Origin of the sequence: Roseivirga seohaensis (genome assembly GCF_001592945.1) — a bacterium.
GTDB classification, from domain to species: domain Bacteria; phylum Bacteroidota; class Bacteroidia; order Cytophagales; family Cyclobacteriaceae; genus Roseivirga; species Roseivirga seohaensis.
On sequence record NZ_LRPB01000048.1, the window covers coordinates 1 to 115,343 of the forward strand.

A 115,343-nucleotide genomic window follows, 5' to 3' on the forward strand; every position below is an offset into this window, starting at 1 on the left:
TTAAACCGTGGGCTATGTCATATAATGCAAACATTAACCGTTTCAACGGTTTTATACCATCCAAAACAAAAAAGCATCAACCATTTCTGATTGATGCTTTCAATTTAACTTGAGGCGTTGAGCGGATTACTCATTCCCTCAGCCATGCCGCACAAACCCCTCGTGAATCTTCGATTTCGAACCGCCCGGTTCTCATCCGCTTGGGTGCAAACAAAAAAAGCATCAACCATTTCTGATTGATGCTTTTACTTGAGGCGTTGAGCGGATTCGAACCGCTGTACGAGCTTTTGCAGAGCTCTGCCTAGCCACTCGGCCACAACGCCCTTTCGAGAGCGCAAAGATATCAATTAATGATTATGTGCCCAATGTTTGTTTGAATTTTAAACCTTAAAAAATAAAAAAAGACACCTTATTGCTAAGGTGCCTTTTCTATATGTATTTGAATAAGCCTTTGCCTTATTTCTCCTCTTCAGAAGAAGCTTCGTCAGTTGTAGGTGCTTCTTCGGCACTTGCTTCTTTCTTAGCTTTTGGGGCTGCTTTTTCTTTCTTTACCTCTGCTGCTTTTTTAGCTGCGTTAGCCTTTTTCGTGTTGTCTTCCATTTCGGCTTTCAATGCAGAAAGTGCATCAAGATCGCCTAAAGTAGAAACATCCTCGTTGTTAGACTTGTTCGCTGCTTTAGCTTTAGCTGGTTTGCTAGCTTTAGCTGGTTTTTCAGAAGGAGCTGGTTTAGTATGAGTGTTTGTATGTGACAATACAATTCTCTTATCATCTTTAGAGAATTCAACCACAACAAAATCAATAGTTTCACCTACTTCAACTTCAGAACCATCTTCTTTCTTCAAATGCTTGTGAGTAGCAAGACCTTCTAAACCGTAAGGTAATTCAAGGGTTGCTCCTTTATCATTTTTAGAAATTACAGTACACTTGTGTGTAGATCCTTGCTGGAATACAGATTGGAAAGTATCCCAAGGGTTTTCTTCCAATTGCTTATGGCCTAGGGCCAATCTTCTGTTTTCGATATCAAGTTCTAACACTTGTACTTCAAGCTCTTCTCCTACTTTAACAAATTCAGATGGATGCTTGATTTTCTTAGTCCAAGAAAGATCAGAAACGTGTACTAAACCATCGATACCTTCTTCTAGCTCGATAAACAAGCCGAAGTTAGTTAGGTTACGAACAATACCTTTGTGGTTTGTACCCACACCGTATTTCGTTAACACATCACTCTTAGTCCATGGATCTTCAGTCAATTGCTTGATACCCAATGACATTTTTCTTTCTTCTCTATCTAGTGTCAACACAACCGCATCAAGTTTATCACCAATATTGATGAAGTCTTGTGGGTTTCTTAAGTGCTGCGACCAAGACATTTCTGAAACGTGAATCAAACCTTCAACGCCAGGGTATAACTCAAGGAATGCACCGTAATCGGCAACATTTACGATTGAGCCAGATACTTTAGAACCGATTTCGATTCCAGCATCTAATTTATCCCAAGGGTGCTCAGTCAATTGCTTCATACCAAGAGAGATTCTCTTCTTGTCATCGTCAAAATCAAGAACAACCACGTTTACTTTTTCGTCAAGGCTCAACACCTCAGCCGGGTCGTTGATACGGCCCCAAGAAATATCTGTGATATGCAATAGACCATCAACACCACCTAGATCGATAAATACACCGAAGTTAGTCATGTTCTTGATCACACCTTCGAGTACTTGACCTTTCTCAAGGTTTTCAAGAATCTTAGCTTTTTGCTTCTCAAGATCTTTCTCGATAAGTATTTTGTGAGATACTACTACGTTATCGTTAGTGTAGTTGATTTTCACAACTTTCACTTCCATTTTCTTACCTACAAAAACATCAAAGTCTCTGATTGGCTTCACATCGATTTGAGAACCTGGTAAGAAAGACTCGATTCCGAATACGTCTACGATCAAACCACCTTTGGTTCTTCTCTTCACCATACCCTCGATCACTTTGTCGTTCTCGTAACCATCTTGGATCAATTCCCAAGCCTTTACGATCTTAGCTTTTCTTCTAGAAAGTACTAATTGACCTAAAGCGTTTTCTTGCTCTTCGATGTAAACCTCTACTTGGTCACCTACTTTTAATCCTGGAGTGTCTCTGAATTCAGAAGCACCAACTAAACCATCAGATTTGAAACCAATGTTCAAAACCAAATCTCTATCGTTGATAGAAACGATGGTAGCCGATACAACCTTCTTCTCTTCTACAGTAGTAAGGGTGTCTTCGTAAATTGAAGCTAGTTCTTCTCTTTTCTTGCGAGAGTAACCTTCTCCAAAACCTTTTTTCTCGAATTCTTCCCAATCGAAAGCATCGTCACCTTCAGCTACTTTTGCAGCAGGGGCTTCTTTGATCGACTTTTCTTTTTTGGGAGCTTTCTCAGTAGAAGGGGCTTCTACTTCAGCAGCAGCAGTTTTCACTTCTTCTACTTCGTTTGTCTTATTTTCTTCTGACATAAAAAAACTCTGTGTAATACTCCATCCGGAAACCAGAGCAAAAACCGGTGGATTTTATTTAGATTAACCTTTCGTAAATTACGAAAAGCCCGCCTTACTCAAAACGGACTGCAAAGGTATGAAAATCCATTAAAAATCAAGAATAGAAATAGAGAATTAATTAAGACTCAAGTATTTGAGCCATTGTTCAGAAGTTAAGCCACTGAAGTTTCTTACAAACATGATATAAGACGGTTTAAAAGGACGGTTTTTAAGCAGCATACCTGCTTCTTCTGGAGTTTTATCGCCTTTCATTGAATTACATTTGTAGCAGGCTGCCACTAAGTTCTGCCAAGAAGATTTCCCCCCTCTTGATTTAGGTATTACGTGGTCTAAGGTTAAACTTTTAGTGCTTCCGCAGTACTGACATTCTTGACCATCTCTTTTGAAGATATTCTGGCGAGAAAGCACTACACTTTTAAACGGAGAGTAAATATATTTCTGAAGTCGAATTACAGAAGGCATTGGATATTGAGCGCTAACGGTTCTCATTACTTTGCCTGGTGCATCATGAACCATGTCGGCTTTGCTTAGAAATAAGAGCAGAAAAGCCCTTTCAACAGAGCAAACTGTTAACGGGCTATAATCCTGATTTAAAACTAAGACGCGTTTCATTTCATGTGTAATCCCTCAATATTCGCTTGAATTTAAATAAATGGTGTGAGTAATTATTTTGTTCTACAGAGAAAATGCCCTGATCATCTAACTTATCAATCCTAACTTTTCCCGAAGCGTGAATGATTTCGGTTGGACTTAACACCAATCCTACATGATTCATTTTACCTTCCTTGTTGGTGAAAAAGGCTAAATCGCCTGGCATCACATCGGTAAATTTCACTTCTTTTCCTTTGGTAATTTGATCTTTGGAATCGCGTGGCATTCTGTAACCTGCAACCCTTAGCACCATTTGGGTGAAGCCCGAGCAATCAATTCCAAATGGTGTTGTTCCACCCCATAAATAGGGAGCGTTTAAATATTTTTTAGCCAATTCTAGTGTCAAATCAACACTCCATTTTTGGTGAATACTCTTTGCTTCTCCATTAAAAGCAAAGCGTTCCTGATCCATAAATAGTGAATTATTCAAAATAGGTAAAACCGCACCTAAAGTGATATGAATCACGCTTTTACCATAAAGGATTTGCGAAGTAAGATCGGTACATATTTTATATTCCGAATTATCAATTTGTTCGAAATATTCTTGAGAAATACGATAATGCTGCTTGGCATCTATCCAGCCTTCATAGCCATCAAAAGCATTCTTAATTAGCAGCCACTGCTTATTCTTAGATGCCTCCAACACAGTATAATGTTCACCAAAAAGCAATTGAGAGATCATTTCAGAAGCATCTGACCCCTTTGCCCTAATTGGCACAATGCTCAAACGTGAGATTCCGTAATCAATAGGCTCCATTAGTATTTTACACGTTCTAAGTCCCTCTTAATATCTTTGTCTTTTATTGAGTCGCGTTTATCGTAAAGCTTTTTACCCTTGCCCAAAGCTATTTCTGTTTTGGCAAAGCCCCTATCGGTTATAAATAACCTTAGCGGTACAATAGACAACCCTTTTTCTTCAAGCTTCGACTCTAGTTTAGACAATTCCCTTTTGTTTAAAAGAAGCTTTCGCTCTCTGTCGGTTACATGGTTATTATAACTTCCTTCAGAAAACTGGGCAATATGCATTTGTTTAATATACAGTTCGCCATTTTTAAAATAGCAGTAAGCATCTTGCAGCTGCACTTTACCTTCGCGAATAGACTTAATTTCTGTGCCTTGCAATTGCATACCCGCCACATATTTGTCTATGAATTCAAACTCATAGCTTGCCCTTCTATTCTTTATATTAATGTTGTTCGAAAACCTATTTTTATCCTTCGCCATCTATCTTTCTAAACTAGTAAAAATTTGGTTCAACTTATCTTTCTTTAAAATTTTCTGTCCGGTACGACCAGTAGCAACCAACCTCTGTCCATCTAAAACCCTGATTTCGCAAATCAATTCGTTTTTATCAACTGCTACCAGTTTGGCTTCAAAACTCAGCTCTGTGTTAAAAAGTGCAGGAGAAACATGCTTTATCTCCAACATAGTACCAATTCCTTCTTCGTCTGCCTCTTTCATTTCTAAAGCAAACAAACGCGAAGACCATTCCATTTCTCTAGCTATGGCAAAAGTACTCATTACCTGATGTACTTCGCCAGCATCAAAAGTTGCGGCATCGGTATTTTTAACTACATACCGGTGGGTTTTAACAGCACCAATTTCAACCTTATTTACCATTGGCCAAACCCAATTTAGTTTTAATCAATTCAGTCTGAAGTTGTTCAGTCAGCTTTCTGCAGTCGCGCAATTTATTGGCGTATGATTCCAAACTTTCCTTTTGCTGCCTTACATAAAGATCCGCTTTAATCTGAATTTTCTCTTTAGGAGTCATCTTTTCCTTTAGCTCCTTTTCTGTTTTTAGTGCTGCTTCCAGTTTTTTTCGCATTTTAAACTGGTTTTCCACTTCTGCTTTTAGCGCCTCATTTTCTTTTTGAAGCACCGCTATATAATTCTTAGCAACAATCAGTTGTTCGAAATCTGATTTCATATTTCTTCTAAAATTTCATTCGTGGCAAAGCACTTACCTCTTGGGTAGTGAATTCTCCTGCTAAATATTTATAATGGGCAGCCATTCCAATCATAGCTGCATTATCGGTACAGTACTCAAAAGCAGGAACAAAAACTTTCCAGCCTTCTTTTTCCGCCATATTGTTCAACCCATTTCTTAAACCACTATTGGCCGATACGCCACCAGCCAACGCAATGTTTTTAATATTAAACTGACGAGCCGCTTTTCTCAGTTTCTGTAAAAGCATTTCAACTAGTGTATGCTGAATGCTCGCACAGATATCGTTAAGGTTTTCATCAATAAAATTCTCATTCTTTTTAAGTTCATCTCTCAAGAAATAAAGAATTCCTGTTTTAATTCCGCTAAAAGAATATTCTAAATCAGGCATTTCAGTTTGTGGAAGGGGAAAACGATGCGGATTGCCCAATTGTGCATATTTATCAATTAGTGGCCCACCAGGGTAACTTAAGCCTAAAAGTTTAGCCGATTTATCAAAAGCCTCTCCTACTGCGTCATCACGAGTTTCTCCCACAATTTCCATATCTAAATGGCTTTTCACCAATACAATTTGAGTATGGCCTCCACTTACGGTTAAGCATAGAAAAGGAAATTCTGGCTTAGGGTCGTCAATAAAGTGGGCCAAAATATGGGCTTGCATGTGGTTCACTTCAATCAAAGGGATATTCAAAGCCAAGGCCATTGATTTGGCAAACGAAGTACCTACCAATAGCGCTCCTAAAAGCCCTGGCCCACGGGTAAAAGCAATTGCCGATAAACTCGTTTTATCTATGGCTGCATTTTTGAGTGCTTGGTCTACTACAGGCACAATATTCTGCTGATGAGCGCGTGATGCTAATTCGGGCACAACTCCACCATAATTTCCATGGACAGATTGTGTAGCGATTATATTATTAAGTACTTTGCCGTTATCTACAATAGCTGCAGAAGTTTCATCGCAAGAAGATTCAAGGGCCAGTATTTTGATATCGGAGGTGGGCATTGACAGAGAAAATTAAAAGATCGCAAGTTATTAAAAAACGGATAGTCAAATCAATAATATGGTTGTGCCTTTCGCCAATCATTCTATTATTTATTGTTATTGGGTTAATCCACCTTCCACCCGTTCAGAATTACTTGGCAGACAAAGCCGCAGACTACTTAACCGAAAATACAGGTTATCGTTCCGAAATTGGTTATACAAATATTCGATGGTTCAATTCTGTTACTATTGATGACTTAACGGTTTACGATCAGCATAACGAAAAAATGATAGATGTACGTGAGGTCGTAATCTCTTTTAATCTGAAAGAACTGATTGGCGGAAAAGATATTTTAATCAATGAAGCATGGTTGAACAAAGCTTCGGTAAACTTAAGAAATGAAGGCGAGAGCGGATTAAATATTGACAACTGGGTGGCAAAAATCACCGACCTGACTTCATCATCTAACCCTGACACGACAAGCCTTAGTGTATTTTCAATTGATAAGGTTACTCTTCTCAATTCGGAATTTAGCCTTTCTGACTCTAGAAAGGATTCTATCGCTGATGGCTTTGACTACAACCATTTCACCCTAAAAAACTTAAGAACCGATATTCGCAACTTAGAATCCGTTGGTGGCGATTTTGAAATTAACGTCCAGTTTTTAACTGCCGAAGACCAAGCCTCGGGCTTAAAAATAGATAAGCTAGAAACCATTTTTCAGACCTCTCAAAAGAAAATGGCTTTTATTAATCTTGATCTTCTGATGGGAAAAAGTCACATCAAAGACTCTATTATTTTCAATTTTGAAGACCCTTCGGCCATGAGTGAATTTGTGACTGAGGTAGATATTAATGCCAATTTCGAAAATTCAGTTTTGCATTCTGATGAACTCAGTTTTTTTGTGCCCGAATTCAAGCAATATGATCAAGAGATAGAAATTAGTGGTCGTTTTCAGGGGAAAGTGAATTCCTTCTACTCTGATGACTTTGCTATTTCTTTTGGAGAGTATTCTAAACTGAATGGCCGACTAGATATTGAGGGCTTGCCCAATATTAACGAAACCATTTTCGACATCGATTTGGACGATTCGTTCTTGAAAGCCACCGACTTAAGGCAGTTTATCAACGACCGTACTTTTAAAATATCCAACAAGCTTGGGTTGGTCAAACTAAATGGTCAGTATGATGGATTAATCAATGATTTTGTGGCAGACGGAGAGTTTAGAACGGCACTAGGTTACGTTAAACCAAACGTTCAAATCACCTTACCAGAAAGCAAACTTGCCTCATACAGCGGCCGACTAGAGTTACAAGACTTTAATGTAGGTATACTTACTGAAGACAGCGTTTTTCAAAAAGTAAATTTAAATGGAAGTGTTGAAGGTGAAGGCTTTACGCTTGAGCAAGCCAATTTCAAACTCGATGCAAAAGTGAGTAAAATAGGCATTTTAGGTTATGAGTATGTTGATATTACAACTAACGGAACCTTTGCACAGTCCTTTTTCTCTGGGGAAATCGCTGTTGACGACCCGAACTTAATTTTCAAAGCAACAGGTTCTGTAGATTTAAGAAATAACAAAAGACTTTTCAAAATTAATGGGCGGTTGTCTCGTGCCGATTTGACCGCGATCAACCTAACTGAAGACGAACTCTTTGTTGCCTCCGATTTTAACCTCGATTTCGAAGGAGTTAAACTCGACAGTCTGTTGGGTAATTTTCATCTTACCGATACCTACCTAAAATATAGAAGTGAAGATATTTTGGTTGACTCTGTTTTCTTTTCATCACAGCGTAGCGCTAGAAATAGAAGTGTAAGGTTTAACTCTGATTATTTCAACATTAATATGGATGGCCAATTTGAGTTTTCAACTTTAATTACGGAGCTAAAGAACATCAACGGCCAATACAAACTCGTTTTCTCTAGCCGAAGCAATGAAATTCCTGAATACTTGAAAACAAATGGCCGAAGTCCACAAGCCTTTGATATTACTTATTCTGCACAATTACCCAATATCAATCCAATTATTCAACTTTTCGATACTGCTATTTATGTGGGTAAAAATGCTTCGTTGAATGGCCGGTTCAACAATTCGAACACCGAAGATTTTCAGTTGAATGCAAAAATCGACTCGCTTATTTATTCAAACATATCGTTTTTAAATAATGAGATTGATGTGAATGCCAGCAGTTTACGCGACCCCGATAAAGTTATGGCCTTGGGTTATTTGTATTCTCAGAAGCAAATCTACGCCAACACTTCAGAAACAGACGCTCTTACTTTGGAGACAGTTTGGGATGGGAAAAGAATTGAATTACGACAAAACATTGAACAGACCTCTAGCGGCAATTATGCAGAAATAGGAGCTGGAATTGATTTCTTTGAAAACAGAACCGAACTCAGGTTTCAAGAATCAAACATTATTGCACTAGACCAAACCTGGAATATCACCGAAGACAACGTAGTTGTTTTTGGTAAAAACAATATTAGTATTGAGAACTTAGACATCTATAACGACACTCAGTCGATCACTTTAGACGGTAATATTTCTGTATCTAAAGACAGTACAGAGAGTATGAAAATAGCCTTTGAGAATGTTGAAGTGGAAAACTTAAATACACTTACGCTTAAGTCATATTCAGGGAAAGTCAATGGTGCTATTAATATTCAAAACTTATTGTACAACCCATTAATATTTGGCGATATCAGTATTAATGAGTTTAAAATTGACGAGTTTTTAGTGGGCGATATAAGCGGTGCTTTGCTTTGGAATGACTTCAATAGAAAGTTTGACATCAATATGATTGTTGACCGATTGGGTAAAAAGATCATTCAACTTGAAGGTGATTTTTATCCGACAAGAACCACAAATCAACTGGATTTGGATCTAATACTCAACGAAGCCAACCTCAATATTGGAGAACCTTATATTGAAGATTACTTCACTAAAATAGGTGGAACAATTAGTGGTAAACTAACCGTTGGCGGAACCGTTTCAGACCCCTTGATTAGAGGCAACGGCACCATTAAAAACGGTGGTATAAAAATTAATTATTTAAACACCCAATATATGTTTGGTGGTGGAGTGAAGTTCGACAAGAACCTTATTTCACTCTCCGAATTAGATTTCTTAGATATTAATGGAAACCCAGCTCAATTTGGTGGCGAAGTAAAACATAACTCTTTCCGCGATTTCACCCTTGACCTCTACGGAAACCTCGACAAGTTTCAAGTACTAAATACAACCATCGACAATGGCGACTTGTATTACGGTAACGCCTACGCCTCAGGAACAGTAAACCTTAGAGGGGCGGCCAGCAACCTAACCATTAATGCCGATGTTACCACAAGCCCGAACACCCAAATTTATATCCCAATAAGTGAAGGGGTTGATGACACCTCTGTTGATTACATCAACTTTATTAACTTGACTGACACCACTCAAACCTATAACTCGAGCGGTGACGAGGTAGATAAAATGAAAATCGAAGGCCTAAAGCTCGATTTGAATATTAATGTTACACCAGACGCCTACACCGAAATCATCATTGACCCCAAAACGGGAGATATTATTAGAGGTCGAGGTAATGGCCAACTTAGGTTGCAAATAGATACCCAAGGAGATTTTCAAATGACGGGAGGGCTAAATATTACCGAAGGGGCTTACAATTTCTCTTTGTACAACATTATTACCAAAGAGTTTGATATTGAACAGCCAAGCAGAATTACATGGTCTGGCGATCCTTATACGGGCATAATGGACATTAATGCCTCTTATTCGCAAAACACCTCTTTAGCCCCTATTTTAAAGCAAACCGGCTTTGACGATGAGAATTCTAACGTAGCCAACAGAAGGTACCCCACCAAGGTGCTTTTGCGACTGAACGGCCCTTTACTCTCTCCTGAAATTGATTTTGATATTGATTTCTCGGAAGTGAATGCACAAGATTTTGAACTACAAACTGCCCTAAACGCTTTTAAAAACCGACTGGCCAGTGATGAGCAAGAGCTAACCAGACAAGTAGTAAATGTAATTGTGCTCAACAATTTTTCTGACAGTAATACCCTAAATATTGGTGGGCAAACGGCCTCGCAAAACGTGAGTCAACTTCTTTCCAATCAATTGAGTCAGTTAGTAGCTCAGTTAGATGAAAACCTAGAAATAGATTTCGATTTGGCCTCGTTAGACCAAAATGCTTATAACACTTTCCAATTGCGATTATCATATACTTTTCTGAATGGCCGCTTGAGAGTAACACGCGAAGGCGGACTCACAAACCAAGTTGACGCAGACAGCTATGCTACAGACATTAATAGCATTGCTGGCGACTGGACGGCAGAGTATTTACTTACTTCTGATGGCCGTTATAAAGTAAAAGTTTATTCTAGAAGTAATTACAACTTGGTAACCGCTGTCTCGGGCGGAACTACCCAAACCAGTGGTGCCAGTATTACTCAATCAAGCAGTTTTAATAGTTTAAGAGAGTTTTTCACTGGGGTGGATAGAAAGCGTAAAAAGAGACGAGAAGAAAATACCGCCAAAAAGGAAGAAGAAAATAATTCTGGCAACGGCTCGAACTAATCACCTTCTGATCGGTTATTTTTCCAAATTCTAAGTTACTCATGTCGAAAATCAATGTATTCTGGTTCAGAAGAGATCTACGTTTTGAAGACAATACAGCACTTTATTACGCCCTTAAAGAAAATCTTCCTCTACTCCCCATCTTTATTTTTGACAAAAACATACTTGATGACTTAGAAAACAAACAAGATGCAAGAGTAGAATTCATTCAGAATACCATTACTGAAATGAATAGCAAATTAGGAGCAAAAGGAGCAAGACTAAAAACCTTCTACTCTACCCCTATTGACGCGTACAAGGCACTTACAGATCAGTATGAAATTGAGTCGGTTTACACGAATAGAGATTATGAGCCTTATGCCAAGGAAAGAGATAAAGAGATAGAATCCTTCTTAAAAGAAAGAGGAATCGGTTTTTTCACATTTAAAGACCATGTAATTTTCGAGAAAGAAGAAATTGTATCTGGAAGCGGTACATTCTACAAAGTTTTCACCCCTTACAGTAAGGCCTGGTTAGAAAAATACACAACGAACAAACCAACCATATTACCCAATGGCCTGAACTCCGATAATTGGTTCTCTACTGAGCAAGCAGAAATCCATTCGTTAAAAGAAATGGGTTTTCAGAAAACTGAAATTAATATACCCTCAAACAGCCTGAAAGAAGAACTGATAAAAAAATATGATGAGTTAAGAGACTTTCCAGCCCAAGATGCCACTTCGCGTTTAGGTATTCATTTAAGGTTTGGCACCATAAGTATTAGGCAATTGGCACAAAAAGCCGAAAGCATTAACAAAACCTTTCTTAACGAACTGATCTGGAGAGATTTTTATGCAATGATCTTAGCCAATAATCCCCACGTGGTGAATAATGCATTTAAGCCCCAATACGACCATATTCCTTGGTTGCAAGATGAAGAAGGTTTTGAAAAATGGTGTGCCGGAAACACAGGTTACCCCATTGTTGACGCTGGCATGAGGCAACTGAACCACACGGGATTTATGCATAACAGAGTAAGAATGATTGTAGCGAGTTTTCTTACTAAACACCTACTGATAGATTGGCGCTGGGGCGAAGCCTATTTTGCTGAAAAATTGCTCGATTTTGATCTGGCCTCAAACAATGGCGGCTGGCAATGGGCGGCAGGAACAGGTACCGATGCTCAACCCTATTTCCGTATTTTCAACCCCGAATCACAAACCAAAAAATTCGACCCAGAATTAAAGTACATTAAAAAATGGGTGCCCGAATTTGGCACTTCAAAGTATCCAAAACCAATGATTGACCATAAGTTTGCCCGACAAAGAGCACTTGACACTTACAAAGCGGCACTTGCTTAAAATCAGTATTTACTAAACCTATTCTAGGTGCTTTTTTTAGGCCTATTTAATTAATATCTTCGCGATGCTCGTCAGCCAAGCTTTTTAATGGAATATATACCAGAACCAGTTAAGATTTTTATTGTAGAAGATGACCCAGTCTATCAGAAGATGCTTAGGTACATCGCTGAGTTAAATCCAGACCATGTGGTTAAAGTGTTTTCTAATGGAAAAGATTGTATTGCTCACTTGAATGAGAATCCTTCAGTAGTGACCCTTGACTACTCGCTACCCGACATAACAGGAAGCGAAGTTTTAAAAGCCATTAAAAGGAATAATCCCGAAACAAACGTAATTGTAGTATCTTCTCAAGAAGACATTAATACGGCTGTTGGTTTGTTAAAAGTAGGCGCCTATGATTACATTACTAAAGACGAGGAAACCAAGGATAGGCTACTGAATGCAATTAATAATGCTAAGAAAAACGCATCATTAAAGGAAGAAATCATTCAGCTTCGCGAAGAAATTGGTGAAAAATACGAATTTGAAAAAAGTATTATTGGTGAAAGTAAGGCCATTCAAAACGTATTCAAGCTTTTAGCCAAAGCCATAAAAACCAACATTACCGTTTCTATTACTGGTGAAACAGGAACAGGAAAAGAAGTAATTGCAAAAGCCATTCATTACAATTCTGCCCGAAAAGGAAAACCTTTTGTAGCTGTGAACATTGCCGCTATTCCAGATAATCTTATTGAAAGCGAATTATTTGGCCACGAAAAAGGTGCATTTACAGGTGCTATGGCACGAAGAAAAGGGAAATTTGAAGAGGCAGATGGTGGCACTATTTTCTTAGATGAAATTGGTGAAATGGACATTAACCTTCAGGCCAAACTACTGAGGGTTATTCAAGAAAGAGAACTGAACCGTATTGGCGGAAATGAGTCTGTAAAATTTGATGTTAGAATTTTAGTTGCCACCCATAAAAACCTAGCAGAAGAAGTTAAAAACGGCACTTTCAGAGAAGATTTGTATTATAGGTTATTAGGTATTCCAATCGAACTTCCACCGCTAAGAGACAGAGATAAAGACATCATACTCATTGCCAAACACTTATTAAATAACTTTGCCAAAGAAAACAGTTTAGGTAAAATTAGTCTAAGCCGAGGAGCTCAAACCAAGCTTTTAAAATACGGTTATCCTGGCAATGTAAGGGAGCTAAAATCTATAATTGAATTGGCTGCCGTAATGTGCGAAAACAATCAAATTGAGGAAGAAGACATTACCTTTAACTCATTAGCGAAAGAAGGCCAGTTCTTAATGGATGAAATGACCTTGAAAGAATATACCTTTAAAATTATTAGACACTTTTTGGACAAGCATGACAACAACGTGCTTTTAGTGGCCAGCAAACTCGATATAGGTAAGTCTAGTATTTATAGGTATTTAAAAGAAATGGAAGAAGAAGAAGGTATTTAGTTTGCCTTTACACCTCATTCAGCATTCTCGACACAATACTTTTTAACGAAGAAAGCTCAACTGATTTTTGGAAGTAAGGGCAGTCGCATTTGATTTTTTTCCGTACTTGTGCTTCATCTAAACTTGAAGTAACCAAAATTGGTATATCACGAAACCTATCATCATTTCGAGCTCTCGCAATAAATTGAAAACCATCCATTTTAGGCATTTCTAAATCCGTTATAATCAAATCCGCATTATTGCCTTTTTCCAACCAAGCTAAGCCTTCTAGCCCATTTTCATAAATCGACAAATCGTATTCTGTAGAAAGATAATGCGTCAAGAGAAACCTTGTAGCTGAGTCATCCTCTAGAATTAATATACTTTTCTTCATAGCACCACTAACTTTCGTTCTAAAGTCGTGCCTAAAAAGCCCAAAGTGCTTAAAATAGTTAAATGAATAGATTTGAATCGTATATCAAATTTTGTTAAGTGCTTAGCGTTCCCAATTCGGGATTCTAATTCCCAATTACTGGCTAAACTTCAATAATTACCTCTTATAAAAAGCCAAACCTCAAGTGTTTCTTTTTTAGTTATTTTTCCATGTTCAAACTAAGCAAAGTAAAACACTATGCTTAGCTTACATTGCCTTTGAAAAAATGAAAGTCGACAATCAAATATCAATTACCATGAAGAAATTTTTACTCACGATTAGCTTTTTAATCGTATCAGGCTTCTTAGGTTTTGCCCAACAAAAGCCACTTTCTCAACTTACTGTTGAAGAGTTAATGCAAGAGCCCGACCAGTTTGTGGGTATTTTGCCCTCAAGGCCTCAGTGGTCTAAAGACAGCAAAACCCTCTTTTTTATGTGGAACCCAAGTGGAGAGGGATTTCCTAGTTATCATAAAGTAGGCTTAGATGGCAACAATCCACAAGAAGTGGAAGATATCAGCGAAGGTTTCCCTTCAAACTACCAGTACAATAAAGACCGTTCAAAAATAGTTTTCGAACGCTCTGGCGACATCTACACAATGGATGTAAAAACCATGACTGAAACGAAAATCATTTCTACAGTAGCCAGAGAGTCTAACCCTTCTTTCCATAGTGATGAATCTGTAATCACCTTTATTTCAGACAACAATTTATTTTCGATTGACACTAAGTCAGGTTTAATCAAACAATTGACGAATATTAAAATAACAGAAGATGATGAAGATAGACCTAACCGTCCTTCAACCTCTAGAAATGGCAACAGAGACCAAGACAAATGGATTTCTGATGACCAACAGACTACTTCTGAAATTTTAAGAGAGCAAAGAAATAGACCAAGACGTTTTTCCGCTGCGGGGCAAAGGTTCTTCCAGCAAAGCCAAGGCGAAGGAAGAATGTCACAAATTGAACTAGACAACGTAAGTGGACTACAACTTTCGCCTGATGGGAAATATGTGAGTTTCAGCGTTTGGGTTGCAGCTGAAAACCCAGCAAAAAACACAATTGTACCTAACTATGTAACCAGCAGTGGTTACACTACTGATATTAATGCAAGACCTAAAGTTGGCGGAGACCAATCTTACAGAGAAATTGGTATTTATAATATAGAAGCTGACAGTTTTTACATTTTAGATACTAAGCAATTACCAGGTATTTCAGACCTACCAGATTATGTGGAAGATTATCCTGATAAAAGCTTTTCTAAAGAACCTAGAAAAGTATCGGCTAGCAATATTGTATGGTCAAATGATGGTAAATATACTGTTGTACAATTCTCATCATTAGACAATAAAGACCTTTGGATCATGAGATTGCTTCCGTCTTCAGGTGATTTAATCCCTGTAGATCGTCAACGCGATGAAGCTTGGATTGCAGGCCCTGGAATTGGAAGAGGAATGAACTTCTTGCCAGATAATAAAACTATATATTATCAGTCAGAAAAGTCTGGTTATTCTCACCTCTATACACACGATCTGTCGACTGGTGTAGTAAAACAGCTTACTTCTGGCAACTACGAAGTGTATGATCCTCAGCTTTCTAATGATGGAAAAACTTGGTATTTCACTGCAAACATGAAGCACCCAGGCATTCGTCATTTCTATTCGATGCCGCTTAAAGGCGGAAAACCAACTCAGATCACTTCAGAAGACGGACATAATGATGTAACGCTTTCTCCTGATGAGAAATACTTGGCCATTCTTTATTCCTACACCAACCGCCCTACCGAATTATTTATTCAACCTAACAAGCCAGGCGCAGCTAAAAAGAAGGTAACAGAGAGTTTGCAAGCGGGTTTCAAACAATACAATTGGTATCAACCAGAAGTAATTACCTTCAAAGCCCAAGATGGCGAAATGGTACACGCAAGAGTTTACAAGCCTGAAAACCCAAATGGAGCGGGTGTAATTTTTGTTCACGGAGCTGGTTATTTGCAAAACGCACATTACGGATGGAGTAGCTATTTAAGAGAATACATGTTCAATAACATGCTAATGGCAAAAGGTTATACTGTATTAGATATTGATTATCGCGGTAGTGCTGGTTACGGAAGAGATTGGAGAACTGGAATTTACCGACATATGGGCGGAAAAGACCTTTCAGACAATATTGATGGAGCCAAGCTATTGGTAAGTGAATATGGTGTTGATCCGGGTAAAATAGGAATGTATGGTGGGTCTTATGGTGGTTTCATTACGTTGTTTGCTATGTTCAATCACCCAGATGTAATCACTTCAGGCGCTGCATTAAGATCAGTTACCGATTGGGCTCATTATAACCACGGATACACTTCTAACATTTTGAATACTCCAATTGAAGACCCAATTGCCTACAAAAGAAGTTCGCCTATTTACTTTGCAGAAGGTTTACAAGGCAACTTGTTGATTGCTCATGGTATGGTAGATACCAATGTTCATTTCCAAGATGTAGTGAGACTGGCACAAAGGCTTATTGAACTAGGTAAAGACAACTGGGAAATGGCACTTTATCCTGTAGAAAATCATGGTTTCACTACCCCTAGTAGCTGGACAGACGAATACAAAAGGATTTTCAAGTTGTTTGAAACAACCATAGGCAAGAAATAACCTCAAATGAAAAAACTTATAACAGCGATTTTGGTACTGGCCCTTGTGGCCTGCCAAAATCAAGAACCCATTGACGATCCAAACATTGCCAGAGGCCTTATTGCTGCTAAAGCTATGGTGGTTTCTGCACACCCAATTGCTTCAAATGTTGGGAAGGAAATTATGCAAAAAGGCGGAAACGCAGTAGATGCAGCAGTAGCCGTTCAGTTTGCTTTGGCTGTTGTATATCCTGGCGCTGGAAATATTGGAGGCGGTGGTTTCATGGTCACTCGTATGGCCGATGGCACAGCCAGTACGCTCGACTTCCGTGAAAAAGCACCAAATGCAGGTGGACGTGACATGTACCTTGACGACAACGGAGATGTTATTTCTAGTTTGAGTACACGCGGCCATTTGGCTGCTGGGGTTCCTGGTTCTGTAGCTGGAATGGTAGAAGCCCATAAAAAATATGGAAAATTAGATTGGGCCGATCTGGTTCAACCTGCCATCGATATTGCTTCAAAAGGATGGGTACTTACCGCTAGGGAAGCTTCTGGCCTGAACAGCAACCGTAAGTCTTTTATGGAGTTCAATACGGTTATGCCCGATTTCTTTTTGGCTGAAGAAGGCAAAGAATGGAAAGAAGGCGACTTAGTGAAAATTCCAGAACTGGCAAAAACCCTAGAAAGAATTCGCGACAAGGGTCGTGACGGGTTCTATAAAGGCGAAACTGCCGATTTAATTGTAGCCGAAATGAAAAGGGGCAACGGTATTATTTCACATGAAGATTTAGAACAATACCAGGCCGTTTGGCGCACTCCTATTCAAGGTAATTATGGCGAATACGAGTTTATTTCCATGCCACCTCCATCAAGTGGAGGAATTGCATTAGCCCAACTTTTCGGAACCATGGAAAACTACAAACTGAGCGATATGGATTTCCATAGCACCGAAGCAGTTCATTTAATCGTTGAGGCCGAAAGAAGAGCTTATGCCGATCGTGCCGCACATTTGGGTGACCCTGACTTCTATGATGTTCCCTTAAAAGGTCTTCAAGACCAAGATTATATTAAGGACAGAATGAAGAGTTTTGACCCTAACAAAGCAACACCAAGTAGCGAAGTGAGTGCAGGTCAGCCTGCTCCTAATGAAAGTATGGAAACTACTCATTTTTCAATTGTAGACCCACAAGGTAATGCCGTATCGATTACTACCACACTCAATGGTGGTATGGGTTCTAAAGTATTTGTGGGTGGCGCAGGCTTTCTGTTAAACAATGAAATGGATGATTTTAGTGTAAAACCAGGCGTTCCCAATATGTATGGTTTAGTAGGTGGCGAGGCTAATGCTATTGCTCCTGGTAAAAGAATGCTAAGTTCTATGACCCCCACCATCGTTTCTAAAGATGGAAAGCTCTTTATGGTGGTAGGAACACCAGGTGGTTCAACCATTATCACTTCAGTTTTTCAAACCATTATTAATGTTGTTGATTTTGGAATGGGAATGCAAGAAGCAGTTACCGCTCCTCGTTTCCACCATCAGTGGTTGCCAGATCAAATCACTTATGAGCGTGATGGACTAAGTGCTGAAGTAATTCAAGCCTTAGAAGCCAAAGGTCATAAATTCAGAACTACGGGAGGAATTGGTCGTGTAGACGCTATTTTGGTAATGCCAAACGGTAAATTAGAAGCTGGAGCAGACCCACGTGGTGACGATGCCGCTTCGGGTTTTTAAGAGTAAAAAGAAGAGCTACAAGGATTTAACCTTTCTTAAACCCATTTAGCCTGTAATTGACTCCATTTATCAATCGATAATTTTTAGAGACCAATTACAGGCTATTTTTATTTTATAACTTTAAAATAAAATCCATGAAGAAGCTGCTTTTCATCTCCCTCCTATTCAGTAGTGTTATTCTTTCTGCCCAAGAATTTGACAAACAAAAGTTAGACACTTACATCAATTCACTTCAAGCAAACAACAAAGCAAGCTTGGCCGTTGCCATCTCCAAATCCAATAACCCCGTTTACGAAAACTATGCTGGATTTCTTTCAGGTAAGCACGAACGAAAAATTGATTCCAACACAAAATTCAGGATTGGTTCTATTACTAAAACCTTTACCGCAGTAATTATTTTTCAACTGATCGAGGAAGGCAAAATCACTTTAGACACAAAAGTGAGTCAGTTTTTTCCAGAGATAAAAAACGCTGATAAAATCACCATAGCGCACCTTTTAAGTCACCAAAGTGGTATTTACAATTTTACTGATGCGCCTTCATTCATGAGCATAATGACTCAAGAAAAATCTAAGGAAGAACTATTAGAAATCATTAAAAGTCAACCTTCTGATTTTGAACCGGGCACTCAAACTTCCTACTCCAATAGCGGCTATGTACTCTTAGGTTTAATCATTGAAAAACTCACAGGCGAAAGCTATGAAAGTCATTTAAACACAAGAATCATTGATAAGTTAGGATTGAAAAACACGGCCTATGGCGATAAAATTGAACTAGAGAAAAACGAAGCCAATTCAATGAATTTCCAAAACGGGAAATGGACTAACTTTCCCTTAGAATCGAATATGAGCGTTCCATTTTCAGCAGGTGCAATCGTTTCTACTCCAAATGACTTGAATAAGTTTACCTATGCCCTATTTCATAACAAGTTAGTTTCAGCTAAATCATTAGTGAAAATGAAAGAGATCAAAAATGGTTTGGGGCATGGCTTGTTCTCGGTTCCTTTTTATGACAAAAAGGCTTTTGGCCACAACGGTAAAATTGACAATTTTGAGGCCAGTGCTTACCATTTTGAGGTAGACGATTTGAGTATTTCCGTTTTAACCAATGGGCTAACAATCAGCTTTAATGATATACTAGTTGGTGTGCTAAGCATTTACTACAACAAGGAGTTTACCCTACCTAATTTTGATCAAAAGTCCATCGAACTGAAAGCTGAAAGCTTAGAAAAATACTCGGGTCTGTTTTCATCCGAAGCCCTACCTATTCAAATCGTAATTAATGCCGAAGGTGGAAAAATAACTGCACAGGCCACAGGGCAAGCTGCTTTTCCTCTTACCCCTTTTAGTAATAGAGAGTTCCGGTTTGATCAAGCCGCAATAGTTATTCTATTTGGAGGAACCGAAAATGAGGTGGATTATTCCACTTTTACGCTCAAGCAAAGCGGTCAGCAATTTGTTTTCAAGAAACAGTAATCAAAAGAAAACACTCAGACGAAATCATTATTCGTAGAATTTACCTAAAGCCTACTATATTAGTGGTTGGTTGTTAATAATGGTATTTCAGCTCCTAAGCTGTCAATCAATGTTTTATACGCAATGATTTCTCTGTCAAGAATTCGATTTTGTATTGCCACACTACTGTTCTTATGTCTTTTCGGCTATGCTAAGGCACAAGAGCAAAACATTGACTTTTTTCCACCAGAACTATCTAAAGCATTAATTACTCAACCTACTGAGGGCAACCCTCGCTCGTACACTATTCAAACGCAGGAATATACAGATAAGGCAACGCATATTTCCTTATCAGAAATAATTCAAGAGTACTTGCTAGAGAACAACCGCATTTATCAGGTAAATCTGAATGCCAGAAAAACAACTCTGGCCAGCTATACCTTCGATTCATTAATTAGAATCAAAGCGATCAGATACTTTACAGACGATGCCCCAACACCTTGGATTTTCTACCAATACAACGACATTGAAAACACAAAAACAGAGCTACGATTAAGACGAGACTCAACCGTGTACACTAAAACCGTTCTAACCTTTAACGAAAACGATTTACTCATTTCTAGAAAGGAATATTTTGGCGAAAGTGATCTAAAAAGTGAACAAAGGTTTGTTTACAATGACTATGGAGATGTTGAAAGCGAAGTTTCTTTGGGTAATCAGAACCAAAACAATTATGTATATAAATACCAGTATAGTAGCGATGGCAACAAATTAATGCGTCAGAAATTCAATAATGAAAAGCTTGAAAGTAGAGTTGAATATCAATACTTCCCTGATTCATCCGTACAAATCCTGACTGAATATGGCTTTAATAAAAGGCCAAAATCTCAAAACCTGACTGTGCTGCAAGATTCCTTACGAGTAGAAATTGTAGGTTACTTTTCAAGCATAGACACCACTGAATACCGGTCTAGTTTTAAGGAATTATATGTGGGTGAAGATTTATTAGAATACGAAAGCAGAACCATCAATGGCGTTTTTGTAAACCGTTTCAAAACTTTTTATGAGTATGATTCGCATGGCAATTGGATCAAACGAATGACATACGAAAACAACAAATTGATTAAGGTGGAAAATCGCTTGTTTAGGCATTAACAGAACGAATACTTAAACTTTAAAATCCCCTTGAATGGAATTATCCTTCCTCATTAGAATTCCTTAAATTCAGCCAATCAATTCTTACTTTTTGTAATTATGAAACACTTCTGTTTAATCTTCACCATTCTGCTTTGTTCAACCTCTAACTTTTACGCCCAAGAACAAAAAAGTGCCATAATCCCTGCCCCTAAAGAATTCATCACCCAACACGAGGGCATTTTTGGCGGCAAAAAGATAAGCTACACTGCCACGGGTAGCGAAATGTATTTGACCAATTCAAAGAACGAACCCACAGGTTCCATGTGGTCGGTGGCCTATACCAAATCGGGCAGTATTGAGCAAAGTACCCGCCCCGTTACTTTCGTTTTTAACGGAGGCCCAGGCTCTGCTTCTATGTGGCTTCATGTCGGCTTCTTTGGCCCAAAAGTAGTGCGTGTAGATAGCGATGCCATTGAAGATGACGGTGGTGCGCCCTACCCTATTGAAGAGAATAAATTCGGCCTTTTAGACATCACTGATTTGGTATTCATCGACCCAATTGGAACAGGCTATAGTCAATTGATTGGTAATGGTAAGGGAGAAGAGTATTGGGGCTTGAACCAAGATGCACAGTCGGTGGCTACATTCATTCGCCAATGGGTAACTGAAAATAACCGATGGATGTCGCCAAAATATATTGCTGGCGAAAGTTTCGGGACTACCAGAGCAGCAGCAGTTTCGCAAGCACTGGAAGGCAACGGACAGGCTTTGGCTTTAAACGGCTTGATTCTAATTTCTCAGGCCTTAGATTATGAGGGTTCAACTTCGATTGATGACAACATTACTTCTTATGTTACCTACATGCCTACCATGGCGGCCACGGCTTGGTACCATAAAAAAGCAGGACAAGGCAAAACACTAGAAGCTTTTGTGCAAGAAGCCCGCGACTTCGCGTATAACCAATATGTATCTGCTCTCTATAAAGGCGATCTAATCTCAAATCAAGAAAAGGATGCCATTGCTCAAAAGCTGGCTTATTTCTATGGAATTGACATTAATTTTATAAAAAGAGCCAACAACAGAGTTTTGACAAGTCGATTCAAAAAAGAACTTTTAAGAGACCAAGGTGTAGCTTTAGGCACTTTGGATTCTCGCTACTATGGCGATGACCCCGATGACACAGCCGATTCTCCCGAACTGGGTGATGCCTCTAGCTATAAAGTTTCTGCAGCCTATACCGCAGCGTTGAATCATTATTTCACCAATGATTTGCAAATCACAATGGACAGACCTTACCTCACAAGCGGACGATTGAGCAGCTGGGATTGGGGCGCTGGTGGCGAGCCCAAGTATGTAAAAACCTCTCGTAGACTGGCGAACGCCATGCGCAGAAATGAAGGAATGAAAGTATTGGTGGCCTGTGGATATTACGATATGATTACCCCCTTTTTCGATGCTGAATTCACCTTTTCCCGTAATGCCATCCCAATGGATCGTGTGAAATTAACTTACTATGAAGGTGGCCATATGATGTACAACCATCAGCCCGATTTCGAAAAACTAGCCAAAGACATAAGGGAGTTTATTACTGAGAAGTAAGGAGATGAGCTAACTGAATAATGAAACATTTAAGACCTGTAGTTTGAATATACCAGCACTTTTTTGTTTCATTATAGAACGTTCATTTTAATTAAGAAAAAGCTGTGAAAATCTATATATCATTACTCTTACTATTAATAGTCTCTAACCTATCCTTTTCCCAAGAAAGTATTTTCCATAATAAAAGATCAAATACATTACTTGACTTTAAAGTAATAACAGATTATTACGAGAGAGTAAATAATCAAGATGGTTCGGATTCTGGGGTAAATATCTACGCATCAACCAACGGTTATTTAGTGTTAATTGAAAGTGGAGAAAAGACCAGAAAAATAGCAGATGAAAAATTGAGCTGGTTAAATATGATTTTCAAATCCGTTAACATTACTCAAAAAGCAAGCGACCTCTTTGAACATGAGGTATTGATCAATACCGATGATGGTAAATATTGGTTACCTATTCAAAAGCAATTATACGGGTTTTGGGAGAAGGAAATGAAACTCAATAAGCAGGCGCTTATTTTCATAAGGGCTTTTGGTTCAACAGACGATGAAAAGGAAAACAGGTTCCTATTTACAATCAATTCCTTTAGTGGTAATTTTTATGATGGATTATGGGAAGAAGCCATAAAAAGCTATGATGTTAAAGATGATGTCAATGCAAATAACATCGTTAAAAAACTCATAGAACTCGACCCAAAAGATGGAAGAAACTATGCGATGTACGGTTATCATTATTATGACAAGGGCTATCCTGACAATAGACCCTTATTACAAAAAGCTGACTCACTCTTCAGTATAGCTGAAAAATTATCACCTGACTATAGTTATGGGCATTACCAAAGATCACTGGTAAAGTTTCAGCTTGGCGAATACATAAAAGCTTGGGAAGCTCTTGATAAAGCAAGAAACTTAGGAGAAACTAATATTGAAGGCTATATTTTAGAGCGTTTTGAAGCTAAGCTGCCCTACGCTGAGTATCTGAAAGTTAAAAAGTAAATCAGATAATCAGGACAATACACGTAAAAAAGCAATGGAAGCCCCAAAATAAATCCCGTAGGGATGGCCTGTTTGTAATGCACATATACAGCTAATAATTCCAAGCACCGTAGGTGCGACCTATTGGATATGATCATCTGAAACTGTATGAATAACCTTAAGCTCTAATACCACCTCCCACCTTTAAATAATTCTTGCTATTTTTAGCTTTAAGCCAAAGCATCAATGACTAGAACAGCATCTATAAAAGGCCAGACTATCAGTTTTATAGACGCAGTATTTTTTCATTCCTATGACATTGCGCGCTGTAAAATTAAAATGAATAAAACCGCTAAAACGTGATAAGTCAACAAAACCGCAGGTTGGCGGCCATAATGTTTACCGACATAGTGGGTTATACTGCCCTCATGCAGAAGGATGAAAAATCAGCTGCTATAGTAAGAGCACGTCACCGCGAGGTTTTTCAAAATAAACATCAAGAACATCATGGCGAAATCATCCAATACTTTGGGGATGGAACCTTAAGCGCTTTTCAAAGCGGTGTAGAAGCCGTTGAGTGCGCCATTGCCATACAACGAATGTTAGGAACAGAAGATGGTATTCCCCTTCGGATTGGGCTCCATATTGGCGACATTGTTTTTGATGGTATCGAAATATATGGTGATGGGGTAAATTTTGCTTCCAGAATAGAAAGTATGGGTGTTGCTGGAGCTATCCTGATTTCAGAACAACTCAACGAAGAGCTTAAGAATCACCTCCATATTTCAACCGTTTCGTTAGGCAGTTTCGAACTTAAAAACATCACAGAACCCGTTGAGGTGTTTGCAGTAAACAATGACGGTATTAAAACACCCTCTCCTTCTGAACTTAAAGGAAAACAGAAGAAGCATTTGAAAACGATTGCTGTTTTGCCCTTTGCCAACTTCAGTAGCGACCCTGAAAACGAATATTTTACCGATGGAATGACCGAGGAGATTATCAACGCCTTAGCGAAGGTCAAAGCCCTAAAAGTCACTTCCAGAACTTCCTCTTTCTATTTCAAAAACAAGAACATTCCCATTTCGCAAATTGGGAAAGAGCTGAATGTAGGTATTATTCTAGAGGGCAGTATTCGCCTATCGGGCAAGGCCATTCGAATTACCGCGCAGCTTATTGATGTAGCTGAAGACTATCACTTTTGGTCGGAAACCTGGGATCGCCAGCTCGAAAATGTTTTCGAAATTCAGGACGAAATAAGCCTTTTGATTGCGGATAAATTAAGAGAACAATTCGGCCATTTCGAAATTCAAGAACACTTGGTGACCAAGCAAACCGAGAGTCTTGACGCTTACGAATACTCCCTCAAAGCCCGATTCCATTTCAATAAATGGAACCCAGAGGACATGCATACGGCCATTTCCCTTTATGATAAGGCCCTTGAATTGGACGACAAGCATGTTGAATCTTATTTAGGCCTGGCCGACTGCTACGGCTTTTTGGCCACCACAAGTTTTATGGATCATGCCGAAGCATGGCAAAAGGCCGCTCAGCTTACCCATAAAGCGCATCAGCTCAACGATCGACATGCAGGGGTGTATTATCAATTGGCCAATCTCGCCTTTTTCACTGCTGTCAATTACAAAGAGGCGCTGAGGCTAACCATCAAAGCTTTAGAAATTCAGCCCAATTATGTAGAAGCTCAGCAATTCATGTCATTTCTATATTTAATTGCTGGAAAGAGAGATCTTGGATTTCTTCACCTAAATAAAGCACTAGAGATAGACCCACTTTCGCAGGAGACACTCTTTTACAAGGCCTATTATAATTATAAGACCGAGAATTATGAACAGGCCATTGAGTTGCTAGATCGATGCCTTGAGCATAATCCAAAAAACATACCTGCAAGCACCGTCAAAAGCTACTGCCTCATCAAACAAAACCGACTAGACGAGGCTATCAATTATTTCGACACCGTTCCATCGGACATTGTAATTGAAGCCGATAAAATTGGCGTACAAGCCATCGCATACGCGCTTAAAAATGATGCTGTTAATAGCGAAAAACTAAGAAACCGTTTATTGGAATTTGCGCAGAACATTGAGAATTACCATGCGCAATCCTATCTCTTTATGCTCTATGCTGCCACTGGCGAAAATGACAAAGCCTTTGAGTGGATTAGAGAAGCCATGGAAAACAACTCACCATTACTTCATCTTCATTTTGTAGACCCTTTGGTGAACTCAATCAAGACGGACCCTCGATACCTAGAGTTTCAGAAAGTGATTTTCCAGGAAGTACCCGAAATTAAAAAAGTAAAAAAGAAGAAGGCACTTCTCGATAAAGAGACGGCTCTTAATTACACAAATCAACTACTGAAATACATTGAAGAAGAGAAGTCATTTCTGGATCCAAATCTAAGTTTAAGGACTCTGGCAGAGCATATAAAGATCAACCCTAACCAGCTTTCTTGGCTGCTTAACGAAAGCTTGAATAAGAATTTCAGCGAATTTATAAATGGCTATCGGGTGCAACACTTCAAAGAAAAAGTAGCCGATGCAAGTCAACGGCACCTCACCCTTTTGGCCTTGGCTTATGACAGCGGTTTCAATTCCAAAACGGTTTTCAACACCTTTTTTAAGAAAGTCACTGGGCAAACCCCCAAGGAATACTGGAAAGAGGTAACCAAGTAATAGGTTCTGATTTAAAAACCCGAACGATCAGACTTTGAATAATACCCAACTTTGATTCATGAAAGCGATTGAATATCACAGTTACGGATCACCAGAAGTTCTACAAATCGTAGAAAGAGAAATACCTACACCAAAAGACAATGAGATTTTAGTAAAGGTTTTTGCCACTACGGTTACGGCCACTGAAACCACTTTTCGTCAAGGAAAACCCTATTTCTCAAGGCTTTTTACGGGTTTAACAAAACCGAAAATCAAAACCTTGGGCGAAGAACTCGCGGGAGAAATAGTGGAAACGGGAAAAGCAGTAACCCTTTTCAAAAAAGGGGACCGTATTTTCGGAACTGCTGGCCCTACTTTCGGTGCCAATGCCGAATACATCACCCTTCCAGAAGATGCGGTAATCGTGCCCTTGCCTTCTAATTTGAATTATGAAGAATCAGCTTCGACATGCGATGGTTTCTTAACCGCCCTGCCCTTTCTGCGTGATACAGGAAAAATTAAACAAGGCCAGAAAGTACTGATTTATGGTGCTTCGGGCAGTATCGGAAGTTCGGCCATTCAGGTAGGAAAATATTATGGTGCGGAGGTAACAGGGGTTTGCAGCACTACCAACCTTGAGCTAGTAAGTTCATTGGGTGCCGACCATGTGATTGATTACAAAAACGAGGATTTCACGAAAAATGGTCAACAATACGACATCATCTTTGATGCCGTTGGCAAAATTAAATACTCAAAGGCTAAAAAGGCTCTCACGAAAGAAGGACGATTTTTGGAAGCAGGTATTGGCCTCAATGTTCTTGGTCACGTACTCATTACTGCGCTATTTGGTAAAAAGAAAGCCTTGATTGCAACCACAGGTTTACGTCCGCCAGCAGAAAGAACCAAAGACCTACATCTCCTCAAATCTCTTTTAGAAGAGGGCCGCATCAAACCAGTGATCGACAAGACCTATACTTTTAGCAACATAGCCGAGGCGCATCGTTATGTAGACCAAGGACATAAAAAAGGAAATGTGGTGATCAGAATGGTTTAATGGGATACCCGAAACTCAGCAAATAGGCTTAATTGGGTTTCCGAAAACATCAGTTGCAGAACTAGAGTTGAGATAGAAATTGCAGTCTGGCATTCGCTCTTTTAAAATGATGGCCATGTCAAGAATACTTTCTTCATCGTGTTCTGAGTCCAAAAACACTTCTTTGAGGCTTTGATTGTTTAAATTCTCACATAAATCGGATAAAGTGATTTCTGTTTTTGTGATGTTTAGGCTTTGTAAAGAAACCATTTCATTGAAAAACGGAATACTTGCTTTGGTGATTTTATTATGGCTCCTTAAATATAGGGTTTCCAAATCCTTAAGCTTAGCAATGTGCTTGACACCTTCATCTGTAACCAGTGTGTCTTTCAAATGAATCTCTAATATGGATGAAACTCGTAAAGTGAAAAAATAGAAAAAGTCATCATCGTTTTCTGAATCTATCGACTTATAGCCGCTCCATGCTGGAGGAATAGCATCTAGCTTTTCGATTCGAAAATGGCGTTTCCAGAATTTCTTTTCTTCTTTTAAGAGATTCATATTAAATCATTTACAACCTTCAAGCACCTTAATGTTTTTCTCTTAATGACTAAACAGCCACCTCCACCTTAGCGTATTTATTCCGATACTCAATCGGTGTTAGCCCCGTGATTTTCTTAAACACATTGCGGAAAGCTTTGGTATCGGTATAGCCCACATCAAACATCACTTCATTGATGTTTTTTCGGCTGGATTCAAAACTGCGTTTGGCCGCTTCAATCTTGATCCGTTGAAGGTATTCCAACACCGTATTCCCAGTGGACTGTTTAAACCTACGCTCAAAACTTCTTCGACTTACCGCTACATGATTGGCCACTTCGTCTACTGATATTCTCTCTTGAAAATGCGCTTCTAAATATTGTTGAGCTAGCTTCACCGCTTCATCATTATGATCTTTCTGTCCATTGAAAATAGCAAAGGAAGATTGACTGCTTCTATCGATGTCTATCGCAAAATATTTGGAGGCTAGAATAGCAGTATCGCGGTCGGTGTACTTTTCCAGAATATAAAGCAGCAAATTCCAATAGGAGTTGGCACCACCGCTAGAATAGATTCCTTTCTCTTCAGTAATAATGCTTCCATCCATGATTTCTACATCCGGGAAAGTCTCTCGGAACTCGTTATAATAGGCCCAATGGGTAGAGCATTTCTTATCTTTTAACAAACCTGTGGAAGCCAATAGAAATGCCCCAACACACAGCGAAGCCACTTCTGCCCCGTTGTTATGCTGCTCAATAATCCATGGAATTGCTTCTTGATTTACCTCCACGGCATTTTTCATATCACCAAAAAGCGCAGGAATAATGATCAAGTCAGTTTGTTTCACTTCACCAATCAACTTGTCGGCATGAACGGAAAAAACGCCTCCGTGAAGCCTCACTTCTTTAGTTAATGCCACCAATTGCACATTGAATAGTGGTGCTTTACCTGCCGCTTGCAAAAATTGATTGGCTGCAGTGAACATATAGCGAGGGTCGGCCACAGCCTCCATTACAGACGACTCTGGAACAAATATGGAAACGGTTTTCATACCTAAATGTAAATCAAAAGTTTGGCGGAATCAACCCCATAAAGTGTCGGCATCTCCCCACTTACATGTAAAAGCAAATTCAGACATTTGTAGAGTAACCTGTTGAAAACCTTAACATAAAAACATGGAAAAGATCACGATTAAAGCAACCGTAAATGCGCCTATTGCTAAAGTTTGGAATTTCTGGGGAGCACCAGAACACATTTCGAAATGGTGCCAAGCATCTGACGATTGGCATGCTCCCAGCGCTGAAAACGACCTAAGAACAGGCGGCAAATTCACCACCAGAATGGAAGCCAAAGATGGTAGTTTCGGTTTCGATTTTGGCGGAATTTATGATGAAGTAATCGAGCATCAACTGATTGCTTATACCATGGAAGATGGCAGAACCGTGAAAATTACTTTTGAAGAAAAAGAAGGCGTTACTGAAATCATTGAAACCTTTGATCCGGAAAGCGAGAACCCAGTTGAGATGCAGCGCGATGGATGGCAGGCCATCTTAGATAACTTTAAGGCTTACACGGAGAGAAATTGAAATTATATTAATGACTATGCAGAATCAAATTTATCCTTGCCTTTGGTTTGATGGACAAGCCAAAGAAGCAGCAGATTTTTACTGCACGATTTTCAAAGATTCAAAAATAACAAATGACACCCCTATGGTGGTAAACTTTGAAATCAACGGAAAAAAATTCATGGGTTTAAATGGCGGACCCAAATATAAATTTTCACCAGCAACTTCATTTGTGATAGAATGCGAAACTCAAGAGGAAATTGATTTCTATTGGGAGAAGTTAGGAAAAGGTGGCCAATACAATCAATGTGGGTGGCTTGATGATCAATTTGGAGTGTCTTGGCAAATTGTTCCTGTTATCCTTAACAAACTTATGAGCGATCCTGAAAAATCAGAAAGAGTGGTTGAGGCATTTTTGAAAATGTCAAAATTCGAAATACAAACACTAATTGATGCCTAACTCTATAAAATGACTAGGATTAGCCCCTTTTTAACCTTCAATGGCAATTGTCGCGAGGCCATGACTTTCTATCATAATTGTTTTGGTGGCGAAATTCAATTCCAAACCATTGGCGACTCTCCGTTGGGCAAGAAATTGAGTTCAGAAATACAGGAATACATTCTACATGCTTCCATTTCAACAAAGCATTTCACGATGATGGGAACAGACATGATTGAAGAACAAGGTTTAATGCAAGGTAATGCGGTTTCTATTTGGGTAGAATGCATGAGCAAAAATGAGCTGTATACTTACTATCACAAACTTGCAGAAAAAGGTGAAGCTCGCCAGCCCATTGAACAAACCTTTTCGGGTGCATTATTGGGCGGGCTTGTCGATAAATTCGGAAAGCATTGGCTATTTCATTGGAGAACATAAACGCTAAAAACATTATACATCTCTGTCGCAATCAGCCCTTTACAATGGCGGATATACACCTCCATAAACTCATTTTATGTAAGCAAATTTGTAATGAATCAACAAAAACTAACCTCAAATAACAGTATTATGAAAAAGAGCAAAATCATCTTCTGGAGCACCACCATTCTTATCTTTCTATTCGAAGGTGTAATGCCCGCCCTTACTTCGCAAACCGAACTGGCCAAAGAAGGAATCCGCCATTTGGGCTACCCCGATTACTTTGGCATAATGCTTACCGTGTTTAAAGTGCTGGGTTCATTGGTACTAATTATTCCAGCCGTGCCCAAGCGTGTAAAAGAGTGGGCCTATGCTGGCTTTGCCATTGACTTTATTTCAGCATTTGTCAGCCTTGCTGTAGTGGATGGATTCGGTTTGGCCTTACTTTTACCTTTAATATTTATGGTTGCGTTAGTGCTTTCTTATATTCATTATCATAAATTGAATCCAGAAATAAAAGGTTAAAGCATTAATAGCAAACTGTTTATGATCGAAGTTTTTGCTACAAATATTACGAGTGAGGGAAAAGCAAAAAGGATTCTAACTCAAATTGAAGAAATTTTTCCAGCCTATATAGCCAACTTCGATTTGGAAGATTGTGATAAAATTCTTCGTATCGAAACCCTTGAAGCCATCATTGACACGAAATCTATTATTCGTCTTGTAACCGAAATGAATGGCCAAGCTTCACTTTTATAATCTCAAATGGCTACAGAAAAGGAAAAACAGTTACGAACGTGCCTCAAAGGACATGAATACTACAAAAGCAGCGATTGCCCTACCTGCCCTATTTGTGAGGCAGAAAGAAAACCAACAACTGGATTTCTATCACTAATTAGCGCTCCCGCAAGAAGGGCTTTGGAAGCACATGGGATTTCCAGTTTAAAGCAACTATCTGAATACAGAGAAAAAGAAATATCAACGTTTCACGGCATTGGTCCAAAGGTCATATCTATTTTAAAAGAGGCCTTAACAGAAAATAACTTACAGTTTAAAGCAAATTAAAACCAACATCAAGAACTTAAAATTATGGCATCAGTAAGCACTTATCTTAATTTTTCTCGCAATACCGAAGAAGCATTCAATTTTTACAAATCCGTTTTTGGTGGAGAGTTTTTCGGAGAAGGTATTATGCGTTTTGGCGACATTCCAGCACAAGAAGGAATGCCTCCAATGGCCGAAGAAGACAAAAACCTAGTAATGCATGTGGAATTACGAATTTTAGATTGTCACACCTTAATGGGTACAGACGCACCTGAAAGCATGGGTTTCAATGTGAATTTTGGGAACAATAGCTACATTAACCTTCAGCCCGACACTAGAAAGGAAACAAAAAAGCTCTTCGATGCGCTTTCAAATGGCGGAAAAGTAACCCAAGAGCTAGAAGAGATGTTTTGGGGCGACTATTACGGAAGCTGTACCGACAAGTTTGGAGTGCAATGGATGTTCAATTGTGGTGAAAAGGCGTAAGTCAAATTTCCCATCATGACTGATCACAACAAAGAGATTGCAATAGCCTTTTCCAAAGGTGAATTCAGCTCGGTATATGATAAACTGGCGAATAATATTGAATGGAATATTGTGGGTGAAAGGTTATTAAAAGGAAAAGAAGAGGTGATTGCCTATTGCCAGAAAACAGCTCAGTATTTTTCGGAAGTCAGTACTGACTTCCGTTTAAAAAGCATCGTTGCAGAAGGCAATCATGTAATGATTAACGGAACAGCTGAATTCATCGGTAAATCAAACAAATCCACTTATATTTCTTCATGCGATGTGTATTCCTTTAAAGAGAATAAACTTCAAGAAATCACTTCTTACTGCATAAAAACAAACAAAACAGAAACACAATGAAAATTCCTGAAGGACACCAATCTGTAATGCCTTACCTCATTTTACCAGAGGCAGAGAATTTTAGCGAATTCGCAAAGCAGGTTTTTGATGCGAAAGTAAGCTTAACTAGGCTGCGCGAAGATGAAAAAACGATCATGCATTCTGAATTAATAGTCGGCAACAGTACAATCATGTTTGCTGGGGCTACGGAGCAATTTTCTCCCCAAACCGCAAACCTTTTTGTTTATGTAAATAACGCAGACGAAACCTATAAAAAAGCACTAGACAATGGTGCTTCTTCTGTGATGGGCTTATCGGACCAAGATTACGGAAGAACCTGTGGAGTTTCAGATCCCTTTGGCAATACTTGGTGGATTACATCTGTACATTAGTTAAGTTTTCATGAAGCAATCCATAGAAGTTGACCAATACATCTCAGGCTTTTCGGATGAAGTATCATCTGTTCTTTCAAAAATCAGAACCCTTATTCAGCAAGCAGTCCCTAATGCAGAAGAATGCATAAGCTATGGTATTCCTACTTTTAAGTTAAATGGAAAAAGCTTAGTGCATTTTGCAGCCTACAAAAAACACATAGGGTTTTATGCTACACTTACTGGTCATACTGAATTTGCAAAAGAGCTGTCGCAATACAAGCAAGGCAAAGGGTCTGTTCAATTTCCGTTAAGCCAACCTATGCCCCTTAACCTAATTAAGCGAATTGTAGAATTTAGGATGAAAGAAGTGCTTAAGACAAATTAAAGACAAATGCCTGCTATTTTTGAATCTACTTTTGAAGTAACTGCTGCCGACTTGGACGCCATGCAGCATGTGAATAACGTACGCTATTTACAGTGGGTGCAAGATGTTTCTGAAGCTGCTTGGACACAAACCGCGAAACCAGAATGGCTAGAACAATACAAATGGGTGGCTATTAATCATTTTATAGAATACAAGAAACCCGCATTTTTAGGTGATCAAATCCAGATCAAAACACACGTAAACGAACACACTGGAGTAAAAAGTAATCGACTGGTACGTGTATTCAATGCCACCACAGGCGACCTACTCATGCAATCTAGCTCTTGGTGGTGTATGATTGACGCCAACAGCCTAAAACCCACCCGAATCCCAAAAGAAGTTACAGAGGCTTTTGTGTGACTAGTTACTTTGAATCTCCATTCCAGGCGGTTATTGCGAGCCTGCATGCCGCAGGTATGAAACAAACCATGCGATAGCACTGGGTTGTGACGAAGCAATCTCTAGCTTTGCTGTTCATCATTGAGATTGCTTCACGCAAGCAGCGCTGCTACGAAAAACTTTGGCAGGTTCACAATGACGATCAATACAGGCATATTCACTTAATAATTGACCAAACTAATTATTACGCTTAAGAGTAAATCACCACAAAAAGCCAAATCGGAGTGTCATTGCGAGAAATAAGCGTTGCACTAGCAAAAGCTTATGACGAAGCAATCTTAAGGATTCGTCAACTTGGTGGTGAGATTGCTTCACGCTTGCTCTTTCACTTCGATGTACATTTGCAGGTTCGCAATGACGAAGCTTTTAACCTTTGCGGCTACTTTGAGACCTTTGCGGTTAAGTTAGTTAACTTATCTTTAGACCATTTCTCCGCTTATCCCTTCAATAGTGAGTGTAAAATAAAGCCGTTGTATTTCAGATGCTTTGGGGTTATTATTGGCACAAACAACCTTAAATGCATGAAAAAGATTTTAACCCTCCTGCTCACCCTAGCTGTTATACAGCTTTCGGCACAGCAGCACAAAGCTGATTTTAAAGCAGCGGAAAAGTTTAGCTCTGATAACTTGAGCAAAATGCTGAAAAGCACGCGCGTTTCTCCGCAGTGGTTTAAAGACAGCGACAAATTTTGGTACACGTACACCACTACTTCTGGAAAGAAATTCTATGTGGTAGATCCGGTAAAGAAAACCAAAACTCAAATGTTCGACAACAAGGACTTTGCAGCACAATTGAGCGAACTTACCCGCAAGCCTTGGAACCACAACGACCTTGACTTAAAGGCTTTGAAATTAGAGGATGACAATACTACGCTTAAGTTTATGGTAGACAGTATCGACTACCATTTCAACTTAAACACCAAGGTAATTTCTAAAGGTGATTCTACAGAAAAGCGTAAGAAAAGAAACAACTGGGCTTCTTATTCTCCAGACAGCACCTACATCACTTTCGCTAAAAATCATAACCTGTATATGATGATGGCAGACGATGCTGACTCTACCGAAATTCAGCTGACTGAAGATGGTGAAAGATGGTTTAGCTACGCTGGCGATGCTGGTGATACCACAAAAGACAAACGTACAAGAGCGAGAGTAAGATGGTTTAAAGACGAAGCAAAATTCTTCGTTAACCGCTCTGACTCTAGAAAAGTAGAAGAGCTTTTTGTAATCAATGAGTTAAGCAATCCGAGACCAAAATTAGAGGTTTACAAATATGCCATGCCGGGCGACCAAAATGTTCCGCAAGAGCAATTAGAGATTTTCGATCCAAAAACGAGAGAGAGAATCATCGTTGATATTGACAAATACACTGACCAAACTATTAGTGCATACTTGCCAGGCGAAACTTCTGACAAGCTTTTCTTAACCCGAATGAACCGTACAAGCGACACTCTTGATGTTAGCGTTGTAAATACAGCCAATGGTGACTTGAAAGTGTTATTCCAAGATGTAGATCACCCTTATTTCAATTGGGATTATCAGCAATTGATTATTCTTGAAGAAGGAAAAGAATTGATCTGGTGGTCGGAAAGAACTGGCTTTGGACAGCTTTATTTATATGATGGCCAAACAGGCGCTTTGAAAAATAAAATCACCAACTCTGGTCATTTTGTGACAGGCCGCGTACAAAGCATTGATACGGTAGGAAGAAAAGTGTATTTCGAAGCTTTTGGTAAAGAAGAAGGCATCGACCCTTATTATTCCTTGATATACAAATCGAATTTTGATGGCTCAGGCTTTAAAGCCCTTTCTATTGAAAACGGTAATCATAGAATCAGCATGTCAGAATCTAATAAGTTCTACATCGATAATAACTCAGCGGTAGATGTTACCCCAACTTCAACCCTGAAAGACAACAACGGAAACGTAATTATGCAGTTAGAAACTGCTGATTTGAGTTTATTAGAGCAAGCTGGCTGGAAAAAACCGGAGCGTTTTACTATGAAAGCTGATGACGGCATTACCGACCTTTACGGTGTAATGTTCAAACCTTTCGATTTTGATTCTACGCGTCAGTACCCAATCATTTCTTATGTATACCCTGGCCCACAAGTAGAATCGTTTACGAATGATTTTACCATTACTGGTGGTTACCAAACTGCCATGGCGCAATTGGGCTTTATTGTAGTAAGTATGGGCCACAGAGGCGGTTCGCCAATGCGTTCTAAATACTACCACACTTACGGATGGCAGAACTTAAGAGATTATGCTTTGGCAGATGATAAGCGTGCTTTAGAACAATTGGCTGAAAGACACGAGTGGATCGACCTTGACCATGTAGGTATTTTCGGTCACTCAGGTGGTGGGTTTATGTCGACTGCGGCTTTGCTTACCTACCCTAACTTTTATACTGCTGCGGCTTCTTCTGCCGGTAACCACGACAACAACATTTATAATAAATGGTGGGGCGAAACGCACAATGGTGTGATTAAAAAGGAGAAAACGAAAAAAGATAAAGATGGTAACGAAACCACCACAGTTACTTGGGATGGAAAAGTAAAAACCAACCAATCTTTAGCCAGTAATTTAAAAGGACATCTTTTACTTACTCACGGTACAATCGACAATAACGTACATCCTGCAAATAGTATGCGTGTAGCTGACGAGCTGATGAAAGCGGGCAAACGTTTCGATTATATGCCAATTCCGGGTTCAAGGCATGGTTATGGCGGCAGCAAGAGAAGCTACTACGAAAAATTGATGTGGTATTTCTTTGCAGAGCATTTGCTAGGCGACTACAGAACCAATGTAGATATGGATTTACCTGACGGTAATTAATTAGAAATAACACCTACTAAATTGAAAGGCCTGCGAGAAATTGCAGGTCTTTTTTTGTGGTGTACAAAAGTGAAGAACTCCCCACCATAACCTCCATTGCATCGAGGATGAACAACAAATTGGCTTTTAACCGATACTCAACACTGACTACCCTCCTACCACTAGCAACAAATTAATCTCATAATGTGTAGCAGTTCAAACATGAATAAACTATTTTAAAGTGTGAAAAATTTAGCCTTTATCATTTTTAAACTAGCGCTGTTCTCGGTATTGATTGGGAAAGTGTTGAATTGGTTTCTCAATTTCAGTGATCAGGTCAATCAAATTCTCAATACCAGCATGTTCTGCTTACTAGGTCTCGGCTATTTTATTGCTGGATTAGCATGGACAAACAAATGGCTGAAAGGCATATTTATAGCCTGTGGTATATACTTAATAGTTATGAATTTCATTGAAAAAAATACTTTTTTGACTGTGATTGGAATTGCCTGTATTTTAAGCCCAATGTTAATCGCTCGCTTTTCACCAGACGAAAAAGAAGAAAACGAATTAACTGAAGGTTAAAATTTACTTATGAAAAACTCGGTCAACACACTCTTAATTGTATTATTATTCATCTTATCCGCTTGTGGCACTTCTTCAAATAAAGAATCAGAGGCAGGAAATGTAAGTTACGAACTGACCCAGCTAGAAGATAAAGTCTTTATGCTGGATGACGAAACTTCTGTTGATGGAATTTATGCCAAATATGTTGTTGTAGATGGCGTGGGCTATTATAGCTTCTTCAATCGACCTAATCGACACCTCTATTTTTACAATTATAAAACAGGTGAAATCGCCCACAAAATTAAACTTGCAGCAGATGGCCCCAACGAAATCATCTATCCTTATGGCTTCTTTGAATATTGGGTACATGATTTTGACAATATTTTCGTCAACACAATGCAGTTCTATTATAAAATCAACAAAGAAGGCGAAGTGCTCAAAAGAGTCAAATCTCATGAGAATTTCTCATTTAGTGACTCCAGACTTTCTTTGGACGCTAGCACTACTTTTAAAGATGGAAAGCTCTACACATCGAACACCTCGTTTGTAACTGCTGAAGGAGATACTAGCTGGTTAAGGGCCAATTTTGATTTTGAGAAAGGAGAAGTAGAAAAGTATTATTTAGATGAAAGAACCATTCTACCTGACTTTGAAGAAAAAGCCGAGAGAACTAGAGAAATGGCGAAAACAGGAGGCATTACCTCGCTAGCCTTCTTTTTTGCCGGAAACGATCAAAACCTATACGGAACTTCACAAATAAGCGACAGCCTTTATTATTTCGAAAATAGCGAGTTTAAAGAAGCCTACTTTGCCGGAGATCCAGAGATTAAATCCACCGACTTAGATGGCTTTTTTATGTTATCTATTGTTACCAGAACCGAAAATAGTGTTTCTATTGGTCCCAATCCTACTCAGCCGCCTCATTTTGTAGGAAATCTGTATACTAGTCCAGACAAACAGATGATTTACAGGGTATTGGTACATGGCACCAAACCTAGAATTAACCCAGAAACCAATAAAGAAGCACCAAAAGTATTTGGGGCTTCATTGATAGTTTTTGATACCAAAACCAAAAAATCAGGAGTCATTAAGCTACCTGAAGAATTAATAAATCAAGTGGCTTTAAACAATGCTTTTGTAACCGAAGAAGGCATCCATTTTTCACTAAAAGAAGCAAATTCAGAAAGCGAAAAAGTGTATAAAGTTGTTAAAGTGAATAAGCTTTAGTTTTGTTACTTATAGGTCAGAAGTGAGCTTATCTGCTTCTATTTGCACTTATAACACACTGGTATAGGTGCGCACTTGATTAGTTAGGTGTGAAAGCAATTCTGACGGCATTAATTATTTCTACCGAAATACCAAAAAGAAGTAAGTGAATACGGGTTGATTTGCTAGCTAATCAAGGTCTAGGCTGTTGCTCATTCGGAGCGTCATTGCGAGAAATGGAACCTGTGTTAACAAGGTTTCATGACGCGGCAATCCGTTCGTTCCAAGTTCCTTGCTAATATTCTTCAATAACGGGGTCCAATAATTAACTTATTTACATTCTAATGGTCGTAATGAACACCAGACAGATTGCCGCGTCACAGCCTTTCGCTAACGCGAAGCCTGCTTCTCGCAATGACAAAAAAAATGAGCGTTATGCTAAAAATAAGCCCCTGTCGCAAGCTCTTTGATTAGGCAGAACCTGGGCACTTATCAATCAAGGTTACTGTCCTTTCACCTAGAAAAAAATCTCTTGAGCCAAGCGAAAGGTATTGGCGTGGGCTTCAACAATATGGGCTACTTTTTCGGAATAGCCACCACCCATACAAGCCATAATCGGAATATCGTTTTGTTTGCAAGTTTCTAGCACAATCCTATCGCGCTGCTTGCAACCTTGAAGGGTCATTCCCAAACGCCCTAGTTTGTCGGTCGCCAAAACATCTACTCCGCTCTGAAAGAAAACGAAATCAGGCTGAACAGTATCCATTAAGGCTTTCAGGTTGGCATCTAATAAGCTCAAATAAGTATTATCATCCGTTCCATCTTTCAGCCCAACATCCAAATCGGATTTTTCTTTGTGCAATGGATAATTGGCAGCCCCATGCATACTAAAAGTAAAAACCCTTGGTTCGTTCTCAAATATCTGGGCGGTTCCATTACCCTGATGCACATCCAAATCCACTACTAAAATCTGCTTAGCTAATCCATTATCTAGCAAATCATGGGCAGCAATGGCAATATCATTCAGTAAACAAAAGCCTTCTCCCCTGTCGGTAAACGAATGGTGCGTACCACCTGCTAAATTCATAGCAACTCCATTTTCAATGGCATAGCGTGCGGCCATTACCGAACCATGCATAATTACACGCTCCCTTTCCACCAAAGCTGCCGAAAGTGGAAATCCCGTTTTCCGTTCTTCTTTTCTAGATAAGGAGAGTGTCTTCAACTTATTCCAATAGTCGGTATTATGAGTACGAATAATAGACGTTTCGCTCAGTAGTTCTGGAGTGAATAAATTGCTTTCAGAAATGGTGCCTTCATATAAAAGCTGTTCGGGTAGCAGGGTATACTTTTCCATCGGAAAGCGATGATTTGCTGGTAAAACGTGCGCGTAAATATCTTTCCAGGCTATTTTTAACATACTGCAAAAAGTAAAAACCGAACTAAATTGTTTGTTGCAAAGCTGATAAAAAGGAAAATCCCTAAAAGTCGACCGAGCGACTGTTAGGGATTTTCTATGATTAAGAATCAATTCTTATTCTTCGTCATCTTCATCGTCCTCATTATCCATTTGGAAAGAGAAGTAAGTTGGGTCAAGTTCCAGGGTATCGTTAGTAAAGTCTTTAATGAATTTCTCAATCACTTCATGCGTGATTTTGTCTACATTCAAGCCTACATCTAAACCTACACCAAAGTCGATATTTTCATCAATATCTACATGTTCTTGAACTTTGACAGCATCTTCTTCCTCAAGTTCTTCCATTACCTCGGCCATATATAGCCCTATTTCTTCTTCCAAATCACCCAACGGAGCTATATCACCATTTTCGTCTTCTTCGTAAGCAATGGCTTTGTACTCAGGGAATTTCTTTGCCGCTTCATGTTCAGCCAACTCATAAATTTCACTGGCATGCTGAATCTTCAAGGTATAAAGTGCTACATCAAACACTACTTCTCTACCATCATAGGATCCTACAAAATTGAAGTTCATATAATCGTCCGAATTATCTTCCGAATCGATTACAACATATGAATTTCCTGTGGCCTTAATTTTGGCCTTAAACTTTTCGATTTCCTTTGGATCAAACCCTTGATTTTCCATGGCTACGGTACTAATAAATTAACAGTTCTATTTTGAGGTGGCAAGATAATAGCCAGTCCGAATCTTTAATAAGATAATCTTCTATTTTGAGAAATCAAAAAATTGAGCGAGTCTCATTCTTAACTTGATAAACGCGTTCGTCAAATTTGCCAGAATGATAATCTACATCAGGATATAATATCGCCTTTAAATAAGCTTCTACTTCTTCTGAATGTTCTACCGTTCTACTGGTGTTCATTCCTACGTACTTAAAGGTAGTCCACATCAAGGTTTTCAAATAACTTTTGGAGTCATCGTACATACAGTATTCCACAACCAAAGTGTTTTTGTTATACCAAATCACCCTGCTCACTATTCTAACCCATTCGGCCATATTTGCTGGTTTTAGGTAGGCAATATGATGATTATACACTACCCAAACGGCATCGAATGATTTGATGATTTCCCGCATTTCAACCCCATAAATTTTCGGAACTTGATCTTCTCTGGCATTGAAAAAATAATCGAAATATTTGGCGTTATTCAGATGACGAAGCGGGTCGCAATCCTGAAAACGGATCAATACTCTAGATTCTGTCTCTTTAGGGTAATTGAAGTTGGGATCGATGATAAACATTATAAATACCTTTCTTTGATGATTTGAATATGATGAGCTACATGTCCTACTGTCATGGCGGCAAGCGCCCTAACTGTTACCTTATTACCACTGGCAATTCCTTCCGCCATAGTTTCCTCTTCCCTAAGGTTTTCAAATAACAAAATGGAAGCCGCCCGAATGGCCTCAAATTCGGCCAAATAGCTGGCTAGTGGACGAGAAGGGTTGGTGGCTGCTTCCTGATATGAATCCTGATCCATGCCCGGAAGTGCTTGTTTGTCGCCTCTGGCAATGGCCAAAGCACGGTACGTGAAAATACGCTCTACATCATTGATATGATTCAAAACCTCTTTAATTGTCCATTTTCCTTCAGCATAAGCCGTATTCGATTTCTCTTCAGAAATGGAGTTAAATAATTCGGTTACTTCGCTTTTCTGTGCGCTAATGCGATCTAAAACATTTTGGCCTTCTAGTTGGCTAATGTAGGTCTGATAAAAAGGGTCGTATTCGCCCTTTGAAGGTAGAGAAATCATACTTCAAGGTAATTTATTTTTTGAAAAAGGCACAAGAATAAATGAATGATCATGGGTTTGGAAGATCTTCGATCCAACCACTGTACATAATGTAGTTTTCAGGCGTTTTATCGATTACCATTCTTAGTCGTTCATCTATTTCTTTGATTTTTTTAGCGGGTGTTCCTGCATAAAGTGAATTAGGTTCAATAACGGTATTGGCCAACACTACCGCCCCGGCCGCAATCATAGAACCTGTGCCAATTACAGCATTGTCCATTACGATAGCGCCCATTCCTATTAGCACATTGTCTTCCACAATACAACCATGCACAATGGCATTATGGCCAATACTCACATTTTTGCCCAACACGGTTTTCGACATATTTAAAGTACCATGAATCACCGCTCCATCTTGAATATTGCAATTATCTCCGATTTCAATATGACAAACATCTCCTCTCACTACCGCATTGAACCACACACTGCAATTATTGCCCATGTGCACATCCCCCACTACCGTAGCATTGTCTGCCAAAAAACATTTCTCACCAAAAACAGGCTTTACGCCCTTTACTGCCTTAATTACTGCCATTGAATAAAATTATATGTACATACATTGAACTTATAGCTTCCTGATGTAGTTTTGCATTCGATAAACAAAATGGGTAGTAAATCGATTACCTGTTACATCTTGAAAAGCAATTAACAATAATTAATTAAACTAAATGAAAACTTTGAAATCGACTTTGTCAATTCTAGCCGCTGTTCTACTTGTAGCAGCTTGTGGACCGAAGGAAAAAACAGTTGAAACATCTGATGCAAAAGCTGTAGCTTCTGCCGAAAACGCAACTACATTGGCCATCAATACTGAAAACAGTGTGATTACTTGGATTGGAAGTAAGCCTGCGGGAAAACACAATGGCACAATTAAGTTAACAGAAGGCCAAATTGGATTAAGCAACAATGAAATCGTAAGCGGTAATTTCACTATCGACATCAGTTCTTTGAAGAATTTGGATATGGCCGGTTCTAAAGGAGCAACAGATTTGGAAACACACTTAATGAGTTCTGAATTCTTTGATGAAGCTACTTACCCTGAAGCTACTTTTGAGTTAACTGGTGTTACACCTTATATGGCCGAAAATTTAGAGGCTGACAAAGAAGAATTTGAAACAGAATTTACTCCGGCTACTTTAAGCGAAGTAATGGTAGAAAATCCTACTCACTTTATTTCTGGTAACTTAACCATGAGAGGAACTACAAAAAACATCACTTTCCCTGCTTCTGTTAGCATTAACAATGGCGTGGTAAAGGCTATCGCTAATTTTAACATTGACAGAACTGAGTGGAATTTAACTTATGGCGATGAAGCTTCTGCTGTAGATAAAGCAAAAGACAAATTTCTTTACAATACTGTAAATGTAGGTTTTGAGCTTGAAGCAGGAACAAAGGCTTCACTTTAATAAAAATTGAAACAGAATAATGAGGGAGCTTTTGGCTCCCTTTTTTATGCACATTGCTTTACTAACTTTGCATCGCTTTAGTAAAACGCATTGAAAACAACCTCCATTAATAACAAACCGCAATTCTTAGAAAAGGCCCTGCACTGGGCAAGTGGCTTTTCGCATTGTGCTTATTTTCAATCCAACGGAATTTCTTACCCTTATCAAGGTTTTAGTGAAATATTGGCTGTTGGTGTTAAGCGTATCTTTGTACCGAATGAAAAAGATCGTTTTGAGGCGCTTTCCGCATTCCACCAAAACAAATGGCTGTTTGGCTATTTAGGCTACGACCTAAAAAACGATACTGAAGATTTATCGAGCAAGAATGCCGATCATGTTCAATTCCCCGAAATCTCATTTTTCGAACCTCAACACCTTTTGTTCTTTAAAGGAAAAGAAATTGAGATTTGGTCGGAAGAAGATGTTTTAGGGCAAATTGAAAAAACGGAAGTCAATCTACCACAAAGCAAACTAAATGCACCACAGGCCAGCATTACGAAAGCAGCTTATTTGGATATTATTGAAAAGCTGCGCCAACATATTGAAGAAGGCGATTGTTACGAAATCAATTTCTGTCAGGAGTTTCATGGTGAAATTGAAAACATAAATCCTGTCCAACTTTACTTAGCCCTGAATCAGCTCTCTCCTAGCCCTTTTTCATGCTTTCAAAAACATGATGAGCACTATATTCTATCGGCTTCGCCAGAAAGGTTTATAAAAAAGGAAGACGATAAAATCATTTCACAACCCATTAAAGGCACACGCCCTAGAGGAAAATCTACAACTGAAGATGAGGCATTAAAAAAAGAGCTTCGATCAGACGAAAAGGAATTGGCGGAAAACATGATGATTGTAGACTTAGTCCGAAATGATTTGGCACGTTCGTCTAAAATAGGAAGCGTTAAAGTAGAAGAGATTTTCGGTATTTATTCGTTTCAGCAGGTGCATCAAATGATTTCCACCATTGTTTCAGAAAAGCGAGAAGATGTGAGTGCTTTTGAAGTCATTAAAAATGCTTTTCCTATGGGCAGTATGACGGGTGCTCCAAAGGTAAAAGTAATGGAGTTGATTGAACAATACGAAAGTACTAAGCGTGGTGCTTTCTCTGGAGCCGCTGGTTATATTAGCCCCAACGGAAATTTCGATTTTAATGTGTTGATCCGCAGTCTATTTATAAACAGTGCATCAAAGACCTATTCCTTTCAAGCAGGAAGTGCCATTACCTACGATTCCATACCCGAAAAAGAGTATGAAGAATGTATGGTAAAGGCCAAAGCCATAATTTCCCTTATTCAGCAAGGTGTATAAAAAAAGCCCCTGAGATTACTCTCAAAGGCTCTTCAATATGGCAGAAAAATCTCTGTTATATACTGTCAGAATTAAACAACCTTAGTCAACCCTCCGAAAGTTATTACCCATTTTTTATCTGATAAAAGTGCACAAACAGAGGTTGTATTCTTAACTTTTGGAAGGTTCTAAACTAAGATGAATATTCTAATTGTTTACAGTGTTCTTAGTCACCGTTACCTTCCAGATTTTACTAGAAGCAGCGGATTTCCCTCTCCCAAAAGTACCTGGAGTATTCTCAAAAGCCTCAATACCTCCGTAAATAAAGCCCAAATCGAAGCCTTGTCCTTCTTGGAAAGTCTTATCTGCGTCAATCACTTCAGTCGCGTCACCATTCACCGTCATAAATGAAATAGGCTGACTGCTGTTAAAAATGAATTCCGTTTCGGCACCATAAAATGAACTACCTCCAAAAATATTCTGATCAATTACTTTTGGAGTGCTCTTACCAGTGCTCAAATCATAACGCACCTGAGTAAGGCTATTGGTAAAAGGAGAAAGTGTCTGTGGACCTTGGTAGGTACCATCACCAATTCCGCCCATTAAAAAAGTACTCACAGTACCTGACACAGCATCATAAAGTTCGAAATCTGCACAAGCGTACACGTTAAAGTTCTTCTGATTGTAGTCTGAATCAATCGTGTATTTAGCTGACAAACTGGGCGTTACGTAAATAGCGGTGTTCCATGCACGCAAATAGCTTGTAGTATCCTTATTTACAATCACCACGCTGTCAGGCTGAAAAACGCCTCCATAAAAGGCTAAGCCTTCGGTCAGGTTTTTATTAGAGTCCATGTACAAGGCCGAAACAATTGGCCCATCTCTTCTTCTAAATTTAGAAGTAGCATCTGCAGCTGGCGTTCCAATTGTAGTTGGCACATCTGTAATTGGTGCACTAACAGTAATATCTAAGGCCAAAGGGTTGCTTGCTGATACAGACATTGTAAAAGGATAAACAGCATCTACATATTGCTGACTGTTGGCCGTAAAGTTATGCCCCCCAGCCAAATAGAAAGTAGATCCTATTTTAAACAACTCACCTCCAGTGCTCACCAATTTCCCATCTGTGACCACCTGTTTTGTTTTACCATTAATGACAATGGGGTCTATCGTTCCGCTTCTACCAAAGGCGACTAAACTTTGCCAATCAGCCAAAGTCAATGCATTCAAATCTCCCTTGATCACATTAATCATAGACGGCACATTAATTTTAGCCACCTGGTCAAAGGTAATGTAGGCATTCCCACTGTCTGTCTGATCCAAAGGAGTACCATAACCACCTACTACATACATATAATTTCCCTCTTGCATTACCAATGGATTAGTAGCTCTAAATACTGTTCCATTAGCTTTTAAAGCTGAAGCAATTTGAGGGATCAACGCGGTAATTGCAGCGGCATCGGTTGAACCACTGGCAGGTGTAAAACTGCTGATTTCACTCACCATTTCATTAAATGATAAGGCTGAAACTTCATCCTTTTCTACATTATAAACGAAGATGTCGTCATTATACGAAAGCGGTAAAAAAGAAGTATTTGTGTAATTGGCATTCAAGTCATGTAGTCCACCATCGTCATTAATTCGATTAGTTCTACCTGCAAAAAGTAACCAATCAGCTCCATTTACACCATGTGCATAAGATTGCAATGCTGGGGCATTTTGTTGTGTTACTTGTGTAACATTTACAACGTACTCAGGAATTAGAACAGTAGCCTCTTCCTTTGTAGGTTTACAAGATAAAAAGCAGGTAGTCAACACAATAAGCATTGCGCTACCAAGGGTAAATCGTTTCATAGTAATTTGGTTGAGTTGATAAAAAATTCTAAAAATAGAAACAAGTCAGTCGTCAAAGCTTTTATAAATGATGAATTAATTCAATCAATACAATAGTTCAATAACTAGCCATTTCATGTTTCCAAATATAGTACATAACAAACCTTGCGATGTACCTCAAAAGAGGTATTCGGAAAATAAATATTTAGGCAATTCTCCTAAACACACTTGCTATTCAATCATAAATAGTTAAATTGTTTTTATGGAAATCTCTGACATATTAATTCCCGCAGTAATTTTGCTTGCTATAGTATTATGGGCTTGGGCCTTGTTGGACTTGTCTAAATCAAGGTTTAAGTCGGGCAGAGCCAATTTAATATGGCTTTTGATTATTCTTTTCTCCCCAGTGATGGGTTCAATTCTTTATTTTCAATTAAAGAAGGGCTATACTGAAAGGCGTCCAAGACAATTTCAACCGAAATTTAATTAGGTATATTTTACACCATACATAGTGCACAAAATTGCTTTGAGCAGATTATTTAGTTAACTATCGGTACTAAATAATTTAACAACTATGTTGAAAAAAATAACCCTAGTAGCTGTATTACTCTTATCAGCCTTTGCTTGTACCCAAAAAAGCGAAGTTCCGAAAGTCGATTTTAAAGTCGATTATGAAAAATTCACCCTCAACAATGGCCTTCAGGTCATTCTTCATGTAGATAAATCCGACCCTGTTGTAGCGGTGGCCCTTACTGCCCATGTGGGTTCTGCAAGAGAAGTGGAAGGAAGAACTGGATTTGCCCACCTTTTCGAACACTTATTATTCTTAGAGTCTGAAAACCTAGGTAAAGGTGGACTTGATAAAATGAGTGCACGAATTGGGGGCTCAGGCGCAAACGGTTCTACCAGTCGAGACCGTACTAATTATTATCAAACCGTACCCAACGATGCGCTTGAAAAAATGATTTGGGCTGAGGCTGATAAACTCGGTTGGTTTATTAACACCGTAACCGAACCCGTATTGGCCAAAGAAAAAGAAGTAGTTAAAAACGAAAAACGACAAGGAGTTGACAATCAGCCTTATGGTCATACTTCATACGTAATCGATAAAAACCTTTACCCAGAAGACCATCCTTATAACTGGCAGGTTATCGGTTCGTTAGAAGATTTACAAAATGCTACGCTTCAAGATGTAAAAGATTTTTTCAACCGTTGGTACGTACCAAATAATGTAACGCTCACCATTGCAGGTGATTTTGACCCTGAACAAGCCAAAGCTTGGGTGAAAAAGTATTTTGATGAAATCCCTACGGGTGAACCAGTTAAACCGCTCTCTCCTCGTCCGGGAAAAGTAGCGGTAACCAAAAGGCTATATCACGAAGATAATTTTGCCCGTGTGCCTGCACTTACTTTAACCTGGCCTACCGTAGAGCAATACAGTGCTGATGCCTACGCACTGGATGTATTAAGCAATTATCTTTCTAATGGTAAATCAGCTCCGTTAAACCAAGTTTTGGTGGAAAACAAGAAACTAACTTCTGGTGTAGGCATGTATAACCAAGCCTCTGAATTAGCGGGTCAGTTACAACTTTCTGTAAGGGCTTTTGCCGATACGGATTTGGACGAAGTGTTAACAGCGATTGAAGAAGGATTCGCCAAGTTTGAAAAAGAGGGCATTCCACAAAAGGATTTAGAAAGAATTAAAGCAGGACAGGAAACAGGCTTTTATAACAGCCTTTCTAGTGTTTTAGGCAAGGGATTCCAATTGGCACAATACAACATTTTCGCCAACGACCCGGGCTTTATTAGCAAAGACATTGAGAATATTCTTGCTGTAACTACTGAAGATGTAATGAATGCCTACAATAAATACATCAAAGGCAAAAATTATATCGCGACCAGTTTTGTACCAAAAGGGCAAAAAGATTTAGCTCTAGAAAATTCTGAAATGGCCGAAGTGGTAGAAGAAAAAATCGTTGAAGGTGCCGAAGATGATTTCAACCCTAAAATTGCAGCTACCTACGAAAAAACGCCTTCTACATTTGATCGTTCTAAAGAGCCTCCAAGTGGTAATGCTCCAGAAGTAAAAACTCCTGAAGTATGGCAAGAATCACTTGAAAACGGACTTAAGGTGTATGGAATTGAAAGTAAGGAAGTTCCGCTAGTTCAACTCAATTTGGTGATTGATGGTGGCCAATTATTGGACGACCCGAACAAAGGCGGAGTAGCTAACCTTACCGCACAAATGATGACTAAAGGCACTGCATCTAAAACAACAGGCCAGCTAGAAGAAGCCATCGAGCAACTTGGTGCTTCCATCAGAGTATCGGCATCAACAGAGAGCATCAATATCTCGGTAAATACTTTAAAACGTAACTACAACGCGGTAATTGACTTGATGGAAGAGATTTTGTTGGAACCAAGATGGGACGCCAGCGAATTTGAATTAGCCAAACAAGCCGTTATTTCCAGAATCAGACAACAAGAAGCCAGCCCAAATTCTGTAGCCCAAAACGCTTATAATCGCTTGATTTATGGCGAAGGGAACATCAGAGCTCAGAATATTTTGGGTACTGTAGAGTCGGTGAATGAAATCACTATGGAAGATTTGAAGAAATACTACGATAGTTACATCTCTCCTTCCGTGGCCAAATTGCATGTTGTAGGCGATATTAATACAGTTGGTGTAATGACTTCTTTACGTGACTTGAATTCTAAGTGGGAAGCTAAAGCGGTGCAAATTCCAACTTACGATCCACCGGCAAGACCCACTGAAGCCACTGTTTACTTCTTTGATATTCCAGACGCAAAACAGTCTGTATTAAACTTTGGTTACCCAGCTTTAGCCGTTACAGACGAAGATTACTACCCTGCTACGGTAATGAATTATATTCTTGGTGGTGGCGGTTTTGCCTCTAGGTTAACCCAAGAGTTAAGAGAAGACAAAGGCTATACTTATGGCATTCGATCTGGTTTTTCAGGCAGTAAAACCCGAGGCGCTTTCACCATCTCTAGTGGAGTAAGAACCAATGTAAGTTATGAATCATCTCAATTAGTGAAAGACATACTGACCAACTACGGGAAGACTTACACGGAAAAAGACCTTGAAACTACCAAAAGCTTTATGATTAAAAGTGGAGCAAGGGCTTTTGAAACTGCGGGTGCTAAACTAAATATGCTCGAAAACATGAGTGAGTACGGCTGGAGTGCTGACTATGTAAAAGAGAGACAACAAATTGTAAAAGATATGACCGTAGAGGAAATTCAGCGTTTGGCTAAAGAATACCTCGATCCAGAAAAAATGATTTGGTTAGTAGTAGGCGATGCTAAAACCCAGTTGAAAAAAATGGAGCAATTAGGCTTTGGCCAACCTGTTTTGATTAACAAAACTTCTGGTCCAGAGAATAGATAAACCGAGGTTTAATCTCACTAAAAAGCCCTGTATTCGTAAGAAAACAGGGCTTTTTTATGCGTACACAATCAGTTTTTTGTCCAAATTCTTATTAATCCATATTTAGCATCAGCCCCATAAATAGAGAGTGGAGCATGTTTGTCAATACTAATATGATCGATGTTTCTAGGCTTCAAAACAGAAATTGATTGTTTTGCCTCTTTAATACTCAATTGTTTGTCATTTACCATAAAAGCAGGAGGTTCAAAGGTATTGGAAAGCATTTCTATAACCTTCCGCAATTCCTTTTTCTTGTCCTTCAACTTTAAGGGTGAAGCTTTATGAATCAAGACAATCAATAAATTGGGTCTAAAAACAGTTATTGAAATTGAATCAGAAAAGAGATACTCTATGGAGAGAAATCTATCGTAACGATTGTATTTAATGAGTTTAGATTCGATTCCAATACAATCATAAAGAACACCATCAACAACATATAGTTTTTCCTTCTCTCCAAACTTCATCCCTGGCTGACTCATCTTAATATACTGATTAAGATACTCTACGGTAAGTGATTGCCCGAGTAACCATTTAGATTGAAAAACGACTAAAAGGAAAAGTAGAATTATTGTACGCATAGATTTTCGTATCAATTCAACTTAATCCTTCTAATTTCAATGGGCTTTACTTTGCTTAAATCAAGTTCCCTGTCTTCATTGTAAGCAATCCATGGACTGTTGGCTAAATAATAGAAATAACCATCTTTTACTTGTCCCAAAGTGGGTTCGCCTAATGAGGGTCCTCCTTGATTAATCACTCTTCCGAACAAAATGTACTGGCCAGTTTCATCTAAAAAATATTGCATTACCCTATATGGTTTCACCCCATTGTGGATGGCGATTAAACTGTTCTCATAGTAATACAATCCGTCAATTCCTTTCAACAAAATTTCTTCTGGAGCGAAGACTTTTACTACATCATCCGTTTCGGTATCAATGCGATGAATTCCTGTAATATAATCTGCCAAATAGAGATACTTTTCGTCTTCATTTAAAACCAAACCTTGTAGGTTGAAAAAGCCATTCGATAAGTCGAATTGCTTTCTAATAAAAGCACCAGTAAAATCGGTTGTATCTGTATTGTCTCTGCCTAAAGTAGGTTCTAGTGAATTAGAAAGCCAAATTCTGGATTCTTTGTCAATTGCCAAATCACCGATGATTGTGCCTTCATCATATTCTAAACCTTGAATTACCTCGCCCGAAGTTGGATCTATTTGCATAATCAAACTTTTACCTTTATCGGCTGGGTTGTAATCGAGCATTTCGGGTAAGGCTGCGGTGGCTGCCCAAAGCAATCCATTAGCCGAATCAATGTGCATTCCCAACACGGCATATTCCGTTTTCACTAAATCAATTTTATTACCATCGGGATCCACCCGAATGATTTTCTTTTCGCGAATACTTCCTAATAGAATATCGCCATTATCCATAACTACAAAGCTTTCAGGATGAATTTCACCAGCATCTATAATTCTAAAAACCTCATCATGCTCCTCTACTCTATTCAATTTTGCTTGAAGGGCAATTAATTCTTCATAGCCTTTATTTCTTCTTATGTTGTCAAAATCTTCATTTTGTTGAAAATCATAAGTAGCGTCCATCAATAGCAATTGATTGAGCTTTTGAATACTTCTGATTTTCCTTCCATTCAAAGCATAAGCACCCGCCAGATTATAAACCACCATTGGGTTGTTAGGTCTAATTTCATCAATCGTTTCCATGGCCTCTAAATACAGTTTGTAATCTTTGGCCTCATAGGCGGCACGGCCTTCTTGAAAATATTCGTTCAAGGTTTTTTGGCTAAAAACGGAAGTAGAAATAAAAAAGAATAAGAGTGTTAAGTACGATTTGTTCATAATCGGAATGACCATAAAAAAAGGAATTCCAGTGTTTAGCTGGAATTCAAGGTAGTTAATGTGAAGCTATTTTCTCCTCAAAATGTCTTGTTCAAATAACACTTAGAAAAAAAATTACCCTTACTCTACATTGTGCACGTATCTAAAAATGTACAAATCGGGTAAAAGCTTCACGCTCCAAACGTTCTCTATGATCTGGGTGCGCGATATCAATTAGTGCCTTGGCCCTTTGTCTTAATGATTTACCATATAGGTTAGCCACACCATATTCGGTAACAATATAATGTACGTGGGCTCTTGTAGTAACCACACCCGCTCCTGGTTTTAGAAAAGAAGCAATTTTACTTTCTCCTTTATTGGTTACAGACGATAATGCGATAATTGGCTTTCCTCCCTCTGAAAGCGAGGCTCCACGAATAAAATCCATTTGCCCACCTACACCAGAATAAATTTTAGTACCAATACTATCGGCACAAACCTGCCCCGTGAGGTCCACTTCTATTGCACTATTGATACTAATTACTTTGGGGTTTTGCCTGATTACACGGGTGTCGTTTACGTATTCAATATCTAGCATTCTGATGGAAGGGTTATCGTCTACGAAATCATATAGTTTTTTAGAACCCACCATAAAACCAGAAACCAATGCATAAGGATGTTTCTTCTTGTACTTATTATTGATTACGCCACTCTCCATTAAAGGAACAACCCCATCGGAAAACATTTCGGTATGCACTCCCAAATCTTTATGGTTTCCTAGCGAAGCCAAAACAGCATCGGGTATTGACCCTATTCCCATTTGTAATGTAGAACCGTCCTCAATCATTTCTGCGATATAACCACCAATTTTCACCTCAGCATCTGTTAATTGGTGTTTTTTAGCTTCATAAATTGGTTCTTCACTCCAAACCATCGCATCAAAGTTTCTGATATGAACCATCCCATCACCATGGGTTCGAGGCATATTAGGATTCACTTGAGCGATTATCGTTTTAGCACTTTCAGCTGCAGCCAAACTTGCGTCTACGGAAACTCCCATAGAAGTAAAACCGTGGGCATCGGGTGGTGAAACTTGAATTAAGGCCACATCAATAGGAAGCACACCTCTTCTGAACATAATGGGTACTTCGCTTAAAAAGCAGGGAATAAAGTCAGCATCCCCTTCATGTATGGCATTTCTGCAATTTCCTGCAACAAATAATGAGTTGGTATGAAAACTACCAGCAAACTCCTTTTTAGCATACGGAGCTTCGCCCTCTGTATGTAAATGAAATATTTCGACATTGCGCAATTCATGCGAACGCTTGGTCATGGCTAGAACCAAAGCTTGAGGTGTAGCTGCTGCGGTGTGAATAAACACCCTATCACCTGATTTTATCAATTCAACTGCCTTTTCGGCTGTGGTATATTCCATCATATTTCCTTTTTCTTAAACCAAAGGTAAAGGCAATACAATGCATCAGGACTGATGACGCTTAGATAAAAAGATGACTTATATCAGTTAAGGTTACTGACTTAAATTGCGCAAGAAACTAGTCTAATATTTCGCTTACATGAATTCTGTAATTGATTGAAAAAGTATCCCAATCCCACTGCCTCAAACCGTGATGATAGCCTAAACTTATGGCTCCGCCATTCAGTTGCCTAGTCAAATTAAAGCGAAGAAAAGAAGGGTTATCGCGGTGCTTTTGGTAACCTTGATAGTTTGACCAATCTGTATCTATTTGCCACTTTGAATGATGATACTCTAAACCCAAGCCATATAAAGGAGCGTCATTTTGTCTTTCAGTAGAACCATTGATTAAACGGTTAACATTGGTTTGAAAAGTATAAAAGCCCAACATCATTTTACCTAAAAAGCGAGATTCATCATTTCTGAAAAATGACTTGCTGAATGTGCCTTCCCAATAAAACATTCCAGCATCGGTATATCGGGCATTGGCCAAGTTTCCGCCTGTGGTAGTTTTTGAATGGGCACGCATAGCAAAATTAAATGGCCCCAGTTTGTCTTCATCAAATATTTTGTAAATAATTCCAAAGGCAATATCTCCCGTAGTTTTTCCTTTTCCTGAAATACCAGTCATTCTGCGCTCATCTCGTGTTGAGGCTTCTACATTCCAGTTTTCGATTGGAATACTATTTACATAGAATAAGGCTCGATCTTTTTTAATGGGGAAATTGAACTGCAAAAAGGCGTTATCGGTAATGTCTCCATTCCCTACATGGTGTTCGTAGCGAATATCAAATGAAATATAATTGTCAATAATCACGTTTCCCAAAACAGGCATTCGGAGGGCATTGGGCCCCATATAACCGGGCGAAATAGAAATATAATCGAGTCGGTCTGGGCCTGCGGCATTAGGATAATTATGTAGTCGATCCCACCAATCCATATCTTGAGCTTGAACTTGCCCCATCAATATCAAGGCAAAAAAAGTCGTTAGAAATTTCATCGTTCGAAATAACAAAATTTTCTACTAATCCAGGAAATCATTTATTTCATGTGAGATCAATTAGGCGTATTTATCAACATACAACAACCGAGAATTCTCAGCTGTTGTAATTAATTGTCGCAAATCTAAAGCACACCTTTGGTACTCGGCAGAATGTCCATTTCATCTGCATTTCGTTTTACCGCCATTTTAATGGCCTTAGCAAAAGCTTTAAAAATAGACTCGATTTTGTGATGCTCATTATCGCCTTCTACCTTAATATTTAGGTTGCATTTGGCGGCATCGGAAAAGGATTTAAAGAAATGCATAAACATTTCTGTTGGCATATCGCCCACCATTTCACGCTTGAATTCAGCTTCCCAAACCAACCAAGGCCTTCCACTAAAGTCGATGGCCACTTGAGCCAAAGCTTCGTCCATGGGAAGTAGAAAACCATAGCGGTTCAAACCCTTTTTATCCCCTATAGCCAATGCATAAGCTTCGCCCAAAGCTAAAGCGGTATCTTCAATCGTGTGGTGTTCATCAATATGTAAATCACCTTTCACCTTTACGGTTAAGTCTGCTCCAGAGTGTTTCCCCAATTGATCGAGCATGTGATCGAAAAAGCCCAAACCAGTTTCATTATTGCATTGGCCTGTTCCGTCTAAATTTAACTGAATGAGAATATCCGTCTCTTTGGTTACACGATGTACTTCTGCTTTTCTCTGAGGCATTTGCAAGAACCTGAAAATCTCATCCCAACTATTCGTACTTAATGCTGCTTTAGGGTTTTGTTCTTCAGTAATAAAAATCGCCTTTGCCCCTAGGTTTTCTGCCAATTGAATGTCGGTTTCCCTATCGCCCAAAACAAAAGAATTTGCCAAATCATAATCACCACTAGTGAATTGAGTAAGCAAAGCCGTTCCAGGTTTACGCGTTGGTGCGTTCTCGTGGGCAAAAGTACGGTCGATGATAATTTCATCAAAAACAACCCCTTCACCCTCAAGAGTTTTGAGCATTTTATTCTGCGCTGGCCAAAAAGTTTCTTCTGGGAAAGAATCCGTCCCTAATCCATCTTGATTGGTCACCATCACAAGTAGATAGTCTAGCTGCTCGGCAATTTTCCTTAGGTTAGAAATGGCCCCAGGCAAAAACTCAAGTTTTTCTAAAGAGTCTACTTGAAAGTCGGTTTTGGGTTCAACGATGATCGTACCGTCACGATCTATAAAGAGTATTTTTTTCATCATTTGGTTAAATAGGTTGTTCGTCATTGCGAGGAGGCTTTCTTGCGATAGCAAAGAAAGGTGACGAAGCAATCTCTTTATAAGGTACAGTGAGATTGCTTCGTCACGAGCCATTGCTTTCGCATGGTTCGTTTCTCGCAATGACGGGTTTAATTTAAGTTTTTGAGCGCTTCAATTAGCAATTCATTTTCTTTTTCAGTGCCCACAGTAATTCTAATTCCGCCTTCGCAAAGCGCTACTTTAGAACGGTCGCGCAGAATGATTTTCTGTTCGATTAGCTTTTTATATACTTCTGAAACATTCTCTAATTTCACTAAAAAGAAGTTTGAATCCGTAGGGAAAATCGTTTTAATCATAGGGATTTGCTTTAAAGCTTCTCCTAAAGATTCTCGGTTTTTCAAAATTTGATCAACCATCCTATCCTTCTTCATAAGGTTTTCTAATGCTTTTAAAACAGTTTTTTGAACTAAGCCACTTAGGTTATAAGGTGCTTTAATTTTGTTCAAAATGGCCAGTATTTCTTCCGAAGCTAAAGCCATTCCTAGCCTTAGGGCCGCTAAACCCCAAGCTTTACTGAAAGTTTGAAGCACCAACAAGTTGGGGAATTCTTCAAGCCTCAGCGCAAAACTCTGTCTACTTGTAAAATCTACATAAGCCTCGTCTACCAAAACAATACCTTTGAAAAACCGCAATACTTCTTCGATCTTATCCAAGGAAACATCATTGCCTGTTGGGTTATTGGGCGAACAGATAAAGATGATTTTCGTGTTTTCGTCAACGGCCGATTTAATTGCCTCCACATCCAAATCATAATCGGCTGTTAGCAGTACTTCGCGTGCTTCTACATTATTGATGTCGGCACTTACCTTATACATACCGTAAGTAGGCGGATTGATGATCACATTATCCTTTCCCGGCTCGCAGAAAGCTCGGAATAATAAATCTATAGGTTCATCGCTACCGTTTCCTAAAAAGATGTTTTCTGACCTCACCCCTTTGATTTGAGCAATTCTAGTTTTCAACTCCTTTTGGTATGGATCAGGATAGCGATTCCAATCCTCTTCCGTAATTGAACCCAGTGGGTTTTCGTTGGCATCCAAAAAGACGCCTTCATTGCCTTTATAATCATCTCTGGCAGACGAATAAGGCACCAACTTCTGCAAGTGCGTTCTTAAAAGTGCGTTCGGATCAAACATTGTTCAATGATTTAAGTCTCAAAGTAACCGCATTCTTATGTGCTTCAAGCAATTCAGCTTCGGCCATAATTTCTACCACAGGCCCTAAATTCTTAAGTCCTTCTTCAGTAATTTCCTGATAGGTAATTTTCTTCACATAACTATCTAAAGAAACACCGCTGTACATTTTTGCATAGCCATTGGTAGGCAAAGTATGATTTGTACCCGAAGCATAATCACCTGCCGATTCTGGCGTATAATTCCCAATAAATACAGAACCTGCATTAATAATTTGATCCGCTACTTCCCATGGTTTCTCAACACATAGAATCAAGTGCTCCGCTCCGTATTCGTTTAATAAATCAATGGCCTGATCTCTATTCTCTAACACAATTGACACACTGTTTTTCAAGGCCTTGGAAGCTAATTCTGCGCGTGGTAAAGCTAATAATTGCGTTTGCACTTCTTGTTGAACCGCATTAACAATTTCGTCAGAAGAAGCCACCAACACCACTTGAGAGTCGGCACCGTGTTCTGCTTGCGAGAGCAAATCCGCAGCTACGAAAGCTGGAATGGCTGTTTCATCTGCATACACTGCAACTTCCGATGGGCCAGCAGGCATATCAATAGCCAATCCATATTTGGTGGAAAGCTGTTTGGCAGCAGTTACATACTGGTTTCCTGGCCCAAAAATTTTATTCACTTTCGGAATAGTGGCGGTTCCAAATGTTAAAGCTGCAATGGCTTGGGCTCCGCCTACTTTGTAAACCTTAGTGACGCCCACCAGTTGTGCCGTAAACAAAATTGCTGGGTTTACATTTCCGCTTTTATCTGGAGGCGTACATAACACAATTTCTTTACAGCCTGCAATTTTAGCCGGAACGGCCAACATCAAAACGGTAGAAAATAGTGGCGCAGTACCTCCAGGGATGTACAAACCAACCTTTTCAATGGCTACCGATTTGCGATAGCAATTCACACCGGGCATGGTTTCAACCTTCAATACTTCCCCTTTTTGGGCAGCGTGAAAAGTCTCAATGTTCTGTTTTGCCATGCGAATAGCAGCTTTCAATTCTTCTGGCACCAAACCTATGGCGGCATCTAGTTCAGCCGAAGACACCTCGAAATTGGTAATTTCCACTCCATCAAACTTCTTGGTAAAGTCGATCAAAGCCTGATCTCCTTCTGTTTTCACGGTTTCCATTACAGGCTTTACTATGGCCTCAATGGTTTCCAATTCCATAGTAGGCCGCTTTAATAAAGCTTCCCACTCTTCTCTTTTGGGGTTAATAGAAAGAATCATAGAATCATTTTTTCAATTGGCACCACTAAAATCCCTTGCGCTCCTGCATTACGGAGTTCCTCAATAATCTCCCAAAAATCATCCTCCTGTATTACAGAGTGAACAGAACTCCAACCCTCAGTCGCCAAAGGCAAAACAGTTGGGCTTTTCATTCCAGGAAGAATATTGATAATGCTCTCCAAAGAATTATTAGGCGCATTTAACAATATGTACTTATTGTTTTTTGCCGTCTGAACTGAATCAATTCTAAAAATAAGTCGATCGAGGATTTCCTTTTTCTCCGCTGAAAGATTCTTGTTGGCCAGCATTACTGCTTCCGACTTAAAAATTACTTCTACCTCCTTAAGGCCATTGCTCATTAAGGTAGAGCCAGAACTAACGATGTCACAAATTCCATAGGCCAAACCAATGCTCGGGGCAATTTCTACAGAACCACTAATTTCGTGAATGTCGGCATTGATGTTATTCGCTTTGAGGTAATCGCCTAAAATTTTCGGGTACGAAGTGGCCAAGCTCTTGCCTTCAAAATCTTGAATTCCATTGTAAGTTTCTGCTTTATCTATAGCCAAAGAAAGGCGGCATTTTGAAAAGCCGAGCTTCTTCACCCAATCCACTTGTTTATCCTTTTCTTCAGCTTCATTGGCGCCTACAATTCCAATATCTGCAATTCCATCTTGAACGTAACCCGGAATATCGTCATCCCTTAAAAAGAGAAACTCCATAGGAAAATTTGAAGCTTCGGCCTTAAGCTTACCCATGCCGTTATTTACTTTAATACCACATTCTTTAATTAATGCGAGGGAATCATCGCTTAATCTGCCACTTTTCTGTACTGCTATGCGCAAAGTATTTTTCATCTGTATGATTTTGTAGAGTTCAGGTAAATCAAATTTTAAAGCATACCTAACCCTAAATGTTTAGAAATTGATTTGATTTTTTTCAGAAAAGCGAGCATAAGCGAACTGCTAAACTGAAATGGGTAATAAATTGAATCGAATGTGCCGACAGAACCTGCCGGGTAGGGTGTTATATATATCTCTCTTACGAGAGATGATGGAAATGATGCACATGAGGTGCAGTAGTAGAAGCGATATGTGTGTTTTTCAACATCGAGAGCAAAGGTAACTAAGCAAATGGTTTAGACAAAAGTTATTTTAAAAAAGGTAGATATTCGCGTCTTCAATACATTCTAACCTTATCATAAGATTTTCTCCTACCTTAATTTTATTTAATCAGCTTAATGAATTAACAAAAGTTAGATTGTATTAAATTGCTCTCCTCAAAATATTTCAAAACATTATACAACCATTCTTAACATGAAGTTATTTTTTTCAGTCCTGCTCACTTTTTTAATCTTTAACGCTACTGCTCAGGAAATTACCACTTATAAAAACGCTGAAGGGCAAAGTCATTTGGCTGGAAAATTCCCCGTGGAATACTTACAGCAGGATAGTGTTTATCAGCAGTGGTTTAATAAAAATTATGCTGAATTCACGGTAGAAAAAGGCGATAACAAATGGAAGAAAGCCTTGAAAAACACTCAGGTGGATATCTACTTAGGCACATGGTGTGGTGACAGTCAAAAATGGGTACCGAGTTTTCTGAAATTATGGGATGAATTGGGTTTAGATCGAAATCAACTCTCTTTTACTGCGCTTTATGATGGAGAAGAGAAATACAAACAAGGACCAAAAGGAGAGGAAAAAGGTAAGAAAATTCACAGAGTACCAACTTTCATTTTCAAGAATAATGGAGAAGAATATGCTAGAATTGTAGAAACTCCGCGCAATGATTTAAAAACCGACTTGGCCCAAATTGCCTTAGGCTATCCTTCAGAACCCAATTACAGAGCAGCTACCTATTTGCTTGATTTATTCGAGCAAAATTCCATGACAGACATATATAAGGATGCGAATACTCATCTTAATGAGGCCTACCACTTGGTTGGCAAAAGTAGCGAATTACACACTTTAGGCAGAGTTTTAATGAGTTCTGACAGGGTTGAACAAGGGTTGTTGGTATTACAGTTCAACACAATCATTAATCCTTATACTCCGAGTGTGCTTAATCGTTATGGAAATGCTCTGGCTGAAAATGGTCAAAAAGAAATGGCCATCGCTACTTTTGAAAAGGTTATTCAAATAAACCCAGAAGACGAAAATGCTTTAGCTCAACTCAAGAAATTAAAAGGAAACTAAAAAGCGAATTTGACTTAGTCCATCTTCAAGAACTCTTCTTTAACCTTCTTGGGTAAACCTTCCACTACAAGGTTATAGGAGTGATCTATCAGTTCTTTTAGTAGATTTTCTGAAACTGTACCATCGGTTTTTACAGAATTCCAATGCTTTTTGTTCATGTGCCAGCCCGGGGTAATTCCGGGCTCTCTTTCACGTAATTCGGCAGCGTATTCAGGATCACATTTTAAATTGATGTATTCATAAACATCGAGGCCAGTGAGTGCAAACATTTTGCCCATTACTTTCAAAACCAATGTATCTGGCCCAAAAGGAGTGTGTTCTGTTACCCCTTTTTTAGCAATACAATATTCTCTGAATTCATCAATGTACATAGTTTAAAAAATTAGGTGAGACTATACTTACATCCTTCCAATCGCTCTGCTTACTATCACAATTACTGCGATTAGAAACATTATGATTGAAATTTTATTGATGGTGTGCATGGCCTTGATATTGAAGTTGGTAGGCCGCGAAGGATCCTTCTTTCTGAAAAAATATCCCAAAACAGGACCAAAATTAAAGGCTTCTTTGGCGGTTAGTTTTGTATCCCTTTGCTCTTCATTTTTAATTTCTTCACTCATCACATTTCTATTTTAAAGTTCAGCACCTACCAATTCGGGTTCTAACCATTTGCCGTCTTCGCGAATAATGTCAATCAATTCGTCCACAGCCTTTTCAGAGGCTACTCCCCTTTTCATTACTTCCTGACCTTTATACAAGGTAATCTTTCCTTTGCCCGAGCCCACATAACCGTAATCAGCATCGGCCATTTCGCCTGGGCCGTTTACGATACAACCCATGATTCCAATTTTCACTCCTTTCAAGTGATCGGTGCGTTTTCGGATCATAGCCGTAGTTTCTTGTAGATCGAACAAGGTTCTTCCGCAAGACGGACAAGAAATATATTCGGTTTTGGTCATTCGCGTACGAGCCGCTTGTAAAATACCAAAGCCTGTCTCGTTCTTCAACTTTAAATCAGCCAGTTGAGTTTCCTTATCGGACTGCTTATCTACTTGAAGCATTACACCGTCTCCAAATCCATCGACCAACAAACCACCAAAATCTGTAGAAGCATGAATCAAAAACTCTTCGGCATCAGTAACGGTGTAGTTTCTCGATACGATTACCGGAACCGATAATTTCCTTTTCACAAGTTCGAAAAAGAAACGTCTCAAAGCAGGCATGGCATGTTGATTCTCAGTTTCCAAAATCACAACCAAGTTAGAAGCCTCCAACACCGTCATTACATCTTCCGACAATTCATCGGCTTTTAACTTTATGAAATTGAGTTGATCATCAGCATTTTCTGCTTCGGCCAATTGATCGAAAGTAAAAACAGGGTAACGATTCGTTTTATCTTCCAAGGCATTCCATTGCGGGTAATCAACCAATTCCTTCAATCCATTCGGCAGCATGAAATCGATCGCCTTATTGCCTGAATAAACGTAGTCTGCACCTTGGTCATTCATTCGCCATTTATCGGGTTCTGGCAAATAAAAGTGTCCAACGTTCTTTAAATCTTTAATGGTAATTTCTTCAAACTGACTCAAATCGGCAATAACACGCGGCACATTGGAAGCGCCAATATTCACTACTTCTCTCGACTGACGTTTGTGATACAAGAATGGGGCAATTGGGTTTTCGTCAATCTCGGCAATGGTTTTGTGCTCATGTCGGTTATGATAACGATCGACAAGCTTTTGCGCCACTGGGGCTTCAAACTCTGGTTCCTCCGTCAACGAAACACGGACAGTGTCTCCTAGCCCATCTTCTAACAAAGTTCCAATCCCCACTGCGGACTTGATTCGGCCGTCTTCAGCTTCGCCTGCTTCGGTTACGCCCAAATGTAGCGGATAAGGTTTTAAGCCTTCTTCGTCTAATTTCTGTACCAACAAACGATAGGCCTCTACCATCACTTGCGTGTTGCTGGACTTCATAGACAGCACGATATTATAGTACTCCAAGTCTTCGCAAATGCGCAAAAACTCAAGTGCCGATTCCACCATACCCAAGGCGGTATCGCCATAACGGCTCATGATTCTATCCGAAAGCGAGCCGTGATTCGTACCAATTCGCATGGCAGTTCCATGCGCTTTACAAATTTCTACTAAAGGCGTAAAACGCTCACGAATCCTGTCCAGCTCCGCCTGATAAGTTTCGTCAGTGTATTCTATATTTTCGAATTTCTTTTTATCGGCATAGTTGCCTGGGTTCACCCTTACCTTTTCCACAATTTTGGCCGCCAGTTCGGCAGCATTTGGGGTGAAATGGATGTCGGCTACAAGTGGAACATTACAACCACGCTTTTTCAATTCTTCCTTAATAGCACGAAGATTTTCGGCTTCCTTTAAGCTTGGAGCCGTAATACGCACCAATTCGCAACCCGAAGCCACCATGCGCAAAGTTTGTTCCACCGAACCCATGGTGTCCATGGTATCAATGGTGGTCATCGACTGCACCACAATAGGGCGATCGCCACCAATGGTTACGCTGCCCACCTGAACCGGAATGGTTTTTCTTCGACTGTATTTTACTAGGCTGTTGCAGTATTTCTTTACTGCGCTTACTGCTGAATCCATGCGTTTTATGCTTGCTCCAAAGTTAACTTGAAATGAATTAAAATGTTAGACGAAATAGGGAAAGGTTGGGTGATCGTAGTAACTTCAATAATTGGTTTAAACAAAACTCAATAGCCGCATTCCAATTAAATCATGAGAACTATCAGCTTCGATGCCACAATATTTACACCGGGGAAAGGTATCTCTTTGAAAATCACTTCTCGAAGATTAATGAATTTCAGCTGGTCTGGCATTATATTTATCGCAATAACTTATTCATATTTCGACTTAAACAGCCCCCCCGATCACCCAGTTACTTACGTTATTGCAGTTTTAGCATCATTAATGCCCATTGCAAGTTATTGGGGTTATCATGCGAAAGAACATAAACATGGAAAATTAGAAGGAGAGCTATCCGTCACGAATGATGGCATAACCATTAATGAAGAAACCTACAGTTGGCCCAAAATCAAAGATTTACAATATAAAGTCGGCCATACTTTAAACGAACTACTATTTGACGACATCTTGTTTGACAGATATAGATATTATGGAGGACCAGCTTATTCAGCCGGTGTAGATAGTTACATATCTTTCAAATATAATGACGAGTATTTTAAATTTCGCTTTAGGTTAGAAACACCTTCTCATTTAGTTCAGTACAGAAACTTGATAAAGAGTCTTTACTATAATGACTATCTTCCACTCAATAAAACTTACGAGGGTCTACAGTTAGAATATGAAGAAATACAAATACTAAAGGAAGCTAAGAGACAACTGAAACAAACTTCATAAAACCTCCTTCAGCTTTTCCCAGGCTAGGTTGGCGCAGGTTAGGCGTTCAGGGAATTCTCGGGCGGAAGCAAAGGCCAAAAATTCTTCATCTGAAGTTAACGATTCGGGTGATTCACTGCTCTCAGGGTTAATTAGCTTCAAAAACAGCTCAACCAATACTTTTGCTTCGCTTTTGCTTTTCCCTAACAGTTGCTTTATGAGTACCGAAGTTGAAGCCTTTGAAATAGCACATCCGTAACCTCTAAAGGAAGTATTCTGAATAACATCTCCTTCGAACTTTAAGTACAGGTCAAATTGATCGCCACATACTGGATTATAAGCTTGAAGCTTATGGGTATAATCTTCCAAAACACCTTCATTAAAAGGATTTTTGGCATGGGCCAATATTTGGGTTTTGTAAAGTGCTTTTAGACGGTCGTTCATAAGAAGAAGCTTCTGATTTCGACTAAGGTATTTTTAAGTAAATCCACTTCTTCTTCAGAATTATAAATATTGAAAGAAACCCTCACCGTCCCTGCAATGTCAAGTTTTTGCATTAACGGATACGTGCAATGGTGACCCGCACGAACGGCAATGCCCTTTTCGGCTAAAAATGCTGCAATATCATGCGGATGAATTCCTTCCATCGTAAAAGAAAGGATGGCAGTACTTTTAGCATCTTTTGCAAAGAGTGTTAAACCTTCAATTTCTGATAAACGCTTCACCGCGTATTTTCTTAACTCAGCACCGTGTCTACCGATTTCCTCCACACCGACTGAATTGATAAAGTCAATCGCAGCTGCTAGACCAATTGTTCCTGCAATATTGGGCGTTCCGGCTTCGTGTTTGGCTGGCAAATCGGCCATCATTGTTTTATCTATACTCACTTGCTGCACCATTCCTCCACCATAAGCCAAGGGAGACATCTTTTCCAACAAAGCTTGCTTTCCGTACAAAATGCCAATCCCTGTTGGACCAAAAACCTTGTGTCCTGAAAAAGCCAGAAAGTCACAATCCATGTTCTGCACATTAATCTTTTCTGAAAGGGGCAGTTGCGCGGCATCTACAAAAACCTTGATGTTATGTTGATGAGCTAAATTGATAATACTCTTTAAATCATTCTTCACCCCCAGCGTATTGGAAATGGCAGTAATGGCCAGAATTTTCACCTTGTCAGTCAACATTGCAGCAAACTTGCTAAGATCTAAATTCAGCCCTGCATCTAGCGGAATCACTTTCAGTTTCGCGCCTTTTGATTGACAGGCTTGTTGCCAAGGAACGAAATTACTATGGTGCTCCATTTCTGAAACCAGCACTTCATCACCTTTTTCCAATTGCGGCAACAAAAAAGAGTTGACTACTTTATTAACAGCATCAGTGGTTCCTGAAGTAAAAATCACTTCCTTTTTAGAAGAGGCTCCGATAAATGCCCTCACCTTTTCACGGGCTTGATCATAATTAAAAGAAGCAGCGGTTGCCGGCCAATATAAGCCACGGCCTACATTCGCATAATAACCAGCATAAAATCCAGTAACGGCATTAATAACGCATTGAGGCTTTTGGGTGGTGGAAGCATTGTCTAAAAAAATCAGAGGCCTACCCTCTTTTCTTGCAGTCTCAAAAATCGGAAATTCGGACTTCAGCGATTGCATAGTTAAAAGATAGAGGATTTACCTTAATGGTTAATTGGATGAAGTAGTAACAGTAGTCACAACAATTGCAGACATCATGGCTACCATAATGGCCGCCTGAATTTCCCGAATACTTTTGTTCACGCTCTGGCTAATTTTAATATCCTGAGTAACTTCTTTGATCCTCTTCTTCACCACATTGTACTCTTCCTTATTACGAAAAGCTTCTTTAGTAAGGTCTGAAACATCAATTAAGCTCAAAAGCATTACATCACGTGCTTCTGATTTTGCTCCGCGAAGCATTACATCACTCAGGCGTTGCCTTACTTTATTCTCAGGTGTAATGTTGGTGGTTGGGTATTTATTGTTCGGAATAATCCAGAGAATCTTATGCTCTTCCTTCCGCAAAATACCTTTATTCTGAAGCCCAAGTAATGTATCCTCTTTAAGTTCTTTGGCCTGTTTTGACAGAACCTCAATCCACTTTTTGAGTTTACGAGGCTTTGAATTTTTAATCTGATCAATCACTTTATTGATGACCATTTCTACTTCATATTCGTCATGAATAAGCTTAAGCTTATCTCCTGATACATCAATCTTTTCGCGAAGTGCCATTTCTAGCAGAATAGCTCCTGCAAAGCCAAAGTACAAGTGTGTGGAGTCGATAACGAATTGACCTTTTTCGTCATCAAGGGCTATTAATAAAAATTCTTCGATGAGGTTGAGTTGCATGTTGTTTGTTTTGCCTTATTCTTGAAATCTTGGTTTGAACCGTTTTTAAAGGTCGTACTTTTTTTTCTTTCGTTCAAAGCTTAAAGCATCTACTTCAATTTCACCAACTCAGCATTTATATCTATCAGTAAGCTATCGCATTTAACGGAAGTTAAACGGTAAATTGCTTCTCTTTCTTTAAGTAGGTTGGTATAGCTTCCAATCATGTTTCTCACCTTATTATTTTTTAAAGGTTTATCATCGAATATTTCGTTTTGACCAAATTGAGCACTCCCAAACTGAATATTTTCAATCATATAGGGATAGATTTGCCCATTGACCAAGTCATGAATAAAATCATCGGCTTTGGCAATTTCGTCATAATGAAAATTGTATAAATCTGTAATAGACGCCCTCAGCTTATAATTACTGATCAAATCTAAAGAGCCAGCTTTTGCATTGAAATAAGGTGCTGAATAAGTACTTGTGATGTGGCCATATTTTAAATCTTCTAAAGGCCCACTCGCATAAACATAGCGCATCAGGAAATCGATGTTACGATTAAGCACTTTGGATGAATCCATAATATGTTTCAACTCTATATTATCATTGGTAATATCATCCCTTAACGAAGTCAAATAATTAATTTGACTCTCTCGGTCACGCCTTTTTTCGGCCCAATTCTCCATTGCAAAGGCAATCGTTATGCCGATAACCACCACCAAGAGTTCGATAAAATGATTGCGCCAGTTGATTTTACTTTTAGCCATAAAACAATATTTACAACTGAAAGTAGCTAAAAACAAAAGAACCACAAAGCGCTGGCCTTGTGGTTCTATAATCAGAATGTTTTTGTTTTTTATTCTATTACTGAGCCCATGTCAGAGAACTTCTCAATACGTAAATCAATACGCTCATTCGCATCCATGGTGCTTAACGCTTTAAGTTCTTCCAGAATATTCTTTTTAAGTTCGTTACACATCCACGGAATATTTCGGTGTGCTCCGCCAAGCGGTTCTTTTATAATTCCGTCAATTAAACCAAAGCCCTTCATGTCTTGAGCGGTAAGTTTCAACGCCTCGGCAGCTTGCTCTTTATAGTCCCAGCTTCTCCATAAAATAGAAGAACATGATTCTGGAGAAATAACAGAGTACCAAGTATTTTCTAACATCAAAACTCTATCTCCTATGGCAATTCCCAAAGCTCCACCCGATGCACCTTCACCAATAATGATACAGATGACAGGCACTTTAAGCATAAACATATCTCTGATATTCCTAGCAATAGCTTCGCCTTGACCTCGCTCTTCTGCCTCGAAACCTGGATATGCGCCAGGAGTGTCAATCAAAGTAACAATGGGAATATTAAATTTCTCGGCCATCTTCATTAAGCGAAGTGCTTTTCTATAGCCTTCGGGGTTGGCCATACCGAAATTACGCATCTGGCGTTGTTTGGTATTTCTACCTTTTTGTTGGCCAATAAACATTACTGTTTGACCATCAACGGTACCCAAACCGCCCACCATTGCTTTATCATCTTTAACCGTTCGGTCGCCAAACAGTTCGATAAAGTCATCGGTAATACTATATATATAATCCAGTGTATAAGGTCTATCTGGATGACGGGAAAGTTGTACTCTCTGCCATCTGGTTAGGTTCTTATAAGTTTCCTCCTTGAGGGTTTGGATTTTCTTTTCTAGAGATTTTATGTCCTCGCTCACGTTGACCTTACTGTTTTCAGCAAGCTCTTTCATTTCAGCAAGTTTCTCTTCAAGTCTGACAATTGGTTGTTCGAATTCCAAAAGCATTAGTTTAGTTGATTCAATGTACAAATTTAATATATAAACCCATGCCCACCTTATAAGAGAATGAAAATTTCGATGAAGGCAGGTCAATTCTTCATTTTTATGTACTTTTCGGTAAATCCCGTAATATGCTTCCCGATAACAATATTGTAACGATTAAAAACATACTGTTACTTTTTATGGGCATCGTCATAGTGCTCGTAATCAAAGAATTATCTGCACTTCTAATTCCATTGACCTTTGCCATTTTCATAGGCATTTTGCTACAGCCTGTTATTGCTTATCTGGACAGAAAAGGTTGGCCCTACATGCTAAGCATTACGGTAATAACGGTACTTACTTTAGGTTTTGTATTTCTTGTCGGCTTAATCGTGTTCGATACGGGCTTACAAATTGTAGATCAGAAAGATAAACTCTTAACGCAGATTGGAAATAAGCTTAATAGCTTAGTGATTCAATTCGAGAGTATTCCGGGCTTTTCGGCCCTAAAAGAGCGCGATTTCACCGAAACTTTATACCAAATTCTTTCTCCTGAAATGATGCTAAACACCTCGGGAATGGTAGCCACTGAAGTGGGGAATTTTGTATTCAACCTTGTGCTTTCTGCCATTTATTTGGTGGCGGTTTTGGGCAGTATTGTTAAGTATGAAAAGTACATCAGCTATTTAGAGGGAGATGATGATATTGGAAAACAACGTTTACTCAAGGCTTTTGTAGAAATTAAAGATGCTGTGGCCAGTTATATGAAGGTGAAGTTTTTCACCAGTTTAAGCACGGGGGCTTTCTTTGGAATTATTTGCTGGAGCTTTGGAGTGGACTTCGCGCTATTCTGGGGTTTTTTGGCTTTTATGCTCAATTTTATTCCTACTGTTGGGTCAATTATGGCCACCATCCCTCCTGTTCTGTTAGGCCTTATTCAGATAGACAATGGTTCCAGCTACCTGTTTTTCATTTTACTTCTGATTGCCACACAGTTTGTTTGGGGTAATGTTGTAGAACCGCTTATGATGGGCTCTAAAGTGGCCTTGAATACCGTAGCCGTTATTTTAGGGCTTGTAATCTGGGGGTATATTTGGGGAATTGCCGGAATGCTATTGTCTGTGCCTTTAATTGTATTGGCCAGAGTAATATTGGCTCAAATTCCAGATGCCGACCTTATTGTAAAACTGATGGGGCGAAGTCAGCTTGATGCTGACGAGACGGATTAAAGGTTCAGTTTTAAAGAACAGCACCTTTTTTACTTTAGATTGAAATTCAGAAACAACGAAGAAAAATGAAAAAGAAATCACTTATACTCATTGTTGCGGGCATGTCTGTTATTGTTGCTAGTCAATTCATAACACACTTTGTTTCTACATCAGACTTTCTGGGTGGAGCTCTTTTAGGCATTGGTATTGGTATAATATTTTTGGGCTTAGTTCGGCTAAAACCTAAGTCTGCCAAGTAAAACTTAGCAGTCATATTATTCTGAAGCTCCCAAAAGCTAAAAACTGAAGATCGCCTATTTCTTCGTTTTCAAATCCACCCCTTTATAAAGCCTATAAATCAAAACGGCTGCTCTTTTCGACTGCTTTGGCAAAGCACGAAGGTCTCCAGTTTCATTGATGGTATGATCGTCAGCGCCTGACATTCCCATGGCATCAATTCCCATTTCGATATGACCTGCAGTAAAGGAAATATCAGCTGCACCTGCATCGGCAGGGTTTACTGCTGTTACTTCTCCAAAACCCAAATCTTGACTCACTTTGCTAAACAAGTTCATGAGTTGATAATTTCCTTCGGTTGGCGCAAAAGGCGGATAACCTTCAGCAAAAGTGATTCTAGCGTTGGTGCCTGGAAGATGATTGGCCACAATTCGCTTCATGGTTTCTTGGGTTCTTGTAATTTGTTCTGGCGTTAAGGCACGAATATCGCCAGTGACCGTTACATCTTTCGACACTACATTATTCTTTCCAAAAGCGGTTCCAGTATTTTCCGACTTGTTGTAACTCACTTCAGTTCCACCTGCAATCATTCCAGAGTTGAAGGTTAAATATTCTTCTCCTGCTAACTCATCATAAAACTGATAGAGAATTCTAGAGGCTTCGTAAATGGCACCCGCTCCTACTTTTGGCTTAAAAATTTGTGAGGAATGAGAGGCATTACCCGTTACTGTTAATGTCCATCCAGAAGAACTTCTTCTGGCTACGTTTACTGTGGCAGGGTTTCCGTCTCCGTTTTCAAACCCCAAAGCTACATCTGCCCATTTTGCTGCATCAATCAATGCCTTTTTAGATTCAGAAAGGGGACTTCCTGAAAGTTCTTCATCGCCTGTCATCACCACAGTAATGTTCATATCCTTCAACAAACCAACACTGTGCAAAGCCGCCAGCGATTGAAGGATAATTACATCACCACCTTTCATGTCGGCAATGCCCGGGCCTTTGATGGTGTTTTCATCTACTTGAGACCATTTCTGATTCGGACTGTCGGGTTCGAAAACGGTATCTAAATGACCGATCATTAAAATCTTCTTTCCTTTTCCACCTTCAATACGCGCTACTAAATGGCCAGCACGATTGAATGACGATCCATCTACCCATTCTACTTCCATACCCAGCGCCTTGAACTTTTCCATCAAGACATCGCCTACTTGACGCACCCCTTCAAAATTCATGGTGCCGCTATTGATGTTGATCAACTCTTTCAGTAGGTTCAAGTATTCATCATTATGAGTATCGACATACTGAATTAGTTTCTTTTCGGTTTTATCAGTTTGTGCCGTTAATGGCGAAGCAATGATGAGTGCAACTAAAGCAAACAGAATAGATATTTTTCGCATTGTATATTTTTTACGATCGTTATTTAAAAGGAAGGTGTTGTTAGCGTAAAAACTGAGCTTACGGCCTGTCCTTTTTTCAAAATTGAAATTAAGAAAGATTATCGAGATGACGCATTGGGTTGTAGTTTGTCTTAACAATTCAGCGGATAAATGGTATATGTTGAAAAGTAATTTAGTGAATTAAAAAAAGTCCGCTCAAGAAAAATATCTTTATCATTGCGGAAAATCTGGATAAGGCATGGCAAAAAGGAAGGCAGCAGTTTCAAGTAGAGGTACATCTAAAAAGAAAACCACTTCGGGAAGAAAAGGGAAATCAGGAGGTTTTAGCCTTTGGAAATTCTCTTTAGGGCTTATCATCCTTATCGCCTTGGGCTATGGCTATCTGGCTATTAAAGAAGAAAAGCTAATTCCTTCGTTTTTTGATGAAGAAGTAACTCCAGTTTTATCACCTGAAGAACTTGATTCTAAACAGGAAATTCCAAAAACAGAAAAAACCACTCCTACAAAGCAGGAAGAAAGTAAAGTAGATTTTGATACTTACGACCTCTACTTCACCAAAGCCTTTGATTTTGCGTGGCCAGCTTATGAAACATCGCAGGCCATAATAGAAAGACCTTATTACACTTTGCGTTATAGCGAAGAACATGAGCAAGCTGTATGGGTTGCCTACACCCTATTTGCCGATAGTTTAAAACAAACCACCTTTGAAAGAAAAGATGATTTTAGAGAAGACAGTAGAGTAAAAACAGGCTCAGCTAGCTTAAATGATTACAAAGGAAGTGGTTATGACCGAGGCCATTTAGCACCAGCAGCCGATTTTTCCTATAGTGAATTTGCCTTGAGCCAGTCCTTTTTTATGAGCAATATGAGTCCGCAAGACCCATCTTTTAATCGCGGAATTTGGAAAAAACTAGAAGACCGAGTAAGAACTTGGGCGATTGAAAACGATCAGATTTATGTAGTTACAGGTCCTGTATTGAATAAGAAATACAAAACCATAGGTTCGAACCAAGTTTCTGTACCTGAATATTACTACAAGATTATTCTGGACATGAGAAAACCAGAAGTTAAAGCCATTGCCTTCTTAATGAAGAATGAAGCAAGTTCAGCACCACTTTCGTCATTCGTAGTCACTATAGACAGTGTTGAACAACTGACTGGGTTAGACTTTTTTCCGGGCATTTCAGACGAACTGGAAAACGCTCTGGAAAGTAGTTTAATGACTTCGAAATGGTTTTAACCTTAATAATTTCAAAATTAACGGCAGTGCTTTGCCAGTGCCTCAGAAGCCTCAGAAGAACCTAAAGCTTTAGATCGAGTAAAATCCTGACAAGCAGTTTTAGTCTGATTTAGAGCAATCTTTAGCGCTCCTCTGTAAAGGAATGCTTCAGCGTTGTCATTGTCAAAGTTAATGGCCTGATTGTAGTTTTCCATAGCTTTCTCAAAGTCGCCTTTTTGATGATAGCTTCGGCCTCTGAGCATGTACGCATCAGAACGCAAACCATCCAACTCTATCACTTTATCAAAAAATATGATCGCTTTGTTGAATTCTTTTTGATTGTACCAGAGCTTACCCATGCTTAAATTGGCATTCAGATTATCTCCATCAACATCTAAAACAGCTATAAAATCAGCTTTAGCCTTTTCCAACTGCTTTAATTCTTCATATGCCCTTCCACGATTATAAAGAGATTTAATATCTTTTGGATTGGTTTTAAGATATTCAGAGTAAGCCTCAACCGCCTCTTTAAAATTCCCTTCACTGTATAGCTGATCTCCCTTTCTAGTAACGTCATCATTACAAGAAAACAAGAAAGCAATTAGAACTAAAACCAAAAGAGATAAGCGATTTTTCATTGAATACGATATAAATGATTTTGAAGAATGAATCCGTTTCAGACAATGTCTAAGATTGATTCAGCCAATAATGGTTTAAAGGCTGCAAAAGTATTTGTTTAAACCGAATACAACAATGTTTTTAACAGAAGAAGGGCCCGAAGGCCCTTCTTTAGGTAGCGTGAAAGCACTCTACCCAACCATAATATGGTCAACTCAAAACAACACTTGTTATTACACAAAGCTGATACCAAAAAATAAACCACTGAAATTCAGTGGTTTATTTATTTAACTCTGTTGATTTTTTTCTCAGTACGAGAAATATATTCTCATTTTTACACAGCAACATTATTTTCGCGTAAAGCTTCGTTTAAAGAAGTTTTTTTATCTGTGCTCTCCTTTCTCTTACCAATAATCAAAGCTGCAGGCACATTATAGGTTCCTGCAGGAAACTCTTTTGCATAAGAGCCTGGAATTACCACAGACCTTTCAGGTACATACCCTTTATACTCTACTGGTTTTTCGCCTGTTACATCTATAATTTTAGAGCTTCCAGTTAAGGTAACGTTTGCGCCTAAAACAGCCTCTTTACCAACTCTCACCCCTTCTACTACAATACATCGTGAGCCAATAAAGGCGCCATCTTCAATAATTACTGGTGCGGCCTGAACAGGCTCTAGAACTCCTCCAATACCAACTCCACCACTTAAGTGTACATCTTTACCAATTTGGGCACAACTGCCCACTGTAGCCCAAGTATCAACCATAGTACCCGCATCTACATATGCTCCAATATTCACATAAGACGGCATCATCACTACACCGCTGCTAATGTATGCACCATATCGCGCTACAGCATGTGGTACTACGCGGATTCCCTTGCTTGCATAGCCAGTTTTCAACCTTATTTTATCATGAAATTCGAATGGACCAACTTCAATTGTTTGCATTTTTTGTAATGGAAAATACAGAATCACTGCTTTCTTAATCCATTCATTCACTTGCCAGCCATCTACAGTCGGTTCAGCGACTCTTATATCGCCACGATCAAGATCTTCGATCACCGTTTTTACGGCCAAAACCGTCTGTTTCTCTTTTAATAATTCTCGGTTGTCCCAAGCCGCTTCAATGATCTTCTTTAATGCCTCCATTAGTAATTAGAAATTTTCAATAAATTCGAATGTTCATGAACAAGACCAAACTTCTAATTGCTTCTACTTTAAAGCCCATTGACGATTCTCGCATGTACGAGAAGTTTGGTATTTCATTGGCGAAAACAAACGAATATGAGGTTAATATCATAGGCTTTACGTCAAAAAATACGTTAACTCACAATTCAATTCACTTTTTCCCACACGGACCTTTCGGAAGAATGTCTTTCGATAGGGTTAAAAACCCGTTCAAAACCTTTAAAATTTATATTAAAGTAAAGCCTAAAATAATAATATGTAATACCCATGAATTACTGATAGTTACATCTATATACAAAATATTATTTGGTGGTCGAATCATCTATGATTTGAGAGAAAACTATGTGAAAAACATTCGGAACACTAACGTTTTCAATCCTATACTCAGACCTTTTATTGCAGCTTATGTGAGAGCAAAAGAGTTAATCACTAAACCTTTTTTTGATGGTTTTATCATGGCAGAAAGAATTTACACTGAACAACTAAGCTTTGTTCCTCCCTATAAATCCATCGTGATTGAAAACAAGTTTATGCCTGTAGAAGTAACTGAGCATAAGTTAAAAACCAATTCAGAAAACACTGTTTTGCTATATTCAGGGACGATTTCAGCATCGAACGGAGTATTTGATGCCATAAAAATTACTGATGAGCTTCATAAGCTTGATTCAAACATAAGGCTGCGGATTATAGGCTACTGTGCTCTCAAAAAAGACCTTAGAGAACTTCAGGAAGCCATTTCGGACAAAGACTACATAGAGTTAATTGGAGGCGACTTCCTTGTTCCCCACCAACAGATTATTCAAGAAATAAAAATCGCAGACTTTGGCTTTGTGCTCAAAAAACCAAACAATGGTATAAATGATGACAAAATACTGACGCGCCTATTTGAATACTCCGCCAATAAGCTTCCTATGCTTCTTTTGAACAACCCTACTTGGGTTAAATTCTGTAATGAATTCAATGCTGCCATACCAATAAACCCTAATTATTTCAACCCTATTGAGATACTGGCTTTAATGAAGAATACTAACTTCTATACCCAAGGAAATACCAAATCTAGTTTATGGGAAAGTGAAGAATCTAAACTACTCGATTTCATAGCTCAATTTCGCGATTAAAATATTTAGATTAATCGAAATAATAATTTCGAAAAAACCAACCCACTGTAAATAAGTTATAAACACACGTTTTGATTAAATTTAGTTAATGCATAATTTTTTATTAGACCAATCTAAATACTATATTTGCGCTATAACCAGCCCTTACCTATAGCCACAAACACTCCTATGTTAAGCTTTGTAGAAGAGAATTATTTAAAGGCCATTTACCATCTTTCAGAAGCTGGGAAGCGTCCAGTGAACACCAACGCATTGGCAGAAGAAATGAAAACGGCTCCCGCTTCCGTAAGCGACATGATTAAGCGACTCTCTGAAAAGAGAATGGTGGATTACCAAAAATACCGAGGTGTAAATATTTCGGAAAAGGGAAAGATTAAAGCACTGCATGTCATTCGGCAACACAGAATTTGGAAAGTGTTTTTAGTAGAAAAACTCAACTTTCAATGGGATCAATTGGACGAAGTGGCCGAACAGTTAGAGCACATCAAATCTCCCCTACTCTTTCAGCGACTAGATGAGTTTTTGGGATTCCCTAAATTCGATCCGCATGGTGACCCAATTCCTGATGAAAATGGTCAGCTGATAGAAAAGCGTAAAGACCCAATAGCTCAACTTCCAGTAGGTACTGCTGGTATTGTGGTAGGTGTTAATGGATCGAGTGCTTCGTTTTTAAAGTATTTAGATAAAGTGGGAATTTCCATCGGTACAAGATTACAGATTGTGGACAGAATGGAGTTTGACGGCTCTGTAGACATAACTATTGACGGTAAGAAAACGATTACTATTTCCCCCACCGTTGCGGAGAACATCTTACTTTCAGAAGCTTGATTAACGTACAATTGATAAAGAGATCATTTCGAAGAAAAAACGGAAATGAAACTCACTGTTGAACAGACACTCAGACATAGTTATTTGCTAAATCTCTTGACAACATACTACAGAAGATATAGAGGTTGCCAAAAGAGATTGTTTTGAAGTCAACTTGAGCATTCCTAATTATCAAATTACATTACCTTTGCCCTATGCGCGCACTAGCTCAAAATGAAGACACCATTATTGCATTGGCTACACCACAAGGCGTGGGTGCCATTGGCGTAATCCGTTTATCTGGAAAAGAAGCCATAAGCATTACCAATGCGGTTTTTAAGGGAAAAGACCTTACAAAACAAGAATCGCATACGATTCATTTTGGCACAATTCGCGATGGCGAGAAGATTCTTGATGAAGTGCTTGTCTCGCTTTTCATTGCGCCAAAATCCTTCACCAAAGAGAACGTAATTGAGATTTCTTGCCACGGATCGAGTTATATTATACGCCAGATTATTCAGTTGCTAATCCGTAAAGGGGCGCGACCAGCCAAACCGGGAGAGTTCACCAAACGCGCCTTTATGCACGGCCAATTTGATTTGGCGCAAGCCGAAGCCGTAGCCGACTTGATCAATGCAGATTCGGAAGCGGCCCACCAAACTGCCCTTAGCCAAATGCGTGGTGGTTTTTCTGATGAAATTAAACGCTTGCGCGAAGAGCTGATTCACTTTGCATCCATGATTGAGCTTGAACTCGATTTTGGGGAAGAAGATGTAGAATTCGCCAGCCGCGAGGATTTAACAAACTTGGTCAACCGACTTCTGAAAGTGATCAATGCGCTGATTCAAAGTTTTGATTTGGGCAACGTGATCAAAAACGGTGTACCGACCGTGATTGCAGGTAAACCCAATGCCGGCAAGTCTACCCTACTGAATGCCCTACTGAACGAAGAAAAAGCCATTGTCTCTGACATTGCAGGTACGACTCGGGATTTTATTGAAGACGAAATCATTATTGGTGGCATCGCCTTCCGTTTTATCGATACGGCTGGTTTACGTGAAACTACCGATGTTATTGAAGCCATGGGCGTAGAGCGTACCCAAGCGAAAATGAAAACCGCCTCGCTGATCATTTATCTGTTCGATTTAGCGGACACTTCTATTGTGGAAGTGAACAAAGAAATCAATTTGCTTGAAAACGCTGGTGTACCCTTTTTAAAATTGGCCAATAAGCTGGACAAGGCCGATCCCACTTTTATTGAAACACTTCAAGGCCAGCATCCCGATATGCTGTTTCTTTCGGCTAAAGATCCAGAACAGGTAGAAAAGCTCAAAGAGCGAATCCTCGAGCTTGTGAATATGGACAAGTTTAAGAAAGGCGATACTGTAGTGACGAACATCCGTCATTATGATTCCCTACTTCAAACCAAAAACGCTTTAACTGCAGTCATCGAAGGCATTGACAACCAAGTCACTAATGATTTTGTCGCCATGGACATCCGCCAAAGCCTCCACTACCTTGGGGAGATCACAGGAGAAATCACTACTGATGATTTATTAGCGAATATTTTTAGCAAGTTTTGTATCGGAAAGTAAAACTGTTGGAAACACAGATTATACGGATTAATGGATAACACAGATTTCTGCCTATATTGAACTATGCCTAGTGAAGACTATCAGTTCAAAGACCTCACGCATCAAATAATTGGTGCAGCTATGAGAGTTCATTCTTTTTTGGGAAATGGTTTTCAAGAGGTGATCTATCAACGAGCATTGGCCTACGAATTCAATCAGGCCAACCTTAATTTCCAAAGAGAACAAGAACAATATATCTTTTACAGAGAATGCGCTGAACCAATAGGCACCAGAAGAGCAGACTTTATTGTTGAAAACAAAGTGCTTGTTGAACTCAAGGCCACTACAAAGCTAGAAGAAGTTCATAAAGCACAAATTATCAATTACTTGCGCGCTTATAGGTTTGAGGTTGGACTTCTCATCAATTTTGGAGAAAAGAGCCTCTTCTTTAAAAGGTTCGTTATGAACCTTGACGACAAAGCCGACACTACCAAACCTTAGCCAATCTGAGCAATCCCAAAATCCATCAAATCTGTGATACAGACAAAAAAAGGTAGAAACACAGATTCATAAGGATTAATGGATAACACAGATGCTTGCTTAAAACTTTTTCTACTTCAATCCTAAATCAGCGTAATCCCTAAATCCATCAAATCTTTGATACAGACAATAAAAGTTAGAAACGCAGATGATAAGGATTAATGGATAACACAGATGCTTGCTTAAAACTTTTTCTACTTCAATCCTAAATCAGCGTAATCCCAAAATCCATCCAATCTTTGATACAGACAATAAAAGTTAGAAACGCAGATTCATAAGGATTAATGGATAGCACAGATGCTTGCTTAAAACTTTTTCTACTTCAATCCTAAATCAGCGTAATCCCTAAATCCATCAAATCTGTGATACCGACAAAAAAGTAGAAACACAGATTCATAATGATTAAAGGATAACACAGATGCTTGCTTAAAACTTTCTCTACTTCAATCCTAAACCAGCGTAATCCCTAAATCCATCCAATCTTTGATACAGACAAAAAAAGGTAGAAACACAGATTCATAAGGATTAAAGGATAGCACAGATGCTTGCTTAAAACTTTTTCTACTTCAATCCTAAATCAGCGTAATCCCTAAATCCATCCAATCTTTGATACAGATAGCAGAAACCTACCTTGTGAAAATATGATGCTGGGTAGCTGTAAAATAGTCTCTGAAGATTTGATTGAGCACAGCATTCTCTCTGCTTGCATTCACCCCCAAATAGGGTTGTAAACCAATAATGGCTACCGATAAGTTTTTAACAGAAGCAGAGGCGGCTTGGTGCACTTCCTGAATAAAGGCTTCAGTAAACTGATTACACTGTGCAGTCAGGTTTTCCACTTGCTGAGCGAAAGCATAGACTTGCTGATTTGCAGCATCAATTACCGATTTTAAGTCAGTCAACCAATTCTCATCTTTTACCCGAGCCTTCGCCAAAAAATGTTCTGCCATACCAATGTAGTTTACCCAAAGGGTGAGGTCGGCAAAAACTGAAAAGTGCGTTTTAAAAATTGGCTGAGGAAGATGAAACTGATTGTAGACAAAGCTGTACTCCTCTCCTACTAGCACATCCTTCACTTCGAAGGAATGAGTAGCCGAGGCCTTTAGCCCCATCGTGTTCCAGTCATTGATTATGCGGACTGTGTTGGCCGGAATTACAAAAGATAGGAATTTTGGTGTACCGTCTTCATTTACCTGCTCAACACCATTTTCTACGATCTTAGCATTTAAAGTAAAATGGGTTAAATAAGGCGCACCTGTTGCATATCGCCAAGTGCCCTTCAGTCGGTAGCAGCTCCCCTCCTTTTCGGCAGTACCAAACATGCCTCCACTTCCACCAAAAATTGCTGCCTGAGCAAAAAGTTCCTTTGCCACTTCGGGCTGAAGGTTTCCGATAAAGAAATTGGCACCACTGCAAAGGGTCACAGTCCAACCTAAGCTACCGTCAATTCTGGCCAATGATTGAAGTTGCTTTAGCCCTTCGGTTAAAGGCATTTCTCTTCCTTTAAATGCCTTCGGTACCCAAATATTCCACAGGTTTTCTTTGGCGATCCAGTCCAGCACTTCTGGTCTAAAAACAGGTGCATCACTACACCATTCTTTAAGCTGTTGCATATGCATTCCCATTTTCTTCACTCATTAATTTGCGCCATTTCAAATAACCCGATGTACCCATAATAAACAAGAACACCGACATACCTGCGTAGATATAGAGGTCTTTATAAATCAAAAGCGGTATTGAAATGATGTTGCTAATATTCAAATAAACCCAGTTTTCAATCTTGCGTTTGGCCATTAACCACATACCCGCCCAGGCAAAAGCACTTACAGTTGCATCCCAAATGGGCACATCAGAATCCGTATGGAAGTTGAGCCAATAACTCATCAACCCAAAACAGCCGAGCACTATTAGAATAGCCTTTAAATGTTCTTGCTGAGTAGAATTACTAATGGGTGCTTCTGCTTTTTGTTTGCCGTATTTCCAGTATAGCCAGCCATAAATACTCATGACCAAATAATACATATGCAGCAAAATATCGGCATACAATGCACTTTGGTAAAGTACCCACATACTCATGAGTATGGCCACTATTCCGAATAAGTATGTATTGATATTATTTTGACGTGCAAGTATCACCTGCACAATACCAAAAAGCGTTCCTAGGCCTTCAAGCCAAGTAAGTTCTGTTAGAAATTCCTCTATCATTGTTCGTAATTTTCAATGAAATGAGGAGATGAACCGGGTCATTACAGACCGTAATAACCTTAAATCCCTACGCCAGCATTATCTGGATCAGGTGCGGAGCAAAACTCCTGGGTATCATCTCAGCCTGCCACTTAGCAAGCACCCCACTTAACGGCAAATGTATGATTCAAACGTCTAGTAGAAAAGGATTCAGGGGTTTTTATTAAAGGGTGTAAAAACTAGCGCTGTTGCTTATCGTCAAACCTAGTCATTAAACGAAATAAAGGGTTCACTCATCGAAAAATCAGCTTTTCACCCCTCGTTGTATCGATTTTTGACTCAAATCTAGTGAAATATGAAAAAGCTCTTGTACTTAGCAATAATCGTAACACTTTCCTCCTGCATTGAAGAACCTTCTTTCGAAGAAGCGATTGAAAACACGGAATCGTTAAGCGATTATTCCTTCCAAAACTTCGATTTTGAAACCTCAAAGAAGGTTAATCTAAGCATACAAGATTACAATACCACTCCTGCCAAATACGAACTATATTATCTATACAATGGAGAACGTCAAATGCTGGGAGCCTACATTAAACAAACCAACGGACTTAATGTAAGTCAGTGGCTTCCCTCTTCTGTAGAAGATATGCATGTACTAAAATCTGACGCGGGAGGTACGGAGGATTACCTATTAAATATTGAAGGAAGTAGTGCAAACCTGACCATAGATGTCAGCATTAGTTCAGCGGCAGCTAATAGCAATGAAGGCTGTTTCGATCACCTTTATGCGGTAAATAGTAATGGCGATTTCTTTACGATTGATGTATCGGGTGAGGCCTTTAACCCAACCGATTTGAGTCAGTTAGAAGGTGGAGGATCAATTGCCAATGCCTTAGATCAAGAGAATGGAATTATGTATTACAATGTAAACAAAACATTATATGCTTACGATATTACCAACGGCACCTTCTCTATTAAACACAACAGTAATCCATTTAATGGAAGTTACCCAAGGTTAGAATACAAAGACGGCTTTTTTTACATGGGCAATAAAGAACTGCTTTATAAAGTGGATGCCGAAACCAATGATGTAGTTGCAGAATATACCATAAATGGCTTTATCAACAACAGTGGTGGAGGTGACTTGGCTTTCGATTCGGCTGGCGAACTCTATTTGGCCTGTTTTTCAGGTTTGTACAAGTTTACCGAGATTAACGACACAAACAACACAGCTGAGATTATAAGAATTAGTGCGGAAAACTTCCCCTTCCAGCTTACTTCTATGGCCATCGACAGGCAAGACCGCATTTTTGTGGGTACCAATGATGCTAACTCAAACCTTATCCAAATCAGTAAAGAAGATGGCGCTTACCAAATTGTAAAAACTTTCGACAAAAAAATAAATGACCTTACTGCATGGAGATGTAAGACGACAGATTTAAGTCAGCAAGACTCCGATAATGATGGAGTTATTGACGAATTAGATGATTATCCTAACGATCCAGAGGCAGCAGTTGACACCTACACACCTTCTGCATTAGGAATGGGTTCTTTCGCTTTTGAAGATTTATGGCCTTTAAAAGGTGACTACGACTTCAATGACATGGTGATTGGGTACCGATATACCAATGTGTTGAATAGTAATAACAAGAGTGTGAGATTTATCATGAACTTTACTATAAGAGCCGTAGGAGCTGCAAAACATAGCGGATTTGGAATAGAACTAGATGTTGACCCCATTTTAGTGGAATCGGTAAGAGGGCATAAAACGGCTGGTAATAATACTTCCCTAAATGCCAAAGGCCTAGAAGATCAGCAAGATAAGACTGTAATCATTGTCTTCAACGATAGTTTCAATCATATGAAACCAGCCACGGGAGCAAAATTCATAAATACAGATCCAAATGAAGCTAAAGTTACTCCATTCGAAATTGAGGTGGTTGTAGAATTTACCCACCCAATTGATCCTGAATTGATCGGTGACGCCCCTTTCAATCCATTCATTTTCTCAAGTTATGACCGAGGAACTGAACTGCACTTGGCAGGAAAAATGCCTACTTCTCTAGCAAATGGAAGTCTATTCGGAACGGAATATGACGACACGAATTTAGTTGCAGGAAAAACCTATCAAGACAGCAATAATTTACCTTGGGCAATCCATATTATTCATGAATTCAGATACCCAATTGAAAAAGCTAGAATAGATCAGGGCTATAACAAATTTGTAGATTGGGGATTAAGCCAAGGAGCAACGTATCGCGATTGGTATGGAGACAATTCTGGCTATCGAAATATAAGCAAGCTCTATTTTAATAATTGATAAAACGAAATAAGACTTGATCACTAGTTTTAAAAACAAAAATATAAGCGAAAGCCACGGTAGCTTTCGCTTATATTTTCATCATTTTAATTGAATCAATTAATAAAAAAGTTTTACTTAAGGTTTTATTAATAACCTTAATTTAAAACCATGTCCGTAGCTGCCGTTGCCAATGATCGTGTTAGATTACCCTTTACTTTCGATGTAGAAAAAATGAAAGCTGAGGTGAAAACCTTGGGCATGAACGAATTTATTTATTACAATGTAATTCCGCTGCGAGCACCTGCCCACCAGGTAGACCCATCCCTCCCCTTTCCTCCTCCTGCCGATGATTATGCAGATGGTAGCTGGACAGAATGGATGAACATTCCAGCCTTGGCTTCAACCCCATATTTAACCAGCATCATAGATAAGTTTCAGGAACATACTCGTGTCACTTTAGTGAGAGTTTTGAGATTGGCTGCTGGCAACGAAGTAAAAGAACATACCGACCCTACTTTAGGTTTAGAAGTTGAAAGGTCTGTGGTGCGTTTAACCATTCCTATACTTGTGGGTAAGGAAGTAGATTTTTTCTTAAACGGAACCCCTGTACCCATGCAACCTGGTGAATGCTGGTATTTACGCCTTACCGACCCACATAAAGTAGTGAATGGCAGCACAACCGACAGAATCAATCTCACCATTGATATGGCTCCGAATGATTGGTTGAGAAATCTTATCCAAAAAGCAGCCACAAACGATTAAGACAAATACATTTTCTGAAAAAGGTTGAAGTCTCTATGTGTGTAAATATTTTTTCACTTTCTTCACCCCCATGATCAGCATCCCTACCATCAGCGTGAATGAAGATTTCGTTACCATTTTTTCGGAAGAAGCCTTCCCTCAACATGTTCGGGGCGGAATGAATTTAACCGAGCGAATTAATGCCCAGAATCTAAGAATTCGAACCAGCAAAGCAGGCTATGAAAGCGATTGGCATGTGGCAGGCGACCCCACTTTAATTCTAGTGCAAAGCGGCACTTTAAGAATTACGCTTCGGAATGGGAAACATAAAGACTTTAGCGCTGGCAGCATGTTTATTGCCAAAGACTACCTGCCAAAACATATTCTTTTCGATACTGAAAAGCATGGGCATTCTGTCAAAGTTTTGGGTAACGAAACCTTACTAGCCGTTCATATCAAATTGGAGCAAATCTAAATCCTATTTCAGTTTTCGGTGGGTTTTACCAATGATTGAAGCCCTACTTTTATCTACCCCAGTTTGAGCAGCATATTTCGGCCAATCATTCACTACAGAAGTCACCTGATCGATTAATTGCTGAGCTTTCTTGATGGAATTCTCCTTAGCAAAAACCAATAGATCGTCCAGCGTAAAATTATCACGCTTTCCCCTAATCGACATTTGGTGCTGACTGGTCCAGTCGCCCAGAGGGTTATAGGCCCAATTGACATCATAGGCTGGTGACAGTCTCCATTCTCCGCCTTGAGGCAATAGAAAAGCAATATTCTTAGTATGGTCGTCTTGATTTCTCGCGATTACATTGAACACCATACGCAAATACTGTTGCTCAAAATCCTGATATGGCAACCGCAATTCACGCATATCGGCAAAAGCATCTTCATAACCATACAGCCCAGGCATCATGAAATCGTAATGTGCCATGGCACACAAAGTTTGCATGTGTAGTTTCTTTCCTTCTTCTCCCCGATCGAAACGCTGAGTCATAAAATGCGCTCGCCCATTTTCTTCCAAAAGCTGACAAGGCATCATATCAATGCCACAATCTTTCGCCATTAAATGATAAGCCATTTCTATACGTCCATAACCCGCTGGGTCACCTAAACTCCCTTCATTTACCCCATCAAATTTTAGCATGTAATATTCAAATCCCTTAGGCAAAGTAAACTGCCCCGATTTAATCGCTTTAGTTTTAGGATTGAAACCAATAATTGCTTTGGGGCGCTGCCCCCCAGCCGAAGTGCCTACCCGAATCAAGTCGGTCATGGCTTGCTCCTCATCTGCCGTCAGATTAAGGTTTACCGCTTGCCGTTCTTCCAATACCTTATTGGTTAGCGAAAGCAAGGATTCCACTTCGATATCCTTCACCTGCGTTCCGAAGGGCGTAGTAGCTGGCTCAAACTCCAGTGCCCCCATGCCACGAATACCCACATAACCCAATTTTTCAATGGGGTTAATGGAGTTGATAGCCCTCCCTTGAGAAGCCAACCAAGAACGGATGATCTGATTTCCAAAAGCATCGGGGAGTGAATCAGAAAGTAAGCCTGGTAAACCGCTATAAGTGGCCTTCCCTAAATTGGGGAATGAAAAAATGCGCTCACCCCGCTTAATATCTTCCAAAGGCATGGTGAGTGGCGCCAAGTCGGTAATACCTTCTGCAAACTCAGGAGCAAACTCGAAAGAAGCCAGCTGCCTTTGCTCGTTCCAAAGCACAGCACCCACTAGTTCGCCCCAAATCTTTACCCTTAATACTAGCATGACTATTTCTTTTTAGATTTACGTACCCGCTGCATAGGTTTAAGCTCACGCTCCATCACCATCATCGGACTTTCTTCCACTTCAGGAATGAGGTAATCAAGCTGATCGAGAGATTTGAGCGCACGAAGCACCTGAATTAATACCGATAAAGTAACAGAACGCCCATATTCGAGATTTTGAATCGTATTGACATTTACCCCAGCATTTTGAGCAAGCTCTTTCTGAGTGTACCTTTTCTGCAACCTTAACTGCTTGACCCGCCTGCCCATCTCATCGACAATGGCCTGATCTGTCATCCTCTTCCAATTCATACACCTAAATTTATAGGTTTTAAATAACAAATATACACATAAAACCTAATGTTATAGGTGTAACATACTAAACAAAGATAGAGTTCATTTTCAAAAAACCTATAATAAAAGGTGTTAAATACAAAATAGCCACATAAAACCTATTTTAATAGGTTTTATGTGGCTTCAGTTAATGTAAAAAAGTAACCGATCAATAAGACCAATTATCTCATGAAAAAAAAGATGAAGCTTAAAAGACTCAACAAAATAGCACCACTGATTATATACCAGTTCAGCTTTACCGATCTTTCGTCAAGCTTCATATGTCTCGCCCAAAAGTTAAGCGAAATCGCAATCAATAGTGTAGGCATGCTAAGCACTAGGTTGAAATAATAAAACCACATCCAGCTGGTAACCAAAGACCAAATGGCCAAAGCAGCCGTAACAAAAGGAATCGCTCTATGTATGTTCGGAGTGGCCTTCTCAGGTGAACGAAAATAATAAATGAGTAACAAGAGCACTAAAAGCCCCGCCAAAATCAACACCCATGAAAGTATACCCGGCATATTCTATTTGTTTATAGGGTTAGTCTTCTTGATAAACGAATAATCTGGCTCCAAAGAACCAGTAGGCTCCTTCCACCATAATTTAGTTTTCTTAAAACCATAAAGCTCCTCTATCACCTTTCCCTCTTGATCGAGCCTTTTTCGATAAACCTTCGTCCAGTTATCCTGTCCATCGTACTCATACATACTTTCAGAATTGGTGTACTGCTTACCCCTTGCCTCCATCACCGATTTAACAACAGCATTATGTTTATCTCTGAATAAAACCTCTTTCCGTTCACCTTTAAGTTCATAGCTTTTTCTATAACCATTCTCGTCAAACACAATCTCCTCCGCTCCTAGCTTGCGATCGCCTTCAACATGAGTAATGTTAATACTGCTAAGAACAGTGCTATTTGGATAATACTTATGGTCTTCAATTCTTTTTTTAACCCCTTTACCATTGAATACGATCAACATTTTTGGTGTTTCAGGAGAGCCAGTCACATACTGATAAACTTGGGCGGTATCGGCACTTGAAATTTCATAAGTTATCCACTTACCAGCACTTCGTACATGACTAAACTTTGCAAAGCGACTATTTTTATTACCTGCAAAACTCACCTCATTGAGCATCTCGCTTGCTGCCCCATTTTCATTCCAAGTGTAACTATGTTCTATTACTCTATCCTCCAGCACTTCAGAAGTTTTGTCTTGCAATTGTCTGCCTGCCTCATCAAAAAGCGCATAAGTCTCTCTTATTTTTGTAATGGTTTTAGTCTCCCTGTCGTACCTATACCAATGAATTTGGCTTTCTACCACCTGCCCCTTCAATGAAAGATCCGTTATAGATTTAGAAAATTGTGCTGCAACAGTGTTGGCCATTATCACCAGTAACGCCATCGATAAATTTGATACCCTTCCCATTTAAATATATTTATTTGATGACCAACGCTCATACCTGAGTCATCTTTTCATGATATCAAATCTACTGTCAATTAAGAGTTTACTCAATACCAGCCAAGTGGCATAAGCCATACCCTCTGGAGGGTATAGATTGAAGTACATATTTCAAAGCAAGTTCCAACCTTTGATTGTTTACTCTTGTCTATTAACACTGTGGAAAAAACTACATAAGTTGATGTTATACGCCACATTGAACTAGCGGCTTGATAAGGGTAAATTCACTTCAACAGTGAAAGTTCCATGGCATTAAACTTGTGGTTTTAATCCCGAACACTTGTCTACTAAGGCAGTAGGCACAACAAAATAAATAACCTAAATCAAATAAAAATTCAGAATTATGAAATTAAATGCAAAGCAAGAGATTCCGTTTAAAGGAATGATGAGGAGTATGATGATGTTGGTTGCCACAGTATTTTTACTTTCTAGCTGTAATACAGATGATGGTGATAGCATTCCAGATAACGTGGCTTACGTTTCACTTTATCAAGCATCGCCCAACGCTCCAGCCTTAGACATCGAAATTGATAACAGGCAATTGAATACTTATCCTTTCGATTATGCAGATTACACAGGGTATTTAAGGTTTTTTACAGGTAGTAGAAATTTTAAATTTACCCCAGCCAATGCCAATAATATTGTTGCCGATACTACCTTGGCTTTAGGCGCAGGAAGAGCCTACTCAATATTTACCGTAGGAGAATATGATGATTTGAAAGTGTTGAAATTAGAGGACAATTCAGATACCCCAAGTAATGGAAATGCCAAAGTAAGGCTGGTAAACCTATCACCAGATGCACCAACATTACAAGTTACAGCTGAGGGCCAAGCCGCCCCTTTATTTAGCGACTCAAATTTTATGGATGCTTCTGATTTTATGGAACTTACTGCAGCAGAATATGACCTAAAAGTAACATCTCCAGATGACAATACGATTGAACTGAATGTATCTGATATCAAATTTCAGAATGGGTATTACTACACTATTATTCTACGAGGATATAATACACCACCAGCAGGCAACAGCAATACATTAAGCGCACAAATTATAGTAAACTAATAAAATCAGGCGATTAGAAACAAGAAAGGCAACCCAGTTGGGTTGCCTTCTTATTTTACAATTATGATATTTTTAAAGAATAATAATCAATAAAAGAATAACTATAATAGCTCCTGAAGAGATGTAAAGCCCTCCTCCTCCGCTATCGCGAATATCTTTTTTCATAGCACGTACCTCTTTACGCAGTTCCTTTCTTTCTTCTCTGGTCAAACTGGATTTGTCCATGTCTTTGATTTCATTCAAGCGAACCACCATAGCCTGCATTTCCTCATGCGTTAATTTCTCTTTCGACTCTTCAGTTATTGGGTCACTTATTGATGAAGCCTTCATCGGGCTTGGAACAAACATTAATAGTATTATCCCAAAAGTGAAATAGATAGATAATTTTTTCATTGCTTAAAATTTAATGTTTTAGGATTAACCTTTAAGTTACAACAAATGTTTTCTAACCCACGACAGAATACCGGTCTATTTCTTTTTGAGCTTTGCGTCACTTTTCACTTCATATAATTCATTATCGGAAGTCATAAACCCAAACACCCAATCTGTAGCTTTACCTTTAAAGACCATAATAAGATCGCCCATTCTCAGCTGTTCATAATTACTTTCATTTACACTAATGAGCTGATAATTGGTACGAATGAAAAAACCTCTGGTATTTCCAGTATGTCTAAATTTGTCGAGCACCAATTCTGAATAAACGACTTTCATTCCAGTATTCACTTCCTTTCTATAGGCCAAAATATATTTAACAATCTTTCTGAAAGCTAAAAACCACCAAATAGTAAAAGGAAAAAGCATAATAGGTATAAGCCAAAGCCCAGAAAACAAGGAGCCAATAACCACCCAACCTAAGACAACAACAACCCAAATACGATTTTTGATTGCACGATTTCTAGCCTTTTTTAGAAGCTCAAAATCAGCTTTGGTCATTTGTAACTCTCGTTCCTTTGGCACGAAGTTTTGATGCTTATCAACATCAGGAACAATGGCTTTGATGTTATCCTCACTGATTTTGGCCTCAGCGATTACCCTGCTATAAAAAACGGTTTGAGAATACTTGGAATAATGAATTTCAACTTCCATTCCCACCGACATACGCCCATAGATAGAGGCGTCCACAGGTAATTTTTTATCATCAAAATAAAGGTAATATGTTCTCCGAGTAGTAGTCTTATTTCCGCTACTTCCTCGGACTCCCCCTCGAGAACTATGCGAGGTGGTAATGTCTATATGTTTATCGGTAATAATACCCGTAAGAATTTGCTTCTTTCTTTTAAAGAAATCCAAAATAAAACCTCTCATTATATAGCCTAACACGGCTAAGAACAAGAGAAAAAACACTCCAAAAATGACAATAGGTATCATTTCATCGATGTCGGAAAGAAGGTTATCCCAGAAAAAGAACTTTATAAACGCGAAGAAAATGAGCATAAAAATTAAAATCCCAATCAAATTGGTTTTTGCTTTCTTCAATTCCTCGGGAAGTAAATCCACTTCCTGTTCTGTATAAGCCATACGTTCTTTTTTTGAGTTAAATTTCTAGAAGTTATGCCCAAGCGACTATACCGTTGTGTGGGTATATTCTTATACCCTTAAACAAAAAAAGCACTTTCAATTAAAACTGAAAGTGCTTTTCTAAATAGATGGCTAGCCTTATAAAATCACTTGCCCACCTAGTACCACACCATGACTAAATGAGCCTCTCACACTGTGGGTTTCTCCTGGTGCTAAATTACCTCCGCTTACAAAGTTCAAAGGTACATAGCCATCGGTTCTAAAAGCTTCGAAAAAGAGTTTGCAAGAACGATTGATCATGCCCGCAAAACCAATCACAAGCTGGTTTTGTCTTTCCCATGGCGCTCCTTCAGGTCCGGCAATAAATTTCGAAAACTCGCCTGACAGCGTATATACAACATTGCTTTCTGGGTTGAAATTGTATTTTGCTCCAATATCAAAAGAAGAGACTTTTGAAGCTGGAAACACATCTAGCGGAGGATTGGGATTAAAAGTGCCAGGCCAAACTTTTACAGTTTTAGCAAAACTACCTTGCGCTACAAATTTATCGCTGATTTTTAAGTTGCCATATGCAGTATAGGCCGGATTATTATCTTGACATGGGTTGAAATGTGTTACAGGATATGCATGACAATACGCACTACCAAATACAAACGAGCCGCCTACATTCAGTTCAGCTTCTTCGCTCAAATTCATTGTATAATTAAGGTCAGATACAAAGTTGTTGATTTTAGAAGGCACCTTTGAACCATTACCTACTGGAGTAGCCAAGGCGCGGAACTGGCTGCCACCTTGAACAGCCATAAATTTGGCATGAATTCCTCCTTTTCTATACCCCACTTGTAAGCCATAACCTAAACCACCGAAGGCATGCCAAGTAGTAGAATTAGAAAATGGACTCACGCTTCCTACCTGACCAAAAGGTGCGTCCATTTTACCAATAGCACCATAAAATGGAGATTTATTCAAATCACCCATTACCAAAAATGCTTTGTAAAGTTGAATCTGGTTCCGGGTTAATGTAGTAATAGTTCCTTGCCCAAAACTTTGCTCTGGATTATACAGTAATTCGGCATGAACTGTAATCCAGTTATTAATGGCCCCTGTTGTAGAAATCTGAAAAGAATGAATTACTGCTTCAGTAACGGTTTTTCCAATCTGGTTTGTGGATGTTGGGTGGCGCATAAGGTACGCGAACTTCGAGTCTTCATTCGATCTTTGATAATCAAAAATAGAAATAAGAGAGGTGCCGATTGTTAAACTTCTATCTTCTAAAGCTCCTTTTTGCCTTTCCTCTAATAGAATATTTACTTTCCTGAGGTTCTGACTAGGGTCCAACATTTTGTATGAAAATTGAGAGTTGATCCCAATTGTTCCTTTTGAATTTTCTTGCGCGTTGCTTTGAGCAATAGCCCAATTGCACAATAGCATCATTGCGAAAAACACCTTTTTCATTTTATTGTTTTGAATATTAAATGAGAAGAAAACTAAATGGAGAGGTCATTAATAATTACCATGTCAGCATGCTGACTTAAAAAATCATACAAGTGTAGTGCTTTCACTTAAAAAGGCCAAAAATGCGCCTCATTTTTATTCGATAGAGAACAGAAAAGCCAAATTAGCAAATTGTAAACTTGACCAATTCGGCTAACTGTTGTGTTTTAAACGAATTTTAGGAATAGATTCAGAGTTGTTATTTACACTTCTGAATGTCAACAAAATCTATAAAAAGAGTATTGAATCGTTATAGAAGTTACAGGTCTGGACTATTTAATCTCGTAGGAGAAGCTCACTACTCCAGAAACCACCAAATCCTTTCGAATACATTTTACATCAATATTTTTATTCAACCTTAATGCTTCTTTTAGTTCATTTAAACGATAATAAGACTCCGAAATAATACCTATTTCCTTTCCATTGCATTCAACTGAAATTTGGCCAAATTCTGAATTGAGCTTTAATTTTACAGAATCCCCAGCGGTTAACTGCCTAAATTCCGACTGTTGAGGTTTAATTTCGGCTAGGTTGAAAGTGCCATAACTAGAAGCTAAGGCCAGCTGCCTTTCTTTATTGAGGTTACGAACAACAGTTATGTCCTCTTTGTGCAAATCCTTGTCTAACAAAAATGCATTCGATAAAAAACCAGCTACTTCTAAAATCATCAGTCTATATTTTGATATAAAGGCAATACGCCATTGCCACCACCAGAGTTACAAAAACCATGATACTCCTTTTCGAACACAAAACTGAATGAATTCATGTTCATCGGTTTATTTGCTAGGATGAATAATTCTAGATTTAATCACACTCCCCAAATTTAAGTTATATGTGCTTTAACAATAGGGTTTACTGAACCGTTAATTGTAATTATGAATTGTTAGATGTCGAAACTAAACACCATCATTTTTCTTCTTATCGGCTTAAGTCCTGATGAAATAAATCAATTTGAAATGCATCCGAATTAAAACATTGAAGCAACTAGGGTAAAAAGCCATGAAATTGCTAATCCCGACCAAACAATGAGAATTCCCATTCTTGATTTTATCTTTTTCCCATGGTTAAACCAATGATAGCCCAAACCGATAAAAAACAAGATTAAGAATGGCCAGTCAATTATATATACATCCAAAGGAAGAACTGAGGCCAAAGAAAATATAAAAAAACCCAAACCACTGAGTACAAAAAACAGTATCTGAGGCTTTTTCATTGAAAATGAACTGGTAGACTCGAAGCTCGCCAACAACGAAAAAAAGCCTATAGCTACAGGAGCGTAGGTGGATATTTCATAATAATTAACAACAGAAGCAATTGCGCTAAAACCAAGCAAAACAATAACGAGCTTTGTGAACTGACTTTTGGCCTTTTTAAGCTTAAAAAGGCCAAAAACACCCGCTAAAGCAATAATTAAAGATGAAATCATATGCTCAATAAATGTAACAACAGATTAGCAGTTTAGATAAATAAAAATGATTATCGAATTGTGATATTTACTTAGTTCAAATATTCATTTTTTAACGATTGCACTATTTTTTCATAGTGATAAAATTAGCCAAAGAACATTGTCAAAATTTGATCATTTTACAGCCACAATCTCGGTATAAAATCACACATAAAACCTACCCCTTTTGGGTGGTTTTTTAATGGAATCAATAGAATGAATAAAAACTATGGTAATTACCTCTATTCAACTTTGAGCATGCTTATAACGATTATTACTATGGCATTTAACATCTTAGAAGTTTGTGAAAAAATTGAGAACACACTATAGTTCACAACTCAATCTATTTTTTATTTTTTTGAGTTATGACTAATCTTCTCCAACTTGCCTATTATCAAACTGCCAACAATGCAAAAAATTAAAAAGGTTTGTATTTACTGCGCTTCTAGCGAAAACATTGACCAAAAGTATTTTGAGGCTACTGAAAAACTAGCAAGGGTGCTTGTTAAAAACAATATCACTGTAGTTTATGGCGGTGGTAGCCGAGGCTTAATGGGTAAACTTGCCGATACAATACTTTCTGAAAAAGGTCGAATTGTGGGTATAATGCCCCACTTTATGAAAGAGGTTGAATTCCACCATAAAGACGTTAATGAATTTATTTTCACGGCTGACATGCACGAGCGTAAGAAACAGTTTATGGTTGGTGTAGATGCCCTAATTACATTACCTGGTGGCTGTGGAACAATGGAAGAATTACTAGAAGCCATGACACTAAAAAGGCTCGGTATTTTCACCAAACCTATCGTAATACTAAATGCCTTTGGCTATTACGATCACTTAATTAAAATGTTAGAACACTCGATTGAAGAGAATTTCATGAAGCCTATTCATAATAACATTTGGAATGCTTTTGAAGATCCCGAGAAAGTACTTGAAGCAATTCATCAGTCTGCACCTTGGAGTAAAGACGCTTTAAAATTTTCGTGATTTAAAAACACAATAAACCCTTTGAAATACAGTATTTCGCTTGTTATCATATTCTTTAATATTAAGTATATTGATATTTAACAAAGCTAGAAATTATTAGCATTTTTGAATACCGATTTACAGAACCATTTCCCTTGTTAAAGACTATATGTTTAGGGTTTCTATTCTTATTATTCTATTTATTAGTGGGCAATCGCTCATAGCGAAATCTGATAGCATTGCCGACTACTGGTATCAGCATAGAATATATAATAGTGAAACCCAGTACATCCCTTCTTCTCAAATAATGGTGTTTCGCGATGATAGCAATAACCTTAACTACAATCAGGTAAAGGATTTTGGGTCAAGTTACTATATTGGTTTAGATGAGATTGATTTGTTTGAGACCAACAAAACTTATTGGGTTAAACTAATTCTTTCAAACTATTCAGACCGATACCAGAACCTAGTAGTTTATACTGGCGATAATGCATATTCAACCGTATATATTCAAAAATCCGAAAAGCTCGACTCTTTAAAGACTGGCTATTTTGTACCCGTTAGTGAGCGAAATGTTAAAAAGGGATACCAATCTCAATTCAAGCTAGAGTTAAAAATAGGTGAAAAAGCTACACTGCTAATCAAAACCAAGTCATTAGACAACTACCCTCCTCGCTTTAATTTCAAAGCGGTTCAACTTGAAAAATGGCAGCAACAAGCAGAACAAAAGGCATTATTGGAAGGAATCTTCACTGGTTTATTAATCATATTATCAATTCTTAGTATTTCTCTGTACATCTACGTTAGAAGAATAGTTTTCCTTTTTTATGCATTTTACGCCATAACAAATACCATTTACTTTCTCTTTTTCCATGGCTTTCTAGACCCTTATATTTTTCCTGAGCACCCTGAAAAACTATCTTTACTATGGCTACTACCCAACCTTTCGGCCGTATTCTATTTTTCTTTCGCGCGTCATTTTCTTAATACAAAAGAACATTACCCAAAATGGGACTATTACTTCAAAGTTTTTATTGGAGTAATGCTAGTAGCTTTCGTTTTCAACTCTATCTACATTACTATTACACATGATGTATATAATGGACTTATTATACATAACCTCTTTAATATTGGGATATCGGCAAGTGTAGTTGTTTTCATTCTATCGCTTAGAAGGTTGAATAGCTTAGAGTTACGCTATTTCGCTCTTGGCTCTATTTTCCTAGTTACTATTGCATTGTTTGCTTCGGCTCAGTACATACTTGACCTTGATGCCAAAATAGTTCCTTATGTTCAGTTAGCTGTAGGGGTTGAAATAGTATTCTTTGCTCTGGGCTTAGGCCATAGAATGAGAAAACTCACTGAAAACCATGCCATTACACAAGAATCTCTCATAATTCAATTGGTTGAAAATGAGAAACTTCAAGAAAAGACTAATGCAGAACTAAAAGAAAAAGTAGCAGAACGAACCCACCAAATCAATGTTCAGAATATTGAATTAAAGAAAGCACGATTAGAAGCAGAGAAGGCTACTAAATCAAAATCTGACTTCTTATCTGTGATGAGTCACGAAATTCGCACACCATTAAATGCAATTATCAGTTTAAGCCATTTAATGGATATTGATAATGAAAATGAGGAAACCCAAGAATACATTGATGCACTTAAGTTTTCTGCAGAAAATCTTAGCTCACTCATCAATGATATACTTGATTACAACAAAATTGAAGCTGGGAAATTAAAGCTAGAAATGATTGATTTCTCATTAATCGATCTACTCAAAAATATTCGAGACAGCTTTAAGTTTAAAGCCCACAGCAAGAATATTACGCTAGACTTTCACCTTTCGGAAAACACCCCAAACCGACTTATTGGTGACCCCACCAGACTTACTCAGATTTTCAATAACCTAATGAGTAATGCCTTAAAATTTACCGAACAGGGCAGCATAGTAGTAAGTGCAGAATTACTAGGGATTGAGGACGAAAAGGTTAGTATAGAATTTACGGTAACAGACACCGGGATTGGAATTCCAGAAGACAAAATCAATGAAATTTTCAACGATTACGAACAGGCCAGTAGTGATACGACAAGGAAATATGGCGGCACCGGACTTGGTTTGTCAATTACTAAGAAGCTATTAGAACTACACAATAGCAAGGTATCAGTATCCAGTAAGCTTGGTGAAGGCACATCGTTTCAGTTTGAAATTGAGTTTAAACTACCTGAAACTTTTGACTTATTAGCCTCAAATAAAACAGATACTATTTACGACCTAAAGCAAGCCAAAATACTTGTTGTAGATGATAACTACATGAATAGAATGGTATTAAGTAGGTTGTTTCAAAAATGGAATGCTGAATTTCATGAAGCCTCTAATGGTAATAAGGCATTTCAAAAAAGCAATGAAGAGCTTTTCGACCTAATTCTAATGGATATTCATATGGACGAGATGGATGGGTTCGAATGCACAGCGCTAATTAGAGAACAATCAATCCTTAATAGAAAAACTAATATTATAGGAATGACTGCTTTTTCAAAGAATGACCTTCAAGAAAACCCCAAGAGAGCCGTTTTAGATGAATTTATTTCTAAACCGTTCGACCCAAAAGAACTACTTAATAAACTCGTCTTATACTTAAAAAAGGATACAAAGGAGGTTTAACTCTAAATACTAAGGATTTAACAAACCGAGCTCCACATCATCGATAACTGCTAGCAACTCACTTAACATCATAGCGGTAGCGCCCCAAACTAAATGTCCATCCACATTAAAATAAGGCGACTGAATAACATACTTACCAAATCTCATTTCTTCTACCCCTCTTTTATTCATGTCATAAAATTGAGAGATTGGCACCTCTAAAACCGCCTCTACCTCATAAGGGTCAGGAATGAATTTAGGGGTATAATTAACCACGCCAACTGTTGGTAACACCTTAAAATTGCTAGCAATAATAAACAACTCAGACAATTGCCCAATAACCGAAACCTCTTTGGCCCTTACGCCAATTTCTTCCTCTGTTTCTCGTAAAGCCGTCTCTATTAAACTCAAATCCTGCTTTTCTGCCTTTCCACCCGGAAAACTAACCTGCCCGCCATGAGCTCCATTATAACCTGGTCGCTTCATCAGTGGTAAATACAACTCTCCATTTTTAGGATAAATCAATACCATCACGCCTCCAGGTCTTGCAGGTCTATTAGCGATTTCTTTAAAGCGATTCTCGTCTATTGGTGTAGGCGCCATTCTTATTTGAGCCTCTCTTCCCGGTAGCGGCAATTCTAGACGAGCCCTCAGCTGATTAACAACTAAATCGATGTTAGAAAATCTCATTTGCTTCTATTGGAGTAAACTTCGTTGAGAATATAGCGTTCTTGTATAAAAGTTGGTTCAATTATAACCCGCTTTCTTTATTTCATTTAGAATTTTCCCTAATATGTTCTCTTAAAGAAAATAAGCTTAGTCGAACTTATGAAAGCCAACCGAATTCTTTTTTCTCTCGCCTTCCTTTTTTTTAGTGTACTAGCTTCTGCTCAACAAGCCAAAGTCAAAATTGCTAAATTAAAATATAATGGCGGAGGTGATTGGTATGCAAACAAAACAGCCCTACCCAACTTGGCTACTTTCTGTAATGAAAATCTAAAAACAAATATAGACACCCAAGATGCTGTGGTAGAAATTGGAAACCCCAGCTTATTTGAATACCCGTTTATTTATATGACAGGCCACGGCAATGTTGTATTCTCTAGTCAAGAAGCTGAAAACCTAAGAAACTACCTTACCGCTGGCGGCTTTCTTCACATTGACGATAATTATGGTTTAGATCAGTTTGTGAGGTTAGAGATGAAAAAGGTTTTCCCTGAATTAGAATTTATAGAGCTACCTCACGACCACCCTGTATACAATCAAAAATTTAAATTCGACAAAGGCATTCCCAAAATCCATGAACATGATGGTAAATCGCCCCAAGGCTTCGGCTTAATATATGAAGGCAGATTGGTGTGCTATTATTCTTATGAAAGCGATTTAGGCAACGGCTGGGAAGATCAGCGTATTTATAATGATCCCGAATCTATTAGGCTTCAGGCCTTACGTATGGGCGCAAACCTAATCTCATACGCTTTTACCCAATAATTTCTTAAGACTATATTTTAGAACCAAAAAACTATTGCATTAGTTGGAAAACTAGTGCAATAGTTTTATTATTGATATTAGAATTACTCGAGTGTTTTAATTTACAGATTATGAAAGAATTAACGAAAGCAGAAGAGCAGGTAATGCAAATACTATGGCAGATTGAGAGAGGCTTCGTGAAAGATGTGCTTTCAAAAATGCCAGAACCAAAACCTGCCTACAATACTGTGTCAACAATTATTAGAATTTTAGAGAAAAAAGGCTTTGTAGGTTATAAGGCTTACGGTAAGACTCATGAATACTTTCCTTTGGTAGACAAAACAAGCTACAGCAACTTCTATCTTAAAAACTTTATTGGAGGCTACTTTGGGGGCTCCTTTCAAAAGTTGGTATCATTTTTCGCACAAGAAAATGACATGGATATCAAAGAATTTGAGTCGCTAGCAAAACATGTTGGAGAAGATTTAAAAGAAGACTAAGCTCTAGGTTATGTCAAAACACCCCGCTTTAGTATTGTTAGATTCGCTAAATAATGCGCTTCTATATGCATTAGAAACTGCCACATGTTTGGCAGTATTTTACTTGCTTTATCATTTTGTTTTGAGAAAAGAGAGCAGCTTCCAATACAATAGATTTTATCTATTGGCAGCCATACTTATATCTTTATCATTTCCATTACTTAAAGTGGGGTATAACCCTGAAAACACTCCAAGTGTATTAAATTCATTGCACAATGTGAGCAATGAAGTGAGCAAAGAGCCTATAATAGAACCGAAGGGTTTTTACTCCGTTACCGTAACAGCAAATTCTGAAAAACCCTTCTTAAGATGGTGGGAAACAGTTATTCTTGCTTATATGATTGGAATGATTGCTTTAGCTTTAAGGCTATTTATTCAGATGAGATCTTTCAGGGAATTTCTATGGTATAAAAGACACAATACCCGATTTAAAGATGGTTACTTTATGGTAAAGACGGAAGGTTCAATGCCTACTTTCGCGTTCTTTAAATACCTGATGTGGGACGATAGTCAAAACCTTTCTGAAGCTGAACAAAAGCAAATATTGGATCATGAGAAAGTGCATATTAAGCAAAGGCACTCTTATGACATAATGTTAATGGAAGTTCTTAAAGTGTTTTTCTGGTTCAATCCATTTATCTACTTGTATAGAAATTTAATCGAAGAAATACACGAATATGAAGCAGACAGAACAGCTGTAAAAGCCAATGGACAAGTGGCTTACACTAGGCTTCTCGTAAAACTAGTATTTCAAAAAATGGGAATTCCGCAAGGAAGCTTCTTTGCTAAAAGCAAAACTCTGAAGAGGGTAAATATGATTACTACTCAACGGAAAATCAATTGGTTCAAATTATTGATTCCAATTCCGGTAGTAGCTCTGCTATTCTTTATTTTCTCATGTGAGGCTGATTTAAAAACCGAATCGGTAACTATTTCTGAATCAGCTTATGTTTATGCCAGCTTTGGAGAAAAGGATTTAAAACCAACCCCAAAAAACGGATTTAATGACTGGAAAGACTATTTACTTGAAAACATTAAATACCCCCAAACCAAACCCCAAGGGCGATTGGAAGGAGAAGTGAGTGTTTCGTTTATTGTAAATGAATTGGGTGAAATCAAGGATGTAAAGTTAGAAGAAGGAATAGGAAGAGATTTTGATAATCAGGTATTGAATGCTATCAAAAAATCACCAAAGTGGTCGCCAGGAGTTAAAGGTGGATTTGCTATTCCAACTAAAATTGAAATACCCGTAACTTTTAAAGCTTCTTAATACTTTCGGTTAAAAATTTCACCCATTACAAAGGCCTTTCGAGCACCGTCTGTATCGCCAATTAATGCGGCATAATCCGTTCTTTCCACATCTTCCTCTTCGGGTTCGTGAAATACAACTACTGGGCTTTCTGTGCGTTTTTTAGTACCGTAAATCTTATTTGCTTCGGAATAAATAGATTTTCTTGATTGAGCTGGCTTAACCTCTTCAATCACACGAGTTGTTGGTTCTTCGGCAATAAATGGTTTAGGCTCTTCTTTTACTTTACGTTGACCAGTAAACTGCTCAAGCAATTCTTCAAAAGTAGGTTGTTGATTACTAGGGACTGGCCCCACGGTATCTCCTCTCCTCTCTGGTGCTGAAGACGATTCACCTGCATTTTTCTTTTGGCCTTTCTTTTTTGCTGTAAAAACAAAGTAAAGAATAGCAAAAGCGATATAGAGTAAGTTTCCTGAGTCAAATTCCATGCTATTAGCAAATCTAAGAATTAATTCTAATTTTGCTTACTAAGGTCGATTTTTCGCAATCCTCACTCAATGCAGCTTACAAAATTAGAAATCAAGGGCTTTAAAAGTTTTGGTGATCGCATAGTCATCAATTTTGATGAAGGTATTACTGGTATTGTTGGCCCAAACGGTTGTGGCAAATCAAATGTTGTGGATGCAATCCGTTGGGTATTGGGCGAGCAAAAAACAAGGATGCTGCGTTCCGAAAAAATGGAGAACATCATCTTCAACGGAACTAAGAAAAGAAAGCCTACTCAACTGGCCGAAGTTTCATTGAGCTTCAAAAACACTAAGAACCTCCTTCCTACAGAATATACAGAAGTAACCATCACCAGACGCTACTACAGGTCTGGCGAAAGCGAGTACCTTTTAAATGGGGTTAGCTGCCGACTCAAAGACATCAATGAATTGTTCATGGATACTGGCATCGCATCGAACAGTTATGCGATTATCGAGCTTAAAATGGTCGATGACCTTTTGAACGATAAGGAAAACTCTCGAAGAGACCTTTTCGAGGAAGCGGCTGGGATTTCAAAATTCAAGAAGAGAAAAAGGGAAACACTTAAAAAGCTTAAAGACACCGATGACGATTTAGACCGGGTAGAGGATTTACTTTTTGAGATCGAAAAGAACCTCAAGTCATTAGAAAAGCAGGCCAAACAAGCCATAAAATACTACGAGTATAAAGAAGAGTATAAAAACTTAAGTGTTCGACTTACTCGAAAAACGGTAGAAACACAGAACAATAAACTAAAGTCGCTTGAAAAAGAAATTCAGCAACTGAACGATAAAAAAGTTGAGATCAATCAAATGATGTCAACACAAGAGGCGGCCATCGAAAAAGGGAAGGCCGACCTTATTGTGAAAGAAAAGCTACTTTCTACCCGCCAACGAACCCTGAACGAGCACGTAAATAAAATCCGTCAGTTTGAAAGCGACAGAAAAATCAAAAATGAAAGGCTCACCTTTCTTCAAGACAAAAGCGACAATCTTCGAGAGCAATTAGAAGCAGATAAAAAAAGTAATGAGCGTGCGGCTTTCAGTTTAGAAAGCTTAAAAAACGAGAAAGAAGTTGCCGAAAAAGATTTAAAAGCAGCCACTTCTCAAATAGAAAGCTTAAAAGCTGCCTTTGAAGCACAACGCACTGCGGCTCAAGAAGCACAAGCCAGTTTTGACCAAAAAAGTAAGGCCTTTAACGAAAAGCGCGAGACCCTTTATAACCTTAAGAAGGAGATTGAAATCAAGGAAATTCAGCTCCAAACCTTGAATAGAGAATTAGAAAAAACTACCTCAGATACTTCCGAGCAATCTGCCAATCTTGAATCCTTTGATTCCAAACTAGAGGAAATAGGGGTAATTCTTGAGCAAAAGAAAAAAGACCTTGAAGCGAAGAAAAATCAGGAGGAAAAGCAGCGCACTTCTATTGAAAGTACAGAAGAAACAATCAATGTAGTTCGTGAGAAATTAACGAAACTGAGCCGTAAACTCGATTCGCAGCGCAACGAGTATAACCTAACCAAAAGCTTGGTTGAAAATCTTGAAGGTTTTCCGGAAGCCATAAAATTCTTAAAAAAGAAAGCCAGTTGGAGCAAAAATGCCCCACTCCTTTCCGATATTCTTACCTGTGACGATCGCTACCGAATTACAATAGAGAATTACTTAGAGCCTTACATGAACTACTATATTGTAGACAATGAAAGGCAGGCTTTTGAGGCCGTGAATATTTTAAGTGATGCCGCAAAAGGCAAAGCAAACTTCTTCGTTCTCGATGCTTTTGACAGGTACGAAGCCCCTCAAGCGAAACTCTATCAAAATGCCGTTCCAGCCACAGAGATTGTGGAATACGAACCGAGATATAAGCGTTTGATCAGTTTTATTCTGGAAAATGTATTCGTCATTGCTGGTGGGCCTGGCGAAATCCCTATTGATGAAGATGCTGTTTTCATTACCGAAAGTGGCAAATACACTAAGCGTAAATTCAGCATTTCTGGCGGTTCTGTGGGACTTTTTGAGGGCAAAAGAATTGGTCGCGCTAAGAACTTAGAAAAGCTTCAAAAGACAATTAAAGAGCTAGAAACTCAAATTGCAGAGGTTAAGGAAAGGCTTGATGAAAAACAGAAAGAGCTGGCCCATTTAAAGTCGAGCAGTTACAGAACTGAAATAGACAGCCTACAAAAAGAATATAGTCAGGTAAACGAAGAGTTCATTTCGGTTAAAACCAGAAAGGAACAGCTTGGTCAGATGTTAAGTAGCAACGCCAACCGAAGAGAGGACATTACCCGAAACATTGATAATATTTCTGCTGATTTACTTGAGTTAAGACCAGAAGTAAAAGATGCTGAAAGAAGCTATATAGCGCTACAACAAGGCATTGGTGAGCTAGAGGTTACGGCCAAAAAAGAAAACGAACTACTTTCAGAAAAGTCGCAGAAATACAACGAAATAAACATCCAATTCCATCAAAAACAGAATAAACTTCAGTCTGTTACCCAAGAGATTGACTACAAGCAAACTGCCTATGACGGAAGTAAGTCAAGAATTGAAAAGAATCAGGTAGAATTAGAGAGAAACGAAACAGAAATCAAGCGTTTGATCGATACCACCGAAAGCAATGATGATGAACTCATAGGGCTTTACGATGAAAAAGAGAGCATCGAAAAAGGGGTAAACGAATCGGAAAAGGAATATTATGCCCAGCGCGGCAACATTGATGTGTCGGATAAAACCTTACGTGAATTGCGCCAAAAGCGCGAGCAAGCCGATACTATTTTAATGGAGTTTCAATCTAAATTGAATGAAACCAAAGTTGAACTCAGTGCTGTAAAAGAGCGATTGTCTGTAGAATTCAACATCGACTTGAATGCTCTTCTGAAAGAAGAGGTTGAAGAGGAAGACCACACACCAGTGGAAGAACTTCAGGCTTTGGTTCAAAAAGTAAAAGACAAAATTGAACGCATAGGCCCGATCAACCCTATGGCAATGGAAGCCTACGAAGAAATCAAAGAACGCTACGATTTTATCACTGTTCAGAAAAATGATTTAATTGAGGCAAAAGGCTCGCTAATGCAAACCATCGATGAAATTGACACAGTAGCTAGAGAAACCTTTCTTTCGGCATTTGGTCAAATCAGAGATAACTTCATCAAAGTTTTTAGGTCTTTATTTACCGATGAAGATGATTGTGAGCTGAAACTGGTGGATCCAAGTAATCCGTTAGAATCGGCTATTGAGATTATGGCCAAACCAAAAGGAAAGCGACCTTTGAGTATTAATCAGCTTTCGGGGGGCGAAAAAACACTAACTGCGACAGCACTATTATTTTCCATTTACCTGCTCAAACCAGCTCCATTCTGTATTTTCGATGAAGTAGATGCTCCGTTGGATGACGCCAATATTGATAAATTCAACGAGATCATTAAAAAATTCTCAGCTGATTCTCAATTCATTATAGTAACCCACAACAAGAGAACGATGATCAGCACTGATGTAATTTATGGCATCACTATGATTGAGCAAGGGGTTTCTAGAGTTGTGCCTGTAGACTTACGAGAGTTGGTGTAGTCGTTAGTTTTCTTAATTTTATTGAAAAATAAACATTATGAAACAAAGGCTTCCTCTATTAGCATTGTTAGTTATTTTCATTACCCTTTTAAGCATGAACTCATTAACTGCTCAAAAAACTGATCACCAAACCGCTGCTAAAACCTATTTAGCACTTGGCGATTCTTATACCATTGGTGAAAGCGTGGCTGAATCGGAACGCTGGCCTATGCAACTTGCAGCACGCTTGGTCCATGAGGGGATTCCAATGAAAGACCCAAAAATCATTGCCAAAACAGGCTGGAGAACCGATAACCTAAAGTCCGCCATTGAAGCAGATAACGAACTTTTGGAAAGCTATGATTTAGTATCACTATTAATCGGAGTGAATAACCAATACCAAGGAAAATCGGTAGAAAGCTTTGCTCCTGAATTTGAAGAACTTCTTCAGATCGCTATAAAATATGCGGGAGGAAAAAAGGAGAATGTTTTTGTAGTATCAATTCCAGATTACGGAAAAACACCCTTTGGAGCAGCCAAAGAAGAGCAAATAAAAAAGGAACTGGATGCTTATAACAAAGTCAGTAAGAATATTGCTAAGAAATATGGAGTAGCCTACTACAACATTACCCCTATTTCCAGAATGGCGAAATCTCACCCAGAACTTATCGCAAACGATGACCTCCACCCTTCGGGTAAAATGTATACCAAATGGGTTGAATTGTTTGAGAAGAAGGTGGAGAAAATGCTTAAAAAATGAGAAAAATGAGCCAATTTCTCTTTATTACGATTTCATTGTTTATCAACCAGTAGAAAGCTAAAAAAGTGAAGATTAAAGAAGTTGAGAACAATTCTTTACAACTTCAAACTCAATTCAATGATCAGTTCGTCTTGCACCTTGATTAAGCCAAAGAGCTTTTTAGGAGGGCTTAAATCGAAATGATCTAAAGAAATGGTGATTTCAGAGAACAGAAACTCCCCTTCTTCATCTTTATTAATGTCAAAAGGAATATGCTCCATTTTCATTTTTTTACCGGTGAGCATGATCCATATATCCCCAAAGTACTGTTGACCAATTCGTTTAAAATCATCAAGCTTTACTTCGATGTGTGGGAATTCATCAGATTTTAATGTTTTCCCAAAGTCTCTATCCAACATTCTATTCCCACAATCAAAAGAGGCCACAGGAATAGATAAATCCATTAAAGATTCTGCATTTGGTACTTTTGAAAAGCTAACAGTATCTTGATCATGCTCATTTTGGTAAGTGCAAGAAAACCTCCCGAAAGAGGTTTTTCCTTTAATAAGGACTGTCTTCCTCATCACTACCAAATACTCTTGTCCGGTAAGTGTTATTGAAGAAAACAGTCCTAAAAATATTATGATGATCAGTTTCTGCATTCAGCTTAAAGCTTATGTTTTTAAAAGTGAAATCCAATCATTGTTAATTCACTAGAAGCTAATTGCGGCTTCCAAAACAACTCCATTAAACTTACCATCTTGGAATCGGCTGTTGGCAAAACCAGCACCAGAGTACTCTTGATTAACATATTCTAGTTTCACCAAAACGTTGTTAGTCATAAACCAGCCTCCACCAAGATTCATTCGGCTAATTTCGTTTGTGCTTGCCAAATCGCTTTTCTCACCACTTACATTATTATAGCGCCCGCCAAAGTACCATTGCTCGTTCATTCCAAATCTATAAAGCCCTTCTAAGCCAACCTGAGTAAAGCTACCTCCAACTGCATCGTTGCCGTTATTTACAAACTCCATTACTCCAAAAAACTCTAATCCTTTAAACTTAACAAATGGGTTAAACTGAATGGCTGTTTGAGAACCAAAACCTGGGTTAAATCTTGGGTCGAAATCTGAACCACCGTTAGCTACTGTGGCCAAAGTGCTATAGTATCTACCTCCGGCTCTGTCGCCACCGTAGATATAGTCACGGGTACTTTTGTCTGAACTTGAATATAATGAACCTGTCAATCTCAATCTTAGGTCGTCATTCATTTGTTTGTCCCAACCTACTTTACTGTACACAACCATGCCGTCATCACCTTTTACTGGGCTTTGATTTAATCTACCATTGGTTACACCAGCAACTAAAATAAAATCAGATGGCTGTAATGTTACTTCAAAGAAAGGTTCAGTAGTAAAGGCATCCATAATATAGTTACTCACAAATGGATTGTAAATAGTCATGGCATTATCCGATCTTCTGAATTGTGCATCTCCGTAATTGATCTGATCCATACCTACACGAATGGTTGCGATTTCCATTAATTCTGAAAGAAATCCTTCTTTGATAAAATCGAGTTTATCCATCTGTAGATATCCACCTTTTACATAAGATTCAGTATGGTGACGTGATGATAAATAGGTTCTTAAATGTAAGCGCATACCATCTGCTAGTTGAACATCAAGGTTCAGGTTAGCGGTTGGTAAACTAAAATTGGAAGCTAAATCAACCAGCGGATCACCAACAATAGAGTTTTCATGACTCAAGCCCTGAAATTGAAGTGCAAAATCACCCCCTACTCTTACATTAATTCCTTCAAAAATTACGGTATCTGCTTTTGAGGTTTCAAATACGTTTATGCCTTTCTTTCCTGCATCTCTCCTAAACTGTAAAGGTGAGCGCAAATCTACTTGAGCAAAACTCGCTACACTGCTCAATAAAAACAGTGCTAGAAATGTCGTTTTAAAATTCTTCATGGCTTTATTGTTTTTGGTTTTTGAATGTTAGATTGAATTCAACAATGACATCGTCACCGGTTTTAATTGTTCCCATCAATGCTGTAGGAGGATCAATTTTAAAATCTGTCAGTTTAAAAGCTGAAGTGCCTGATACTGTAATTGTGCCTGTTCCTTGAACAGTCTCAACTTCAAAAGTGACTGGCTTGGTAAATCCGGCAATAGTCAGATCTCCCTTAACAAGGCCTTTACCTGCTTGTTTTGCTTCAAAAGCCGAGAGTTTAAATTCAATCCAAGGAAAATCTTCTGTTTTGAGGGCCTTATAAGCATTTTTATCCATTCCTCTTTTTCCACTCTCTAAGGCTTCAGCCCTAAACTTTACTTCAGCTTTTTGAATATTGATAATTCCGTTAGTCTGCGTCAATACACACTCACCTTGGCCGTCAGTAGCCTCCATATGCCAATCGTGCAATGATGAAGTACCCTTCACCGTAAATTTCTGATTGGATTTCACCAAACTGTATTGTTCTTGTGCGCTCAGAACACTATATGACATTGTCATAAGCATAATGAGCATTAATCTTATTGTGAATTTTATTGTAGTGTTAACCTTCATAGCTCTAGGTTTTGGTAACAATACAAAGGTCAAAAACTAATTACCCTTTTTGATTGATGTGTATCAAGGCAGGTCGTGACTTTAGACACCTTTAAACATGATCTAGGTCATAATACTGGAATCGACATTTTACCTCAAAAAAGATGTTCTATAGTAAAATTCAATACATTGAAGTGATGACTCCTTATGTAGTAGCTTTGAAGTCCGAAGGATTCTTTAACTTCCTTCAAACTTTTTAAAAGCTTATTTCATCATAAATTCAGGAACACGATAATCCAATGAAGGAAATCAACCTGATGCCACAAACCAACTTCTTGATTACCGCTGCAAAACAGGGGGATGCTATTGCGCTGAACCAACTGGTGAAACAATGGTATAAGCGTATTTACAACTTCGCCCTAAAATATTTTGGCGACCATGATCAAGCAATGGAGGTGACTCAGAAAACCTTTATCAGCATGAACAAGAACCTGAAATCCTTACAAGATGAACGCAGGTTTAAACCTTGGCTCTATAGGATTGCTTCCAATTACTGTCATGAAGAAGCCCGAAGACAAAAGGCAAAATGGGTTTTTCCTTTTATGAAAGTTCAGTCGAAAACCGATCAGGAGTTTATTCATAACACCAAATCGACAGACAGGAATAGTGACCCAGAAAAGGAATTCGGCAGTATGGAATTAAAAGAAGTATTGAAAAAAGCCTTGGCCGAATTACCAGAAGAACAACGACTGGTAGTGATTATGAAAGAATATGAGGGGCTGAAAATAAGAGAGATTGCCGAGGCGATGGACATTTCGGAAAACACAGTTAAATCTCGCTTGTATTATGCACTAGGTTCCTTAAAAAAGCTTTTGGCCCAATGGAACATTAACCAAGAAACAATTCATTATGAGCTATAAACCAACAAACGAAGATCTTATGGATTATCTCTACGATGAGATCAGTCCAGAGAAAAAAGCTCAGATCGATGATTATATGAAATCTCATCCTGAGGCAAAAGAAGAACTGCAAGGGCTTGAAGCCACCAGAATGGTGATGGCCGATTTGAATGATGAAGAACCCGAGTCTATTCCTTTTATGATGCCGCAAACGAATAGTGAATGGCTCTACTGGAGGAAGTATGTGGCTGTAGCCGCTACAATTCTGCTCGTTATTACCGCAGGTTGGGCTTCTGGTTTTTCAATTCAGTATAACGATGATGGGCTTCAAATGGCTTTTGGCGATATCCAAAACGGGCTCACAGAGCAACAAGTCGCTGATATTGTAAATAATGATCGCCAATTGATGCTCGATTATATGCAAACCAGTTTGAAATCTGTGCAAGACAGTATCGGTAATGAAATGCAAGTTCTACAGGCCAATATGAGTTCAGAAGAAGTAATCAAAAAGGTATTTGAGCAAGAAAAAAATGATTTGATGTATCAAATGGCTTCGCTGAATGATAAACTCGGAGGCGATTATCGAGATATGCTAAGAGAAATTGTTGTGGCCTTTTCAAACAATTGGGAAAGTCAGCGCATCGAAGATTTAAGAAACATTCAAGCCGCATTTACCAACCTTGAAGATGCCACCATCAACAAGCAACTAGACATTGAAGATGCAATATTAACCCTTTCTGAAAAAGTGAATATCATAGCCGCAAACAACCCAAACAAAAAGTAAAATGGTCAAAAACTCAAAATATCTGATTTACCTCCTTGGTCTGGTGGTAAGCATAAACGCACAAGCCCAACTACAACAAAATGGCTTGAGCCCAATCAAAAGAGACTTAGAAATTACTAGAGTCACTTTTGAAAACTTCCTCAAACATTATGACGATGCAGTGCTATTGAATAACATAAAAGAAAGTGAAGCGGATTATAAAGACGGCAAAGGCGTTGAGATTCACTTTGAAGCTTATAATGCAAACATCTATATAGCTACGGCATCGGCCAGATTCGGCAAAAATGATTACGAGGTACTCGACACATTTTACACCGATGAAATCATCAGCCTTCAACAAAAACGATTAGAAGAGGCTACCAAGAAATTTATCAGGGATTTCTATTCTTATCTACCTCAGCTAAAACCAAATGAAGAATTCAGGTTTGTTTTTCACATTGAAGACAGCAAAATAAAAGTAGATGGAAAAGAACTCCCTCCTTCTCCGAAATCAGCAAAGCGAACATACATGTTAGAAGCAGTTTGGAAAATGAGCGACATAGCGGCTTTCAGTAAAGGAGAAATCAACGAAAGTCAATTATCAAACAGAATCAAAATCGAAAAAAAAATAACACTCAAAATATCAAAATCATGAAAATGAAAACAACAATCAAAGCACTCGCCTTAGCATCTCTAATGATGTTTGGCGGCTCATTAAATGCACAACAGTTCGTTAGCACTACTGGGTCAACAGTGGTGAGCGGGTTTCCTTCCCGAGACCAAGACTTATCTAAACTTCCTAAAATGGAGCGCGACATTATCATTCTTCAAAACGTGTTGAGTGATATGTTTCGAAACTCAGACAGCCCCTTTTACACATCATCTACCGGAGATATAAAGGGCATTCATATTCCAGGCAAAGGGGTAATTTTCAATGTTGGAAATGATGGTCTATTTGGAAGAGTGATTTTTGCTCAAAGTACGAATTTAGATGTAAAATCAACCAAAGAGAAAAAGGAAACCGACACAGAAGAAGTCAATATAGATCAATCTAACAAAGAAAGAGAAAACGAACTCAAAGAACTCTCTAAAGAATTCTTACTCAACTATGGCAGTATTCTTTCTGATTTAAAAGACAACGAGCAAATTATGCTGAATGTAAAATATTCGCCCATTAGTGAAAATAGCAGAAAGGCGAATCAAGGCGAAAATATTGTGTTTTTAAATACTAGAGGTGGATCAAATACAAAGCGTATCTCATCTTCCATTCAGTTTAAAGATTTAAAAGATGTATTGAGTGGAAAGCTTTCTTTTGAAGCCGCCAAAGGCAAGATAACTACCAAGGTAATGGACGATGAAACAAAGGAATCGTCTGACACTAAAATTATGGCAGGCATTCTAGACGACCTATTTCAATCTACTTTTGACGGAACCTATAGAAAAACAAGCAATACCAGCTATACCTATTTTGAAGGTTTTGGATTAATGTACAACATAGGTTTATCATACAATACAGGGGGAACAAATGCCCGAATAGCTTTTTATAGCACTCAACGAGCAGAAGTTGTCAAAGAAGACACAGAGGAGAAAAAGAAAGAAGAAGAGCAACTCAATAAAATTGAAGAGTCTTTCGATGATTTGATTGAAATGGCAAAAGAAAGCCTAATTACTTACGGGCGTACTTTACGTAGTGTAAAAAGCGATGAGGTGATCATTCTCAACTTGAATTTCAGTACGTTTTTCAGTAAAAGCACACTTCCAAAATCTGTTCGTATCTCAGTCAACAAAAGCCAGATCGATCAATTTTCTAAAGGAAGCATTAGCATAGACCAACTAAAGAAAGATATTGATGTAAAGAAGCTGACTTCCAGTATTAACTCCGTAGCTGAAGGGGTTTACTTTTACGAACCAAGCGCAGTAGGCACAGGAGTAACTTATGATAAAGCTAGAGCGATTATTAAAGGTCAAGCAGAAGGCAAAAATTAGTTAGAATTTCAGAATAAGGTCAAAGCAATAAGTGGTATGATGCAGTTTCATGCCACTTATTTATTTTTTAAGGCGAAGTGATTTCAAAAAACTGGTCTTGGTAAAAAGCAAAAAGCCCCGATAAATCGGAGCTTTTCATAAACCCTTTAGAACTCGGAGGTTTTTGAACCTCCTTAATAGACAGGATTTGGGCTATCCCTTTGCCCGCAACAGTCCACTGTTATCCTGCTCTTTCGAACGAGGCCTTGTGCCGAAAAACGGAACAAGGTGAGGCCTTGTTTTGTGCGAGAATCACCCGGAATTTTAGTTTAACTTGTAAAGTTCAAAAATTTGTCCGAGCCCCTTAGGGAATATACATACAAAGCTACGAAGCCAATTGTTCCATAAAAACTAAAACTATTCCTTTTTATTGGCTGTTACCCAAACCTCTAATTTTACGTCATACCCTAACAAACAATAAAAAATGCGTTTGAGAAACTTTCGGTTTTCATTCGTGATAATTTATTCTTTGTTTTGTCAAATGCCTTTAAGGCAATTATCCATAAAGAGATTTAGCTTTTGCAGACCGATAAGATTTTAACCAGAGATTTCGTACTCCATTTTATTTCCTATTTCTTAATGGCAACAGCGTTCTATTTTCTGTTGCCTACCCTACCTGTATATGCCGTAGATGCATTAGGAGCTAATAAAAATCAAGTAGGCTACATTATTGGAGTATATGCTTTATCGGCCTTAATCATTCGCCCTTTTTGCGGTTATGCGTTAGATGCTTACGGCAGGCGGTCAGTTTATCTTTGGGCATTGGGCATTTTCACTTTACTCTTTGCGCTCTATCACTTATCCTCTACCTTCTTCATCCTATTAATACTACGAGTATTCCATGGTTTTACTTGGGGAACGATTACAACTAGTGGAAGCACAATAGCTGCTGATCTTATTCCTGAAAACAAAAGAGGCGAAGGAATCGGTTACTTCGGGCTTGCAATGACCTTCTCTATTGCTTTTGCGCCTTACGCTGGCGACCAAATTATGGGGCAAGGCAATTTCACCAACCTATTTAACATTTCGTTTGCGGTGTGCTTTGCTTCCCTTGTGCTTGCATTAATTATTAAAGTGCCGAATATTAAAACAGGAGAAACGAAACTTAGCATTAAAAAAATGTTTGATAGCCGTGTAAATCGTATCGCAGCAGTAATGTTTATGGGAGCTTTTCCCTATGCCGCCATCATTTCTTTTATCAGAATTTACAGTGATGAACTTGGTCTAAAACAAGGTGCATTATTTTTCATTTTCATGGCCATTGGAGTAGCTGTAGCCAGACTATTGGTAGGCAAAGTAATGGATAGAAAAGGCCCTACGGGCATTGTAGTTATTGGTTTGGTGGTTACTATTATTGGGTTGATTTGGCTCAAATACACAGAAACCTTCTGGCCATTTATGATGTGTGGCGTTTTAGTAGGTATGGGCAATGGATTGATTATGCCTACTGTTCAAACCATGGCCTTAAACATTGTTCCTATTGAAAGACGAGGAGCTGCAAATGCTACTTTCTTTTCCGCTGTTGACTTAGGAATTGGCGCAGGCTCAATAGCCCTAGGTTATGTTGCAGAATATTATGGCATCGACACGATGTTTTTCATCTGTGGCTTAATACTTTTGCTTCCGTTAGCATTTTATTTTCTGTTTGTACGTAACCACTACTACCGACAGTTGGAATTGCTAAAAAAGGAAGAACACAATGGCTAGAAAAATTTACTTTACCCCAGGGCCATCTGCCCTTTATTTTACCGTAGAAGAACACCTGAAACAAGCCGTTAAAGAGCAAGTGATGGAGGTGAATCATAGAAGCAAACAAGCAGCCGCCTATTATCAACATGCTGTAGAAAACCTAAAGAGCTTGATGAATATTCCTGAAGGCTATCATGTCTTCTTTCTTAGTTCAGCTACAGAAATTTGGGAACGACAAATTCAAAACTTGGTGGTAGATAAATCTTATCACTTCTGCAATGGTGCTTTCTCTAACCGATTCTATGAGTTTTCTAAAAGTCTAGGAAAACAAGCTTTAAAAAGTGAATCCAAGTTTGGAACCATTCCCGAAGTAAACCCAGAAAATATTCCTCAAGACAGCGAATTGATCAGTTTTGCGCTGAACGAAACCAGTACTGGAGTTACTTTTCCTGTAGAAGAAATCTATAAAGTAAGAAAGTCACATCCCGAAGCAATTATTGCCATTGATGGCGTTTCTGCATTTCCGGTGATTGACATTGATTTCGCGCAAATTGATAGTGCCTATTTTTCGGTACAAAAGTGCTTTGGGTTGCCTGCAGGTTTAGGTGTATGGATTGTAAATAACCGTTGCATTGAAAAGGCTTTAAAGAAAGAAGCCGATGGACACTCAATAGGCACATACCAAACACTACCGAACCTACTTAAAAACGGAAGTAAGTTCCAAACCACCTACACCATTAATGTGCTCAACATTTATTTGTTGATGAAAGTAACTACCGACATGCTGAATAAAGGCATTGATATGATTAGAAGAGAAAGTGCCTATAAAGGGTTGCTTTTACAAAAATTGGTTACCGATCATCCTTCTTTTAATCATTTTGTTTCAGATGAAAAGCTAAGGTCTAAAACGGTAATAGTTGCCAATACATCCACCCCATCTCAAGAATGGATTGATGAACTTACATCCAAAGGTTTTGTGGTGGGAAATGGTTATGGCGACTATAAAGGAAAACAAATCAGAATCGCTTCGTTCCCAACACATTCAAAAGAATTGATAGAATTACTCTATGATACCATAAATGGAATGAAGCTTTAAGTCGCTCATAAAAAAACGTATTAGAATCTGTTTAAATTTTGACTATATTCATGGGTATATCTATCTTTTATATCTTTAATTTTGCCCTTAGGTTTATATTATAACTATGCCCAAAAGAGAGAAAATTTTGGTGTTGATGGACACCAGCGATGTTGACAAAACGCTCCTCAAGTTTATTGAGGTAATTGCCACCGCACACGAGACCAAAGAAATTCATTTCTTTAATAGTATTAGTGAAATGAAAATTCCGGAGGAAGTTTTAAAAAGCTTTCCTGAAATAAAGGTTAAATCCATCGAGGAAAGAAGAAAAATGATCCAGGACTTGGTATCTTCTTCTCTTCCCGAAAAACTCGTTGGAATCAGTGAGGTACATATTAAAGAAGGCTCACCAGCTAAGGCCATCCTGAAATTTGTCGAAAAGAACGGTATCGACTTAATTATGATGGGACGCCATAAAGATTTTGTTGGCGGTGGAATTTTATCTAATCGCCTAGCGCGTAGAGCCGATTGTGCACTTTTCATTATCCCTGAAAACTCTGGCTCTAATTTAAACCTGATTCACGTGCCTTGCGACTTCTCTGAGCATTCTAGAATTGCAATGGAAGAAGCAATTGGTATTTCAAGAAAGTACGACAACGATATAAAGATCATTTGTCAAAATGTATATACCGTACCAGGTGGATACCATTACTCTGGTAAAACTTACGAAGAGTTTGCTGAAGTAATGCGAGCAAATGCAGAAAGGGATTATAAAAAATTCATGGCTGGTATTGACCATGAAGGCTGCGACATTGAAGTGGTGTATTCGTTAGATACCAATGACGACCCGGTAAATGACATTATTGACTTTGCCAATGAACATAAACCTACTACAATTATCATAGGTGTTAAAGGAAGAACAGCCACTACCGCTTTATTTATTGGAAGCAGAGCCGAGCAACTCATTCAAATCAACAACAACATTCCAATGATGATTGTACGACCTAAAGGGAAAAATTCAGGCTTAATGGATTTCATAAGAGAAATTTAAATCCAAAGTATTCCATAGAAAAAGCCTTTCATTCTTACGAGTGAAAGGCTTTTTTATGTACCTAAATTAAGTTATTTCCCTTTAATTCTTTTCTCTTCAGCTTCCATCCAAGTCAATAACGCCTTGGTCTCATCATCTGTCAATTTCATGTCAGGATTTCGTTCCACCATTCTTGGAGGAGGCATTTTACCTTCTTCTAATACTTCAAACATCTCTGCAATAAAGTGAGATTGTTCTTCCTTGTTCATTTTTGCCACCTTTTCCCACTGAAGCTTTTCCTTTGCTTTTTCGTTTCGTGCATCAGGCTTGTGGCAATTCATACACTTCGCATCTATAATTACTTGAATATTTTCCGGAAATGTAATCCCTTCTTGCTCGTTTATCGCTTGTGTTAATGGAGCCTCTGGTTTACTCTTGAATGAAACGGAAATGATAAGAAAAGCAAAAAGTAGTGTACTAGCTTTAAGAGAGTTTTTCATAGTTAAAATAGTTTTTAAGAGAGTAAGATTAAAAAAGCTTTTAAAGGTTTAATACAGAAATTGTTAGATAGTAAAATAATACATACCAACGGCACAGAATTGGTATTTACGTTTTTCCTAATCCTGCATAGACCGCAATTCATCCAGTAAAATATTAGCTTCTTTTACTCTCTCCTCTTCAATCTTCTTAAACCTGTCCATCCAATGTTTAGATTGTATCTCTACTTCATCGAGTAAGTCGAGCCCTTTTTGAGTAATGAGCACATCTTTTGCTCGTCTATCAGTTTCGCTCACCTCTCTCACCACAAGCGCTTTAGCCTCGAGCCTATCTACGATACGAGAAGCGTTAGACATCCTATCAATCATTCGATCTATAATTGTATTGATGGTGCACGGTTTAGGATAATGGCCTCGCAAAATTCTTAACACATTATACTGAGCAGAAGAAATACCGAAGGGTTTAAAAATATTAAGCTGTTGCTCTGAAATCCAGCTGTTAGTATAAATCAGGTTTACTATAAGTTTTTCATACTCATTCGTAAACTTTCGGCCTTGCTTAATATCTTCTTCTAACCCCACTGTATGTGAATTATATACTTAATGTTAAATATAAAGAACGAAAACCAAACAGCATATACCTCTAAGTGGTTCAAAGTTTTTAATTTGATTAAAACCAATTAACTTTCAACTAAACCAATCCACATTCAGAGCATCTAACAGCCTAAACAACACATTCTTTTTGGACGATCATCAAATCATAGAGGATTTTAAAAATCCAGCCACACGAAATAAAGCTTTTAATGTACTTATAGATAGGTACCAACAACGCATTTATTGGCATATTCGAAAGATTCTAATTGACCATGATGACACCGATGATGTAGTGCAAGAGGTGTTTATTAAGGTTTTTAAAAATCTTGAAGGATTCAGAGAAGCCTCTCAATTATATACTTGGATTTACAGAATAGCCACAAACGAAGCACTTACTTTTTTAAAGAAAAGGCAAAGAAAACAAGCTTGGTCAATTGACGATGTCAATCATGATTTAGAAAACAAATTAACTAGCGGTTCATATATTGACGGAGATGAGATTCAAATCAAACTTCAAAAGGCAATTCTAACCTTGCCCGAAAAGCAAAAGCTAGTATTCAATATGAAATATTTTGACGACATGAAGTATGAAGACATTTCAGAAATTATTGGCACTAGCGTGGGCGGACTCAAAGCAAATTACCATTTGGCGGTTAAAAAAATAGAGGAGTATTTAGCTCAAGATTAAACCTTATAACCCTTTGATAATCAAAGCATCGATGTCGGACGAAACTCCATATAAAAAACTTAAAGACCCTAAGCTCAAAAACAATATTTTTGAAGTTCCAGAGGGGTATTTTGATAGTCTGAAAGAAAAAACTGATCAAGAAATTAATGTCGAAAAGAATAAATTTCTTAATAAGGAAAAGCTTAAGAAAGGTGTTTTCAATGTTCCCAATGGCTACTTCGACAAACTAAATAAAAAAATAATTTCAGCGACTAGTATTACTAAAGAGGAAGGAATTCTTGGTAATGAGCATCTTAAGGGAAATGCTTTTACAACACCAGAAAATTATTTTGAGAAGCTGAACGCTGAAATTCTTTCAAAAGTTAAACCAGAAGCCAAAATTATTCCGCTGTACCAAACCACATGGTTCAAATCAGTGGCCGCTGCAGTGATACTTATAATGGTAGCATTGTTATCGATACCAAAAAATGAAGTAAGTGAATCTGAACTATTGAGTGAAATTTCTGATGAGGCGATCATAAACTATTTAGAAGAACGCCAAGCCATCGAATATGAACTCCTTTCATCTATTGAAGGTTTAGATGCAATACTTGACAATATGATTCTGGAAGAAACATCGAGCTATAGCTTTGCATTAAATGAAAACCCAGAATTAGATTACGACTTTGAATATTTAGATTACTAGTGTAATAACCATGAAAAAATTTATTTTCACATTATACATACTGACCTTCTGCTTTACGGCATTTGCTCAAAATGGCAGACCCCCACAAGACAGAGAGAAAATTCAGAAAGCGAAAATCGCATTCTTAACAAATCGTTTAGACTTGAGCGTAGATCAAGCCAAATTATTCTGGCCAATATTTACAGAATACGATAGTAAGAAAATTGAG

The 115,343-nt window shown here is 38.6% G+C and carries 112 protein-coding genes and 1 tRNA gene (1 of these 113 running past the window's edge); 59 read left to right on the top strand and 54 right to left on the bottom strand.

Going from position 1 to position 115,343, the window contains the following annotated elements; genetic code table 11:
- Positions 1–252 precede the first annotated feature (252 nt).
- The 8 genes from AWW67_RS14475 to tsaD form a co-directional block, all read right to left on the bottom strand.
- Positions 253–323, bottom strand: a tRNA-Cys gene (locus AWW67_RS14475).
- A 133-nt stretch (positions 324–456) separates the two neighbouring features.
- Positions 457–2,481, bottom strand: coding sequence for a 30S ribosomal protein S1 (gene rpsA, locus AWW67_RS14480; RefSeq protein WP_082794061.1), 2,025 nt, complete (start codon positions 2,479–2,481; stop codon positions 457–459).
- A 156-nt stretch (positions 2,482–2,637) separates the two neighbouring features.
- On the bottom strand, positions 2,638–3,135 hold the full coding sequence (locus tag AWW67_RS14485) for an HNH endonuclease (RefSeq protein ID WP_062302625.1): 498 nt from the start codon (positions 3,133–3,135) through the stop codon (positions 2,638–2,640).
- A 1-nt stretch (position 3,136) separates the two neighbouring features.
- Positions 3,137–3,931 (bottom strand): C40 family peptidase, encoded by a 795-nt coding sequence (locus AWW67_RS14490; protein WP_062302627.1) that lies wholly within the window; start codon positions 3,929–3,931, stop codon positions 3,137–3,139.
- Positions 3,931–4,398 carry an SsrA-binding protein SmpB gene (gene smpB, locus AWW67_RS14495; protein ID WP_053221810.1) on the bottom strand — a complete coding sequence of 156 codons (468 nt, stop codon included), beginning with the start codon at positions 4,396–4,398 and terminating at the stop codon, positions 3,931–3,933. The genes AWW67_RS14490 and smpB overlap by 1 nt, the downstream gene beginning before the upstream one ends.
- Positions 4,399–4,794, bottom strand: a complete 396-nt coding sequence (locus AWW67_RS14500; protein WP_062302628.1) for a thioesterase family protein — start codon at positions 4,792–4,794, stop codon at positions 4,399–4,401.
- Positions 4,784–5,104 carry a hypothetical protein gene (locus tag AWW67_RS14505; RefSeq protein WP_053221812.1) on the bottom strand — a complete coding sequence of 107 codons (321 nt, stop codon included), beginning with the start codon at positions 5,102–5,104 and terminating at the stop codon, positions 4,784–4,786. The genes AWW67_RS14500 and AWW67_RS14505 overlap by 11 nt, the downstream gene beginning before the upstream one ends.
- Before the next feature lie 7 nt (positions 5,105–5,111).
- Entirely contained in the window at positions 5,112–6,125 is a 1,014-nt protein-coding gene (gene tsaD / locus AWW67_RS14510; RefSeq protein ID WP_062302630.1) for a tRNA (adenosine(37)-N6)-threonylcarbamoyltransferase complex transferase subunit TsaD, read from the bottom strand.
- A 134-nt stretch (positions 6,126–6,259) separates the two neighbouring features.
- On the opposite strand from tsaD, the gene AWW67_RS14515 reads away from it, so the two are divergent.
- From AWW67_RS14515 to AWW67_RS14525, 3 genes are all read left to right on the top strand, one after another.
- Complete coding sequence (locus tag AWW67_RS14515; protein ID WP_062302631.1) at positions 6,260–10,687, top strand: translocation/assembly module TamB domain-containing protein; 4,428 nt, start codon at positions 6,260–6,262, stop codon at positions 10,685–10,687.
- Positions 10,688–10,728: 41 nt separating this feature from the next.
- A complete protein-coding gene (locus AWW67_RS14520; protein ID WP_062302633.1) occupies positions 10,729–12,027 on the top strand; it encodes a cryptochrome/photolyase family protein in 1,299 nt (432 codons plus the stop codon).
- A gap of 87 nt (positions 12,028–12,114) precedes the next feature.
- Positions 12,115–13,482 carry a sigma-54-dependent transcriptional regulator gene (locus AWW67_RS14525; protein ID WP_062302634.1) on the top strand — a complete coding sequence of 456 codons (1,368 nt, stop codon included), beginning with the start codon at positions 12,115–12,117 and terminating at the stop codon, positions 13,480–13,482.
- Between the two features lie 7 nt (positions 13,483–13,489).
- On the opposite strand, the gene AWW67_RS14530 is transcribed toward AWW67_RS14525, so the two are convergent.
- Positions 13,490–13,855, bottom strand: a complete 366-nt coding sequence (locus AWW67_RS14530; protein ID WP_062302635.1) for a response regulator — start codon at positions 13,853–13,855, stop codon at positions 13,490–13,492.
- 295 nt (positions 13,856–14,150) lie between these two features.
- Between AWW67_RS14530 and AWW67_RS14535 the strand changes: the two genes are divergently transcribed.
- The 8 genes from AWW67_RS14535 to AWW67_RS14570 all read left to right on the top strand — a co-directional run bounded on the left by AWW67_RS14535 (position 14,151) and on the right by AWW67_RS14570 (position 27,138).
- Positions 14,151–16,535 carry a S9 family peptidase gene (locus AWW67_RS14535; protein ID WP_062303145.1) on the top strand — a complete coding sequence of 795 codons (2,385 nt, stop codon included), beginning with the start codon at positions 14,151–14,153 and terminating at the stop codon, positions 16,533–16,535.
- Positions 16,536–16,541: 6 nt separating this feature from the next.
- Positions 16,542–18,248, top strand: a complete 1,707-nt coding sequence (ggt, locus tag AWW67_RS14540; protein ID WP_062302637.1) for a gamma-glutamyltransferase — start codon at positions 16,542–16,544, stop codon at positions 18,246–18,248.
- A gap of 134 nt (positions 18,249–18,382) precedes the next feature.
- Positions 18,383–19,723, top strand: a complete 1,341-nt coding sequence (locus AWW67_RS14545; protein ID WP_062302638.1) for a serine hydrolase domain-containing protein — start codon at positions 18,383–18,385, stop codon at positions 19,721–19,723.
- 123 nt (positions 19,724–19,846) lie between these two features.
- Positions 19,847–20,857, top strand: coding sequence for a hypothetical protein (locus AWW67_RS14550; protein WP_141655468.1), 1,011 nt, complete (start codon positions 19,847–19,849; stop codon positions 20,855–20,857).
- A gap of 99 nt (positions 20,858–20,956) precedes the next feature.
- A complete protein-coding gene (locus AWW67_RS14555) occupies positions 20,957–22,438 on the top strand; it encodes a S10 family peptidase (protein ID WP_062302641.1) in 1,482 nt (493 codons plus the stop codon).
- Between the two features lie 104 nt (positions 22,439–22,542).
- The gene (locus AWW67_RS14560) at positions 22,543–23,436 is read left to right on the top strand and encodes a tetratricopeptide repeat protein (protein ID WP_062302642.1); all 894 of its coding nucleotides are present in this window, start codon (positions 22,543–22,545) and stop codon (positions 23,434–23,436) included.
- A 338-nt stretch (positions 23,437–23,774) separates the two neighbouring features.
- On the top strand, positions 23,775–26,105 hold the full coding sequence (locus AWW67_RS14565) for a tetratricopeptide repeat protein (RefSeq protein ID WP_089082048.1): 2,331 nt from the start codon (positions 23,775–23,777) through the stop codon (positions 26,103–26,105).
- Between the two features lie 58 nt (positions 26,106–26,163).
- Entirely contained in the window at positions 26,164–27,138 is a 975-nt protein-coding gene (locus AWW67_RS14570; RefSeq protein ID WP_062302644.1) for an NAD(P)-dependent alcohol dehydrogenase, read from the top strand.
- Positions 27,139–27,153: 15 nt separating this feature from the next.
- On the opposite strand, the gene AWW67_RS14575 is transcribed toward AWW67_RS14570, so the two are convergent.
- The gene (locus AWW67_RS14575; protein WP_062302645.1) at positions 27,154–27,678 is read right to left on the bottom strand and encodes a hypothetical protein; all 525 of its coding nucleotides are present in this window, start codon (positions 27,676–27,678) and stop codon (positions 27,154–27,156) included.
- 49 nt (positions 27,679–27,727) lie between these two features.
- On the bottom strand, positions 27,728–28,708 hold the full coding sequence (locus tag AWW67_RS14580; protein WP_062302646.1) for a GlxA family transcriptional regulator: 981 nt from the start codon (positions 28,706–28,708) through the stop codon (positions 27,728–27,730).
- A 124-nt stretch (positions 28,709–28,832) separates the two neighbouring features.
- Here AWW67_RS14580 and AWW67_RS14585 point away from each other — a divergent pair, with 124 nt between their 5' ends.
- From AWW67_RS14585 to AWW67_RS14650, 14 genes are all read left to right on the top strand, one after another.
- The gene (locus AWW67_RS14585) at positions 28,833–29,243 is read left to right on the top strand and encodes an SRPBCC family protein (protein WP_062302648.1); all 411 of its coding nucleotides are present in this window, start codon (positions 28,833–28,835) and stop codon (positions 29,241–29,243) included.
- A gap of 16 nt (positions 29,244–29,259) precedes the next feature.
- Positions 29,260–29,682, top strand: coding sequence for a VOC family protein (locus AWW67_RS14590; protein WP_062303148.1), 423 nt, complete (start codon positions 29,260–29,262; stop codon positions 29,680–29,682).
- A gap of 9 nt (positions 29,683–29,691) precedes the next feature.
- Entirely contained in the window at positions 29,692–30,099 is a 408-nt protein-coding gene (locus AWW67_RS14595; protein WP_062302649.1) for a VOC family protein, read from the top strand.
- Positions 30,100–30,228: 129 nt separating this feature from the next.
- Positions 30,229–30,603 carry a DoxX family protein gene (locus AWW67_RS14600; protein WP_062303150.1) on the top strand — a complete coding sequence of 125 codons (375 nt, stop codon included), beginning with the start codon at positions 30,229–30,231 and terminating at the stop codon, positions 30,601–30,603.
- A 21-nt stretch (positions 30,604–30,624) separates the two neighbouring features.
- A complete protein-coding gene (locus tag AWW67_RS14605) occupies positions 30,625–30,837 on the top strand; it encodes a hypothetical protein (RefSeq protein ID WP_062302650.1) in 213 nt (70 codons plus the stop codon).
- Positions 30,838–30,843: 6 nt separating this feature from the next.
- A complete protein-coding gene (locus AWW67_RS14610) occupies positions 30,844–31,143 on the top strand; it encodes an RNA polymerase alpha subunit C-terminal domain-containing protein (protein WP_062302652.1) in 300 nt (99 codons plus the stop codon).
- Positions 31,144–31,167: 24 nt separating this feature from the next.
- A complete protein-coding gene (locus AWW67_RS14615; protein ID WP_062302653.1) occupies positions 31,168–31,608 on the top strand; it encodes a VOC family protein in 441 nt (146 codons plus the stop codon).
- Between the two features lie 15 nt (positions 31,609–31,623).
- The gene (locus AWW67_RS14620; RefSeq protein WP_062302654.1) at positions 31,624–31,989 is read left to right on the top strand and encodes a nuclear transport factor 2 family protein; all 366 of its coding nucleotides are present in this window, start codon (positions 31,624–31,626) and stop codon (positions 31,987–31,989) included.
- Positions 31,986–32,360 carry a VOC family protein gene (locus tag AWW67_RS14625; RefSeq protein ID WP_062302656.1) on the top strand — a complete coding sequence of 125 codons (375 nt, stop codon included), beginning with the start codon at positions 31,986–31,988 and terminating at the stop codon, positions 32,358–32,360. The genes AWW67_RS14620 and AWW67_RS14625 overlap by 4 nt, the downstream gene beginning before the upstream one ends.
- A 10-nt stretch (positions 32,361–32,370) precedes the next feature.
- A complete protein-coding gene (locus AWW67_RS14630; RefSeq protein ID WP_062302657.1) occupies positions 32,371–32,727 on the top strand; it encodes an iron chaperone in 357 nt (118 codons plus the stop codon).
- 6 nt (positions 32,728–32,733) lie between these two features.
- Entirely contained in the window at positions 32,734–33,126 is a 393-nt protein-coding gene (locus tag AWW67_RS14635) for an acyl-CoA thioesterase (RefSeq protein WP_062302658.1), read from the top strand.
- A gap of 560 nt (positions 33,127–33,686) precedes the next feature.
- Positions 33,687–36,002 carry a S9 family peptidase gene (locus AWW67_RS14640; protein WP_062303152.1) on the top strand — a complete coding sequence of 772 codons (2,316 nt, stop codon included), beginning with the start codon at positions 33,687–33,689 and terminating at the stop codon, positions 36,000–36,002.
- Positions 36,003–36,224: 222 nt separating this feature from the next.
- Entirely contained in the window at positions 36,225–36,566 is a 342-nt protein-coding gene (locus tag AWW67_RS14645) for a hypothetical protein (RefSeq protein WP_062302660.1), read from the top strand.
- Between the two features lie 9 nt (positions 36,567–36,575).
- Positions 36,576–37,775, top strand: coding sequence for a DUF4221 family protein (locus tag AWW67_RS14650; RefSeq protein WP_062302661.1), 1,200 nt, complete (start codon positions 36,576–36,578; stop codon positions 37,773–37,775).
- 496 nt (positions 37,776–38,271) lie between these two features.
- Here the strand turns inward: AWW67_RS14650 and AWW67_RS14655 are convergent, their stop codons facing one another.
- The 5 genes from AWW67_RS14655 to AWW67_RS14675 all read right to left on the bottom strand — a co-directional run bounded on the left by AWW67_RS14655 (position 38,272) and on the right by AWW67_RS14675 (position 41,557).
- The gene (locus AWW67_RS14655) at positions 38,272–39,174 is read right to left on the bottom strand and encodes a histone deacetylase family protein (RefSeq protein WP_062302662.1); all 903 of its coding nucleotides are present in this window, start codon (positions 39,172–39,174) and stop codon (positions 38,272–38,274) included.
- 114 nt (positions 39,175–39,288) lie between these two features.
- Positions 39,289–39,855 carry a hypothetical protein gene (locus AWW67_RS14660; protein WP_053224557.1) on the bottom strand — a complete coding sequence of 189 codons (567 nt, stop codon included), beginning with the start codon at positions 39,853–39,855 and terminating at the stop codon, positions 39,289–39,291.
- Between the two features lie 94 nt (positions 39,856–39,949).
- The gene (locus AWW67_RS14665; RefSeq protein ID WP_062302664.1) at positions 39,950–40,471 is read right to left on the bottom strand and encodes an acyl-CoA thioesterase; all 522 of its coding nucleotides are present in this window, start codon (positions 40,469–40,471) and stop codon (positions 39,950–39,952) included.
- Complete coding sequence (locus tag AWW67_RS14670) at positions 40,471–40,983, bottom strand: DinB family protein (protein WP_053224559.1); 513 nt, start codon at positions 40,981–40,983, stop codon at positions 40,471–40,473. Before AWW67_RS14670 ends, AWW67_RS14665 begins: the two co-directional genes overlap by 1 nt.
- A gap of 49 nt (positions 40,984–41,032) precedes the next feature.
- Positions 41,033–41,557 carry a gamma carbonic anhydrase family protein gene (locus AWW67_RS14675; protein ID WP_062302665.1) on the bottom strand — a complete coding sequence of 175 codons (525 nt, stop codon included), beginning with the start codon at positions 41,555–41,557 and terminating at the stop codon, positions 41,033–41,035.
- Positions 41,558–41,690: 133 nt separating this feature from the next.
- Between AWW67_RS14675 and AWW67_RS14680 the strand changes: the two genes are divergently transcribed.
- Together AWW67_RS14680 and AWW67_RS14685 are read left to right on the top strand one after the other, a co-directional pair.
- The gene (locus AWW67_RS14680) at positions 41,691–42,428 is read left to right on the top strand and encodes a YceI family protein (protein ID WP_062302667.1); all 738 of its coding nucleotides are present in this window, start codon (positions 41,691–41,693) and stop codon (positions 42,426–42,428) included.
- A 90-nt stretch (positions 42,429–42,518) separates the two neighbouring features.
- Positions 42,519–43,775, top strand: a complete 1,257-nt coding sequence (locus AWW67_RS14685; protein ID WP_062302668.1) for an anthranilate synthase component I family protein — start codon at positions 42,519–42,521, stop codon at positions 43,773–43,775.
- A gap of 186 nt (positions 43,776–43,961) precedes the next feature.
- On the opposite strand, the gene AWW67_RS14690 is transcribed toward AWW67_RS14685, so the two are convergent.
- A complete protein-coding gene (locus AWW67_RS14690; RefSeq protein ID WP_062302670.1) occupies positions 43,962–45,608 on the bottom strand; it encodes a hypothetical protein in 1,647 nt (548 codons plus the stop codon).
- Positions 45,609–45,849: 241 nt separating this feature from the next.
- Between AWW67_RS14690 and AWW67_RS19280 the strand changes: the two genes are divergently transcribed.
- Positions 45,850–46,077 (top strand): PLDc N-terminal domain-containing protein, encoded by a 228-nt coding sequence (locus AWW67_RS19280; protein ID WP_062302671.1) that lies wholly within the window; start codon positions 45,850–45,852, stop codon positions 46,075–46,077.
- 84 nt (positions 46,078–46,161) lie between these two features.
- Positions 46,162–48,999 carry a M16 family metallopeptidase gene (locus AWW67_RS14700; protein ID WP_089082049.1) on the top strand — a complete coding sequence of 946 codons (2,838 nt, stop codon included), beginning with the start codon at positions 46,162–46,164 and terminating at the stop codon, positions 48,997–48,999.
- 68 nt (positions 49,000–49,067) lie between these two features.
- Here AWW67_RS14700 and AWW67_RS14705 read toward each other — a convergent pair whose 3' ends face one another.
- From AWW67_RS14705 to hisG, 8 genes are all read right to left on the bottom strand, one after another.
- Positions 49,068–49,616, bottom strand: a complete 549-nt coding sequence (locus AWW67_RS14705) for a hypothetical protein (protein WP_062302673.1) — start codon at positions 49,614–49,616, stop codon at positions 49,068–49,070.
- Between the two features lie 11 nt (positions 49,617–49,627).
- Positions 49,628–50,893 carry an SMP-30/gluconolactonase/LRE family protein gene (locus tag AWW67_RS14710; RefSeq protein ID WP_062302674.1) on the bottom strand — a complete coding sequence of 422 codons (1,266 nt, stop codon included), beginning with the start codon at positions 50,891–50,893 and terminating at the stop codon, positions 49,628–49,630.
- A 142-nt stretch (positions 50,894–51,035) separates the two neighbouring features.
- Positions 51,036–52,310: an acetyl-CoA hydrolase/transferase family protein gene (locus AWW67_RS14715; protein ID WP_221405273.1), complete on the bottom strand. Its 1,275-nt coding sequence runs from the start codon at positions 52,308–52,310 to the stop codon at positions 51,036–51,038.
- Positions 52,311–52,425: 115 nt separating this feature from the next.
- Positions 52,426–53,346 (bottom strand): hypothetical protein, encoded by a 921-nt coding sequence (locus tag AWW67_RS14720; RefSeq protein WP_141655469.1) that lies wholly within the window; start codon positions 53,344–53,346, stop codon positions 52,426–52,428.
- 125 nt (positions 53,347–53,471) lie between these two features.
- Entirely contained in the window at positions 53,472–54,569 is a 1,098-nt protein-coding gene (hisB, locus tag AWW67_RS14725) for a bifunctional histidinol-phosphatase/imidazoleglycerol-phosphate dehydratase HisB (protein WP_062303157.1), read from the bottom strand.
- A gap of 149 nt (positions 54,570–54,718) precedes the next feature.
- Positions 54,719–55,765 carry a histidinol-phosphate transaminase gene (hisC, locus tag AWW67_RS14730; RefSeq protein ID WP_062302677.1) on the bottom strand — a complete coding sequence of 349 codons (1,047 nt, stop codon included), beginning with the start codon at positions 55,763–55,765 and terminating at the stop codon, positions 54,719–54,721.
- Positions 55,758–57,047: a histidinol dehydrogenase gene (hisD, locus tag AWW67_RS14735; RefSeq protein WP_062302678.1), complete on the bottom strand. Its 1,290-nt coding sequence runs from the start codon at positions 57,045–57,047 to the stop codon at positions 55,758–55,760. The genes hisC and hisD overlap by 8 nt, the downstream gene beginning before the upstream one ends.
- Positions 57,044–57,904, bottom strand: coding sequence for an ATP phosphoribosyltransferase (gene hisG, locus AWW67_RS14740; RefSeq protein WP_053224278.1), 861 nt, complete (start codon positions 57,902–57,904; stop codon positions 57,044–57,046). The genes hisD and hisG overlap by 4 nt, the downstream gene beginning before the upstream one ends.
- Positions 57,905–58,363: 459 nt before the next feature.
- On the opposite strand from hisG, the gene AWW67_RS14745 reads away from it, so the two are divergent.
- Positions 58,364–59,245, top strand: a complete 882-nt coding sequence (locus AWW67_RS14745; RefSeq protein WP_062302679.1) for a tetratricopeptide repeat protein — start codon at positions 58,364–58,366, stop codon at positions 59,243–59,245.
- Between the two features lie 14 nt (positions 59,246–59,259).
- Here the strand turns inward: AWW67_RS14745 and AWW67_RS14750 are convergent, their stop codons facing one another.
- From AWW67_RS14750 to ispG, 3 genes are read right to left on the bottom strand one after another with little or no spacing between them, the layout of a single operon-like run.
- The gene (locus AWW67_RS14750) at positions 59,260–59,616 is read right to left on the bottom strand and encodes an MmcQ/YjbR family DNA-binding protein (RefSeq protein WP_053224280.1); all 357 of its coding nucleotides are present in this window, start codon (positions 59,614–59,616) and stop codon (positions 59,260–59,262) included.
- A gap of 27 nt (positions 59,617–59,643) precedes the next feature.
- Positions 59,644–59,865 carry a DUF6728 family protein gene (locus tag AWW67_RS14755; protein WP_062302681.1) on the bottom strand — a complete coding sequence of 74 codons (222 nt, stop codon included), beginning with the start codon at positions 59,863–59,865 and terminating at the stop codon, positions 59,644–59,646.
- 12 nt (positions 59,866–59,877) lie between these two features.
- Positions 59,878–61,863 carry a (E)-4-hydroxy-3-methylbut-2-enyl-diphosphate synthase gene (gene ispG / locus AWW67_RS14760; protein WP_062302682.1) on the bottom strand — a complete coding sequence of 662 codons (1,986 nt, stop codon included), beginning with the start codon at positions 61,861–61,863 and terminating at the stop codon, positions 59,878–59,880.
- 132 nt (positions 61,864–61,995) lie between these two features.
- Here ispG and AWW67_RS14765 point away from each other — a divergent pair, with 132 nt between their 5' ends.
- Complete coding sequence (locus AWW67_RS14765) at positions 61,996–62,637, top strand: hypothetical protein (protein WP_071387151.1); 642 nt, start codon at positions 61,996–61,998, stop codon at positions 62,635–62,637.
- On the opposite strand, the gene sufU is transcribed toward AWW67_RS14765, so the two are convergent.
- From sufU to AWW67_RS14790, 5 genes are all read right to left on the bottom strand, one after another.
- On the bottom strand, positions 62,632–63,060 hold the full coding sequence (gene sufU / locus AWW67_RS14770; protein ID WP_062302685.1) for a Fe-S cluster assembly sulfur transfer protein SufU: 429 nt from the start codon (positions 63,058–63,060) through the stop codon (positions 62,632–62,634). The genes AWW67_RS14765 and sufU overlap by 6 nt on opposite strands.
- Positions 63,057–64,268: an aminotransferase class V-fold PLP-dependent enzyme gene (locus tag AWW67_RS14775; protein WP_062302687.1), complete on the bottom strand. Its 1,212-nt coding sequence runs from the start codon at positions 64,266–64,268 to the stop codon at positions 63,057–63,059. Before AWW67_RS14775 ends, sufU begins: the two co-directional genes overlap by 4 nt.
- Positions 64,269–64,298: 30 nt before the next feature.
- Positions 64,299–64,979 carry a GOLPH3/VPS74 family protein gene (locus AWW67_RS14780; RefSeq protein ID WP_062302688.1) on the bottom strand — a complete coding sequence of 227 codons (681 nt, stop codon included), beginning with the start codon at positions 64,977–64,979 and terminating at the stop codon, positions 64,299–64,301.
- 89 nt (positions 64,980–65,068) lie between these two features.
- Positions 65,069–65,728 carry a DUF6090 family protein gene (locus AWW67_RS14785; RefSeq protein WP_062302690.1) on the bottom strand — a complete coding sequence of 220 codons (660 nt, stop codon included), beginning with the start codon at positions 65,726–65,728 and terminating at the stop codon, positions 65,069–65,071.
- Between the two features lie 89 nt (positions 65,729–65,817).
- Positions 65,818–66,765 (bottom strand): acetyl-CoA carboxylase carboxyltransferase subunit alpha, encoded by a 948-nt coding sequence (locus AWW67_RS14790; protein WP_053224288.1) that lies wholly within the window; start codon positions 66,763–66,765, stop codon positions 65,818–65,820.
- Between the two features lie 125 nt (positions 66,766–66,890).
- On the opposite strand from AWW67_RS14790, the gene AWW67_RS14795 reads away from it, so the two are divergent.
- Together AWW67_RS14795 and AWW67_RS19110 are read left to right on the top strand one after the other, a co-directional pair.
- A complete protein-coding gene (locus tag AWW67_RS14795) occupies positions 66,891–67,970 on the top strand; it encodes an AI-2E family transporter (protein ID WP_062302691.1) in 1,080 nt (359 codons plus the stop codon).
- Between the two features lie 65 nt (positions 67,971–68,035).
- Positions 68,036–68,209, top strand: a complete 174-nt coding sequence (locus tag AWW67_RS19110; RefSeq protein WP_157608583.1) for a hypothetical protein — start codon at positions 68,036–68,038, stop codon at positions 68,207–68,209.
- Between the two features lie 54 nt (positions 68,210–68,263).
- Here the strand turns inward: AWW67_RS19110 and AWW67_RS14800 are convergent, their stop codons facing one another.
- Complete coding sequence (locus AWW67_RS14800; RefSeq protein ID WP_062302693.1) at positions 68,264–69,583, bottom strand: M20/M25/M40 family metallo-hydrolase; 1,320 nt, start codon at positions 69,581–69,583, stop codon at positions 68,264–68,266.
- Positions 69,584–69,821: 238 nt separating this feature from the next.
- On the opposite strand from AWW67_RS14800, the gene AWW67_RS14805 reads away from it, so the two are divergent.
- A complete protein-coding gene (locus AWW67_RS14805; protein WP_062302694.1) occupies positions 69,822–70,823 on the top strand; it encodes a DNA/RNA non-specific endonuclease in 1,002 nt (333 codons plus the stop codon).
- Between the two features lie 17 nt (positions 70,824–70,840).
- Here the strand turns inward: AWW67_RS14805 and AWW67_RS14810 are convergent, their stop codons facing one another.
- A complete protein-coding gene (locus AWW67_RS14810; protein ID WP_062302695.1) occupies positions 70,841–71,440 on the bottom strand; it encodes a tetratricopeptide repeat protein in 600 nt (199 codons plus the stop codon).
- 314 nt (positions 71,441–71,754) lie between these two features.
- Positions 71,755–72,570 (bottom strand): 2,3,4,5-tetrahydropyridine-2,6-dicarboxylate N-succinyltransferase, encoded by an 816-nt coding sequence (locus AWW67_RS14815; RefSeq protein ID WP_062302697.1) that lies wholly within the window; start codon positions 72,568–72,570, stop codon positions 71,755–71,757.
- Positions 72,571–72,605: 35 nt separating this feature from the next.
- On the opposite strand from AWW67_RS14815, the gene AWW67_RS14820 reads away from it, so the two are divergent.
- The 4 genes from AWW67_RS14820 to AWW67_RS14835 all read left to right on the top strand — a co-directional run bounded on the left by AWW67_RS14820 (position 72,606) and on the right by AWW67_RS14835 (position 76,609).
- Positions 72,606–73,727: a glycosyltransferase family protein gene (locus tag AWW67_RS14820; RefSeq protein WP_062302698.1), complete on the top strand. Its 1,122-nt coding sequence runs from the start codon at positions 72,606–72,608 to the stop codon at positions 73,725–73,727.
- Between the two features lie 168 nt (positions 73,728–73,895).
- Positions 73,896–74,555, top strand: a complete 660-nt coding sequence (locus AWW67_RS14825; protein WP_053224399.1) for a metal-dependent transcriptional regulator — start codon at positions 73,896–73,898, stop codon at positions 74,553–74,555.
- Between the two features lie 194 nt (positions 74,556–74,749).
- On the top strand, positions 74,750–76,129 hold the full coding sequence (mnmE, locus tag AWW67_RS14830) for a tRNA uridine-5-carboxymethylaminomethyl(34) synthesis GTPase MnmE (protein WP_062302700.1): 1,380 nt from the start codon (positions 74,750–74,752) through the stop codon (positions 76,127–76,129).
- Positions 76,130–76,192: 63 nt separating this feature from the next.
- Positions 76,193–76,609, top strand: a complete 417-nt coding sequence (locus AWW67_RS14835) for a GxxExxY protein (protein ID WP_062302701.1) — start codon at positions 76,193–76,195, stop codon at positions 76,607–76,609.
- 665 nt (positions 76,610–77,274) lie between these two features.
- On the opposite strand, the gene AWW67_RS14840 is transcribed toward AWW67_RS14835, so the two are convergent.
- Together AWW67_RS14840 and pnuC are read right to left on the bottom strand one after the other, a co-directional pair.
- A complete protein-coding gene (locus AWW67_RS14840) occupies positions 77,275–78,261 on the bottom strand; it encodes an acyl-CoA dehydrogenase family protein (RefSeq protein ID WP_062303159.1) in 987 nt (328 codons plus the stop codon).
- Positions 78,248–78,853 carry a nicotinamide riboside transporter PnuC gene (pnuC, locus tag AWW67_RS14845; protein ID WP_053224315.1) on the bottom strand — a complete coding sequence of 202 codons (606 nt, stop codon included), beginning with the start codon at positions 78,851–78,853 and terminating at the stop codon, positions 78,248–78,250. The genes AWW67_RS14840 and pnuC overlap by 14 nt, the downstream gene beginning before the upstream one ends.
- Before the next feature lie 334 nt (positions 78,854–79,187).
- Here pnuC and AWW67_RS14850 point away from each other — a divergent pair, with 334 nt between their 5' ends.
- From AWW67_RS14850 to AWW67_RS14860, 3 genes are all read left to right on the top strand, one after another.
- Positions 79,188–81,152 carry an LruC domain-containing protein gene (locus AWW67_RS14850; protein ID WP_062302703.1) on the top strand — a complete coding sequence of 655 codons (1,965 nt, stop codon included), beginning with the start codon at positions 79,188–79,190 and terminating at the stop codon, positions 81,150–81,152.
- Between the two features lie 150 nt (positions 81,153–81,302).
- On the top strand, positions 81,303–81,896 hold the full coding sequence (locus AWW67_RS14855; RefSeq protein WP_062302704.1) for an aspartyl/asparaginyl beta-hydroxylase domain-containing protein: 594 nt from the start codon (positions 81,303–81,305) through the stop codon (positions 81,894–81,896).
- 70 nt (positions 81,897–81,966) lie between these two features.
- On the top strand, positions 81,967–82,350 hold the full coding sequence (locus AWW67_RS14860) for a cupin domain-containing protein (protein WP_062302706.1): 384 nt from the start codon (positions 81,967–81,969) through the stop codon (positions 82,348–82,350).
- A 3-nt stretch (positions 82,351–82,353) separates the two neighbouring features.
- On the opposite strand, the gene AWW67_RS14865 is transcribed toward AWW67_RS14860, so the two are convergent.
- The 4 genes from AWW67_RS14865 to AWW67_RS14880 all read right to left on the bottom strand — a co-directional run bounded on the left by AWW67_RS14865 (position 82,354) and on the right by AWW67_RS14880 (position 85,411).
- Entirely contained in the window at positions 82,354–83,649 is a 1,296-nt protein-coding gene (locus tag AWW67_RS14865) for a type II toxin-antitoxin system HipA family toxin (RefSeq protein WP_062302707.1), read from the bottom strand.
- A 2-nt stretch (positions 83,650–83,651) separates the two neighbouring features.
- Entirely contained in the window at positions 83,652–83,960 is a 309-nt protein-coding gene (locus AWW67_RS14870; protein ID WP_062302709.1) for a helix-turn-helix domain-containing protein, read from the bottom strand.
- A gap of 203 nt (positions 83,961–84,163) precedes the next feature.
- Positions 84,164–84,505, bottom strand: coding sequence for a hypothetical protein (locus AWW67_RS14875; RefSeq protein ID WP_062302710.1), 342 nt, complete (start codon positions 84,503–84,505; stop codon positions 84,164–84,166).
- 3 nt (positions 84,506–84,508) lie between these two features.
- Complete coding sequence (locus AWW67_RS14880; protein ID WP_141655470.1) at positions 84,509–85,411, bottom strand: hypothetical protein; 903 nt, start codon at positions 85,409–85,411, stop codon at positions 84,509–84,511.
- 376 nt (positions 85,412–85,787) lie between these two features.
- Between AWW67_RS14880 and AWW67_RS14885 the strand changes: the two genes are divergently transcribed.
- A complete protein-coding gene (locus AWW67_RS14885; protein ID WP_062302713.1) occupies positions 85,788–86,507 on the top strand; it encodes a DUF4397 domain-containing protein in 720 nt (239 codons plus the stop codon).
- A 72-nt stretch (positions 86,508–86,579) separates the two neighbouring features.
- On the opposite strand, the gene AWW67_RS14890 is transcribed toward AWW67_RS14885, so the two are convergent.
- The 5 genes from AWW67_RS14890 to AWW67_RS14910 form a co-directional block, all read right to left on the bottom strand.
- A complete protein-coding gene (locus tag AWW67_RS14890; RefSeq protein WP_053224324.1) occupies positions 86,580–86,900 on the bottom strand; it encodes a hypothetical protein in 321 nt (106 codons plus the stop codon).
- Between the two features lie 75 nt (positions 86,901–86,975).
- A complete protein-coding gene (locus tag AWW67_RS14895) occupies positions 86,976–88,025 on the bottom strand; it encodes a hypothetical protein (RefSeq protein ID WP_062302715.1) in 1,050 nt (349 codons plus the stop codon).
- A gap of 138 nt (positions 88,026–88,163) precedes the next feature.
- A complete protein-coding gene (locus tag AWW67_RS14900) occupies positions 88,164–89,480 on the bottom strand; it encodes a hypothetical protein (protein WP_062302716.1) in 1,317 nt (438 codons plus the stop codon).
- Between the two features lie 311 nt (positions 89,481–89,791).
- Positions 89,792–90,187 carry a hypothetical protein gene (locus AWW67_RS14905; protein WP_062302718.1) on the bottom strand — a complete coding sequence of 132 codons (396 nt, stop codon included), beginning with the start codon at positions 90,185–90,187 and terminating at the stop codon, positions 89,792–89,794.
- 299 nt (positions 90,188–90,486) lie between these two features.
- Positions 90,487–90,945 carry a hypothetical protein gene (locus AWW67_RS14910; protein WP_053224328.1) on the bottom strand — a complete coding sequence of 153 codons (459 nt, stop codon included), beginning with the start codon at positions 90,943–90,945 and terminating at the stop codon, positions 90,487–90,489.
- Between the two features lie 426 nt (positions 90,946–91,371).
- Here AWW67_RS14910 and AWW67_RS14915 point away from each other — a divergent pair, with 426 nt between their 5' ends.
- Both AWW67_RS14915 and AWW67_RS14920 read left to right on the top strand, forming a co-directional pair.
- Positions 91,372–91,953 carry an LOG family protein gene (locus AWW67_RS14915; RefSeq protein ID WP_053224329.1) on the top strand — a complete coding sequence of 194 codons (582 nt, stop codon included), beginning with the start codon at positions 91,372–91,374 and terminating at the stop codon, positions 91,951–91,953.
- Positions 91,954–92,101: 148 nt separating this feature from the next.
- Positions 92,102–94,597, top strand: coding sequence for a hybrid sensor histidine kinase/response regulator (locus AWW67_RS14920; protein ID WP_062302719.1), 2,496 nt, complete (start codon positions 92,102–92,104; stop codon positions 94,595–94,597).
- 9 nt (positions 94,598–94,606) lie between these two features.
- On the opposite strand, the gene AWW67_RS14925 is transcribed toward AWW67_RS14920, so the two are convergent.
- On the bottom strand, positions 94,607–95,266 hold the full coding sequence (locus AWW67_RS14925; protein WP_053224331.1) for an NUDIX hydrolase: 660 nt from the start codon (positions 95,264–95,266) through the stop codon (positions 94,607–94,609).
- A 138-nt stretch (positions 95,267–95,404) separates the two neighbouring features.
- Here AWW67_RS14925 and AWW67_RS14930 point away from each other — a divergent pair, with 138 nt between their 5' ends.
- The 3 genes from AWW67_RS14930 (at position 95,405) to AWW67_RS14940 (ending at position 97,855) form a co-directional block, all read left to right on the top strand.
- Complete coding sequence (locus AWW67_RS14930; protein WP_062302720.1) at positions 95,405–96,067, top strand: DUF4159 domain-containing protein; 663 nt, start codon at positions 95,405–95,407, stop codon at positions 96,065–96,067.
- A 110-nt stretch (positions 96,068–96,177) separates the two neighbouring features.
- A complete protein-coding gene (locus AWW67_RS14935; RefSeq protein WP_053224333.1) occupies positions 96,178–96,546 on the top strand; it encodes a BlaI/MecI/CopY family transcriptional regulator in 369 nt (122 codons plus the stop codon).
- A gap of 10 nt (positions 96,547–96,556) precedes the next feature.
- The gene (locus tag AWW67_RS14940) at positions 96,557–97,855 is read left to right on the top strand and encodes a M56 family metallopeptidase (protein WP_062302721.1); all 1,299 of its coding nucleotides are present in this window, start codon (positions 96,557–96,559) and stop codon (positions 97,853–97,855) included.
- Here the strand turns inward: AWW67_RS14940 and AWW67_RS14945 are convergent.
- Complete coding sequence (locus AWW67_RS14945; RefSeq protein WP_062302723.1) at positions 97,852–98,322, bottom strand: hypothetical protein; 471 nt, start codon at positions 98,320–98,322, stop codon at positions 97,852–97,854. The genes AWW67_RS14940 and AWW67_RS14945 overlap by 4 nt on opposite strands.
- Positions 98,323–98,391: 69 nt before the next feature.
- Here AWW67_RS14945 and smc point away from each other — a divergent pair, with 69 nt between their 5' ends.
- Both smc and AWW67_RS14955 read left to right on the top strand, forming a co-directional pair.
- Positions 98,392–101,922, top strand: a complete 3,531-nt coding sequence (gene smc, locus AWW67_RS14950; protein ID WP_062302724.1) for a chromosome segregation protein SMC — start codon at positions 98,392–98,394, stop codon at positions 101,920–101,922.
- A gap of 94 nt (positions 101,923–102,016) precedes the next feature.
- The gene (locus tag AWW67_RS14955; protein ID WP_062303161.1) at positions 102,017–102,661 is read left to right on the top strand and encodes an SGNH/GDSL hydrolase family protein; all 645 of its coding nucleotides are present in this window, start codon (positions 102,017–102,019) and stop codon (positions 102,659–102,661) included.
- A gap of 95 nt (positions 102,662–102,756) precedes the next feature.
- Here AWW67_RS14955 and AWW67_RS14960 read toward each other — a convergent pair whose 3' ends face one another.
- From AWW67_RS14960 to AWW67_RS14970, 3 genes are read right to left on the bottom strand one after another with little or no spacing between them, the layout of a single operon-like run.
- Positions 102,757–103,302, bottom strand: a complete 546-nt coding sequence (locus tag AWW67_RS14960) for a YceI family protein (RefSeq protein ID WP_062302725.1) — start codon at positions 103,300–103,302, stop codon at positions 102,757–102,759.
- Positions 103,303–103,353: 51 nt separating this feature from the next.
- Positions 103,354–104,616 (bottom strand): hypothetical protein, encoded by a 1,263-nt coding sequence (locus AWW67_RS14965; RefSeq protein WP_053224338.1) that lies wholly within the window; start codon positions 104,614–104,616, stop codon positions 103,354–103,356.
- Between the two features lie 4 nt (positions 104,617–104,620).
- Positions 104,621–105,211 (bottom strand): YceI family protein, encoded by a 591-nt coding sequence (locus AWW67_RS14970; RefSeq protein ID WP_062302727.1) that lies wholly within the window; start codon positions 105,209–105,211, stop codon positions 104,621–104,623.
- Positions 105,212–105,489: 278 nt separating this feature from the next.
- Here AWW67_RS14970 and AWW67_RS14975 point away from each other — a divergent pair, with 278 nt between their 5' ends.
- The 7 genes from AWW67_RS14975 (at position 105,490) to AWW67_RS15005 (ending at position 112,692) form a co-directional block, all read left to right on the top strand.
- Positions 105,490–106,110 carry an RNA polymerase sigma factor gene (locus AWW67_RS14975; RefSeq protein ID WP_245620823.1) on the top strand — a complete coding sequence of 207 codons (621 nt, stop codon included), beginning with the start codon at positions 105,490–105,492 and terminating at the stop codon, positions 106,108–106,110.
- 19 nt (positions 106,111–106,129) lie between these two features.
- On the top strand, positions 106,130–106,873 hold the full coding sequence (locus AWW67_RS14980) for an anti-sigma factor (protein WP_141655471.1): 744 nt from the start codon (positions 106,130–106,132) through the stop codon (positions 106,871–106,873).
- 1 nt (position 106,874) lies between these two features.
- Positions 106,875–107,507: a hypothetical protein gene (locus AWW67_RS14985; protein WP_141655472.1), complete on the top strand. Its 633-nt coding sequence runs from the start codon at positions 106,875–106,877 to the stop codon at positions 107,505–107,507.
- Between the two features lie 2 nt (positions 107,508–107,509).
- Positions 107,510–108,838 (top strand): hypothetical protein, encoded by a 1,329-nt coding sequence (locus tag AWW67_RS14990; protein ID WP_141655473.1) that lies wholly within the window; start codon positions 107,510–107,512, stop codon positions 108,836–108,838.
- Positions 108,839–109,396: 558 nt separating this feature from the next.
- The gene (locus tag AWW67_RS14995; protein WP_071387152.1) at positions 109,397–110,584 is read left to right on the top strand and encodes an MFS transporter; all 1,188 of its coding nucleotides are present in this window, start codon (positions 109,397–109,399) and stop codon (positions 110,582–110,584) included.
- Positions 110,577–111,662 (top strand): aminotransferase class V-fold PLP-dependent enzyme, encoded by a 1,086-nt coding sequence (locus AWW67_RS15000; RefSeq protein WP_062302734.1) that lies wholly within the window; start codon positions 110,577–110,579, stop codon positions 111,660–111,662. The genes AWW67_RS14995 and AWW67_RS15000 overlap by 8 nt, the downstream gene beginning before the upstream one ends.
- 106 nt (positions 111,663–111,768) lie before the next feature.
- A complete protein-coding gene (locus tag AWW67_RS15005; RefSeq protein ID WP_062302735.1) occupies positions 111,769–112,692 on the top strand; it encodes a universal stress protein in 924 nt (307 codons plus the stop codon).
- Between the two features lie 71 nt (positions 112,693–112,763).
- On the opposite strand, the gene AWW67_RS15010 is transcribed toward AWW67_RS15005, so the two are convergent.
- Together AWW67_RS15010 and AWW67_RS15015 are read right to left on the bottom strand one after the other, a co-directional pair.
- Entirely contained in the window at positions 112,764–113,171 is a 408-nt protein-coding gene (locus AWW67_RS15010; protein ID WP_053224346.1) for a heme-binding domain-containing protein, read from the bottom strand.
- A 117-nt stretch (positions 113,172–113,288) separates the two neighbouring features.
- Entirely contained in the window at positions 113,289–113,750 is a 462-nt protein-coding gene (locus AWW67_RS15015) for a MarR family winged helix-turn-helix transcriptional regulator (protein WP_053224347.1), read from the bottom strand.
- Between the two features lie 160 nt (positions 113,751–113,910).
- Here AWW67_RS15015 and AWW67_RS15020 point away from each other — a divergent pair, with 160 nt between their 5' ends.
- The 3 genes in view from AWW67_RS15020 to AWW67_RS15030 are tightly spaced (at most 31 nt apart) and all read left to right on the top strand, a layout consistent with a single transcriptional unit that may run on beyond the window.
- Positions 113,911–114,450 carry an RNA polymerase sigma factor gene (locus tag AWW67_RS15020; RefSeq protein ID WP_053224348.1) on the top strand — a complete coding sequence of 180 codons (540 nt, stop codon included), beginning with the start codon at positions 113,911–113,913 and terminating at the stop codon, positions 114,448–114,450.
- 31 nt (positions 114,451–114,481) lie between these two features.
- Positions 114,482–115,135 (top strand): hypothetical protein, encoded by a 654-nt coding sequence (locus AWW67_RS15025; RefSeq protein ID WP_062302737.1) that lies wholly within the window; start codon positions 114,482–114,484, stop codon positions 115,133–115,135.
- Positions 115,136–115,145: 10 nt separating this feature from the next.
- A protein-coding gene (locus AWW67_RS15030) for a hypothetical protein (protein WP_062302738.1) crosses the window boundary here: on the top strand, positions 115,146–115,343 show its beginning. It continues 288 nt past the right edge of the window; only the first 198 of its 486 coding nucleotides appear in the window; its start codon is at positions 115,146–115,148; its stop codon lies off the right edge, out of view.

What these genes read in the sequence shown, in the direction of transcription:
- rpsA (WP_082794061.1), bottom strand. Translation starts at nt 2,481, where the DNA reads ATGTCAGAAGAAAATAAGACAAACGAAGTAGAAGAAGTGAAAACTGCT.
- AWW67_RS14485 (WP_062302625.1), bottom strand. Translation starts at nt 3,135, where the DNA reads ATGAAACGCGTCTTAGTTTTAAATCAGGATTATAGCCCGTTAACAGTT.
- AWW67_RS14490 (WP_062302627.1), bottom strand. Translation starts at nt 3,931, where the DNA reads ATGGAGCCTATTGATTACGGAATCTCACGTTTGAGCATTGTGCCAATT.
- smpB (WP_053221810.1), bottom strand. Translation starts at nt 4,398, where the DNA reads ATGGCGAAGGATAAAAATAGGTTTTCGAACAACATTAATATAAAGAAT.
- AWW67_RS14500 (WP_062302628.1), bottom strand. Translation starts at nt 4,794, where the DNA reads ATGGTAAATAAGGTTGAAATTGGTGCTGTTAAAACCCACCGGTATGTA.
- AWW67_RS14505 (WP_053221812.1), bottom strand. Translation starts at nt 5,104, where the DNA reads ATGAAATCAGATTTCGAACAACTGATTGTTGCTAAGAATTATATAGCG.
- tsaD (WP_062302630.1), bottom strand. Translation starts at nt 6,125, where the DNA reads ATGCCCACCTCCGATATCAAAATACTGGCCCTTGAATCTTCTTGCGAT.
- AWW67_RS14520 (WP_062302633.1), top strand. Translation starts at nt 10,729, where the DNA reads ATGTCGAAAATCAATGTATTCTGGTTCAGAAGAGATCTACGTTTTGAA.
- AWW67_RS14525 (WP_062302634.1), top strand. Translation starts at nt 12,115, where the DNA reads ATGGAATATATACCAGAACCAGTTAAGATTTTTATTGTAGAAGATGAC.
- AWW67_RS14530 (WP_062302635.1), bottom strand. Translation starts at nt 13,855, where the DNA reads ATGAAGAAAAGTATATTAATTCTAGAGGATGACTCAGCTACAAGGTTT.
- AWW67_RS14535 (WP_062303145.1), top strand. Translation starts at nt 14,151, where the DNA reads ATGAAGAAATTTTTACTCACGATTAGCTTTTTAATCGTATCAGGCTTC.
- ggt (WP_062302637.1), top strand. Translation starts at nt 16,542, where the DNA reads ATGAAAAAACTTATAACAGCGATTTTGGTACTGGCCCTTGTGGCCTGC.
- AWW67_RS14545 (WP_062302638.1), top strand. Translation starts at nt 18,383, where the DNA reads ATGAAGAAGCTGCTTTTCATCTCCCTCCTATTCAGTAGTGTTATTCTT.
- AWW67_RS14550 (WP_141655468.1), top strand. Translation starts at nt 19,847, where the DNA reads ATGATTTCTCTGTCAAGAATTCGATTTTGTATTGCCACACTACTGTTC.
- AWW67_RS14555 (WP_062302641.1), top strand. Translation starts at nt 20,957, where the DNA reads ATGAAACACTTCTGTTTAATCTTCACCATTCTGCTTTGTTCAACCTCT.
- AWW67_RS14570 (WP_062302644.1), top strand. Translation starts at nt 26,164, where the DNA reads ATGAAAGCGATTGAATATCACAGTTACGGATCACCAGAAGTTCTACAA.
- AWW67_RS14575 (WP_062302645.1), bottom strand. Translation starts at nt 27,678, where the DNA reads ATGAATCTCTTAAAAGAAGAAAAGAAATTCTGGAAACGCCATTTTCGA.
- AWW67_RS14580 (WP_062302646.1), bottom strand. Translation starts at nt 28,708, where the DNA reads ATGAAAACCGTTTCCATATTTGTTCCAGAGTCGTCTGTAATGGAGGCT.
- AWW67_RS14585 (WP_062302648.1), top strand. Translation starts at nt 28,833, where the DNA reads ATGGAAAAGATCACGATTAAAGCAACCGTAAATGCGCCTATTGCTAAA.
- AWW67_RS14590 (WP_062303148.1), top strand. Translation starts at nt 29,260, where the DNA reads ATGCAGAATCAAATTTATCCTTGCCTTTGGTTTGATGGACAAGCCAAA.
- AWW67_RS14595 (WP_062302649.1), top strand. Translation starts at nt 29,692, where the DNA reads ATGACTAGGATTAGCCCCTTTTTAACCTTCAATGGCAATTGTCGCGAG.
- AWW67_RS14600 (WP_062303150.1), top strand. Translation starts at nt 30,229, where the DNA reads ATGAAAAAGAGCAAAATCATCTTCTGGAGCACCACCATTCTTATCTTT.
- AWW67_RS14605 (WP_062302650.1), top strand. Translation starts at nt 30,625, where the DNA reads ATGATCGAAGTTTTTGCTACAAATATTACGAGTGAGGGAAAAGCAAAA.
- AWW67_RS14610 (WP_062302652.1), top strand. Translation starts at nt 30,844, where the DNA reads ATGGCTACAGAAAAGGAAAAACAGTTACGAACGTGCCTCAAAGGACAT.
- AWW67_RS14615 (WP_062302653.1), top strand. Translation starts at nt 31,168, where the DNA reads ATGGCATCAGTAAGCACTTATCTTAATTTTTCTCGCAATACCGAAGAA.
- AWW67_RS14620 (WP_062302654.1), top strand. Translation starts at nt 31,624, where the DNA reads ATGACTGATCACAACAAAGAGATTGCAATAGCCTTTTCCAAAGGTGAA.
- AWW67_RS14625 (WP_062302656.1), top strand. Translation starts at nt 31,986, where the DNA reads ATGAAAATTCCTGAAGGACACCAATCTGTAATGCCTTACCTCATTTTA.
- AWW67_RS14630 (WP_062302657.1), top strand. Translation starts at nt 32,371, where the DNA reads ATGAAGCAATCCATAGAAGTTGACCAATACATCTCAGGCTTTTCGGAT.
- AWW67_RS14635 (WP_062302658.1), top strand. Translation starts at nt 32,734, where the DNA reads ATGCCTGCTATTTTTGAATCTACTTTTGAAGTAACTGCTGCCGACTTG.
- AWW67_RS14640 (WP_062303152.1), top strand. Translation starts at nt 33,687, where the DNA reads ATGAAAAAGATTTTAACCCTCCTGCTCACCCTAGCTGTTATACAGCTT.
- AWW67_RS14650 (WP_062302661.1), top strand. Translation starts at nt 36,576, where the DNA reads ATGAAAAACTCGGTCAACACACTCTTAATTGTATTATTATTCATCTTA.
- AWW67_RS14655 (WP_062302662.1), bottom strand. Translation starts at nt 39,174, where the DNA reads ATGTTAAAAATAGCCTGGAAAGATATTTACGCGCACGTTTTACCAGCA.
- AWW67_RS14660 (WP_053224557.1), bottom strand. Translation starts at nt 39,855, where the DNA reads ATGGAAAATCAAGGGTTTGATCCAAAGGAAATCGAAAAGTTTAAGGCC.
- AWW67_RS14665 (WP_062302664.1), bottom strand. Translation starts at nt 40,471, where the DNA reads ATGTTTATCATCGATCCCAACTTCAATTACCCTAAAGAGACAGAATCT.
- AWW67_RS14670 (WP_053224559.1), bottom strand. Translation starts at nt 40,983, where the DNA reads ATGATTTCTCTACCTTCAAAGGGCGAATACGACCCTTTTTATCAGACC.
- AWW67_RS14675 (WP_062302665.1), bottom strand. Translation starts at nt 41,557, where the DNA reads ATGGCAGTAATTAAGGCAGTAAAGGGCGTAAAGCCTGTTTTTGGTGAG.
- AWW67_RS14680 (WP_062302667.1), top strand. Translation starts at nt 41,691, where the DNA reads ATGAAAACTTTGAAATCGACTTTGTCAATTCTAGCCGCTGTTCTACTT.
- AWW67_RS14690 (WP_062302670.1), bottom strand. Translation starts at nt 45,608, where the DNA reads ATGAAACGATTTACCCTTGGTAGCGCAATGCTTATTGTGTTGACTACC.
- AWW67_RS19280 (WP_062302671.1), top strand. Translation starts at nt 45,850, where the DNA reads ATGGAAATCTCTGACATATTAATTCCCGCAGTAATTTTGCTTGCTATA.
- AWW67_RS14700 (WP_089082049.1), top strand. Translation starts at nt 46,162, where the DNA reads ATGTTGAAAAAAATAACCCTAGTAGCTGTATTACTCTTATCAGCCTTT.
- AWW67_RS14705 (WP_062302673.1), bottom strand. Translation starts at nt 49,616, where the DNA reads ATGCGTACAATAATTCTACTTTTCCTTTTAGTCGTTTTTCAATCTAAA.
- AWW67_RS14710 (WP_062302674.1), bottom strand. Translation starts at nt 50,893, where the DNA reads ATGAACAAATCGTACTTAACACTCTTATTCTTTTTTATTTCTACTTCC.
- AWW67_RS14715 (WP_221405273.1), bottom strand. Translation starts at nt 52,310, where the DNA reads ATGATGGAATATACCACAGCCGAAAAGGCAGTTGAATTGATAAAATCA.
- AWW67_RS14720 (WP_141655469.1), bottom strand. Translation starts at nt 53,346, where the DNA reads ATGAAATTTCTAACGACTTTTTTTGCCTTGATATTGATGGGGCAAGTT.
- hisB (WP_062303157.1), bottom strand. Translation starts at nt 54,569, where the DNA reads ATGAAAAAAATACTCTTTATAGATCGTGACGGTACGATCATCGTTGAA.
- hisC (WP_062302677.1), bottom strand. Translation starts at nt 55,765, where the DNA reads ATGTTTGATCCGAACGCACTTTTAAGAACGCACTTGCAGAAGTTGGTG.
- hisD (WP_062302678.1), bottom strand. Translation starts at nt 57,047, where the DNA reads ATGATTCTTTCTATTAACCCCAAAAGAGAAGAGTGGGAAGCTTTATTA.
- hisG (WP_053224278.1), bottom strand. Translation starts at nt 57,904, where the DNA reads ATGAAAAATACTTTGCGCATAGCAGTACAGAAAAGTGGCAGATTAAGC.
- AWW67_RS14745 (WP_062302679.1), top strand. Translation starts at nt 58,364, where the DNA reads ATGAAGTTATTTTTTTCAGTCCTGCTCACTTTTTTAATCTTTAACGCT.
- AWW67_RS14750 (WP_053224280.1), bottom strand. Translation starts at nt 59,616, where the DNA reads ATGTACATTGATGAATTCAGAGAATATTGTATTGCTAAAAAAGGGGTA.
- AWW67_RS14755 (WP_062302681.1), bottom strand. Translation starts at nt 59,865, where the DNA reads ATGAGTGAAGAAATTAAAAATGAAGAGCAAAGGGATACAAAACTAACC.
- ispG (WP_062302682.1), bottom strand. Translation starts at nt 61,863, where the DNA reads ATGGATTCAGCAGTAAGCGCAGTAAAGAAATACTGCAACAGCCTAGTA.
- AWW67_RS14765 (WP_071387151.1), top strand. Translation starts at nt 61,996, where the DNA reads ATGAGAACTATCAGCTTCGATGCCACAATATTTACACCGGGGAAAGGT.
- sufU (WP_062302685.1), bottom strand. Translation starts at nt 63,060, where the DNA reads ATGAACGACCGTCTAAAAGCACTTTACAAAACCCAAATATTGGCCCAT.
- AWW67_RS14775 (WP_062302687.1), bottom strand. Translation starts at nt 64,268, where the DNA reads ATGCAATCGCTGAAGTCCGAATTTCCGATTTTTGAGACTGCAAGAAAA.
- AWW67_RS14780 (WP_062302688.1), bottom strand. Translation starts at nt 64,979, where the DNA reads ATGCAACTCAACCTCATCGAAGAATTTTTATTAATAGCCCTTGATGAC.
- AWW67_RS14785 (WP_062302690.1), bottom strand. Translation starts at nt 65,728, where the DNA reads ATGGCTAAAAGTAAAATCAACTGGCGCAATCATTTTATCGAACTCTTG.
- AWW67_RS14790 (WP_053224288.1), bottom strand. Translation starts at nt 66,765, where the DNA reads ATGCTTTTGGAATTCGAACAACCAATTGTCAGACTTGAAGAGAAACTT.
- AWW67_RS14795 (WP_062302691.1), top strand. Translation starts at nt 66,891, where the DNA reads ATGCTTCCCGATAACAATATTGTAACGATTAAAAACATACTGTTACTT.
- AWW67_RS19110 (WP_157608583.1), top strand. Translation starts at nt 68,036, where the DNA reads ATGAAAAAGAAATCACTTATACTCATTGTTGCGGGCATGTCTGTTATT.
- AWW67_RS14800 (WP_062302693.1), bottom strand. Translation starts at nt 69,583, where the DNA reads ATGCGAAAAATATCTATTCTGTTTGCTTTAGTTGCACTCATCATTGCT.
- AWW67_RS14805 (WP_062302694.1), top strand. Translation starts at nt 69,822, where the DNA reads ATGGCAAAAAGGAAGGCAGCAGTTTCAAGTAGAGGTACATCTAAAAAG.
- AWW67_RS14810 (WP_062302695.1), bottom strand. Translation starts at nt 71,440, where the DNA reads ATGAAAAATCGCTTATCTCTTTTGGTTTTAGTTCTAATTGCTTTCTTG.
- AWW67_RS14815 (WP_062302697.1), bottom strand. Translation starts at nt 72,570, where the DNA reads ATGGAGGCATTAAAGAAGATCATTGAAGCGGCTTGGGACAACCGAGAA.
- AWW67_RS14820 (WP_062302698.1), top strand. Translation starts at nt 72,606, where the DNA reads ATGAACAAGACCAAACTTCTAATTGCTTCTACTTTAAAGCCCATTGAC.
- AWW67_RS14825 (WP_053224399.1), top strand. Translation starts at nt 73,896, where the DNA reads ATGTTAAGCTTTGTAGAAGAGAATTATTTAAAGGCCATTTACCATCTT.
- mnmE (WP_062302700.1), top strand. Translation starts at nt 74,750, where the DNA reads ATGCGCGCACTAGCTCAAAATGAAGACACCATTATTGCATTGGCTACA.
- AWW67_RS14835 (WP_062302701.1), top strand. Translation starts at nt 76,193, where the DNA reads ATGCCTAGTGAAGACTATCAGTTCAAAGACCTCACGCATCAAATAATT.
- AWW67_RS14840 (WP_062303159.1), bottom strand. Translation starts at nt 78,261, where the DNA reads ATGCAACAGCTTAAAGAATGGTGTAGTGATGCACCTGTTTTTAGACCA.
- pnuC (WP_053224315.1), bottom strand. Translation starts at nt 78,853, where the DNA reads ATGATAGAGGAATTTCTAACAGAACTTACTTGGCTTGAAGGCCTAGGA.
- AWW67_RS14850 (WP_062302703.1), top strand. Translation starts at nt 79,188, where the DNA reads ATGAAAAAGCTCTTGTACTTAGCAATAATCGTAACACTTTCCTCCTGC.
- AWW67_RS14855 (WP_062302704.1), top strand. Translation starts at nt 81,303, where the DNA reads ATGTCCGTAGCTGCCGTTGCCAATGATCGTGTTAGATTACCCTTTACT.
- AWW67_RS14860 (WP_062302706.1), top strand. Translation starts at nt 81,967, where the DNA reads ATGATCAGCATCCCTACCATCAGCGTGAATGAAGATTTCGTTACCATT.
- AWW67_RS14865 (WP_062302707.1), bottom strand. Translation starts at nt 83,649, where the DNA reads ATGCTAGTATTAAGGGTAAAGATTTGGGGCGAACTAGTGGGTGCTGTG.
- AWW67_RS14870 (WP_062302709.1), bottom strand. Translation starts at nt 83,960, where the DNA reads ATGAATTGGAAGAGGATGACAGATCAGGCCATTGTCGATGAGATGGGC.
- AWW67_RS14875 (WP_062302710.1), bottom strand. Translation starts at nt 84,505, where the DNA reads ATGCCGGGTATACTTTCATGGGTGTTGATTTTGGCGGGGCTTTTAGTG.
- AWW67_RS14880 (WP_141655470.1), bottom strand. Translation starts at nt 85,411, where the DNA reads ATGGGAAGGGTATCAAATTTATCGATGGCGTTACTGGTGATAATGGCC.
- AWW67_RS14885 (WP_062302713.1), top strand. Translation starts at nt 85,788, where the DNA reads ATGAAATTAAATGCAAAGCAAGAGATTCCGTTTAAAGGAATGATGAGG.
- AWW67_RS14890 (WP_053224324.1), bottom strand. Translation starts at nt 86,900, where the DNA reads ATGAAAAAATTATCTATCTATTTCACTTTTGGGATAATACTATTAATG.
- AWW67_RS14895 (WP_062302715.1), bottom strand. Translation starts at nt 88,025, where the DNA reads ATGGCTTATACAGAACAGGAAGTGGATTTACTTCCCGAGGAATTGAAG.
- AWW67_RS14900 (WP_062302716.1), bottom strand. Translation starts at nt 89,480, where the DNA reads ATGAAAAAGGTGTTTTTCGCAATGATGCTATTGTGCAATTGGGCTATT.
- AWW67_RS14905 (WP_062302718.1), bottom strand. Translation starts at nt 90,187, where the DNA reads ATGATTTTAGAAGTAGCTGGTTTTTTATCGAATGCATTTTTGTTAGAC.
- AWW67_RS14910 (WP_053224328.1), bottom strand. Translation starts at nt 90,945, where the DNA reads ATGATTTCATCTTTAATTATTGCTTTAGCGGGTGTTTTTGGCCTTTTT.
- AWW67_RS14915 (WP_053224329.1), top strand. Translation starts at nt 91,372, where the DNA reads ATGCAAAAAATTAAAAAGGTTTGTATTTACTGCGCTTCTAGCGAAAAC.
- AWW67_RS14920 (WP_062302719.1), top strand. Translation starts at nt 92,102, where the DNA reads ATGTTTAGGGTTTCTATTCTTATTATTCTATTTATTAGTGGGCAATCG.
- AWW67_RS14925 (WP_053224331.1), bottom strand. Translation starts at nt 95,266, where the DNA reads ATGAGATTTTCTAACATCGATTTAGTTGTTAATCAGCTGAGGGCTCGT.
- AWW67_RS14930 (WP_062302720.1), top strand. Translation starts at nt 95,405, where the DNA reads ATGAAAGCCAACCGAATTCTTTTTTCTCTCGCCTTCCTTTTTTTTAGT.
- AWW67_RS14935 (WP_053224333.1), top strand. Translation starts at nt 96,178, where the DNA reads ATGAAAGAATTAACGAAAGCAGAAGAGCAGGTAATGCAAATACTATGG.
- AWW67_RS14940 (WP_062302721.1), top strand. Translation starts at nt 96,557, where the DNA reads ATGTCAAAACACCCCGCTTTAGTATTGTTAGATTCGCTAAATAATGCG.
- AWW67_RS14945 (WP_062302723.1), bottom strand. Translation starts at nt 98,322, where the DNA reads ATGGAATTTGACTCAGGAAACTTACTCTATATCGCTTTTGCTATTCTT.
- smc (WP_062302724.1), top strand. Translation starts at nt 98,392, where the DNA reads ATGCAGCTTACAAAATTAGAAATCAAGGGCTTTAAAAGTTTTGGTGAT.
- AWW67_RS14955 (WP_062303161.1), top strand. Translation starts at nt 102,017, where the DNA reads ATGAACTCATTAACTGCTCAAAAAACTGATCACCAAACCGCTGCTAAA.
- AWW67_RS14960 (WP_062302725.1), bottom strand. Translation starts at nt 103,302, where the DNA reads ATGCAGAAACTGATCATCATAATATTTTTAGGACTGTTTTCTTCAATA.
- AWW67_RS14965 (WP_053224338.1), bottom strand. Translation starts at nt 104,616, where the DNA reads ATGAAGAATTTTAAAACGACATTTCTAGCACTGTTTTTATTGAGCAGT.
- AWW67_RS14970 (WP_062302727.1), bottom strand. Translation starts at nt 105,211, where the DNA reads ATGAAGGTTAACACTACAATAAAATTCACAATAAGATTAATGCTCATT.
- AWW67_RS14975 (WP_245620823.1), top strand. Translation starts at nt 105,490, where the DNA reads ATGAAGGAAATCAACCTGATGCCACAAACCAACTTCTTGATTACCGCT.
- AWW67_RS14980 (WP_141655471.1), top strand. Translation starts at nt 106,130, where the DNA reads ATGGATTATCTCTACGATGAGATCAGTCCAGAGAAAAAAGCTCAGATC.
- AWW67_RS14985 (WP_141655472.1), top strand. Translation starts at nt 106,875, where the DNA reads ATGGTCAAAAACTCAAAATATCTGATTTACCTCCTTGGTCTGGTGGTA.
- AWW67_RS14990 (WP_141655473.1), top strand. Translation starts at nt 107,510, where the DNA reads ATGAAAACAACAATCAAAGCACTCGCCTTAGCATCTCTAATGATGTTT.
- AWW67_RS15000 (WP_062302734.1), top strand. Translation starts at nt 110,577, where the DNA reads ATGGCTAGAAAAATTTACTTTACCCCAGGGCCATCTGCCCTTTATTTT.
- AWW67_RS15005 (WP_062302735.1), top strand. Translation starts at nt 111,769, where the DNA reads ATGCCCAAAAGAGAGAAAATTTTGGTGTTGATGGACACCAGCGATGTT.
- AWW67_RS15010 (WP_053224346.1), bottom strand. Translation starts at nt 113,171, where the DNA reads ATGAAAAACTCTCTTAAAGCTAGTACACTACTTTTTGCTTTTCTTATC.
- AWW67_RS15025 (WP_062302737.1), top strand. Translation starts at nt 114,482, where the DNA reads ATGTCGGACGAAACTCCATATAAAAAACTTAAAGACCCTAAGCTCAAA.